This window comes from Clostridium sp. AF19-22AC (assembly GCF_003479085.1).
GTDB classification, from domain to species: domain Bacteria; phylum Bacillota; class Clostridia; order Lachnospirales; family Lachnospiraceae; genus Faecalicatena_A; species Faecalicatena_A orotica.
In genome coordinates, this window is sequence record NZ_QUGN01000002.1 from 115,343 (window position 1) to 200,252 (window position 84,910).

Consider the following 84,910-nt stretch of genomic DNA (forward strand, 5'->3'; position numbering starts at 1 on the left):
AAACACCAGATACCGGCAGATAAACAGTATGACCTGTTTATCTGTCTGGACTGCGGTGATGAAAAACGACTCGGATTTTCTGCACCCTTATTCAGCAGGGCAAAGCAGACACTGTGCATCGACCATCATGTAAGCAATGAGGCATTTGCAGATGAGAATTACATTGTGCCGGATGCAAGCTCTACATCAGAACTTGTCTTCCGTATGATTGACAGTGCGAAAATCAGCCGTCCTGTGGCAGAAGCCCTCTATATGGGGATTGCACACGATACAGGGGTATTCCAGTATTCATGCACCTCTCCGGAAACAATGGAGGCTGCAGCGGAGCTGATGAGAAAAGGTATTGACGGCAATGATATTATAGACAGGACATATTATGAAAAAACTTACGTACAGATCCAGATTCTCGGAAGGGCGCTGCTTGAAAGTATTTTGATTCTGGATAAACAGTGTATTGTTTCTGTTGTAGACAAAAAAGAATTGGAGTTCTACGGGGCAGATTCCAGTGATCTGGAAGGCATTGTAAGCCAGCTTCGCCAAACAAAAGGTGTGGAAGTGGCAATGTTTATGTATGAATTAGAAAGCAGCCAGTTTAAAGTCAGCCTGCGTTCAAAAGGAAAAGTAGATGTCAGCGTGATCGCCAAGTATTTTGGCGGAGGCGGCCATGCAAGGGCGGCCGGATTCAGTATGCACGGGTCCAGCCATGATGTTATAAATAATGTGAGCCGGCAGATTGCACTTCAGCTGGATGCAGATAATTAGCGGGAAGAACAGACATGATAAACGGAGTCATTAATGTATATAAAGAGAAAGGGTTTACATCACACGATGTAGTTGCCAAACTCAGAGGGATCCTCGGACAGAAGAAGATCGGGCATACAGGTACTCTTGACCCGGATGCCGAGGGGGTTCTCCCGGTTTGTCTGGGTAAAGCAACGAAATTGTGTGATATGCTCACAGATAAAGACAAGATCTATGAGACTGTACTTCTGCTCGGCAAAACAACGGACACGCAGGATATTACTGGCAAAGTCCTTGAGGAAACGGATACAGGCATGCTGGCTGCCGGAAAAATTGAAGATTGTATAAAAAGATACATCGGTGAATACGAACAGATTCCACCGATGTATTCTGCGCTGAAAGTAAACGGGAAAAAGCTGTACGAGCTTGCCAGAGAAGGCAAAGAAATAGAGCGTAAGCCCAGGCGTGTACAGATTCATGACATCCGGATCCAAAAGACAGAGATACCACGTGTATGGATGGAAGTGTCCTGCTCGAAAGGAACTTATATCAGAACGTTATGCCATGATATCGGACAGGATCTGGGAACAGGGGCGTGCATGGAGTCGCTGCTGCGTACAAAGGTGAGCCGTTTCGAATTAAAAGACAGTCTTAAACTGGCACAGATAGAGGAAATGAAAAAAGGCGGCTGCCTCATGGAAGCTGTGACCCCGGTGGATCAAATGTTTTCTGAATTAGGGGCACTGACTGTTCTGGAGGAGCATGCAGCACTTGCTTACAACGGTAATCCAGTTCCGGAGCATTTTCTGGAGAACCCGGGTTCCGGCATTCTGGAAGGGACTGACGGGAGGGAAGATACCCGGAGATTCAGGATGTACGATGAGGCAGGGCAGTTTATAGGAATTTACAGCTTTTGCCAGAACAGCAAAGAATACAGGCTGGAAAAAATGTTTTTGGATCAGGAAGAATTGCGGGGATAGACATGCAGTATTACACAGATATTAATTCTTATCAGGGAGACAAAAAGACAGCTGTTACGCTGGGAAAATTTGACAGCCTTCACAGAGGGCATCAGAAACTGATAAGCAAAGTACGGGAATTAGCGCTGGAAGAACACATCGAGAGCATCGTGTTTTCCTTTGACATGCAGCGTAAATCACTGCTTACAAACGAAGAACGAAAAAGACACCTGGAACAGCAGGTGGACTGTATGATACAGTGTCCTTTTACAAAAGAAATCAGGGAGATGGAAGCGGAAGCCTTTATTGAAAATATACTGGTCAAAACGCTCCATGCATCCTGTATCGTGGTTGGGACAGACTTTCATTTCGGGCACGGAAAACGCGGCGATATACATATGCTGGCCCAATATGCCGGTGTATACCATTACCGTCTGGTCGTGCTTGAAAAGGAAATGTATGAAGGCAGGGAAATTAGCAGCACATTTGTAAAAGAGTCTCTGGAAGCAGGAGAGGTAGAACGTGCCAATGAACTTCTGGGGTATTCCTATCATATGTCAGGTATTGTGGAGCATGGGCGCCGGCTGGGGAGAACGCTTGGTTTTCCGACAATGAATGTGGCTCCCGCAGAAAGGAAGATTATGCCGCGTTTTGGTGTGTATGCCTGCAGGGTACAGATTGACGGGGAATGGTACTGCGGGATCGGGAATGTTGGAATCAAGCCAACGGTTACCGAGACACACAGGCTTCTTACAGAAGTGTTTGTTTTCGGCTATAAGGGGGATGCTTATGGCAAGGTGATAACCGTGGAATTCTGTGCATTTGAGCGTCCGGAAACAAGATTTGCATCAGTGGGTGAACTGAAAGCACAGGTAGATCAGGACATTGCGTTTGGAAGGGCATTTTTTCAGAAGAAATGCGTGGAAGTATAGAGAAAGAGATTAGGTAGATACAAATGAGTATAACAACTATTTTTCTGCTGTTAGGCGGGCTCGGATTATTCTTATTTGGAATGAAGATGATGAGCGACGGACTGGAGCGGGTGGCCGGTGCGCGTATGCGTTCCATATTGGAATTTTTTACAAAGAACAGATTTGTAGGTATGCTGGTCGGTATCTTATTCACTGCCGTGGTGCAGTCATCGAGCGCGACTACAGTTATGGTTGTAAGCTTTGTAAACTCAGGGCTTATGAACCTGTATCAGGCAGCCGGGGTTATTCTGGGTGCCAACATCGGTACTACCGTGACAGGACAGCTGATTGCATTTAATCTGTCAGATATTGCTCCACTGTTCGTCATTATCGGTGTCGTTATGTTTATGTTCAGCAAAAAGCAGAATGTGAAGAAAATAGGCGGAGTGATCCTCGGATTTGGTATTCTTTTCATGGGCCTGAGTACGATGAGTGACGCAATGTCCACACTCCGTGAGTCGCCGCACATGGTATCACTTCTAAAGTCACTGACGAATCCGCTTGCCGCAATTTTAGTCGGTTTTGGAATTACGGCTGTTCTGCAGAGTTCATCGGCTACGGTCGGAATCATCATATTAATGGCATCACAGGGGCTTTTGGATTTTAACATTTGCTTTTTCCTGATTCTGGGATGTAATATGGGATCCTGTGTGTCAGCCCTGCTTGCAAGCCTTGGAGGAAAGAAGGATGCAAAAAGAGCGGCGTGGATCCACTTTCTGTTTAATATCATAGGATCTGTGGCCATTTTTGCAGTTTTGATGTTTGCGCTGAATCCGATTGCAGATGCAATCATGAGAGTGTCCGGCGGGAATGCAGGAAGAGCAGTGGCAAATGCACATACATTGATTAAGATATGCGAAGTAGTCCTTTTATTCCCGTTTATGAACTGGGTCGTAAAAGCGACGTATGTATTTATACCGGGGAGTGACCCGTCACCTGAAGATGCTTATGAGCTGAAGTATATCGGAAAAAGCACAATCATTACACCGACGACGGCCGTGATTGCGGTAATCCATGAGCTGGAGCATATGGGGGACCTGGCAATCGAAAACCTGAAGCGGGGGATGGATGCACTGTGTACAATGAACAGTGACCTGATAACGGAAGTTTACCGGCAGGAAGGCTACATTGATTACCTGAATAAAGAAATTACCAACTATCTGGTACGCATCAACGAGATGGATATCCCGCTGAAGGACGCAGAGCTGGTCGGGGGACTGTTCCATGTGGTGAACGATATCGAAAGAATCGGGGATCATGCAGAAAATTTTGCGGATTCTGCAAAGGTGCGTATCGAAAAGAACCTTGATTTCAGCGAAAAGGGTGTCAAACAACTGCAGGATATGATGGATCTGGTAGAAAAAACACTGGAGTATTCTTTTGATATGTTTGCGAACCGGAGCCAGGAACATATGGCAGAAGTGATTGCACTGGAAGACGAAGTCGATGACCGTGAGAAGAAGCTCCAGAAAGCCCATGTAAAGCGTCTGACAAAAGGAAAATGCACTCCGGAAGCGGGAATGATCTTCTCTGATACAATATCTGGTCTCGAGCGAGTGGCAGACCATGCCACTAACATCGCGTTCGCCATTCTGGAACCGCAGGACGTGGATGTAGATGAAGGGGAAGAAGAGGAAGAGTAGAGGAAGTATGAAAAATACTGCTTTACATTCCGGCACTCTTATGCTATACTATCCAAGTATGAATTCAGCCGGTGTTCGGTAATCGGATCACTCCGACCATTGCTTAATGCCTGGCGGTTTATAAAAGAATAAAAAGGAGGAAATGAACATGATCGCAAAGGACAAAAAACAGGCAATCATCGCAGAGTATGGAAGAAGTGAGGGAGACACAGGTTCTCCGGAAGTACAGATCGCTATTCTGACAGCAAGAATCAACGAACTGACAGACCACTTCAAAGCAAACCCGAAGGATCACCATTCAAGAAGAGGTCTTCTGAAAATGGTAGGACAGAGACGTGGACTGCTTGCATATCTGAAGAAAACAGATATCGAAAGATACCGTACTTTGATCGAAAGACTTGGATTAAGAAAATAATTCAGAACATAAAAGGACTCCGGCGGCATAATTACTGCCAACGGGGTTCTTTTTTCTTGATTATGGTATGGCCCTGTGCTATAATATTAAAGATTGTGGGCAGGTAACAAGTACCCGAGACCACTGAAAAGGATATTAGTACTATAATGTGTTTTTCAGTAGTTTCGGAGTCTCCTGTCCCGAAGTATGTATTATATATAAAAGGAGAACAATATGTTTAAGAAGTTTGAAATGGAGCTTGCAGGCAGAACACTGCGCGTAGACGTGGACAGAGTGGCTAAGCAGGCAAATGGTGCCGTATTGATGCATTATGGCGACACAACAGTACTTTGTACGGCAACAGCATCTGAAAAACCGAGAGAAGGAATCGATTTCTTCCCTCTGAGTGTAGAATATAATGAAAGATTATATTCCGTAGGCAAGATTCCGGGCGGATTCAATAAAAGAGAAGGAAAAGCTTCTGAGAATGCCGTTCTGACATGCCGTGTCATCGACAGGCCTATGAGACCTTTATTCCCGAAGGATTACAGAAACGATGTAACGCTGGAGAATCTGGTTATGTCAGTTGACCAGGACTGCAGCCCGGAACTGACAGCTATGTTAGGTGCGGCGATTGCAACCTGTATCTCAGATATTCCTTTTGACGGACCGATTTCTACAACACAGGTAGGTCTTGTGGACGGAGAATTTGTATTCAATCCGACAGCAGCCCAGAAAGAGATATCCGATCTTGCCCTGACAGTTGCATCTACAAAGGAAAAGGTTATCATGATCGAGGCCGGAGCTAACGAAGTACCGGAAGCACAGATGATTGATGCAATCTTTGCAGCTCATGAACTGAACCAGAAAGTGATTGCTTTCGTAGAAACAATCGTTGCAGAATGCGGAAAGCCGAAACATTCTTATGAGAGCTGTGCCGTACCGGAAGAATTATTCGCGGCAATCAAAGAGATTGTACCTCCGTCAGAGATGGAAGTGGCAGTTTTCACAGATGACAAGCAGACAAGAGAAGAGAATATTCGTGTCATCACTTCAAAATTAGAAGAAGCATTTGCTGAAAATGAGGAATGGCTCGCTGTCCTCGGAGAGGCTGTTTACCAGTACCAGAAGAAGACTGTAAGAAAGATGATCTTAAAGGACCACAAGCGTCCGGACGGACGTGCAATCGATCAGATCCGCGCCCTGTCAGCTGAGACAGACCTGATCCCGAGAGTGCACGGTTCTGCAATGTTTACGCGAGGCCAGACACAGATATGCACAATTACAACTCTGGCGCCGCTATCTGATTCACAGAGAATCGATGGTCTGGATGAGGCAGAAACATCAAAGAGATATATGCACCACTATAATTTCCCGTCTTACTCTGTTGGAGAGACAAGACCATCCAGAGGACCGGGACGCCGTGAGATCGGACATGGTGCGCTGGCAGAGAGGGCTCTGATTCCGGTTCTTCCGGATGAAGCAGAATTCCCGTATGCTATCCGTACAGTTTCAGAGACATTTGAATCCAACGGTTCTACATCACAGGCAAGTATTTGTGCATCCAGTATGTCACTGATGGCGGCAGGTGTGCCGATTAAAGCGGCAGTAGCAGGTATATCAGCAGGACTGGTAACAGGAGATACTGATGATGATTACCTTGTTCTTACAGATATTCAGGGACTGGAAGACTTCTTCGGAGATATGGATTTCAAAGTAGCGGGTACTCATAAGGGTATTACAGCGATCCAGATGGATATCAAGATCCACGGACTGACAAGACCGATTATTGAAGAAGCAATCGCTAACACGAAGAAGGCAAGGACCTATATCCTGGATGAAGTCATGAATAAGACGATTGCAGAGCCTAGGGCAGAAGTCGGACAGTATGCACCGAAGATCATGCAGATGCAGATCGACCCACAGAAGATCGGTGATGTCGTAGGACAGCGCGGAAAGACAATTAATGCAATCATCGAACAGACAGGCGTGAAGATTGATATTACAGATGACGGTGCCGTATCCATCTGCGGAACAGATAAAGCAAGTATGGACGAGGCTGCTAAAATCGTAGCCACAATTACAACAGATTTTGAAGCGGGGCAGATCTTCGAAGGAAAAGTCATCAGCATCAAAGAATTTGGGGCATTTTTAGAATTTGCACCGGGCAAAGAAGGAATGGTACACATTTCCAAGATTTCCAAACAGAGAATCAATAAAGTGGAAGATGTACTCAAACTGGGTGATGTCGTAAAAGTCGTATGCTTAGGCAAGGACAAAATGGGACGCTTCAGTTTCAGTATGAGAGATGTGGCAGAATAGAGAAAAACACAAAAAAGGAGTACAGAAACGGCATGATTCGTGCAGTTCTGTACTCCTTTTTTGCGTAGTGGTTACTTATGTTCGGCTTTTGCAATGGTCTTTATAAACGTCTTCAACAGTTCTTCCGCAAGCGGGAGATATTCAGCATCAATATTGTTGATCATTTCTTTTAAATTTGAAGTGTCACTGTCTGCTGTTTTACCGAGTACGATATAATCGCAGGAAACACCGAGTGAGCTGCACAGCTTCTGAAGAGTAGTAAATGACATTCCCTTTTTTCCGCTTTCAATATCTGCAAGGAATTGAGGCGATATTTCAATCATTTCTGCGAACTGCTCTCTGGTGAGATGCATATATTCCCGCTGGCTTCTTATTCTTTTCCCAATGCCTACATTTATGTTTTTTTTCATGATTATTTTACCTCATATATCCTAATAGATTTATTTTAAACATAACCAATAGTTTAAAAAATAATCTAATAGATGTTGACAAATTATATCCATTAGATTAAAATTGCCTTGACCAAAGAGAAATTATGGAGAAAAGCAGAATGACTAAAGAGAAAATACCTGCAGGCAGCTATCCTGCAGGTTATATAAAAGAGCTGTACGAATTGGAAATATCAGTGTTAGAACAGAATAAAATACTGGATTGTATCACTTATCATCTGACAAATGATACGCCTGATCTGAAAAAAGAGGCAGGCCGGGAAGCTGTTAAAAGGAAAAGTCTGTCGGAGACATTCCGGGCAGCATTTTTCCTGTGTGTTCCATGCATTTTAATCATTCTGATCATATCGGCAGTGACGGCGCTGTTCAATAGTGTGAGTAAAGAATTGTTGAAAAATGTTGAGGCGGGGCTGGCCGGTTCCATATCTACATACTATAAGATTACGGTTGTGCTCTGTATAATTGTTTGTGTTTTTGTCTGCTATATGAGAATTATGCAGGACAGGGATGATGCAGAAAAGAATAGAGTTATCCTGATCCAGAATCATTTTCAGGATTATAAAGCGAGTCTCCAGTTCCAATACAATATTGGCCGTCAGAATTTAATACGGACTAATCAAATACTGGAGGCACGGTATAATACCCTGGATATAGCCCATCGGTACCGTGGGCTGGTTCCAATAGCTTCTATTTATCAATATCTGTCAGATGGGAGATGCCTTAATCTGGAAGAAGCGTGTGACCTGTACGAAAGTGAATCAGAGCAGGGCCTCGTTGCCCGGGATATAGATAACCTGGAGGAAAGGCAGGGCCGGACCGGGGAAAACCAGAGCATGCTGTATAATGCAGTCAAAGAGGCAGATCATACATATACAAAAATAAGGGCAGATATCCAAAGACTTGCGGATGAGGCCCATATCATTCCGCCGGAATCCGAACTGAGAAAGTACAATGCAGTAATATCAGCCCAGCTGTCAGCAGAAAACATCTAATAACCGCCATATTCCAGCCCAGCCAGAAGCGTGCCCCCAGGCACAATCAGGAGTCCCTCCCTGAAAATGGAAACTTTTGATTCAAATTCCAGCAAAGAAGGGGTGCATTCTGGCACCGGGGCATTTTTAATCATAAATCTGAGTAAGCCTCCGCAGTCTGGCGGAGTCTTACTCAGTTCTTAAATTAATCAAATAAATCCCTCAATTACTACTCATATTTTATAGATCCCCTCATATATTGTTTAAAGAGGTGGACAAGATGAATGAAAATAGCAGAAAACAGCAGGTGCTTCAGGTACTTGCGCGTCCGGTCCGTTCAGTTGTTGAGAATGAGGCTCTGGATTTTAAAAAGGTACAGGAAATCCGGCTTCGGATTGGGAAGCCTCTGATGGTCATTTATAACAATGAGGAACGGATACTGCCAAATGGGCAGCCGGAAGGACACGTTGTTACGAGAGATGAGATCAGGGAGACACTGGAATATACCAGTCATTACTCACTCTATGCCTATGAACATGAGATGAGACAGGGATTCATTACCATTGAAGGAGGGCACCGTGTGGGAGTGATGGGAAAAGCAGTACTGGAAGGAGACCACGTGAAGAATCTCCAGTACATTTCTTCCGTGAATATAAGGATGTCCCATGAGGTACTGGGGTGTGCGGATAAGATTCTGCCTTACATTACGAAGAATGCACAGGTGTGCCATACGCTTGTTATTTCCCCGCCGAGGTGCGGGAAGACGACCTTGATCCGGGACCTGATAAGGCAGATTTCAGATGGAAATACCTATGTAAAAGGGTGTACGGTTGGCGTGGTTGATGAAAGGTCTGAGATCGGCGGCTGCTATCTGGGAGTAGCCCAGAACGAGCTGGGAATGCGCACCGATGTGCTGGACTGTTGTCCGAAGGCGGAGGGGATGATTATGCTGATCCGTTCTATGGCGCCGCAGGTGATTGCGGTGGATGAAATCGGTTCGGCGGAGGATATCCATGCGATTGAGTATGCAATGCAGTGCGGATGCAAGATGATTGCAAGCGTACATGGACTTACGATGGATGAGGCACATGATAAGCCTGTGCTTGGCAGGCTGATAAAAGAACGCAGGTTTGAACGCTATATAGTACTGGGAAATGAAAAACGGCCTGGAGAGGTGAAGGCAATCTATGATGAACGGGGGAGCCTGCTATGCAGAGATTTATAGGGAGCCTGCTTATTATAGCGGCGACTACGGGGGCAGGGATTGCCTACGGCACGGAATTGCAGCGGTATCTGGAGAAACTGCTGTATATCCGGCATATTGTGTACATGCTAAAGGGCGAGATTGAGTATTCCAATGCGCCGCTGGGAGAAGTGTTCGGACGAGTTGCCGTGAGAACAAAGGAACCTTACCGGAAGTGGCTTAAGGCTATGGAGAGGCAGGTTGAGTACCGCGAAGAAGATGAGTTTTCCAAGATATGGAACCGTTCCATTGACAGATATTTGAAGGAACTGCATCTGAAAAGTGTCCATTCCATCCAGTTGAAAGAACTTGGAACCTTTTTGGGACAGCTGGACCCGGATACATCCAGCAGGACGATGCAGCTTTATCTGAACCGTCTGGAACTGGAAATAGAAAAAGTGAGAGAAGGAATGGCAGCAAAGAAAAGGATCAGCAACTGTCTTGGTGTGATGGGGGGCATCTTTCTGGTTGTCATACTGATATAACTACAAGTGGGAGGAGTCCATGACCATAAATCTGATATTTAAAATTGCAGCAGTCGGAATATTGGTTTCGATTCTGAGCCAGGTGCTGAAACACAGCGGAAGAGATGAGCAGGCATTTCTTACAAGTTTTGCGGGACTGATCCTTGTATTGTCCTGGGTGCTGCCTTATATCTATGACCTGTTTATATCTATCAAACAGTTATTTTCTCTGTGACACACAGGAACACGGACAGCATAACGAAGCAATAAAAAATGCAGGAGGGGAGTACGTCTATGAGTATGATTCAAATCGGGGCAATCGGTGTCATCGGGGCGCTTTTATCTATTCAGTTTAAGAGCGGCAAATCAGAATACGGTGTCTATATGAGTGTGGCAATCAGTATTCTGATCTTTGTCTGTATTGTAGACAAGCTGGAGCTGTTTGTCAGGACGGTATCCCAGATAAGCCAGTATATCAAGATTGATACAAGCTATATCGCCACGATGCTGAAAATGATCGGAATCACATACATAGCCGAGTTTTCTTCCAGTGTCTGCAAAGATGCCGGATACCAGACAATTGCAGTCCAGATCGAAATCTTCAGCAAACTCACGATTCTTGCCCTCGGGATGCCGGTACTGCTCGCCCTTCTGGAGACGATCAGGGAGTTTCTGGCATGAAACATAAAAGAAAGATAATAAAATGGGAATATATGTTATGTCTTGTATTTCTGGCCGCCATCATAATGGGGCCGGGACCGTTGACTGCATATGCGGCGGAAACGGATACGAAAGGGGAAGGTCCAGCGGTAGATTACGATGAAGTCGAGAGTGAAACCGAGAGCAGACTGTTCTCTGAGTTTGATTTTACGGAAATCGATGACAGCCTTAAGAAAATCTTTCCGGATGAAAAAATGAGTTTTCAGGAACTGGTCTCTTCCTTAATCGACGGGGGAGGGCAAGATGCCGGAAAACTGGTCCTTGAGTTCATAAAGGACCAGCTGGGGTATGAATTTAGGTATAACAGGCAGAATCTGGCGTATATGCTGCTGATTGCAGTCATAGCTGCAGTCTTTACGAATTTTTCCAATGCATTTCAGAATAAGCAGGTATCCGAGATCAGTTTCTATGTCTTATACATGCTGCTGATTACGATGTGCCTGAATGCATTCAGGATTGCAATGGCCGGGATCGAAGGGCATCTGGAGATCCTGCTGGACTTTATGCGCGTGCTGTGTCCAAGCTATTTTCTTGCTGTGGCGATTGCCTCCGGAAGCAGCAGTTCCCTAATTTTTTACAACATTGTACTTTTCCTGATCTATATTGTAGAAGTACTGATTCTGAAATTCCTGCTTCCGATTGTCAACATTTATATTATGGTACAGGTGATGAACTATCTGGCGGGAGAGGAATACCTGTCCCAATTCGCGGAATTGTTAAAAAAGCTGGTCGCCTGGATCCTTAAGACACTTGTAACCTGTGTAATCGGAATCAATCTGATCCAGGGCATGCTGGCCCCGGCAATCGACGCCCTTAAGAGGAGTGCATTGACAAAGGCGGCGGAGGCGATTCCGGGGATTGGCAATGCGATCGGCGGTGTGACGGATGTGGTACTGGGGACTGCCGTGCTGATTAAGAATGGAATCGGCATGGCGGGGGCGGCCATTCTGATCGCGGTCTGTGCAGTCCCTATTCTGCAGATGGCAGTGATGACACTGATGTATAAACTGGCGGCCGCTCTGGTCCAGCCTGTTTCGGATAAACGGATTACCGGGTGCATCAGCAGCGTGAGCGAGGGGTATGAGCTTCTGGTAAAGGTTGTATTTTCAACAGGGGTCCTATTCCTGCTTACCATTGCGGTCGTGACAGCAACGACAACCTGACGGGGGATGGAGATGTTTGAGTTTTTATATGAATGGATACAGAATCTGGCATTTTATCTGGTCATTATTACGGCAGTGCTCCAGATTCTTCCGGGAAAGAACTATAAGAGATATATCCAGTTTTTTTCCGGCATGGTAATGATTCTGCTTATGCTTACACCGGTTCTGAAGCTGACAGGTAAGGAAGACACCTTCTACAGCCTGTATCACAGCAAGGAATATGAGATGGAAAAAGAGGAAATTGAGAGGCAGAAAGATTATTTAAAGGATCTGGACATTCTGGATTTTCTCCCTGAAGAATATCAGGAAGGGACTGACCATGAGGAGGAAGAGTCTCAAAATAAGGTAGAAGTGGAGGATATACAGGTTGGACAATAAGTGGAAAGCCCTGCTGGATAAGCTAAAAGATAAAAAAATGCTCCCTAAAAAAAATCAGCTGCTGATTCTCCTGCTCGTTGGAATCCTCCTTGTGGTGATTGCGATTCCAACTCCGGATAAGAAGAAAAATGCAGGGGACAGTGATTCAGCCGCGTCTGCGGGCACGGCGGATAATGGATACCCGGATACAAGTGAGGAATATGAGGAATATCTGGAAAACAGAGTTGCCAGGGCGCTGGAATATGTCGAGGGGGTCGGAAAGACAGAGGTGATGATTACCTTAAAATCTTCCGGACAGAAAATCATAGAGAAGGACCAGCAGCAGAGCAGCCAGAAGACCGATGAGGAGGACAGCTCGGGAGGCACAAGGATCGTGCAGGACAATTCGAGTGATAAAACAAGCATCTATGAGCAGGGGGCGGACGGTTCGCAGTCGCCTTATGTGAGTAAGGAAATGACACCGGAAATAGCCGGTGTCATTGTAATCGCGGACGGGGGAGATAATGCAGTCGTAGTACAGAATATTACTGAAGCAATACAGGCATTATTCGGTGTAGAGGCGCATAAAATAAAAATAATGAAAAGGACTGATACATAAAAGGAGGATTCCAAGTGAAGCGTTTATTTAAGAAAAATCAGATCATCATTACTACTTTGGCAGTTATGATTGCCATTGCCGGATACCTGAATTATTCAGGGCGGCTGTTCGGAGAAACGGAGAAAAGTACTACTGAAGCAAATGCAGAGCTGGCAAACAAGGAGCTCTTGGACATCTCGGAAGAAGATGTTGAGACAGGGACAGGGGACATTGCAAGCAATGATTCCGAGGTGGAAGGAACACCGGGGGCAGCGGTGCTGACTAACGGCGGAACAGATACGACGGTAGCGCAGGCTAAAGTGGCCAGAGAACAGGTCCGTGCCCAGAATAAAGAAACTCTTCAGGCAATTATCGACAATACAAATATCAGTGATGAGGAGAAACAGGATGCAGTTGCACAGATGGTCAAGATGACAGAGCTTTCTGAGCAGGAAGTGGCAATCGAAACACTGATGGCTTCCAAAGGATTTTCAGATGCAGTGGTAAGCCTGACGGCTGATTCTGCCGATATCGTCGTAGACAGTGCAGAACTGACAGATGCGAACCGCGCCCAGATCGAGGATATTGTGACAAGGAAGACAGAAATTTCACCGGAAAATATAGTAATTACTCCTATCCATGAAAGCGGGGAATAGGAAGGCTACATAAATACTGGAAATATTTTGCACAATTCATCTATAAAAAGAATCAAACGTGTAAAAAATTCTGGAAATTGGGCAGAATATTTCCAGCAAACAATTGCGGCGTCCCTGTTATTGTGTTAAAATTATTCGTATCTGTCCAGAACAGTTACGATGATTCATCATGTTCAGCAGCAGAATAGGAGATTTGAAAGATATGTCAGAGATTACGAATGAAATAAAGAAAAGAAGAACATTTGCGATAATATCCCACCCGGATGCCGGAAAGACTACTCTTACGGAGAAGTTCCTGCTTTATGGCGGCGCCATCAACCAGGCGGGGTCCGTGAAAGGAAAAGCGACTGCAAAGCATGCAGTATCAGACTGGATGGAGATTGAGAAGGAAAGAGGTATTTCCGTCACATCATCCGTGCTGCAGTTTAATTATGGCGGCTTCTGTATTAACATCCTGGATACACCGGGGCATCAGGATTTCTCGGAGGACACGTACCGCACGCTGATGGCGGCGGATTCGGCCGTGATGGTGATAGATGCATCAAAGGGTGTTGAGGCACAGACGAGGAAGCTGTTTAAGGTTTGTGTTATGAGGCACATCCCGATTTTTACGTTTATCAATAAGATGGACAGGGAGGCGAGGGATACTTTCGAGCTTTTAGATGAGATCGAGAAGGAACTGGGAATTGCAACCTGCCCGATTAACTGGCCGATTGGTTCAGGAAAGGCTTTTAAAGGGGTATTTGACAGGGAGCAGAAGGAAGTAGAACTCTTTTCCGATACAAATAAAGGCACCACAACAGGTGAAGTGCGCAAGATTGATGTCAATAACCCGGAGCTTGACTGGATACTGGGTACAGAGGCGAAGATCGCTCTGGAGGACGAGATTGAACTGCTGGATGGCGCTTCAGCGGAATTTGATCAGGAGATGGTTAATAAGGGAGAACTTTCCCCCGTATTCTTCGGATCTGCATTGACAAACTTTGGAGTTGAGACATTTCTGGAGCACTTCCTGAAAATGACAACCTCACCGCTTCCCAGGATGTCGGATCACGGTGAGATTGATCCCATGAAAGAAGAGGATTTTTCTGCATTTGTATTTAAGATTCAGGCGAATATGAATAAGGCACACAGAGACAGAATCGCATTTATGAGAATCTGTTCCGGTGCGTTTGAAGCAGGGATGTCCGTCTATCATATACAGGGCGGGAAAGAAGTGCGCCTGTCCCAGCCCCAGCAGATGATGGCAAGCGAGAGAAAGATCATCGAAAATGCATACGGCGGCGACATCATCGGTATTTTTGACCCCGGTATTTTTTCTATCGGGGATACACTTACAACATCGAAAGAACGGTTTGCATACGAGGGAATCCCAACCTTTGCACCGGAACACTTCGCAAGAGTGCGGCAGATGGATACTATGAAACGGAAGCAGTTCGTAAAAGGAATCAACCAGATCGCACAGGAAGGTGCGATTCAGATATTCCAGGAATACAATACCGGTATGGAGGAGATCATTGTCGGTGTAGTAGGCGTTCTGCAGTTCGACGTACTGAAATACCGCCTGAAGAACGAATACAATGTTGAAATCCGTCTGGAAAACCTTCCGTATGAATATATCAGATGGATTGAAAATGAAGAGATCAACATGGATAAACTGGTAGGAACCTCAGACATGAAGAAGATCAAGGACTTAAAAGACCGTCCGCTTTTGTTGTTTGCACACGAGTGGAGCATTCGCATGACACTGGACCGCAACAAGGACTTAAGGCTTTCTGAATTCGGACGTTCCTGATATTTCCCTTTGCAAACATAGGGATATTTGTTATAATGTAAAAAGGATGAAAAAAGATTCAAACCGACAGGAGGTTTTTACAAATGGCAAAGGATGAAAGAAATACCTATTCAATACAGAACGACTCCAGTTTAGGAGAAGTTAAGATTGCAGACGAAGTAGTTGCAATCATAGCAGCACTGGCCGCTACAGAAGTAGAGGGTGTTGCATCAATGGCAGGGAATATCACAAACGAGCTGATCAGCAAGCTCGGCATGAAGAACCTTTCCAAAGGCGTAAAGGTGGACGTGCTTGAGGGCGTAGTGACCGTATCACTGGCACTGAACCTGAAATATAACTACAGTATCATGGAGATCTCTTCCAAGGTACAGGAAAAAGTAAAAAATGCTGTCGAGAACATGACAGGACTCGAAGTAGCAGACGTCAACATCAAAGTAGCAGGCGTCGAGATGGAGAATCAGGAGTAGGATAGCGGATGGCAAGTGGGCGACAGGGGTCCGCTTTGTGAGGGGACGGGCGGTGAGCTGTGCCGGATGGGCCTGTACCGCTGCAGAGTGCACGTCGTTTGCTAACGGATTCTAAGAACAAAAAAGCGGAAAACAGAAGTACGGCTGACACATCACGGGAAAATTGATATTTTCCCGCTCCGGGTCAGCCAGAAACGTGATTCGGAATCACGTTTCTCCCTCTGTTTTCCGCTTTTTTATTCTAAGAATTCGTAAGCCGCACTTTAAGCACTCTGCAACGGCACAGGCCCATCCAGCCCAGCTCACCACCCGCCCCCTCACAAAGCTGGGCTTCTTCCGGCCGTATGCATAGCGCTTCCTGCGGAAGCTGATGCGGGGAGTAAACCGCTATGTTGGAGATAACAGCAATGATGGTGCACTGATTGGAAGTCTTCCACTTTCGGAATATGGATATGTATTTGAAGTTGAAGCTATAATTTGAAAGCAGGGTGAAAATTGGAATGAATTTTATAGATATTGAGGTTGTTATAACGAGTTACAATCAAGGGTTCATGATTTTGGAAGCAGTTCAATCAGTATGTAACCAAACACTATTGCCCAAAGGAATAATCATTGTAGACGATGGCACAACAGATAGATATTCTCTTGATATATTAAGCAGTATAAAAAATAATTCTGAATTACCAATTCCGATAACTATACATTTTCAATCGAATGGTGGAGTATCGGCAGCAAGAAATGCTGGTATCAAAAAAACTCAATCATCAATGGTTTTAGTTCTTGACGGAGATGATAAACTCGAATCCGAATATATTGAAAATGTTAGCAAATTACTCTGCGATGATCCCCAAATGGTTATAGCTTCGTCTTGGATGCACACTTTTGGAGTTTTAGATGCTACTGTTTGTCCTACTGGCGGAAATATAGTACCTTTCTTATCTCACAATTGTTGTCCAGCAACACATATTTTTCGTAAGAAATTTTATGAACAATGTAAGGGTTATGATGAAACTATGCGTTCAGGCTTTGAGGACTGGGATTTCTTTTTAAGTATGCTAGAAACTACACCAGACGCACATGTTGGAATTATTGAAAAACCATTGATTAACTATCGAACTGCCCCTGCTTCTGCAAATATAAAAAGTATGGATAAGCGACTTGAACTTATGCGTTATATCATAGAAAAACATAAGAGTAGTTATTGCAATAATATCACAAATGTATTACTGGATATTGAAACTATTTCTAATTCAAGGTTACTTGGATGGGAAAATGAAATTATTTATTCAATAAAAAAAGGTCAAAAGTTAAGTGAATCAGCAAGTAGTTTTATTAAAACCCCATCTTATGGCGATGGTGGAATGGCTTCAGCGGTTAGGATCGTATCAATTGATAAGTAAATATATAAACGGTATTTGTTGAAATGTGTCTTGGAGGTGATACCGTGCGAAAGAAATTTAGATGCATTTAATGATATTCTACGTGGCGGGTTTGGGAGACATGATTATGGAGAACCTATTCTGATTGTGTGGAAGCACTTTGAGCGAAGCAAGCGAACCCTCGGCGGTGAGGCTGTGAATTTAATTGAAGAAATCATTTTAGACAGTGATAACTCAGGTCATGATTGTGTTTTAGTAAAATCGTAATGGAAGAAAATGTGCTGTCTACGTAGCCACAGATTTTATTGACTATTTAAATGAGTGGATATTTCCTGATCAGCAATCGACACTTATCAAAAGGCTGGATTATTATAGTTATGAATTGCCGGATGAGTATGAGGATTATCCACAATTTAATTTTTAAGATATTAAATTATTAGGCTGATATTGATATTGGTATTGACATTGAGAACTCCAGCGAATTTATACGATCTTATGGCAGTGAGCCCCGCAGGGGAGCATGGTTTTTTGTGATTGGATGTACCTAGCTTGACGGGAGGGGGCACGAGGGGCGGGGGTGGGGTTGGATTGGCATAAATGAAACTTAGCAGGACTTAATAAAAATGAGTCGGATCAGCGGAATGAAATTTGTTTTCCAAAACAAATTTCAACAAAGGCTAAGCTTTGTTTGCATAGGGCAAACAGAGCGCATCCCTTGGATTTCCGCTGATCCGGCTCATTTTTATTTAGACCTGCTTAGTGGAATGATCTGCAATCCAACCCCACCCCCGCCCCTCGTGTCCCCTCCTGTCAAGCGGCCCATACCAAAACAACCGCATTTTTAAATTGCAATGGGTGGGGATTGTGTTGTATAATGATTAGGTCGCAATACATCCTTTATTTTCTAACGGATGTAAATGGAAAGGAGACACTATGGTAAGAAGAGAACTTCGGGAACATATTTTTAAGATGCTGTTCCAGATTGAATTTAATGAGATGAGTGATATGCCGGAGCACCTGGAGCTTTATTTTGAAAATCTGCTGAGTGCTTCAGATGATGATAAAGAATACATAAAGACCAAGTTCGAAGCAATTGTGTCCAGAGTGGAAGAAATTGACAAGATTTTGAATGAGAAGACGACCGGGTGGAAGACTATAAGGATGAGCAAGGTTGATCTTACGATTCTGCGTCTTGCAGTTTATGAGATGAAGTGGGATGATGATGTGCCGACAGGGGTTGCGATCAACGAGGCTGTGGAACTGGCGAAGAGATTCAGCGGCGAAGAAGGGCCTGCATTTGTGAATGGCGTACTTGCAAAGCTGACAGATGAAAGGTCAGAGAAGGATAAACAGAAAGATGCGTAATGTCTATACAGTAAGGCAGGTTAACACATATATTAAGAATATGTTCACTCAGGACTTTATGCTGAACAGGATATATATCAAGGGTGAGGTGTCTAATTGTAAATATCATACGTCAGGGCATATATATTTTTCGTTAAAGGATGAGTCCGGCACGATAGCCTGCGTAATGTTCGCGGGTTCGCGGTCAGGGCTTTCTTTTCGTATGCAGGAGGGCCAGCAGGTGGTTGTGCTGGGATCTGTCAGTGTATATGAGAGGGATGGAAAGTACCAGCTCTATGCAAAAGAAATCATACTTGACGGCGCGGGGCTCCTTTATGAGAAGTTTGAGGCACTGAAAAAGGAACTGGAAGAGATGGGCATGTTTGCTAAGGACTACAAACAGCCTATTCCCCAATATGTAAAGACAGTCGGGATTGTGACGGCGCCTACGGGTGCTGCCGTGCGTGATATTATCAATATTGCGTCCCGCAGGAACCCTTATGTGCAGCTGATTCTGTACCCTGCTCTTGTGCAGGGGGAAGGGGCGGTACAGAGTATTGTCCGCGGAATCAGGACACTGGAGGAAAAAGGCGTGGATGTCATGATCGTTGGCCGCGGGGGCGGTTCGATCGAAGACCTCTGGGCTTTTAACGAAGAGGCGGTTGCAAGGGCGATATTTGACTGCCGTGTACCGGTGATTTCTGCGGTCGGACATGAGACTGATACAACGATCGCCGATTATGTTGCTGATTTACGTGCACCGACGCCCTCGGCTGCGGCAGAGCTGGCCGTTTATGAATATCTCGGGACCGCCGGTGTGATGCGGGAATATGAGGCGCGCATGAGGCGCAGTATGATGCAGCGGATTACGAGGGAGAGAAGCCGTGCAGGACAGGCTGCACTGAAGTTAAAACTGGCACATCCGAGGCAGAAGCTGCTTCAGCAGAGACAACGTGCGGCAGATACGGAGCAGAGACTGCGGTTTTTGATGGAAGACTGTCTTAGGAAGAAGCGGCACCGGTTTGCACTCTATGTAGAACAGATGAAAGGTTTATCGCCCCTTGCAAAGCTGAACCAGGGGTATTCCTATGTGGAAGGGAATGCCGGTGAAAATATAAAGTCTGTGCATCAGACAAAACAGGGGGATCTAGTAAGAATTTATATGACGGATGGAAGTATCCGTGCAGAGGTAAAAGAGATTGCGGAGGTGACAGAAGATGGCAGGTAAGACGGCCGCTAAGGCGAAAGAAGCCAAACAGGAGAAGAAGCTCTCTCTGGAGGAATTGTTCGAAAGTCTGGACGGGGTTGTTGCCAGACTGGAAGGGGAGGATGTATCTCTGGAAGAATCATTCCAGCTTTATCAGAAGGGGATGGAGATGCTAAAAGAGTGCAACGAAACAATCGATACTGTAGAGAAAAAGGTTCAGATACTGGATGAGGATGGAGAGACTCATGAATTTTAAAGAAGCATACCAGAAAAAAGTAGAAGAAATTGAACGTATACTGAGAAAATACCTCCCTGAGAAGGAAGGCTTCCAGAAAGTGATTATGGAAGCAATGGAATACAGCCTGATGGCGGGCGGCAAGAGACTCAGGCCCATGCTGATGCAGGAGACTTACAGGCTGTTCGGCGGGAATGATGTTGTAATTGAACCGTTCATGGCGGCGATAGAGATGATCCATACTTACTCCCTTGTTCATGATGATCTGCCGGCGATGGATAATGATGACTACCGCCGCGGAAGAAAGACGACCCATGTTGTGTACGGGGAGGACATGGGTATTCTGGCCGGTGACGCACTACTGAATTACGCGTTTGAGACTGCTGCGAAGGCCTTTGACCTGTCTGCCAAGGACAGTCTGAGGATTGGGCGGGCCATTCAGATTCTGGCCGGTAAAGCAGGAATCTACGGGATGATAGGCGGCCAGGTGGTAGATGTAAAGTCTGCCGGAACAACTGTTTCCGGAGAAGTACTGGATTTCATTTACCAATTAAAGACAGGGGCTTTGATGGAATCGTCAATGATGATCGGGGCGGTGCTTTCCGGTGCGAATGAGGCGCAGGTTAAAACAGTAGAAGAGATAGCAGGCAAGGTTGGACTGGCTTTCCAGATTCAGGATGATATCCTTGATGTCACCAGCACCGCCGAGGTGCTTGGTAAACCAATCCACAGTGACGAGAAGAACGAGAAGACTACTTACGTCACATGGAAAGGGCTTGAGGAGGCTAAAAAACTTGTGGAACAGATTTCACAAGAGGCAGTACTAAAGCTGGATGGCCTGAATCCAAAGGATGACTACCTAAAGGAACTGCTGGTGTCACTGATTAGCCGTGACAAATAAAAAAGTACCGTAAAGAGCAGGCAGACTGCTTTAGGGCTGAAACTAAGTAAGAGAGAGGGATTCCTTATGATACTGGAGAAAATTCAAAAGGAAAACGATATAAAAGAACTGGAGCCGGAAGAACTGGGGCCGCTGGCGGAAGAGATCAGGGAATTTCTAATCGAAAAAATTAGTAATACGGGGGGCCATCTGGCGTCGAACCTGGGCGTGGTGGAGCTTACTATGGCCCTGCATCTGGTATTCGACCTGCCTGACGACAAGCTGATCTGGGATGTGGGGCATCAGGCATATACCCATAAGCTTCTGACAGGCCGGAGGGCCGGGTTTGATGATCTTCGGAAGTATGGCGGCATGAGCGGGTTCCCAAAGCGCAAGGAAAGTGACTGTGATGCCTTTGATACGGGCCACAGTTCTACATCCATCTCGGCAGGGCTCGGGTATGTGGCTGCCAGAGACATTCTGGGAGAAGAACACCATGTCGTGTCCATCATTGGGGACGGTTCCATGACGGGTGGAATGGCTTATGAGGCATTGAATAATGCCGCACGCCTGAAAAGTAATTTTATCATCGTTCTCAATGACAACAATATGTCTATTTCTGAGAATGTGGGAGGCATGTCCAGATATCTGAACGGCCTGCGTACGGCAGAGGCATATGTCGGCTTGAAAAAAGGCGTGGAAGATACGCTTATGAAAATTCCCGTACAGGGAGAGAAGATCGTGCACCAGATGAAAAAGACGAAGAGCGGATTAAAGCAGCTAATCGTCCCCGGTATGTTTTTCGAGGATATGGGGATCACGTATCTCGGTCCTGTGGACGGACATGACGTGAGAAAACTTTACAAAATCTTAAATGAGGCCAAGCGTGTTGACCATGCGGTCCTTGTCCATGTGCTGACAAAAAAGGGCAAAGGCTATGAACCAGCGGAGAAGAATCCTTCCAGATTCCACGGGACAGGTCCTTTCGTGATAGAAACGGGGGAGGCTAAGTCCTCCGGCGGAAAAGACAGCTATACGGATGTCTTTTCAAAGGTTTTGTGCGATATTGGCAGACATGATGAAAAGGTCACTGCAATCACTGCAGCAATGGCAGGGGGTACCGGGCTGGACCGTTTCCAGAAGTATTTCCCTGACCGGTTTTTTGATGTGGGGATCGCGGAGGAACATGCACTTACCTTTGCGGCGGGACTGGCGGCAGGCGGAATGAAACCGGTGGTTGCCCTGTACTCCTCGTTCCTGCAGAGGGCATATGACCAGACAATACACGATATCTGCCTGCAGAAGCTTCCCGTTGTGCTTGCCGTGGACCGTGCGGGCCTGGTGGGAAGTGACGGGGAGACCCATCAGGGACTGTTCGACCTTTCGTTTTTATCCACCATCCCGAATATGACGGTTATGTCTCCCAAGAACCGCTGGGAGATGGCGGATATGGTACGTTTTGCGGTTGACTTCGGTTATCCGGTTGCTCTGAGGTATCCTCGCGGGGAAGCGTACGAGGGGCTGAAAGAGTTCCGTGAAAAGCTGCAGTATGGCCGAAGTGAGATCTTGTATGAGGAAGAAGATATTGCAATCTTTTTTGTAGGGCATATGGCTTCTATCGCTGAGAAGGTGCGGATCCGGTTAAAAGATATCGGGTACAGCTGCAGTCTGGTCAATGCAAGGTTTGTCAAGCCGCTGGATCAGGATGTACTGGAACAGCTGGCTGCGGAACATGAGCTTTTCGTCACAATCGAGGAAAACGTCCTAACAGGCGGATATGGCGAACAGGTTCTGGAATATGTCTCAAGGGCGCGTCTGGGTGTGCATATGCTGAATATCGGGATACCCGATGATTATGTAGAGCACGGCAATGTAGATGTGCTGCGCAGGGAAGTCGGCCTGGACGAGGAGACCATCGTAAAACAGATTATTACAGAATACTTGACGATAAGGAAAGAATAGACATGAAGGAACGATTAGATGTTCTGCTGGTAAAACGAAACCTTGCAGAATCCAGAGAAAAAGCAAAGGCAATCATTATGTCCGGCAATGTATTCGTGGACGGGCAGAGAGAGGACAAGGCGGGTTCCTCCTTCCCGGAAGAAGTCCGGATCGAGGTGAAGGGGCATACGCTGCCCTATGTTAGCCGCGGCGGGCTGAAGCTGGAGAAGGCACTTGCTAATTTTGACGTTACAGTGGAAGGAAAGGTATGTACGGATGTGGGCTCCTCCACGGGCGGTTTTACAGACTGCATGCTTCAGAACGGTGCAGTGAAAGTATTTGCCATAGATGTGGGAAGAGGGCAGCTGGACTGGAAACTGCGGCAGGATGAGCGGGTGGTCTGTATGGAGAAGACGAATATCCGTTATGTGACACCTGAGGACATCGGCGAGCCGGTGGATTTTTCATCCATTGATGTCTCCTTTATCTCCCTGACAAAGGTACTGGAACCGATCCGCAATTATCTGACAGAGGATGGGGAAATCGTGGCGCTGATCAAACCTCAGTTCGAAGCAGGCCGTGAGAAGGTCGGAAAAAAGGGTGTCGTGAGGGAACGCAGTACGCACCATGAGGTCATAGAAAAAGTGGCGTCCTATGCAAATTCCATAGGATTTGAGATCTTAAATATCGACTTTTCACCTATCAAGGGACCCGAGGGAAACATCGAGTACCTGATTCATTTAAAAAAGTGTGCAGAAGGTGCACCTGAGATTGCAGTTGATCTTCAGTCTGTCGTGGACAGGGCGTTTGAAACACTGGCAAAGTAAGAGGTGGGGAATGGATAATTTTTATATGATAACGAATATGCTCAAGGACGGTGACCTCAAAATTACAAAAGAGATCATGGGCTATATCGAAAGGAATAACAGGAAGTGCATTTTATCGGAAAAGGATGAGGAAGGCCATATCATCCCCGGTACGGTGCCGAAGGGCATGGAGTGTGCACTTGTGCTTGGCGGTGACGGTACACTGATCCGCGCCGCACGGGAACTGGAAGGTCATAATATACCGCTGCTTGGAATTAATCTTGGGACGCTGGGGTATCTTACAGAGGTAGAGCTTAGAGATTATCAAAAAGCACTGGACCGGTTATTTACTACGGTACCGGATATTGAACAGCGTATGATGATGCATGGTACGGTAGAGGGACTCATAGATGATGTGGCGATGAACGATATCGTGGTGACGAGGGAAGGAAGTCTGCGTGTCGTGCATTTCAATGTCTATGTCAACGGGGAGATGCTGAACAGTTATCTGGCAGATGGTGTAATCATATCCACACCGACAGGGACTACAGGATATAACCTGTCGGCGGGCGGCCCGATTGTGGAACCGACTGCAAGCATGTTTGTGATTACACCAATCTGTTCACATGCGCTCAATACGAGCAGCATCGTTCTTTCCGCAGAGGATACGATAGAAGTGGAAATATGCGAAGGCCGTTACGGAAGGACAGAACATGCCAGCGTGACGTTTGACGGGGCAAGTACAATACCACTTGTGACAGGCGACAAGATTCTGATCAGGAAGGCACGTGAGACAACAAAGCTGATAAAACTGAGTAAAGAGAGTTTTATGAAGACTATGCGCAAGAAAATGAAAGGAAACTAGAACAATGAAGGTCAGTCGTCATGCAAAAATAATCGAATTAATTAGCCAGAATGATATTGAAACACAGGAGGAACTGGCGGAGCGTCTGAATAATGCGGGATTCAAAGTAACTCAGGCAACCGTTTCCAGAGACATCCGTGACCTGAAGCTTACCAAGGTATCAGTGGATGGCGGAAAGCAAAAATATGTAGTGCTGAGGCCCGAAGAAGACGGGATGAGTGAGAAGTATATCCGTGTATTGAAAGACGGGTATATTTCAATGGATATGGCACAGAATATTCTTGTAATTAAAACGGTCTCAGGCATGGCAATGGCAGTTGCAGCGGCAATCGACGCTATGAAATGGAAAGAAGTAGTGGGCTGTATCGCAGGGGATGACACGATTATGTGTGCGATTCGCAGTGTAGATGAGACAGTAGCTGTTATGGACAAGATTCGGAAGATTGTGTCAAAAGGGAATTAGGAAAAAAATATGTTACAATATCTGCATGTAAAAAACTTAGCATTGATTGATGAAATTGAAGTAGAATTCCGGCAGGGGTTAAATATCCTGACCGGAGAGACAGGAGCCGGGAAATCTATTATTCTGGGCTCTGTGAACCTTGCCCTCGGCGGCAGGTATAACGCAGATATGCTTCGCAGCGGCGCACAGTTCGGCCTTGTGGAGTTGATCTTTACCGCAGAGGATGAGTCTGTTGTAAAACAACTGGAGGCTCTGGATATTTTCCCGGAAGACGGGATGCTGGTGCTGTCCAGAAAACTAATGGAAGGACGTTCTGTAAGCAAGATTAACGGCGAGACGGTCAATATGAGTGTGCTGAAAGATGTAGCCAGTATTCTGATTGACATTCACGGGCAGCACGAGCACCAGGCGCTGTTACATAAAAAGAACCATCTGGCCCTTCTGGACGTTTACGCAAAGGACAAAATAGAGCCGATGAAGGCTTCTATTTCCAGAGCTTACAGGGAGTATCAGAAATGTAAAAAGGCAGTGGAAGAATCCGGTATGGATGAACAAAGCAGGCAGAAAGAAATTTCTCTGACAGAGTTTGAAGTGAGGGAGATTGAAGAAGCAGGCCTTCGGATGAATGAAGATGAGGAACTGGAATCACTCTATCAGCGTATGACAGAGAGCAGACGCTTTACGGAAGGAATCTCGGAGACTTACCAGTATACAAGTGAATCTGCCGCAGGGAACGCCAGTGACCTGCTAAGCCGTGCAATACGTGCATTCCAGGATGTCAGTGAGTGTGATGACAAGGGTGCTGCCCTGTATGAACAGCTTGTAGAGATTGACAGCCTTCTGAATGATTTTAACCGGGAACTTTCCGAATATGAAAAGAGCTTTGATTTTTCAGAGGAAGATTTTTACGAGACAGAGAACCGCCTGAACCTGATCAACCATTTAAAGGCAAAATATGGGAACAGTGTCAGTGAAATCCAGGAATATTGCCAGATCAGGAAGGAAAGACTAAACGAACTGAAAGATTATGAAAATTATATTGCTGAATTGGAAGAGAACCTTAAAAAATGCGAAAAAGAATTGGAGAAGCATTCTGTTGCATTAAGTAAAGAGAGGCAAAAGGCATCCGTTTCTTTTGTGAAAGAAATTACGCAGGGGCTGAAAGACCTGAATTTTCTCGATGTGAAGTTTGAAATGCGGCTTAACCGTCTTGAAACCTATTCTTCCAATGGAGTGGACGATGGTGAATTTTACATCTCGACAAATCCGGGAGAAGACCTAAAACCGCTGGGAAATGTGGCATCCGGCGGTGAACTTTCCAGAATTATGCTTGCAATCAAGACGGTGCTTGCGGATAAAGAGGATACGCCGACCCTGATTTTTGATGAGATTGACACAGGAATAAGCGGGATAACGGCCGGTAAAGTCGCGGAGAAGATGCACGTGATCGGAAACAGCCGGCAGGTGATCTGTATCACACACCTTCCCCAGATTGCAGCAATGGCAGATGCCCATTATCTGATTCAGAAAGAAGCAAAGTCTAATATCACAAAAACAGAAATCTCCTGTCTTGGAGAACAGGAGTCTGTCGAGGAGCTTGCGAGACTCTTAGGCGGTGCAAAAGTTACCGGCAAGATTCTGGAGAGCGCCGCGGAGATGAAAGAAATGGCAAAGCGTGAAATATAATACCAGAGTGAAAACTGCTATGTGTACACATACTAAAACGGATACCAGAGATGGTATCCGTTTTTCTTTCTAATAAGGGAAACTCCATTTTAAAAAGTGCATGTCAGTTAATTGACAGAAGCACGGGAAGGGTGTGGATGCATGGATAAGCGCTGGCAGAATCGACTGCTTGTTTTATTTTCTGCTGTTTTTTTGTCTTCGGCGGCGGGATATTTTGGGTGGATGGCGGCTGATGCTGTGGAGCAGACTGAGGTCAGCACAGAAGCAATCAGCGAAGATACTGTGCTGGTTGGCGGAATGCCGGTTGGTATCTATATGGAGACAGACGGGGTGATGGTGCTGGATACAGACCATATCAAAGGAATAGACGGTGTGGATTATGAACCGGCAGGCCATCTGGTAAAATGCGGGGATTATATTACCGGATTTAACGGGAAAAAGATTGATAATAAGAAAGAATTGATGGAATCACTGAAAGAACTCGATGAGGATGAAGTCGTACTGCAGTTAAGAAGAGATGATGAGACGATTGATGTGAAGGTTAAGCCTGTAGAATGTGAACCGGATGAGTACAAGCTGGGAATCTGGGTGAGGGACAATGTACAGGGGCTGGGAACCGTAACGTTTTTGACAGGGAACAGTGAATTCGGTGCTCTGGGGCATGGGATCCATGACACAGATACGAATGTCCTGCTGTCAATTGCAGATGGAACCCTGTACAAGACGAGCATCCATTCCATAAAAAAGGGTGAAAATGGAATTCCGGGAAGCATGGAAGGCATCATTGTCTATAACGGCTACAACAAATTAGGCACTATTGAAAAAAATACAGACGAAGGAATATATGGAAAGGTTGACAAAATCGACGAACTGTTTACCGACCAGATTCCTGTACAGACTGCGGCCAAAGAAGAGGTGGAAGTGGGCGACGCGACAATACGTTGCTTTGTCGACAATGAGGTCAAGGAATATAACATTAAGGTGACAGATATCGACTATTCCGGACGGGAAGCCAACAAGGGACTGGTGATCCAGGTGACAGACCCCGGACTCCTTGAAAAGACGGGGGGAATCATACAGGGGATGAGCGGGAGCCCCATCCTCCAGAATGGGAAACTGATCGGTGCTGTGACCCATGTATTCGTGCAGGATTCCACAAAAGGTTACGGCATTTTTATCGAAAATATGCTGGAGAATGTTGCAAGTCATAGTTTGTCGAATTAGAGCAACAAATTACCCTTGATTCTGCAATCATTGACAGATATAATAATCGAGTGGCGTTTCTCAGTCCGGGTCCTTAAGAGGAGAGAGGGATTATGGAACATTTAAACGTGGCCATCGCTGATGATAATGAGAGAATTCTGGATTTACTGGAAGAAATTATCAACATGGACAAGGAACTGAATGTGGTGGGAAAGGCTAAAAACGGTGAGGAGATGTGTCAAATCATCAGAAATCAACAGCCAGACGTGGTTTTACTTGATCTGATTATGCCGAAAATGGACGGATTAACCGTTATGGAGCAGATTAATCAGGATAAAACTATGACAAAACGCCCTGATTTTATTGTCGTAACAGCGGTTGGACAGGAAAAAATTACAGAAGATGCTTTCAACAAAGGCGCAAATTACTACATCATGAAACCTTTTAATAACGAGATGTTGTTGAATCGTATAAAAACTGTAAGAAAAGTGTTCCGGAATCACGATAAGAAAAATGATGAAATTACTGGAAATACCAATATCAGAGAAGAAGACCTGGAAAACCGTGTCACTAACATGCTTCATGAGATTGGGATTCCTGCACATATCAAAGGGTACCATTATTTAAGAGATGCAATAATGATGGCTGTTGAAGATATGGATGTACTGAATGCTATTACAAAAGTACTATATCCGACAGTGGCAAAAAAATATCAGACAACATCCAGCCGTGTGGAGCGCGCAATCCGCCATGCAATTGAAGTGGCGTGGAACCGCGGGAAACTGGATACGCTGGATGAATTGTTTGGTTATACTGTCAGCACAGGAAAGGGGAAACCGACGAATTCTGAATTCATAGCTTTGATTGCGGATACGATCCAATTGGAGTATAAGCACAGATAATTCTTCCCTTTGCTCAGAAAATGAGGTATAATAGTCAGTAATAAGGCTTCGAAGAGAACTCAAGGAAAGTGGAGGGATGTATTTATGAAAAACATTTTATTTGCATCTTCAGAATGTGTACCTTTTATTAAAACAGGTGGATTGGCAGATGTTGTCGGCTCATTGCCAAAGTATTTCGACAAGAAGGAATATGATGTCAGGGTTGTTCTGCCAAAGTATACATGCATGAACCAGAAGTGGAAAGATATGCTGGAGTATGAAAGTCATTTTTATATGGACATCGCTGGAGTCGACCAGTATGTCGGAATCTTGAAGTGTGTATATGACAAGATCACCTTTTATTTTATTGACAATGAATTTTATTTTGGCGGTTTTGCACCGTATGACGGGGATCCTAAGTGGAATATTGAGAAGTTTGCATTTTTCTCAAAGGCAGTGCTTAGTATTCTTCCGGTGATCGGTTTCCGCCCGGATCTGATCCACTGTCATGACTGGCAGACAGGGCTGATTCCTGTTTATCTGGATAACTTCCGTTATCTTGGGGAGTATTACCGGGGGATCAAGTCTGTAATGACAATACATAACTTAAAATTCCAGGGAGTATGGGACACGAAGACTGTACGCCAGATCACCGGGCTGCCGGAATATTATTTCGCTCCGGATAAGATGGAAGCATACAAAGATGCGAATCTGCTCAAAGGCGGAATCGTATATGCAGATAAAGTAACGACCGTCAGCCAGACCTATGCGGAGGAGATTAAGACTCCGTTCTACGGGGAGGCACTTGACGGATTGATGAGGGCGAGAGCCAATGATTTATGCGGTATTGTGAACGGGCTGGATTATGAAGAGTATTGTCCGTTTTCAGATACCAGGATTGCGAGAAAGTTTACCGTAGAGACTTTCAGAAAGAACAAACCTTTTAATAAGGCGGCTCTTCAGGAAGAACTCGGGCTGGAGAAAGACAACAAAGTAATGTTGATCGGAATGGTATCCAGACTGACGGACCAGAAGGGGTTTGACCTGATAGACTATGTTATGGATGAACTTTGCCAGGATGCGGTTCAGATTGTCGTACTTGGCACAGGAGATGCAAAATACGAGAACATGTTCAGACATTTTGCATGGAAATACTCAGGAAAGGTTTCTGCCAATATCTTTTATTCGGAGGAGTTATCGCATAAAATTTATGCATCATGTGATGCGTTCCTTATGCCTTCCTTATTTGAACCATGCGGGTTAAGCCAGCTTATGAGCCTCCGCTACGGAACAATCCCGATCGTAAGGGAGACCGGCGGTTTGAAAGATACTGTAGAACCCTATAACGAATTTGAAAAGACCGGAACTGGTTTCAGCTTCAGCAATTACAATGCGCAGGAGATGCTGAATACCGTCCGTTACGCAGAACGTATCTATTACGATAAGAAACGTGACTGGAATAAAATTGTAGAGCGCGCCATGAATATGGACTTTTCATGGAAGAATTCTGCAAGGCAGTACAATGATTTATATAAGAGCCTGATCGGTGAATAGAAGGGGCTGCTGCGTGAAAACGATACACAGGAGAGTAAAGGCATGAAGATTATAGACAGACTGAAAGAAGACAGGATACATATATCGTTTGAAGTATTTCCGCCAAAGACAGACGCGGGGGTTGATAATGTAATGAGGGCTACAGACAGGATTGCTGAACTTAGGCCTGATTTTATCAGCGTAACATACGGTGCCGGCGGCGGAACCAGCAGGAATACAGCGAAGATCGCGAAGCATATCAAAGAGGATCTGGGGGTCGAGAGTCTGGCACACCTTACATGTGCATCATCCACAAAGGATGAGGTGAGGGGTGTAATCTCGAATCTGAAAGAACTGGGAATAGAGAACATTCTGGCGCTCCGCGGGGACATCCCGGCAGACCAGCCGTTCCCGACAGAAGACAGGTTCCATTATGCTTACGAATTGGTTGAGGAGATTCGCAGGTCAGGTGATTTCTGTATCGGCGCAGCCTGTTATCCGGAGGGCCATGTTGAGAATGAGCACAAGGAAGATGATATCAAGTTTCTGAAGCAGAAAGTGGACAGCGGTGTTGATTTTCTGACGACCCAGATGTTTTTCGACAATGATATTCATTACAATTTTTTATACCGTATCCGTGAAGCCGGAATCACGGTACCGGTGCTGCCGGGTATCATGCCTATTACGAGTGCAAAGCAGATGAAGCGCAGCTTAGAATTATCCGGGACAGTTTTCCCAAGAAGATTTCAGGCAATTCTGGACAGGTTCGGTGATTATCCGAATGCGATGGAACAGGCCGGGATCGCATATGCAACGGATCAGATTATCGACCTGCTTGCGAATGGTGTGAAGAATATTCATATTTATTCCATGAATAAGCCAGAGACAGCAGAAGCAATTATGCGCAATTTATCAGAAATAATAAAATGCTAGGAGTTATAACAGATGGATGATATGACAAAAGAGGCCATCCGTTATCTGGGGTATGGAAAGCATGCGGTAGATGAAAGAACTCTTGCTTTGATTTCAGATTCTTTTCGGAATCTGGAGGAGACGGCAGGCAGGAAATCCATCTATCGCATCTTTGATTTCAATCAGACGGCGGATGATGAGTTTACAATAGGAACGAGTGCGATACAGAGTTCAAGTCTCGGCAGGAATCTCAAAGGATGCAGGAAAGTTATTCTGTTTGGCGCTACGCTTGGCGCCGGTGTTGACAGGCTGATTACACGTGCATCTGTCACAAATATGGCGGGGGCTGTTGTACTTCAGGCATGCGCGGCCGCTTTGCTTGAGGAATACTGTGACAGGTGCCAGACTGAGATTGGCATGGAAATGGAAAAAGAAGGGCTTCACTTAAGGCCGAGATTCAGTCCCGGATATGGAGATTTCGACATTCGCTTTCAGGCCCCGCTCATACAGATGCTGGATTGTGCGAAGACGATCGGGCTTACGATGACGGACAGTTACATGATGACGCCGACGAAATCTGTAACTGCCGTGATTGGGGCAAGTGATACGGCGGAGAAATGCCATATAAAGGGCTGTGAAGTTTGTGAAAAAAAGGATTGCATATACAGAAGATAATAAGCGGAAAGGACATCATATGATTTTAGACAGATTAGGAAAAGAACTGCTGTTTTTTGACGGCGGAATGGGGACACTTCTGCAGGCGGAGGGGCTGAAGCCCGGAGAACTCCCTGAAACATGGAATATTACTCATGCAGAGATTGTAACAGGGATACATAAAAAGTATATAGAAGCTGGAAGCGACATCATACTGACCAATACATTCGGTGCAAATGCCTTGAAGTTCCATGACGGCAGCATGTCTCTGAAAGAGATTGTTGAGAAAGCCGTGGGGCATGTGAAGAGGGCAGCAGGACTTGCGGATGTGGACCGTGAAGTATATACGGCCCTGGATATCGGTCCGACCGGAAAGCTTTTAAAGCCTATGGGGGATCTGGATTTCGAGGAGGCCTATGAAGCATTCAAAGAAGTGGTGATATATGGCGAGGAAGCAGGGGCTGACCTGATCCATATTGAGACGATGAGTGATACCTACGAGCTGAAGGCTGCAGTGCTGGCAGCTAAGGAGAATACCTCCCTTCCGGTCTTTGTAACTACGATCTTTGATGAGCGTGCGAAACTGCTGACCGGAGCAGATGTTCCGTCGGTCACGGCACTTCTGGAAGGGCTCAGGGTAGATGCACTCGGGATTAACTGTGGTCTGGGTCCGGAACAGATGATGCCGGTTCTGGAACAGATTCTGAGATATTCTTCCCTGCCTGTGATTGTAAAGCCGAATGCGGGTCTTCCCAAACAGGTAAATGGGAAAACCGTTTATGATGTTCTTCCCGAAGCGTTTGCTTCTACGATGCAGGAAATTGTCAGAAAAGGTGCTGTTGTCATCGGGGGATGCTGCGGTACAACCCCGGATCATATCCGTGCGATGACCGGACTTTGCCGGGGAATGGAACCGGTGGCTTTAAAGCCGAAGGAATGGACGGTTGTTTCTTCCTATGGGCAGGCTGTATTTCTGGGAGAAGGCTCCAAAATTATAGGGGAGCGTATCAACCCTACCGGAAAGAAGAAGTTTAAACAGGCTTTAAAAGAGCATGATATGGATTATATCCTGAAAGAGGGAATTACCCAGCAGGACAAGGGTGCGCATATTCTGGATGTCAATGTCGGACTCCCCGATATTGACGAGGCGGCTATGATGAAAGAGGTAGTGACAGAACTTCAGAGTGTGACGAGCCTGCCGCTGCAGATTGATACGGTGGATGTAAAAGCGATGGAAACGGCGCTTCGTATTTACAACGGAAAACCAATGGTGAATTCAGTCAGCGGCAAGCAGGAGTCGATGGATGCCGTATTCCCCCTGATTCAAAAATATGGAGGAGTCGTAATTGGACTTGCCCTCGATGAAGACGGCATTCCTCCAACAGCAGACGGCAGGGTCAGGGTAGCTCGCCGCATCATCGAAGAAGCCGGAAAGTATGGGATTCAGAAGAAGGATATTGTCATTGATGTTCTTGCCATGACGATCAGTTCCGAACCTGAGGGGGCTAAAGTCACGCTGGAGGCATTAAAGAAAGTAAGGGAAGGGCTGGGAGTGAATACAGTTCTGGGAGTTTCCAATATCTCCTTCGGCCTGCCAAGCCGTCCGGTTGTGAACGCGAATTTTTATACGATGGCAATGTTTAACGGCCTGAGCGCAGGGATTATCAATCCTTCTTCCGAGGACATGATGAAGTCTTATTATGCTTATCACGCACTGATGAATCTGGATAAAAACTGCGAAACTTATATATCCCAATATGCGCAGATGGCAGCCCCGGCACAGGCGGCACCGTCAGCCGGACAGAGTATGCTTCTTGATACTGCCATTGAAAAAGGGCTGAAAGAGGAGGCCCATCATATTACATCAGGGCTTGTGAAAGACAGAAAGCCCCTTGATATTATCAATGAATTCCTGATTCCTGCACTGGATAAGGTTGGCAAAGGGTTTGAGAATGGTACGGTCTTCCTCCCGCAGCTTTTGATGAGCGCGGAGGCTGCAAAGGCATCGTTTGCCATATTGAAAGATGCTTTTGCATCTGATGGAGAGGTAGAAGAAAAGAAAGAAAAAATTGTACTGGCAACGGTTAAGGGGGACATTCATGATATCGGAAAGAATATCGTAAAAGTACTCCTCGAGAACTACGGCTTCGATGTCATAGACCTCGGAAAAGATGTCGCACCGGAACTAATTGTGGATACGGTGCTTAAGAAAGATGTCCGTCTGGTTGGTTTAAGTGCCCTTATGACAACAACGGTTGTAAGCATGGAAGAGACAATCAAACAGCTCAGAAAGCAGGCTCCTTCCTGCAGGGTTATGGTCGGGGGCGCCGTGCTGAACCAGGAGTATGCGGATATGATCGGGGCAGATTTTTACGGCAGGGATGCAATGCAGTCCGTTTACTATGCACAGGAACTGCTTCAGGGCAAATAATGTACTTCTTTTTATACAAGGAACTGTATTGACTATTTTTTAACATAAGGGTATAGTGATAGTGCAAAGAGAAGATATGGCGCATTATGTGCTGTTTTTTATGAATTCAGGAGGATGAGAACCTATGATGAGAGGACTGCAGACACCGGTCAGGGCGATTAGGAGACGTGTATTTACAGAGGTTGCGAAACTGGGATTTAAGGCGGACGCAGATACACTGCTGACGGATATGGAAGCAATACCTTATGAAATTGTGAATGATGATACAGAAGAGAAGTACCGCGAGAGTACATACCGCGCGCGCGCGATTGTAAGAGAGCGGTTAAGGCTTGCGATGGGGCTGTCCCTGCGCCCGGAGAATAAACCGGTGCACCTGACTGCCGGAGTGGAAGCCAGTAATATATCTGAAAAATATTATGAGCCGCCGCTTATGCAGGTAATACCATCTGCATGTGAGCGCTGTGAAGAGAATAAGTATGAAGTGAGTAATATGTGTAAAGGATGTCTGGCGCATCCATGCCAGGAGGTCTGTCCAAAGGGCGCGATTTCTATGGTGAATGGGAAGTCATTCATTGATCAGGAAAAGTGTATTAAGTGTGGGAAGTGTAAATCTGTCTGTCCGTATGATGCCATTGCGAAAAAAGAAAGACCATGTAAGAATGCCTGCGGAGTCGGTGCAATTGTGTCTGATAAGTACGGAAGGGCCTACATTGATACGGAGAAGTGTGTATCCTGCGGTATGTGCATGGTCAGCTGTCCGTTTGGGGCGATTTCTGACAAGTCACAGATCTTCCAGCTGACACGTGCCCTTCAGGAAGGCGGAGAGATTGTAGCCGAGATCGCACCAGCATTTGTAGGGCAGTTCGGAGACAATATCACACCGAGAAACATCAAGGCCGCCCTGCAGGAGCTCGGCTTCTCAGAGGTCTATGAGGTAGCTCTGGGTGCAGATATCGGTGCGATTTCAGAGGCCCACCATTATGTGGAAAAGGTGGTGTCCGGCGAGCTTCCGTTTCTATTGACATCTTGCTGTCCGTCCTGGGCGATGATGGCGAAAAAGTTCTTCCCGGACCTGATCGACCAGATTTCACAGGAACTGACACCTATGGTTGCAACGGCAAGAACGATAAAACAAGAGCATCCGAATGCAAGAGTCGTTTTCATTGGACCATGTGCAGCCAAGAAGCTGGAAGCTTCCAGAAGGACCGTGCGCAGTGATGTTGATTTTGTTGTGACTTACGAAGAACTGCAGGCAATGTTTGATGCGAAGGAGATTGACCTGACCAAATATTCCGCAGAGTCTTCCTTCCATGATGCAACAGGGGCCGGACGCGGCTATGCATGCGCCGGAGGTGTTGCGGAAGCAATTGAAAAGTGTGTCAATGAATATTATCCGGGGGTGGATGTCAACATTGAGCACGCAGAGGGGCTTGCCGAATGTAAGAAGATCCTGACCCTTGCAAAAGCAGGCAGAATGAACGGCTGCCTGATCGAGGGTATGGGCTGCCCGGGAGGATGCATCGCGGGTGCGGGAACGAACATTCCGGTAGCGAAGGCAAAGAAGGCTCTCGCAAACTACGTCAAGAACTCAACCAACGATATTCCGCCGAGTGAACTGGCTGAAATCGAACTGAAATAATATTGAAAAACCATTACAGCTATGATATGATAGGTTAGACACACAGAGTGGATATATATCCACTCTGTTTCTGTTGAATGTATAATGCAAGAAACCGGGAGGATAAAGGTTATGCAACCATATGGAGTGAACCAACTAAGAAAGATGTTTTTAGAGTTTTTTGAAAGCAAAGGGCATCTGGCAATGAAGAGCTTCTCTTTAGTGCCGCACAATGATAAGAGCCTTCTGCTCATCAATTCAGGAATGGCGCCTTTAAAGCCTTATTTTACGGGACAGGAGATTCCGCCGAGAAAAAGAGTGACAACCTGCCAGAAGTGTATCCGTACAGGTGACATCGAGAATGTCGGTAAGACTGCACGCCACGGTACATTTTTTGAGATGCTCGGAAACTTCTCTTTTGGAGATTATTTTAAAGAAGATGCAATCAAATGGTCATGGGAATTCCTGACAGAGGTTGTCGGACTTGATCCGGACAGGCTGTATCCTTCCGTATATCTGGAGGATGATGAGGCGTTTGATATCTGGAATAAAAAGATGGGGATACCGGCAGAAAGGATCTTTAAGTTTGGTAAAGAAGATAATTTCTGGGAGCATGGCTCAGGCCCGTGCGGTCCCTGCTCTGAAATCTATTATGACAGAGGCGAAAAGTACGGATGTGGCAGCCCGGACTGTACAGTCGGCTGCGAATGCGACCGTTATATGGAAATTTGGAATAACGTATTTACACAGTTTGACAATGACGGAAAAGGTCATTATGAAGAACTGGAACAAAAGAATATTGATACCGGTATGGGACTCGAGAGGCTGGCATCTGTCGTTCAGGATGTTGACTCCATTTTTGATGTGGATACGATTAAGGCACTCAGAGACCATGTCTGCCGCCTTGCAGGGGCAGAATACGGCAAAGACGAGCATAGGGACGTTTCAATCCGTGTAATTACAGACCATGTCCGTTCCGTGACTTTTATGATCTCAGACGGTATTATGCCGTCCAATGAAGGCCGCGGCTATGTACTGCGCCGTCTTTTAAGAAGGGCATGCCGTCATGGAAGACTGCTGAATATAGAAGGAAATTTCCTGCCGGAACTCGTCCTGACTGTTATTGCTGAATCGAAGGATGGATATCCGGAACTGGAAGAAAAGAAAGACTTTATCCTGAATGTCATTGCAAAGGAAGAAGAGCAGTTCAATAAGACCATTGATCAGGGACTCGGAATCCTTTCCGATATGATTGCTGATATGGAAGCAAAGAAGACAAAGACTTTATCCGGTGAGGATGCTTTTAAACTTTATGATACTTACGGTTTCCCGATCGACCTGACGAAAGAGATACTGGAAGAAAAAGGAATGGATGTGGATGAAGAGGGATTCCATGCAGCAATGGAAGTGCAGCGTAAAACCGCAAGGGCGGCCCGCGGCGTGACAAACTACATGGGAGCCGATGTTACTGTTTATGAATCCATTGACCCGGGTATAACAAGTACGTTTGTCGGTTATGATACATTAAGCTGTGAGTCTGAGATTATTGTACTGACGACAGAAACAGAAATTACAGAAGCTCTTTCCGACGGCGAAAACGGGACTGTCATTGTAAAGGAGACACCGTTCTATGCAACCAGCGGCGGTCAGGAGGCTGATAAAGGGACGATCCGTACTGCAGAAGGGGAATTCAAGGTAGAAGATACCATTAAGCTCCTAGGAGGCAAAATCGGCCATGTAGGCCATGTTGTAAAGGGAATGATCAAGACCGGGGATAAGGCTGAACTTACCGTGGACGCTGAAAAGAGAGCTCTGTCTGCGCGTAACCACAGTGCGACACATCTGCTTCAAAAGGCATTGAGAACCGTACTCGGAACGCATGTTGAACAGGCAGGTTCCAGTGTGAATGAAGACCGTCTGCGCTTTGACTTTACTCATTTTTCAGCATTAACAGAAGAGGAACTAAAAAAAGTAGAAGCAATCGTGAACGAGAATATCACAAAAGCACTTCCTGTCGAGATAAAGAACATGCCGATCGAAGAAGCGAGAAAGACCGGTGCTCAGGCGCTGTTCGGTGAAAAATATGGTGATATCGTGCGTGTTGTCAACATGGGTGGTTTTTCAATTGAATTTTGCGGAGGCACCCATGTAAAGAATACAAGCGAGATCATGGCGCTTAAGATCATATCTGAGACAGGGGTAGCAGCAGGTGTGCGCCGTATTGAGGCACTCACATCGGCGGGCCTTCTGAAGTATTATGATGCGCTCGAAAAGAAGCTGAATGAGGCATCTAAGGTTCTGAAAGCGTCACCAGAGAACCTGACAGAGAAGATTACACATATGATGAATGAAAACAAGGCCCTGCATTCAGAAGTGGAGAGCTTAAAGAGTAAACTGGCCCAGGATGCGATGGGCGATGTGATGGATCAGGTACAGGACGTAAAAGGCATAAAGCTCCTTGCTACAGAGGTGGATGGTGTAGACATGAACGGACTGCGCGATCTGGGAGACCAGTTAAAAGAAAAGATTGGCGAAGGTGTCGTGGTCCTTGCTTCCGGCAATGACGGCAAAGTAAGCCTGATGGTTACGGCGACAGAAGGCGCCATGAAGCAGGGTGCACATGCGGGAAATCTTGTAAAAGCAATTGCCGGCCTGGTAGGCGGTGGCGGCGGCGGACGCCCGAACATGGCTCAGGCAGGCGGAAAGAACCCGGCTGGTATAAAAGATGCACTTGTAAAGGCAAAAGAGACGCTTGAAGGACAACTTTCTTAGTTTTTTTCCCGGAAACAGTTGACGTTTAGCGAAAATATGATATAATCTTTTGTAGTGCAATAAATATACCCGAACAGTCGTATGATGCACAATACAAGGCTGGAGGGGAGGTTAGGTGTGAGACTATGTCAAATGTAATCGTTAAAGAAAACGAGACGTTAGATAGCGCTTTACGCAGATTCAAAAGAAACTGTGCCAAAGCTGGTATTCAGCAGGAGATTCGTAAAAGAGAACATTACGAAAAACCAAGCGTAAGACGTAAAAAGAAATCTGAAGCTGCTAGAAAACGTAAGTATAATTAATATGTGCAGACAAATAGAGTGTTGAAAAACACTCTATTTTTATGTTCATACCCTATAGGGGAGAATCAGGGAACTTCCCCCAATTTTTTTAAGATTTACTTAAGACTTTCCAAAGTCCGTAGCAATGTAGAAAAAGCTGTGCTATGATAATGCGTGTAAGAGAGCTGGATGATATAGAACGATAAAATGGAGTGATGAAAATGTGGGACAAGATGATTTTGGGATATGACATGTATCATATAGTGCTTTGGTTCCTTGCATACAGTATCCTGGGATGGGTTGTAGAATCTGTCTATATGTCAATCTGTAACAGGAAGCTGACGAACCGTGGCTTTTCAAGAGGGCCGATCTGCCCGATATACGGTGTGGGTGCCCTGACTGTGTATCTGCTCCTGAGTCCATACAGCCATAACAAGTTTCTTTTGTTTTTACTGGGAGCTGTTCTGGCAACAATGATAGAATGGATTACAGCAAGGATTATGGAGAGGATATTTGGCGAGATCTGGTGGGATTATACGGACAAGCCTTTCAATTATAAAGGCATTCTTTGTCTGGAAAGTACACTCGCATGGGGATTGTATACAGTTCTGCTGTTTGGAGTCCTTCACGGTTTTGTTGTACGGATAGTAAATGCAATACCGTTCCGTATTGGCCGCATTGCAGGAACACTGCTAATTATACTTTACCTAATGGATTTTATGTGGACAGTTGTCCGCGAAAAAAGGGAAAAACAGAAAATAGACGGAGCAATGGAAAGCGAGAATAAACTGGAAAATAATTCTTGACTGCAGGAATAAACTGGTTTATACTATATAACTGTAATGGCAAAGGCGTCATGAACGAGGGTTCATGGCGCCTTTTTGTGATACGGGAGGAGCAGTGTCATAAAAACTCCGGGAAGAGACCACGCTGACCCGGATGACACAGGCCGGTCAGGAATGGAAAAGTACGGACAGATTTATTTTTTTCAATAGTTTAAAAAGTGAAAATGAATAATTGAAAGATATTTCCTGCAAAATGGATTTTTTATATCATAAAAGAAATTTCGTTTATCAGGATATTGAACTGTCTTTTTTTAAGCATATTTCAGTGAAAAAGTCCAGATAAAGCAATGTGTTGGATTTGACGGCATTCCATAATATAATTAGTGCGTTTATTGGAATAAAGTGATAAAGCTGTAAAAAATATGAAATTCCTGATTGACAAAACTGCATTGAGTATATAAAATATAACGAGTAGACAATGTAGTCAAATTACGGTAGGCATTGTCCTTCCGATTTTATTTTCCAGGAGGTAAAGAAAGATGTCATATGTTGATGAAGTAATCGAATTGGTAGTAAAGAAGAACCCGGCAGAGCCTGAATTCCATCAGGCAGTTAAGGAAGTACTGGAATCCTTAAGAGTGGTAGTTGAGGCAAATGAGGAGAAATTCCGCAGGGATGCCCTTCTTGAAAGACTTGTAGAGCCAGAGAGACAGTTAAAGTTCCGTGTGCCGTGGGTTGATGACAACGGTCAGGTACAGGTTAACACAGGATACCGTGTTCAGTTTAACAGTGCGATCGGGCCTTACAAAGGCGGACTTCGTCTTCATCCATCCGTAAACCTTGGAATTATAAAGTTTTTAGGATTTGAGCAGATTTTCAAGAATTCTCTGACAGGACTTCCGATCGGCGGAGGAAAAGGTGGTTCCGACTTCGATCCTAAGGGAAAATCAGACAGGGAGGTGATGGCATTCTGCCAGAGCTTTATGACAGAATTATGTAAATACATTGGAGCGGATACCGACGTACCGGCCGGAGATATCGGAACAGGTGCAAGAGAGATTGGCTATATGTATGGACAGTATAAGAGGATTCGCGGCCTTTCCGAAGGTGTGCTGACAGGGAAAGGATTAAGCTACGGCGGTTCCCTGGCACGTACAGAAGCGACAGGATATGGCCTTCTTTACCTGACGCAGGAAATGCTGAAACTGAATGGAATCGAGCTTGCAGGCAAGACGGTAGCTGTTTCCGGATCAGGAAATGTGGCAATCTATGCGACACAGAAAGCACAGCAGTTAGGTGCAAAGGTGGTAACAGTCAGTGATTCCAACGGCTGGGTATACGATCCGGACGGAATCGATGTAGAGACATTAAAGGAAATCAAAGAAGTAAGACGTGCAAGGCTGACAGAATACAAGATGTACCGCCCGAATTCAGAGTATCATGAGGGAAGAGGCTTATGGTCTGTAAAAGTCGATATTGCCCTCCCGTGTGCGACACAGAACGAACTGCTGCTTGATGATGCGAAAGCACTGGTAGCTAACGGATGTTTAGCAGTAGCAGAAGGCGCAAACATGCCGACGACATTAGAGGCAACTGAATATCTGCAGGCAAACGGAGTTCTATTTGCTCCAGGAAAAGCTGCAAATGCAGGCGGAGTTGCAACCTCTGCACTGGAGATGTCACAGAACAGCGAAAGACTGAGCTGGTCATTTGAAGAAGTAGACAGCAGACTCCAGAGAATCATGGTAGACATCTGTCATAACATGGCTGATGCTGCAGAGAGATATGACGTGAAAGGAAACTACGTTGTAGGGGCTAACATTGCCGGATTTGAAAAAGTAGTAGATGCGATGATGGCACAGGGGGTAGTTTAGAACGAGAATTAGTGAACGAGCTTTAGTCTCGTGAGCGGACGACGGACGCTAAAGCCAATGTGAGCCCGGGAGCCCGTGGGGCATGGTCTGTTGGTTCAAAGTCCCGAACGCTTCGCATAGAAGCTGTATAAGAAAACGGAAGGAAAATGGAGGTATATGCCGCATTCAGCTCAAAAACTGATGTTTTTGTGCCTCAGGCGGCAACAGAATTTACTTTGAAAGTAAATTCTGCCCTCCTTTTTCCTTCCGTTTTCTTTAACACCTTCTACTGCTTGCTTAACGGACTTTTCACCAACAGGCCATGTCCCACGGGCTCCCGGACTCACATTGACTTTAGCTGGTTCATCCGGTCAATAGAATAAATTCGTTATCTGGAAGTTCTCTACCAGTGAGGGATACTGACGCAACGGATGGCAGAACATAAAAAGGCAATTCCTAAGTATTGAGTGGAATTGCCTTTTCATTCATATATTGTACATTACAATTTTTATGGAAAATACTTCATTATCACGTTTGATATTCATAGTGCCATTATGGTTTCGAACAACAGTATGGACATTTTTTAGTCCAAAACCATGTTCGGATTCATCCACGGGAATCTTTTGATTCCATGTTGGAAGTGGGTTAGATATACGAATGAAAAGAGCCTGTTGTACATAATTAATTTCTAGACGAATCCATCTGTTTTCGGGTGGTAGTTTTTCACAGGCTTCTAATGCATTATCTAAAATATTACCTAACACTATAATGCTTTCATCAAAAGACATATGAATCCCTTTAGGCATTATGATTTTGCTGCTTATTGGGATTTGCTTTTCCTTTATTTGTGTAATTTTTAATGATAGAATTGAATCTACTCCAAGATTTCCGGTTGAAATGATTTGTGAGGTATCGTTAACATTTGACAGGAGCTTTTTAATATACACCTGCATGTCGCTTGTCTGCAAAGGGGTTTGTTTTGACATCAGTAATAATGCCTGTAGGTGGTTCTTCATATCATGCCGGACCCCTTTCAGCTTTTCTTGAGAATCGGTTAAATTCTGAAAATGCTGTGCAGATAGATTTAATTGCTGTTTCAATAAAAGGATTTCATTATTTTGGCTTAATAAATTACAAAATTTAGAGTAAATAAATGCAGTCATAATGTTTATAAAGATAAAAACACAAAGAAGCGGAACTTCAAGGGAAAACAAGATATCAGCATTATTGTTTATCCGAATTAAGAAAAAGAAAAGTACAAGCAGACTGGAAACAGGTATTGCCAATACAACACTTAAAAATCTGTTTGGCAGTATGGTGGGATTTCGGGGGCTTAATTTCCATAGCAGCAAAATGAGCAGCCAGAAAATAAAATGCATACTGCCCAGAGAAATATAATAATTAATATTTATATATTTGAGATTTACATCAAAACTTCTCAATAAGGCAATGGTAAGCATAACCAAATAACCGGATATTACAAGTTGGATTGCTGAAAATAATAGTTTCTTTTGTTGGTTTCCTTCGTAAAAAATTAAAAACGCAAAACTAAAAATAACACTGAAAAATGGATAAGTTCCGCCAAACGGGCTGTTCCATAATAATGCAGCAGATACCCCGGCAATTAAGATCAGCAAGATATTTCTCCGTGTATGTGTACATCGTGGCTCTCCGTACTGAGCATCCATAAATTTTGTCAGGATAAGAAAATCGATGCAGTATAATAAGAGGTCATAACAAAACAGCAAAAATACTACCATTCCCCGCATCTCCTTTCTATGAACTTAAGATGCCCTAAATGAGCATTTTCTTTATACTTCAGGCTGACAGGAAGCAAAATATGATTTGTTAAAATTACAGCTTTGTCACTAAAAGATGATATATACTCCATATTAACTATATAAGAAGTATGGATTTGCAAAAAATAATTTGGGTTTAACTGCCCTATTACATTTTTGAACCTGCCATAATAGACTTCTTCGCTGTTTGCTGTATATATTTTAACTTTTCTGTTTGCGGCTTCAAAATATAAAATCTCTTTTGTAGATAATTGATGAACAGTGGCACCTTTTTTAAAAAAGAAATAGCTTTTCGTGTCCTCTATATAATAAAGGGCATCTTTGATTACAGCAAATAATTTTTCATAAGATAATGGCTTCTCTAAGAATCGAAAAGGAAGAGACTCAAAGACCTGATATACGTATTCCCTGTACGCGGTAACAAAAACTAATATAAAATTGGAATCTAGTTTTCTTATTCTCATAGCTGTTTCAATTCCATTGGCAGAGGGCATTTCAATATCTAACAGGACAATATGGAATCTGTCAGCGGATGTGTAATGTTCAATTAATTCACTGCCGGACAAAAAGACTTCTGTTTCAATATTATTGAATGGCATCTGTCGAATGGCAGATTCTATTTCATGTGCTATTTTTATTTCATCATCACATATTGCAATTTTGACCATGCTGTCACCTCTTCCGTTTTCTATTATACATCATAAAAATTATGAAATCCAATTTAAACACTTCAAAAATCGTATTGATTACTACAAAGAGGAAGTTCTTAACTGGTTGATTCTGTATAATGTAAGCAGTCAAAAGGAGTGGATTGATAATAAACGGAGGCATAAGAGTGAAAAGAAAAAGGATTTTACTATTGGGGTCGGGTCTCGCTGTTCTGTTGAGCGGCTGCGGAGGTTTTCATTTAAGAGGTACAATTCCGGATTATAAAGAAGAAACATATATTACCTCTTCAAAAGTTAAGGATATTGTTTTACAGGATGAGGATGTTCCCGTTGAAATCTGTGATTCTGACAATGGGCAGTTATATCTTTCTTATTATTCCGCAGATGATGGGAGTGAGAAATATAAGATTAAAGAAAGCAAAGGAGTACTGGCAGTCGAAAAAGAGTCAAAAAGGAATCAGGGGATTTTTATTTTTGGTGACCAATATTCTTCTGATTCGTATAAGAAGGTAAAGCTGACATTGTTTCTGCCTAATGATTATAATGGTAATTTGTCCATTCAGACAATGGATGGAAATATAGTAATTGAAGATATAACTTTAAAAAACCTGATTATAAATACAAATGATGGGGACGTGTTTTTTTACGATACGACTGTCACACAAAGTTTATCGTGTAAAACAAAGGATGGACAAGTAAAAGGAACATTATGTGGAACAGAATCAGAATATACCGTTAAAACGAAATCTAAGAATATAGACAATCGTACAAACATAAAAACTGGCAGCAATAAAAGCATAGACATTATTACGAAGGATGGGCTTATTGATATTTTATTCAATAGTAAAAATGAATAATGTACTGTCCTTCAAAGCCTTTCGATTTCAGCTTTAAGTTTCGTTTTGAGTCTGGATGGAATTTCACAGTGGTTAATTTTCGGGAAGTCTGGTATACTGAATCGTGAGAGAGAATACAGGTATTTTTGGAGGTTTTTGTATGAATATTTTTGATATTTTAGGGCCGGTCATGGTTGGGCCGTCGAGTTCGCATACCGCTGGTGCTGTGCGGATCGGGTATATTACCAGGACTCTGCTGGGGAGCAGGCCTGTAAAGGCTTCTATCGGGCTGCACGGGTCTTTTGCGGCCACGGGAAAAGGACATGGGACGGACAGGGCGATTGTCGCAGGGCTTCTGGGGATGAAGCCGGATGATATGCGGATACCGGACAGTTTTTCGGCTGCCCGGGAAGAAGGACTGGAATTTACCATTCAGAATACACAGATTGTCGGGGCTCATCCGAATACGGCGCTTCTGAACGTGACGGGAGAAGATGGGAAGACTTTGGAAGTACAGGCATCGTCTCTGGGCGGCGGACGAATTATGGTGAATAAACTGGACGGTATCATGGTAAACTGTACAGGAGAGAGCCCGACATTGATTATTTATAATCAGGACCAGCCCGGGTATGTGGCTGCCGTGACATCTATGCTGGCGGAGGCGTCAATCAATATTGCGACACTTCAGTTGTACAGGGGGAAGAAGGGCGGACATGCCGTTATGGTGATTGAGATCGACCAGAGGGTGCCAGAGGACGCAGTCAGATGGCTGGAGACGCAGGAGGGCATTCAGAGGGTGACGTATATAGATGGGGAGGGCGCTTAAGATGGCTTATCAGTCTTTGGAGGAAATCAATGAGTTTTGCAGGGAACAGAAGCTTCCGTTCTGGCGTGCCGTGCTGTTGGATGATATGAATGAGAGGACGGTTACTGAGGAAGAATCCCTTTCGGCTATGCGTGGTATGTGGGACGCTATGCTGCGGGCCAGTGATAACTATGACGAAAAGTTATCTTCCGGCAGTGGCCTGGTAGGCGGCATGGGCGGGGAAATGGAAGATTACAGGAAGAAGGGGGACACCCTCTGCGGGGATTTTGTCTCAAGGGTAATTGTACAGGCACTCCAGATGGGTGAGTCTAATGCATGCATGAAACGTATTGTTGCGGCACCGACGGCCGGGGCATGCGGTGTGATTCCGGCAGTGCTGGTGCCGTTATACAGGGAGGGACACATAAATGCAGATAAGATTATCAAAGCACTTTATGTGACAGCCGGTATTGGACAGGTGATTGCTTCTCGTGCGTTTATTGCAGGGGCGGCAGGAGGCTGTCAGGCAGAGATCGGTACGGCGTCTTCAATGGCTGCCGGTGCGCTCGTATATTTAAAAGGCGGGGACAATGAGGCGATTGTACATGCAGCAGCGATGGCACTGAAGAACCTGCTCGGCCTTGTATGTGATCCAGTGGCCGGACTGGTTGAGGTTCCCTGCGTGAAGAGAAACGTGATCGGGGCCGTGAATGCGTTGTCTTCTGCGGATATGGCGCTGGCCGGAATTACAAGCAGGATCCCGCCGGACCAGGTGATTGACGCCATGAGAGAAGTCGGTGAATCCATGCATGTTTCTCTGCGCGAGACAGGTGAGGGCGGTGTTGCAAATACGCCAAAAGCAAAAGAAATCTCGGAACGCCTTGGTAAATAAAGGATTTTCCCTTGACATAATTTTCCCCGTGTATTATAGTTAAGTTTAATAAAAGGGAGTAACTAGCGCTTTTATACAGCGTTCGCGATGTCGTCAGTACGATGGTTGTCCATCCGTATCGTGATTAAATTGGTGAGACTTTTATTGCATTACATAAAGTGCAATAAGAGTCTCTTTTTTTATGCAGATAATGTTTCTGCCGGGAGAATCAGGATTGCGCAAAAGAAATGGAGGATTATACATGAAGGAATTTTATCAGATTTCCGGTGAAGAGAGCAAGCAGAGGGTGAATGGGACTCTCGAGCCGCTGACAATGGAGGAAGTGAAAGAACATCAGGAAAAGTACGGACCGAATGAACTGGTCGAAGGTAAAAAGAAGACGACCATACAGATTTTCCTAGAGCAGTTCAAGGATTTTCTCGTGATTATCCTGATTGTGGCCGCTGTCGTTTCAGGTTTCCTTGGTGATGCAGAGAGTGCAGCGGTTATTCTGATTGTGATCACTATCAATGCGATTCTGGGAACTGTACAGACAGTAAAGGCTGAGCAGTCTCTTTCCAGCCTGAAAAAACTGTCCGGCCCGGAGGCAAAAGTACTGCGTGGCGGAAATATTATACCGATTCCATCGGCGGAAGTGACAGTGGGGGACATCGTCATGCTCGATGCCGGAGACTATATCCCTGCCGACGGACGCCTGCTGGAGAGCGCGAGCCTGAAGGTAGATGAGAGTGCACTGACCGGAGAGAGCCTGGGTGTTGAAAAAAATACAGAGACGATCTGTGGCGAGGTACCACTTGGGGACCGGATTAACATGGTGTATTCAGGCAGCTTTGTTACCTACGGCAGAGGCTCTTTCCTTGTAACAGGGATTGGGATGGAGACAGAGGTAGGAAAGATTGCAAGCCTTCTGAAGAGTACCTCGGAAAAGCGTACACCGCTCCAGATTAACCTTGACCAGTTTGGACAGAAATTATCTATTATTATCCTTGTGTTCTGTGCTATTTTGTTTGGCGTCAATGTACTGCGCGGCGGTAATATCGGCGATGCCTTCCTTTTTGCAGTTGCACTGGCTGTAGCGGCGATACCGGAGGCACTGAGCTCCATCGTGACGATCGTCTTATCATTTGGTACACAGAAGATGGCGAAGGAACATGCAATTATCAGGAAGCTTCAGGCAGTGGAAGGTTTAGGAAGTGTGTCCATTATCTGTTCAGATAAGACAGGGACTCTGACACAGAACAAGATGACTGTAGAAGATTACTATGTGAATGAGACAAGAGTACCGGTTGATCAGATCGACATCAAGCGTCCGGCACAGAGTATGCTGCTTTTATGCAGTGTGCTGTGTAATGATTCTACAAATGTGGATGGGGTTGAAATTGGTGACCCTACAGAAACTGCATTGATTAATCTGGGAAGCAGACTTGGCGTATTTGCACAGGATGCCAGAGAAAAATACCCGAGGGAGAGCGAGAATCCCTTCGACAGTGACAGGAAATTAATGTCCACCCTGCACACGATCGACGGAAACCATGTTATGATCGTAAAAGGGGCGGTAGATGTACTTCTCAACAGAATGAAGTCTATTCAGATTCACGATCAGGTGCGTGACTTTACAGAGGAAGACCGCCGGATTATAGAAGCACAGAATCAGGAGTTTTCGAAGGGCGGCCTGCGCGTGCTTGGATTTGCATATAAGGAGACGGGTGACAGGTGTGACCTGACCCTTGAGGATGAAACAGATTTGGTATTCGTAGGATTAATTTCCATGATGGACCCGCCGCGTGAGGAGTCAAAAGCAGCAGTTGCCGAATGTAAGAAGGCAGGAATCCGGCCGATTATGATTACCGGCGACCACAAGGTCACTGCTGCGGCAATAGCGAAGAGAATCGGCATACTGGAACAGGACTCCGAGGCATGTGAAGGTGCCGAGATTGACCATATGTCAGATGAAGAACTGAAAGATTTCGTGGAAGGAATCTCAGTCTATGCCCGTGTATCGCCGGAACATAAGATCAGAATTGTACGTGCATGGCAGGAAAAAGGGAATATCGTATCCATGACCGGTGACGGCGTAAATGATGCTCCGGCCCTGAAGCAGGCCGATATCGGTGTTGCTATGGGAATTACCGGAAGCGAAGTGTCAAAGGATGCCGCATCTATGGTTCTGACAGACGATAATTTTGCAACGATTGTAAAGGCTGTTGAAAACGGAAGGAATGTATACCGTAATATTAAAAATTCGATTCAGTTTCTTCTATCTGGTAACTTTGGTGCGATTCTGGCAGTACTGTATGCATCAATCGCAGGACTCCCGGTTCCGTTTGCACCAGTACACCTGCTGTTTATCAATCTTTTGACTGACAGCCTGCCAGCGATTGCACTGGGACTGGAACCTCATTCGGAGGATGTGATGGAAGAGAAGCCGCGTCCGATGAATGAATCCATCCTGACGAAAGATTTTCTGTTGAAGATCGGTACAGAGGGGCTTTCGATCGGTATTACAACAATGATTGCTTTTATGATCGGATACCGGCAGAACGCCCTGCTGGCCAGCACGATGGCTTTCGGAACGCTGTGTACGGCAAGGCTTGTGCATGGGTTTAACTGTAAATCGGATCATCCGGTCCTGTTCCAGAAGAGGTTTTTCAACAATATTTACCTCATCGGGGCATTTGTCCTCGGGCTGGTGCTTATTACCGGTGTGATGATGGTTCCGGGGCTTCACAGTATCTTTAAAGTACAGTCCCTTTCGATCGGACAGTTATTTACTGTGTATGGTCTGGCAGCAGTAAACCTGCCGGTTATACAGCTCATAAAGGCTGTAAAACAGGCATATAGAAAAAGAAAATAAGATCGGACCTATATCGAAATAAAAAAGACGTATGGACTGCCTGCCGGGCAGGAATCCATACGTCTTATTTTATGCGGCTGTATGATAGCTGATAAATGAATTTATGCCCTCAGACGCCGTGTGCTTAATCATCGCCGGTTTGTACTTCTTTCAGGTCTATGTTCAGTACACGGCCGAATTCCGGGAATTTACGTTTGGCGTAAGCATAGAATACAATACCAAGCAGGGCCCATATCCCGATGATAATCCATTCAGGGACGTTGAGTCCTGACGGCATTCCCGGCATATAGAGGACCAGCATCAGTCCGCTTAATGCAATTGCCATGAATCCTACAAAACGGGGTGTCCTGACCTCATAAGGACGGCTCAGGTGGGGTTCCTTTCTCCTGAGTACAAGGAAAGAAACAGATACCATCAGATAAGCGGTTACGGCACCTACCCCTCCGGCGTTGGTCAGCCATTCCATCATGGCACGTCCAAAGAATGGGGCGATACAGGAGATTGTTCCGATTAGAAGGACTGCATTGGAAGGCGTTTTGTATTTTGGATGGATCTTAGTCAGAAAGTCCGGCAGGCATTTTGCTTCGGCCAGGGCATATATGGCGCGGCTGCCACCCATAAAGAATGAATTCCAGCTGGAAAGGATTCCGGCCATTCCCCCGATAATCAGAATATTTGCCATGATATTGTAACCGCCGTAGGCTTTTTTCATGGCATCTGCAGTTACAAGTACGCTGTTCTGCATTTCACCTTTTGACATCATCAAAGATACTGCAAGAATGATTAATGCATACCATGCGACTGCAGAAGCGATGGAAATCAGGATTACCTTGCCGATCTGTCTGAACGGGATGGCGATTTCTTCCGCTGCCTGCGGGATTACATCAAAACCCACAAACATGAACGGCGTCATGACTGCTACGGAGAGCAGGCCGCCAAATCCGTTGTCAAACAAAGGCTTCGTGTGTGTGATGTCTCCTTTAAGGGCAGAGCCGAACATCAGGACAATACCGATTCCTACGATAACAAATGTAAATACACCCTGCATGAAAGCCGCCGGTTTTACCCCGATATAGTTCACAATCGTAATGATGATGGAACTTACGACACCTATGGCTACCCAGGTGCCATAGATCTCGAAACCTTCGACTGAATACATGTAGCCTTTCATGATTCCCGGGGCTATATATTCCAGCACGGTAGGAAGTGCACACGCTTCAAATGCAACGACGCCTACATAACCAAGGATAATTGCCCAGGTACAGAGAAAGGACCAGTTGGGGCCAAGTGCGCGGAGACTGAAGATCTGTTCACCGCCGCACTGGGGCATTGCTGAAGTCAGCTCCGCGTAGGTCAGGCCTACGAACATGATCATAATACCACCCATTACGAAAGCGAGCATGGCGCCTGCCGTACCGGCTTTCATGATCCACTGTCCTGCCATGACCACCCAGCTCCAGCCAATCATTGCGCCGAAAGCTATGGAAAATACATCTTTTTTGCCAAGGACCCGGTCAAACTTACTCTTTTGAGTTTTGGGACTACTCATTTAATCACTCCAATCAATATTTTTTATCCCCCAGATATATTGCTGTATAAGTGGGACTGATCGGGGTATAAATCCAACTTATACAACAATATTGTTCTATTATACACAAAATCACTCTTAGACTCTAGTATTAATTTCAGTCCAAATGTTAAAATCGCTCAATTGTGCAGCCAGAATCAGGCTAAAATGGATAAAATGAGGCGGAAGACAGACAAGGACACACAGAAACATATTCTTCCTATGCTCCTGTGTGCCCTCTTTAGGTGTGTCTCTTGATTGTTTCTTTGAGGATGTATTTTTTATCACTGTATCTGTCCACGATGTAGCTGTTTGCCTGATGTTCCAGTTCATCAGGCAGGGGGGCAAGTGCTATATCATCCCCGTATTTCTTTTTCAGTGCCCGCTCAAGCAGGTAATCACATACGTGTGGGTTCTTTGGGAGGAGTGGGCCGTGCAGGTATGTGCCGATCACATTCTTATATACAACTCCTTCGTAACCGGACTTTCCGGTATTGCCCAGACCATAAAATACCTTTCCAAATGGCGTATGGTCCCCAATCATGGTACGTCCGCCGTGATTCTCAAATCCAACGACCGGTGTATCAAAAAGCGGGCTGTTCAATACGATGTTACGAATCAGCCGTTCCGGTTCCCATTCCGTAGTGATATTCAGGATGGAAAGCCCTTCGATCAGCTTTTTGTCAGTTTTATAATACTTTCCGAGAAGCTGGTAACCTCCGCAGACGGCAAGTACAACACCGTCATTTTCTACATATTCCTTGAAATCCTGCTGTATGTTCTTTAAATGTCCACAGACAAGTTCCTGCTCACGGTCAGAACCACCTCCAAGCAGAACGATATCCAGCTTTGAAAAGTCAATGGAATCCCCGGAAAGAAACGGAATGACTTCCGCTTCCATGCCGCGCCACTCGAGACGCTTGCGGAAACACTGGATATTCCCACGGTCACCATATAAGTTGAGAAGGTCGGGATATAAATGTCCAATTGTTAATTTCATGCCTGTGTCCCTCCTTGTGTTTCTTTTTCCAGACCCGCCAAAAGGTGATTGGTTCTGTACAGACCGGAATAATTTACGATCACGTACAGGTTTTTTGTGCCATTTTTGGTAAGGCCGATGATTGTGGAACGCATATCCGTCGTGGATTCACAGGGGATATCTTCGTATTTCAGACGCAGCCCCATGTCGTGCCGGCGTGTGCCGTTGGTTGTAATTGATTCAGCCTGTGCATCGGCCAGATACTGGAAATCTACATCCCAGAGCCAGGAAATGTCCTCGCCGTCCTGGTAGGTGTCATTGATCTGGATGATGATATCCTTCGGCTTCTTATCCTTTAGCACCAGCGAAATCTTCTGCTGGAACCCGATCGGGTTCTTGGCGAGGTGGAGCTGTACCCGGGCTCCGTTGATTGTGAAAATGCTTTCCCTGTTATTGCCATAATCGAAGGACTCGATCATTTCCTGAAAATGAGTCCGCTGAGCCTGCAGGGCGTTCAGGGCTGCGTAAGCGGATAATGTATTGTAAATATTATATGGCGTGCGGGCCGTTGAATGGATCAGCATCCCATCCATCATAAAGGTATACAATTCGTCGTGAAGCTCAATCCCGGTGGCTGTAAAATCCGGCTCAGGGCGCTTCAGTCCGCAGTTCGGACAGTGGTAAATCCCGAGCTGCCCGTAGTGGAAAAACTCATATTCCAGTTTTTGGCCACATGACCGGCAAAAGATGCTTTCCCGGATCTCGGAACGGGAAATATCGTCAAAAATTTCCTCGCTGATACCGTAAGTTACAAAACGATTCTTGCTTTCAGCCGCCAGCGTATAGGAAAGGACGTCATCACAATTGATGACAAGGGTAGTCTCAGGGACACTTGTGACCGCTGTCTTTAATTTATTGAATGTGATGTCGACTTCCCCGAAACGGTCAAGCTGGTCTCTGGAAATGTTGGTGAGCAGGGCGCAGTCCGGCTTCAACTGGGGCAGTACGCCTACGGACGCGATCTCGTCCACCTCAATACATGCATAATCTGCATCCAGACGGCAGTGCTTGTCTGTCGACAGAACAAATGCAGAAATGATGCCGTTGAGCATGTTGGCGCCGGTCCGGTTAATGATAACCTTTTTGCCTTCTGCCTTCAGTGCGTGGTACAGGATTGCATTAGTCGTAGTCTTGCCGTTTGTCCCCATTGTAACAATTGTCTTTTCCCGGACCATCTCCGACATGGCAGAGAGGATCTTCGGGTCAATGATGCGGGCAACATATCCCGGCAGAGTCACACCGCTTCCCCTATTCAGTTTTTTAATCAGATAGCTTGTGCATTTGGCACATTTAATTGCAAGTACAGTTCTTAATCTCATAATTTTAATTCTACACTTATCCTTTTCTAAAATACTCGTATCATTATAATGGAAAAAGCGTAAGAAAACAAGGATACCGGGCATAAAAATATCGAATTATAAAAGAATTTATAAAGATTTGATGAAGCCTCTGGAAATTAAACAGCAGTGTGTTAAAATAAAGAAACCGGAAGAAGATTCTGGTAAGATATAACAACTGCATAAGACAAGCAGCTGAAAATGAGGTGGATGAAATTATATGCAGAGAAAAAGAAGACAACAGGTGGTCGAGGAGAAGAAAGATAAGAGGCTTCCGACCACGAGGTACCAGCCGGATTATAAGGCAGGGCTTACGAGCCAGCAGGTGCAGGAACACAGGCTGCACGGGTGGACCAATAAGGCGGTGGATCCGCCGGCTAAGTCCACGAAGGAGATCATTCACGATAATGTATTCACATACTTTAACTTAATATTTTCGATTCTGGCGCTGCTTTTATGCATTGCGGGGTCTTTTAGGAACCTGACATTTTTGCCTGTTATTATTCTGAATACATTGATTGGTATCATACAGGAGGTACGTGCCAAGAAGGTTCTGGATAATCTGACGATGCTGAATGCCCCGCATGCGGCGGTTATCAGAGACGGGAAAAAATCAGTAATTGATGCGGAAGAACTGGTTTTGGATGATATTGTTATCTTTAAGGCCGGTAATCAGGTCTGTGCCGATGCAGAAGTATGCGCAGGGGAAGTGCAGGTGAATGAGTCACTCCTGACAGGAGAGGCCGATGAGATTACCAAACGTAAAGGCGATTCACTGATGTCCGGCAGCTTTATTGTTTCCGGAAAATGCCATGCAAGGCTGGAAAAAGTAGGGATGGATTCTTATATTTCCAAGCTTACCATAGAAGCGAAGGAGATGCAGGAGGGAGAACAGTCAGAGATGATCCGTTCTCTGGACAAGCTTGTCAAATGTGTGGGTATCGCGATTATCCCGATCGGGATCGTGCTTTTTGTTCAGGCATTTTTCTTCCAGCAGGAAGGTTTTCAGTCCAGCATTACTTCTATGGTCGCAGCGGTAATAGGCATGATCCCGGAAGGCCTGTATCTGCTGGCGAGTGTGGCGCTTGCGGTGAGTTCCGTGCGTCTTGCCCAGAAGAAGGTACTGCTGCATGATATGAAGTGTATTGAGACACTGGCCCGTGTGGATGTGCTCTGTGTAGATAAGACGGGGACGATCACGGAAAATACAATGAAGGTGCAGGAAGTGGTCAGGGCAGACGGCTATGACAGTGAGAAGATGGAACCACTGAGCATGCTGATCGGTGATTTCGCCGCGGCAATGGACCAGGATAACATTACAATGGCGGCGGTGAAGGAATATTTCCAGACCACGACGGGGAAGAAGTACGTGAGTAAGACCGGCTTCTCATCTGCGACAAAATACAGCAGCGTTACCTTTGAGGATGTAGTCTACGTGATGGGGGCACCGGAGTTTGTACTCCGTGACCAGTATGAAGAATATGAGGAAGAAATTACGGAATATGCTTCGAAAGGTGCCCGTGTACTTGTATTCGGAACATATGATGGCGAGATCGATGGTAAAGCGCTGGAAAATGCCGTGACACCGCTCGGATATATTCTTCTTGCGAATCCGGTCAGAAAGGAAGCGAAGGAAACCTTTACTTATTTCAAAGAACAGGGCGTGGAAGTGAAAGTCATATCAGGAGATAACCCTGTTACAGTTTCAGAAGTTGCGAAAAAGGCCGGGATAGCGAATGCAGAGAATTATATAGATGCATCCACACTTAAATCCGAAGAGGAACTGCGCAGTGCGGTACTTGAACATACTGTATTTGGCCGGGTGACCCCGAACCAGAAGCGTCAGTTTGTCCAGGTTCTGAAGGAGGAAGGCAGAACGGTTGCCATGACAGGGGATGGTGTCAATGATGTACTGGCACTGAAAGACGCGGACTGCAGTATTGCAATGGCATCAGGAAGTGAGGCGGCTGCACAGGCATCGCAGCTTGTACTGCTTGAATCAGATTTTTCATGCATGCCTCAGGTTGTGCTCGAAGGCAGGAGAGTTGTTAATAATATCCAGCGTTCTGCAAGCCTGTTCCTCGTGAAGAATATTTTTTCCTTCCTGCTTTCACTGTTCTCAGTCTTCTTTGTGACAACCTATCCTCTGGAGCCGTCACAGGTTTCACTGATTAGTATGTTTACTATCGGTATTCCGGCGTTCTTCCTGGCACTGGAGCCGAACAAGAATATCATCAAGGGGCACTTCCTGACGAATGTATTCCTTAAGGCACTCCCTGCGGCACTGACAGATGTTCTGGCGGTAGGCGCACTGGTTGTATTTGGTCAGACATTTGGCGTTCAGGCGGCAGATATATCAACGGCTGCAACCATGCTGCTGGCGATTGTAGGATTTATGATCCTGTATAAGATCAGCGCCCCGATGAATGTGCTCCGCACAGCAGTGGTTGGCGGAAGTATCATAGGGCTTCTTTTCTGCAGTATCTTCCTGCACCAGCTCTTTGCCATTACAGGAATGTCAACGAAATGTATTATGCTGTTTGTCGTATTCTCAATCGCGACTGAACCTGTGCTTCGTTATCTGACGGCGCTGGTCGGAAAACTCAGGATATATTATATCCGTCTGAGAAACCACGAGGTGGAAGAATAACAGGTCAAAAAAGGATGAAATCTTTTCATACAAGATTTCATCCTTTTTTCATCAGATTTATCTACTGAATGGCATAATTCAGCAGTTTTTTTAAGCTGTTGTGAAACTGCCTGCTCTGGGAGCGGAGCTTCATCTTTTCCGCACTGCTCATCGTATGCTCGATGTGCGCGTCATACTTTGCAAAAAGTGTTCGGTAGTCCATATTCTGTTTCTGCCCCCAGCGTACCAGAATCCAGTTCATCGCATCCGGATGCCAGTATGCCATAGGGATATCAGCCATTTTTAGTGTTGTTATGTACTGGATCGCTTTAAGCGAGAGGGCGTTCAACTGCCCGGTTACATCTTCATCCATCTTGTCCGGCCTCCCCAGCCTCTTAAAGATCTTAAGGGGAAGTCCTTCCCGTTTAGAATTCTGTTCCATCAGACTGCTGCTTTTTGATACGATCTCATTCAGTCTACAGGCTGCATTCCAATAGGTGACAAATGAAGTGGATTTCTCCTCCCCGGGCTCGGGCCCCACTGTATAAGTCCTAAAAACACGTTCTCTGCCGCCTGAAAGCTTTAGATTATACTTTTTACGCTTGTCCGGGTTTGAAAGAATCCGGTAAGCCTCAAGAATTTCCTGCATATAAGCAGTGGTATCTATATTAGAATGTATATTAGCATCCGGATGATATACCTTAGCCAGAGCATTCTTAGCGCTCGTAATCTCGTCAAGAGTTGCTTCTCTGGATACACCGAGAATGTCATAATATGTACGGGTTCCCATAGCGTCCTCCTTATAAATTTCCATTATTTATACTTCCCACGTATTATATTACGATATGAATCAGGAAAAATCAAGAAAAAAACTCCCGCACTGCCTGCACAGGCGGAAGTCCTTTGTTCCTATCCTTGGAACATGTTTTCCACGTAGTCACGCATTGCTTCCCTGCTGTGTTTTTCTTTTGCGCCGTCAATGACTTTTTCCTGTTCTGATTTGGAAAGATGGGAAAAATGATTCAGTGCATCTGAATGTTGTGCAAGGGCCATCGTGAAACCAATCGGAAGTTCTTCATTATTTATCATTTTGAAATCTCCTTTCATTTTTATATTAGTATGTGTTGGATTTTTAACATCATACTGTTTTTCCGGAAGATAAAATGATATAATGTCACTATATATTTTTTGAATTTATTATAGAAGGGAATGGAAGTATGCAGTATACAGCACCGCATTATTACAGCAGATTTAAATGCATTGCGGGAGAATGTCCGGACACCTGCTGTGCGGGATGGCAGATTGTGATTGATGACCGGTCACTGAAAAAATATAAGAGGCAGAAAGGTATCTTAAGAAACAGGCTTCACAACGAGATTGACTGGAAAGAAGGAACATTCCGGCAGTATGAGGGACGTTGTGCGTTTTTAAACGGGGATAACCTGTGCGACCTGTATCTGGAGGGCGGCAGCAAGATGTTCTGCCGGACATGCAGAATGTATCCCCGGCATATCGAAGAGTTTGAAGGGCTGAAGGAAGTCTCTCTGTCGCTGTCCTGTCCGGCAGCGGCTGAACTGATTCTGGGAAGTGATGAACCGGTACGTTTTATTACAAAAGATGTGGAGAAAATGGCGGATGAGGAATATGAAGAATTCGATTATCTCCTTTTCACAAAGCTTGAGGACGCAAGGGATCTGATCCTTAGGATCCTTCAGGACCGGAATATCAGAATTAATGTACGGTTTGCATTTGTACTTGCGTTAGCCCATGACCTGCAGCAGAGAATCGATAAAAATGCGTTATATGAGGCCGACAGTCTAATCGAAAGATACCAGAACGAAAATGCTGTACGGTGGTTTGAGGACAGGGTGGCCTTATACGAGCGTGACGGGAAAAGAGAAGAGAAGCGGATGAAAGCGTTTAAGGCGGCATTCTCTGTTTTAGACGGACTGGAAGTATTGAAGGGTGACTGGTCTTCATATCTTGAGAATGCCAAGGATACAATTTTTACGGCAGGTCCTGCTGTTCAGCCGGAAATACCGGATGGATTTGATGTACAGTGGGAGCAGCTGATGGTGTACTTTGTGTATACATATTTCTGCGGTGCAGTCTATGACCGGCAGGCATACAGCAAGATGAAATTTGCATTGATGGGGACACTTTTAATCAGGGAAATCAGCAGGGCCGTATGGATTCAAAACAAAAGAAGCAAGGCCGACCGGGATGCAGCAATGTGCGATCTCATGGAGGCCGCCAGACGTTATGCAAGGGAAATTGAACATTCTGATTCCAATAAAAACATGGTGGAAGAACGGCTGAAAAATGAATCCAATTTTGGAATAGAATCGTTTTTGCAGATGTTTTAAAGATAGGAGGAGAAGTGTATGAAGAATATGAAGGCGGTTGTTTATAAAGGCGATGGCATCATCCGTCTTGAAGACCGTCCGATCCCGGATATCCAGAAAGATACAGATGCACTTGTCAAAGTCACCCTGACGACGATTTGTTCCAGCGATATACATATTAAGCATGGTGCCGTGCCCCGTGCAAGGAAAAATATCATTCTGGGGCATGAGTTTGTAGGTGAGGTTGTACGGGTCGGACATGATGTCAAAAAAATCCGCCCGGCTGACAGGGTGGCTGTAAACGTTGAGACTTTCTGCGGCAAATGCTATTTCTGTAAAAGAGGATATGTCAATAACTGTACTGACAAATACGGGGGCTGGGCGCTGGGGTGCAGGATTGACGGCGGACAGGCCGAATATGTCAGGATTCCTTTTGCTGATAACTGCCTGACCAAAATACCGGATTCCGTGAGTGACGAGGCGGCGTTGTTTACAGGCGATCTGCTGTCTACCGGATATTGGGCGGCTAAGATGGCGGATATCAGGCTTTCAGATACGGTTGCCGTCATTGGTGCAGGTCCGGCCGGGATTGCTGTCATGAAATGTGTCGGCCTGTATAATCCTTCCCGAATCATAGGAATTGATATTGATGACTCCAGGCTGGGACTTCTCCGAAAGAACAGGATTGCTGATGTTGTTCTGAATCCCCTGAGGGATGATGTGGAAAAAGTGGTTCGGGATATGACGGAGGGGCGCGGTGCAGATTCTGTGCTGGAGGTTGCCGGAAGTAAGGAAAGTTTTGAGACGGCCTGGAGGATTGCAAGGCCAAATGCAGTAGTCGGTGTTGTTGCGATGTATGAAGAAGATCAGGTTCTGCCTCTTCCGTCGATGTACGGGAAGAACCTTACATTCAAGACCGGAGGTGTAGATGCTTCTAATTGTGAGGAGATTCTGCGGCTGATTGAAAACGGCAAACTTGATACGGAATGTATGATTACGCACCGGACGTCGCTGGACCATATCATGGAAGCCTACCAGATATTTGAAAATAAAGAGGACGGCATGATAAAATGTGCAGTCAGGGTATAACTGCTTTGGAACGGACGTCATAGAAAAGAGATGACTCACAAAAGATGACATTATATAAAAGAGTGATAAGCTTCTTTTTAGCGGTGTTGCTTACCATTTCCATGATTTTCTGGAGTTCGGGGTTCATTCTGAGTGATGAAAAAAGCATGGAAGTATACCAGGACATAAGAGAGTCACTGCCTGTAAAGGAAGACATAGATGTGCCGGAGCCCCCCCTTGAACGGAATTTGGCTGAATCCATGATGATCATCGAAACGGGTGAGCTTCCGGATTCATGGCAGCTGGAGGTGCCGATTGTATATCAGGAACCGGAGCTTCCGACAGGCTGCGAGTCCGTCGCTCTGACCATGCTCCTTATGTATGAGGGGTTTGAGCTGGGGAAGACGGATATTGCAGACGAATATCTCATTTACAGTGAAACCGGGGATTTCGCAGATGGATATGTGGGAAACCCCTATTCTTACGAGGGCGCGGGGTGCTTTCCACCATCTCTGGCCAGAACAGCAGAGAGATTCCTAGAAGAAAATGACTCTGAACTTCATGCAGAAAATATTTCGGGTAAGAGTCTGGGGGAATTGTATTATTATTTGGCAAACGGTATACCCGCTGCTGTCTGGTGCACAATGTATATGTCATATGATATATGGCTGTATGAAGATGGGTTCGAGCAGGACGGAATCTGCTACAACTGGTATGAGAATGAACACTGCACAGTACTGACCGGCTATGATCTGGAGAACAGGACGGTTACAATACACGATCCTTTGGAAGGCATTGTGGTGAGAGATATGGATGAATTCGAGTATATCTATGACGCCATAGGACGGTTTGCCCTTGTAATTCTGTAAAACAGGTTCTAATATCCGGCTCCCTTTACTATATTGGTAATAGACGATATAGCAGAGGGAGTTTTTTCATGAAATCAGTCCTGGCGTTAATTTTAAGTGCATTACTGTGTGTACAGAATGTATATGCAATGCCGGCAAAAGAGTATATTGTCTATGAAGATACTCAAAAGCAGGATCAGACTGCGCAGGATGAAACGGATGCAGAGAATCCAGACGATACAGCAGAAGAAGGGGCAGATGCTTCCGGGCCTGAAGTCAGCGCACCGTCTGCCATTTTGATGGAAACATCAACCGGGGAAATCATTTATGAGAAAGACGCAGATACAGCACGCCCTCCGGCAAGTGTAACCAAGATCATGACAATGCTGCTCATATTTGATGCGATAGCAGATGGAAAAATCAAACTGGAAGATCAGGTGACCACTTCCGAATTTGCCGCATCAATGGGTGGTTCCCAGGTTTTCTTAGAGCCGGGGGAGACCCAGAGCGTTGACACAATGCTTAAATGCATTTCTGTTGCAAGTGCCAACGACGCCTGTGTGGCAATGGCAGAATACATATCCGGAAGTGAAGAAGAATTTGTCAAACAGATGAATGAGCGTGCAAAAGGACTTGGGATGGAGAATACTCACTTTGTGAACTGCAACGGGCTTGACACAGACGGGCATGTGACAACGGCCAGAGACATTGCTCTCATGTCGCGTGAGCTTCTCACAAAATATCCCCAGATACACGACTACTGTATGATCTGGATGGAGAATATCACGCACACGACAAAGAAGGGAACAACGGAATTCGGCCTTACAAATACGAATAAACTGGTGCGCCAGTACGAGTATGCCACAGGCCTGAAAACAGGATCAACGGGACTTGCAAAGTTCTGTGTATCTGCTTCGGCTAAGAAAAATGATATTGAACTGGTTGCAGTTATCATGGCGGCTGAAGATTCCAAAGCCAGATTCAGGGATGCAACCGCATTATTGAATTATGGATTTGGAAAATGTCAGTTATACAAAGATGAGAACCCCGGAAATTTGAAAGATATTGAGATAAAAGGCGGTGTACAGGAAAGTGTGCCGTGTGAGTATGGCAGCACATTCAGTTATCTGGATACGACCGGAGCCAATCTGGCCGGAATTACAAAGAAATTAAAGATGAAAAAAAGTCTGGATGCCCCTGTGAAAAAGGGAGACAAAGCAGGCAGCCTGATTTATGAATTAAATGGTAAGGAAATCGGGAAGGTCGATATTATTGTTACTAAGAATGTAAAGAAAGCCGGATTTACTGACTATTTGAAAAAAGTTCTGTCCAGATTCCGGACGTAAGGCTTTCACGGACCGATGCCGTGCAGCGGGGGGCACGGCACGGTGCAGATAGTAACAATAAATCTGTTACCATCATTCCGGTGTAAAGAAAAAATTGAATTTCATAGTAAAAAATGGTAGGATAGTTAAGTGATACAGGGAATACAATAAATTGTATACAAGTATACTAAGAGGAGAGAGAACATGGATTACTCAAAAATGATTGATCATACAATATTAAAACCAGATGCTTCTAAGGCAGAAGTGGAAAGACTCTGCCGGGAGGCAATAGAATATGGATTTTGTTCAGTATGTGTAAATTCCAGTTTTGTGTATTATTGTGCACAGCTTTTAAAAGGCAGCGATGTGAAAGTGTGCACGGTTGTTGGATTCCCGCTCGGGGCCATGTCTACTGAGGGGAAAACGGCAGAGACACTTACGGCTGTCAATGACGGCGCACAGGAAATTGATATGGTAGTGCACATAGGTATGGTGAAGAGCAGGGAATGGGAGTATGTGAAACAGGATATCGAGTCTGTCGTGGAAGCAGCAGGAGGCAATGCGGCCGTAAAGGTGATTCTTGAGACCTGTCTTTTGACAGATGAGGAGAAAATCAGGGTGTGCCAGATTGCGAAAGAAGCAGGGGCTGCCTTTGTAAAAACTTCAACTGGTTTTTCGACCGGAGGTGCGACGGTACATGATGTGGCCCTGATGAGAAAGACTGTAGGCCCTGTCATGGGAGTGAAAGCATCCGGGGGAATCCGCACGCTGGAGACAGCGAAGAAACTGACTGCGGCGGGAGCGGACCGTCTGGGGACAAGTTCGGGGGTTAAGATTGTTAAATCTCAGAAAGCGGAAGAAGTGAAAGCTGAGAGGATGAAATCATGATAAAGACACTTCTGATCTTGTGTGCCGTGTGCCTCCTGCTGTTCCTGATCTTGATAGCGGAAGGGAGACGCGAACTTAAGTTCTTTAAAGTGACCAGATACAAGTTAAACGTACCCAGATTTAGAGCATTAGATTCGGCTAAAAAGGTGATCCTGCTGGCAGATCTGCATAATAAAGTGTATGGTACAAAAAATGAGGAACTTCTGGACGCGGTCCGCAGGGAAAAGCCTGATATGATCCTTGTCCCGGGAGATATGCTTGTAGGTAAGGACAAGGTATATTATAAGGAAGCAATGGAGTTTATGGCGCAGCTTCCGTCAATAGCGCCTGTTTACTACAGCCTCGGGAATCATGAACAGCGCATGAAAGAGGATCCGCAGAAATACGGAGACAGTATTTTCCGGGAATATAGGGATAAATTGAAAGAATCAGGGGTTATTTTTCTGGAAAATGAGATGGCAGAGTGTATGATGGACAGGCTTCCTGTGAGGGTTTTGGGGATTGAGCTTCCCATGAGTACATATGAGAAGTTTAAGAGGCATGATGTTTCAGCCAGGGATATAGAGGACTGCATTGGAAGAAGTGAAGCAGATAAATACCAGATACTGCTTGCACATAATCCGGCATTTTTTCCGGCATATAAAAATTGGGGGGCAGATCTGACGGTTTCCGGCCACCTTCATGGCGGGATCATCCGTATCCCCGGCCTTGGCGGGATTATCACGCCTCAATTTGTACTCTTCCCTAAGTACTCAGGGGAGCTGACCGTGGAAGGGGAACAGGCCATAGCAGTGAGCCGCGGGCTTGGAACACATACAGTCAATCTCAGGTTCTGCAATTATGCCGAGGTTGTAGTGATCGAACTGATTCCATCCTGACCACCTGTTACTGTTCAATCCCATCCTGTCACTACGCTGACAGGATGGGAGCCGTAACACGGATTCCCTCTAAGTATGACTTGTACAATCGCGGGAATTCCCGTATAATAAAATACAGTGCGAAAAAATACCCGGAGAGTGAAAGAATGGGAATACCAGTAAAGTTAGAAGTGTTCGAAGGCCCGCTGGACCTTTTATTACATTTGATAGATAAGAATAAGATTGACATTTATGATATCCCGATCGTCGAGATAACGAACCAGTATATGGATTATATCCGTGATATGCAGCATGAAGACCTGAATATCATGAGTGAATTCCTTGTAATGGCAGCTACGCTGCTGGATATCAAATGTAAAATGCTCCTTCCCAAAGAGGTGAATGAGGAGGGAGAGGAAGAAGACCCCCGTAAGGAACTGGTGGAACAGCTTCTTCAATATAAACTATATAAATATATGGCGTATGAACTCAAAGACCGCCAGATCGATGCAGACCAGGTTCTCTACAAAAGCCCGACGATTCCGGAGGAAGTGAAGGGATATGTGGAACCGGTAGATATAGACCTGCTTTTGGACGGTCTGACCCTGACAAGGCTGAACCGTATATTCAAAGAGGTCATGAGGCGGCAGGATGATAAGATAGATCCCGTAAGAAGTAAGTTCGGGAAGATTGAGAAAGAAGAGGTTCCGCTGCCTGTCAAACTGAATTATGTAGAGGACTATGCAAAGTCACATAAGAGGTTCAGCTTCCGGCAGCTTCTGGAGCAGCAGGTAAGCAAGATGCATGTCGTAGTGACATTTCTGGCAGTACTGGAATTGATGAAGATGGGGACCATTCGGGTAGAACAGGAGGATACATGCGGGGATATCATGATTGACTCGCTGATTTGAAAGGGATGGAAGAGGATATGGAAATTGAAAAACTGCAGGGTATCATCGAAGCAATCCTTTTTACAATGGGGGATTCTGTAGAGCTGGGTAAGATTGCTGCAGCGATTGAACATGATGAGGACACAACGAAAAAGATTATACATAATATGATGGACAGATACGAACAGGAGAATAGAGGAATTCGTATTATTGAACTTGGGGATTCTTTTCAGATGTGTACAAAAAAAGAAGTGTATGAATATCTGATCCGGATAGCAAAGCAGCCGAAAAAATATGTCCTGACGGACGTGCTGCTGGAAACGCTGTCTATCATTGCCTATAAGCAGCCGGTTACGAAGCTTGAGATTGAGAAGATCCGTGGGGTGAAATCGGACCATGCCGTTAACAAGCTCGTGGAGTATGGACTCGTGGAGGAAGTCGGCAGGATGGATGCACCGGGCAGGCCGCTTTTATTTGGTACTACGGAGGAATTCCTGCGCAGATTCAGCGTACAGTCTCTGGATGAACTTCCGGTCATTAATCCGGAACAGGTGGAACACTTTAAAGAAGAGGCAGAAGATGAGGCACAGCTGAAGCTGGATATATAAGGTGAATTTACCGGAAAGTACTGCTGTTCGGGAAAAATGAGGTTCTAATACGGTAAAGTTACACATAAATACTAATAATATAGTATGGTGTGGAGTGCTTTATCGTGAGAAAAGAGAAAAAAAGAAAAGAAAAAGGGACGGCAGGACCCCTTATCATATGGAAAAGAATTGCGGTGTTTTTACTAATCTTCGGCCTTGCCATAACAGGGGTCCCCGGGAGGGAGAACCTGATTGCAGAGGTTCAGGCAGAGGAAGGTGAACCGCAGAATCTATACGCCCAGTCGGCAGTTTTGATGGATGCAGACAGCGGGCGTATTTTATTTTCTAAAAATGGACAGACAGAACGGGCAAATGCGAGCACCACAAAGATTATGACCTGTATACTGGCACTGGAATATGGCAGTATGGATGATGTAATGACCGTCAGTGACCATGCTGCATCGCAGCCGAAGGTCCATCTGGGGGTGGTTTCCGGGCAGACATTTTACCTCAGGGACCTTTTGTATTCCCTGATGCTGGAATCCCATAATGATTCTGCGGTTATCATTGCAGAGAATATCGGGAAAAGCGTGGAAGGGTTTGCCGATATGATGAATGCGAAGGCAAGAGAACTCGGATGCAGCCATACATATTTTATTACCCCGAACGGACTGGATGCGGCGGATGATAACGGAATCCACCATACAACGGCAGAAGATCTGGGGAGAATCATGAAATACTGCATTATGGATTCCCCCCGGAAGGATATGTTTCTGGAGATTACAAGGACTGCAAACTACCAGTTTACGGACTGCTCCGGCAAAAATTCCTACTCCTGCACAAATCATAATGCATTTCTGCAGATGATGGACGGGGCGCTTTCAGGGAAAACTGGTTTTACAGCAGATGCGGGATACTGCTATGTAGGGGCACTCCGACGCGATGACAGAACATTCATAGTGGCACTTCTTGCCTGTGGATGGCCGAATAACAAAAGCTATAAATGGGCCGATGCAAAGGCTCTGATGAATTATGGCCTGGAAAACTACGAATACCGCAGTCTGTGGCAGGATATCGATCCCGGCAGTATCAAAGTGAAAAACGGGATCAATAATGAAAAGCCCTTTGATATGGAAACAGAAATCAGCCTGACTGTGATGGGAGAGGACAAAGACTGGAAAATGCTCCTGAAAGACAATGAGCAGGCAGAAGTGACATGGGATAAGGAAGAGAGTCTGGAGGCACCGGTTACGAAAGGACAGAAAGTGGGCGAGGTCAAATATTCCCTGAATGGGGAAATATTAAGGACATATGACATATCGACATCCTCAGGAATCAGGGAAAAGACTTTTGAATGGTACTTAAAAACGATATTTAGCATGTATTTTATAGGAGAAGATTAGATGATTAAAATACATCAATGTAAATGATTAATTTTACCACTGGATAATGACAGATTCTTATGTTAGTATAGGTAAAGATAAAAAAAGACAACTAATTTGATTAAATATAAGGAGATGTTATTATGAAGAATTACGAGAAATACCAAAGAACGTATTTTATGCCCCCCGAACCCTGTTATGACTGGGTGAAAAAAGATCATATCGCTGCACCGCCCGTTTGGTGCAGTGTTGACTTAAGAGACGGGAACCAGGCATTGATCGAACCTATGAGTCTGGATGAAAAGATTGAATTTTTCCAGCTTCTGGTTGATGTCGGATTCAAAGAAATTGAAGTCGGGTTTCCGGCTGCTTCTGAAACAGAGTATCAGTTCCTGCGTGCTCTGATTGAACAGAACATGATTCCGGATGATGTGACGATTCAGGTACTGACGCAGGCAAGGGAACATATTATAAAGAGAACTTTTGAGGCAGTAAAGGGAGCACCGCATGCTGTAATACATGTATACAATTCAACATCAGTTGCCCAGCGCGAGCAGGTTTTCAAGAAAAATAAAGAGGAAATCAAGAAAATTGCTGTTGATGGGGCGAAATTACTGAAAAAGCTGGCAAAAGAGACAGAAGGAAATTTTACGTTCGAATATAGTCCTGAGAGCTTTCAGGGAACGGAAGTGGATTATGCACTGGAGGTGTGTAATGAGGTCCTGAAGGTATGGAAACCTTCGAAGAAGAATAAGGCAATTATCAATCTGCCGACTACAGTTGAGAATGCGATGCCTCATGTATTTGCAAGTCAGGTGGAATACTTCGATAAAAATCTCTACAGCCGTGAGAACGTAATACTTTCACTGCATCCGCATAATGACAGGGGCTCCGGAGTGAGTGACGCTGAGTTGGGGATCCTTGCCGGGGCAGACAGGATTGAAGGAACATTGTTCGGAAACGGAGAACGGACAGGTAACGTGGATATTATCACACTGGCGATGAATCTGTTTTCCCAGGGTGTGGATCCGGGACTGGATTTCTCTAACATGAGTGAGATTTCCGAAACATATGAGAGACTGACAAGGATGAAGGTATCCCCCCGCCAGCCTTATGCCGGAGAACTTGTATTTACGGCATTTTCCGGATCACATCAGGATGCGATTGCCAAAGGAATGACATGGCGTGAGGAAAGAGAATGCGATGACTGGACTGTTCCATATCTCCCGATCGACCCGAAGGATGTGGGGAGGAGATACGATTCAGATGTAATCAGGATCAACAGCCAGTCAGGAAAAGGCGGCGTAAATTACATACTGAAGCAGAGCTTCGGCATCAGCCTGCCGGAGAAGATGAAAGAAGAGGTCGGATATCTTGTCAAAGACGTTTCTGACAAGGCACATAAGGAACTGACTCCTGACTGGGTTTACCATATATTTGAAGATAATTATATCAACGCGAAATCAATCTTTACAGTGGATGAGTGCCATTACAAACAGGAAGACGGCATTGTTGCAGAAGCTACGATTCACCATGCGGGCAGCAACAGAGTTATCACAGGCGTCGGAAACGGACGTCTGGACGCAGTCAGCAATGCAATCAAACATTATTTTGATATCAGCTATGAGCTTGCATTTTACGAAGAGCACTCCCTGACAAAAGGATCTTCCTCAAAGGCCGTTGCATACGTGGGGGTTGTGTGCAATAAGAAGAAATACTGGGGAGTCGGGATCGATGCCGATATCATCAAGGCCTCCGTGGAAGCACTTGTTGTAGCAGTGAATAAGATAGAAGAGATCAAAAATTCCGAGACATGTAAAGACGAAAGGCTGCTGGAGATTACGAATTATATTTATGCAAATTATAAAGATGTTACGTTGGATGATCTGTCAGAAAAGTTCTTTCTTTCCAAACCGTACCTGTCAAAGTATATCAAGGAAAAGTCAGGAATCACGTTTGGAGATATCTTGAAAAAAGTCAGGATGAAAAAGGCAAGGGCGATGCTTAAGAGCAGCAATGCTACAGTGGAGAGTATTGCAGAGTCGGTTGGTTATCAGAATGTAGAACATTTCAACAGAGTGTTTAAGAAGATGTATAACATGACACCGGTGCAGTTTAGAAATAGAAAATAAAGCAAGATCCCTGTCGGAACAATAAGTGTTCCGACAGGGATTTCTTTTGTGCAGAAGGAGAAGATTAGTCTGCAAAAAAGGGCATTGGATTTCTTAAAGAAACCAATACCCCTTTTCTCATTAAGCAATTGTCTGCTTTTATGATTATTTTTCTGAAGCAAGATGATCCAGACTCTTGCTTGCAATCCAGAGAGCAAGGCCTAATACAATTACAACAACACCAAGTCCGCCGTAGCCAACCCAGAATGTAGTAGTCTTCAGCCATCCATATAAGTATGGATATGTCAGGTTTGCAATAAATACAGCGATTGGCCAGAAACCTAACAGAAGACCAAGCACTTTCGCTGGTGCGAGCATCGTTATAAATGAGTTACCAAGCGGTGAGAAGATCATTTCACCGATGGACATTAGCAGAGATACAAATACGATCCAGATAAGAGAAGCCTGGCCGTCACCTCTGATTAAATCAGCAGCAACCATAACAATGTATGCAAGGCCTACTAACATCATTCCAAGAGCAGTCTTCTTGAACATACTCATGTCACCCTTCGGGCGTTTTGCCATCTTAGCCCAAACTACAGCGAGTACAGGTCCTAAGATGATACATGTCAGTGCGTTCATAGAGTCAAACCATGCAGTAGGAACTGTGAAGCTTCCGATTACCCAGTTTGCGTGGTTCAGGAAGTTCTCTCCATCGCCCCATCCAAAGTAGAAGTAAGCCGGCATATAAGCGAGGTACCATACGAACCAGAATACTGCTGAAAACAGAGTTACTAAAACGATAGCGAAGATACGTTTCTTGTCTCCGCTTGTAAGCGGCTTGCTTTCTGCTTCTTTCTTCTTTTCTTTGTCTACAAACTGTCTCTGGTCATGCTTGAATGGTTTTTTACCAGCATCGCCGAGTGCTCTTGAGTTCAGACCAAACCAGAGTGCATCTACGAAAAGGAAGATTGCACAAAGTAAGAATACAAAGTTAAATCCCATAGGCCCGATAAGAAGTACAACAAATGTTGTTCCGATGAATGAACCGATGTTTACGAATGAATACTGAATGGAGAATGCACTGTTCAATTCATCTTTGTCTTCAAACAACAGACCGTTAACACCTGAAAGGTTACCTTTGAATAAACCAGTTCCTACTGAAACAAGAATAATCATAACCCACACAAGAGTCATTGAGTGAGCCTGCCATGTACATAAGTAACCAAGTCCCATTAAGATCATACCTATGATAACGCAGAGTCTTGGGCTTAACCAGTAGTCAGCGATGTATCCTCCAACCATAGGTGTGATATATGTAGCTGCTACGAAACCTGCAGAGATTGAAGATGCATAAACATCTGATAATCCGAGTCCGCCGCCGCCTACAGTTGTTGCGATCCAGATAGCGAGCATGTATTTAACTACATAGAATGCGCAACGTTCAAATGTGAAACCTAAAGCACAAACATAAAAGCCAAAAGGTCTCTTCTTTTTTGCTGTTTCCATAATAAAAACCCTCCAATTAGTTTTTTATTGTTTTTGCACATACTGTGCGGGTTTGAGAAGATAGACTATGTTCTAGACTATATTCTCCTTGCGTTAGAAAAACCTCCTCCTTCGTTAAAATTTTCTCCATGAAAAGATTGTACCATAGTTTATACAAAAGGACAAATAAAATTTTATATTTTCTTAATAAAATTTAACAGGGAGTTTATAAGCGGTTATAGCTACTTTATATAGAACAATAGGTATTAGCTATGTTAATTGTTTTTATAAAAACAACATGTACAAAATGGCATAATTCTTAATTTATTTATTGTTAATAAAAAAGCTGTTTATGTCAAATAGATTCGTTTAATAAGGGGAAATGTATAAAAAATAATTTCATTTGATAAATAAATACTAAACAATGAATAAATAAACATAAATAAACAGAAAATAGTAGATATAAAATTGAATAATCAGATAATAATATTGACAAACTTTATGTCCTAGTTTATTATAAAATTATAGTGAATAAATAACAATAGGAGTAGAAATGGATGAGAATAGAAGAAGTATATGGGAAATGTTTATTATTTATAAAAAAATAATTAAAATCATATCACATTTTAGTAAAAAATATATAATTGTCACTATAATAATGTCATTAATAAGAGGCATCTTACCAGTTGTTACTTTAATAATTATGAGATATATAATGAATTCTCTCCAACAAGGAGGAACCAGATGGAGTTACTTGTTGACTTTTATTCTAATTTATGCAGGAGTAAATTTATTTGAATCTATTTTAGAAGAAACGTATTCTCTTTATTCTTTAAGTATCTATGAAAAATTTACTAAATATATTTCTTTGCTATTAATAAATAAGTCATTTCGTTTAAAATTAGAAGATTTTGAAACAAAAGAAACTTATAATCTTATTAGTCGAGCGCAAGAACAAAGTGGTGAAAAAATATTAACTTATTTTGAGAGAATGTTAAATGTATTTCAAGAATTTATTGCTTTTATTCTTTACATCTATATAATTGCAGAATTTAAATGGTCTTTGGTGCCAATAGCTATTATGATTCCTCTTATAAAATCAATTTTTGCAATAAAATTAGGACAACTGCAGTATAAAGTCGTACTAGATCGAACTGATACTGAAAGAAAATGTTGGTACATAAATTTTTTGGCGACTACGGGATTGGCATTTAAAGAGATTCTCATATATGGACTTGGAAGTTTTTTGGAAAATCACTATAAAATATTAAAAGATAAAATAATAAACCAAGATATTAAGATAGGGAAAATTGGTTGTATTTTTGGTTGTATTTTTGGGTTGCTGGAACAAGTAATAACAACTGGATTATTTGGATATTTTATATATTTGGGGTTTAATAGAGTCTTGCTAATTGGTGATATTAATACATATATTAACTGTCTTGATGGCACCAAAGCAAGTGCTGAAAGTATTTTTAATGGTATTAGTGAAAACTATAAAAACGCCTTATATCTTGGCCTCTTATTCGAGTTTCTGGATCTTGATGAACGACAGGAAGAGGGGAATATAAAGATTAAAAAAATTGAATCTGTAGAGTTAATTGATGTAAGTTATACTTATAAAAATCAAGATGTTTTGATACTAAATAATATTAGTCTGAAATTGTGTGATAAAGAAATACTGGGTTTAGTAGGAAAAAATGGCTCTGGGAAAACAACATTAATAAAACTTATTTTAGGATTTTACGATGATTACAAGGGAAAAATTCTAATAAATGGAATAGATTTAAAAAAAATAGATAAGAAGATGTATTACGCCCATATTGCTTGTGTATTTCAAGACTTTATAAAATATGAAATGAGTTTAAGAAATAATGTGGGATATGGAGATGTAAGACATTTAGACGATGAGGATTATATATTAAAAATGCTTAAAAAAATAGGCTTTAAAAAAGTTAACCAGTTTAAATATGGGATTGACACAATTCTAGGAAGTTGGTTTGGTGATATCCAATTATCTAGTGGAGAATGGCAAAAGATTGCTATAGCAAGAGCGATGATTAAAGATGCTGATATGTATATATTAGATGAACCTGATGCAGCATTAGATAGTGTAGCCGAAATGCAAATACTAGATCAGTATAAAAATATTTTAACGGAAAAGATAGGGATTATAATTTCACATAAAGTAACTCATATTAATAAAATTTGTAACACAATAGTAGTTATTGATCAGGGGAGAATAGTAGAAAGGGGGACCCATAATCAATTAATGGAAATAAAGGGAATATATTATGAGATGTATAGTAAGCAAATAAATTAAATAACATGAAAGGAAGTTTGCGAAATGAAACCATTTATTCACTTGTTTTCCACTTCTTTAGGACATTATATGTATGATGTTAATACAGATGTTATTTTAAAAATCCCTAAAGAGGTTTATGATATGTTGAATGGAAAAGAGATAGGGCAAAAACAAAAAGAAACAGAAGAATATATAAATGAATTAAAGGAATATGGCTTTTTAAAATGTAGTAAAGTAAAAGAAACTGAACACCCAGATACCAAATATCTAAAATATTACTGTGAAAGTAAGTTGGAAAATATTATTTTACAAATTACTCAAAATTGCAATTTGAGATGTAAGTATTGTGTTTATTCGGGAAGCTATAAAAATCGTGTTCATTCTAATAAACGAATGCCGATAGAAGTTGCTAAAAGAGGTATAGATTTTTTAATAAATCATTCAGGGGAAAGATCTGAAATTAGTATAAGTTTTTATGGTGGCGAACCTCTATTAGAATTTGATCTGATCAAGAAATGTATTTTATATACCGAGAGTCGTGTTGAAGGGAAAAAAATAATTTTTAATTTTACAACTAATTTAACCTTACTTAATGAGAAAATTTTAAAATTTTTAGTTGAGCATGAGGTTTTAATAATGGTTAGTTTAGATGGTCCTAAAGACATACATGATCAGTATCGACAATTCATTGGGGGAGAGGGAACATTCGATACAATATATAAAAACATCATGATGATCAATAAATTGTATCCAGAGTATTATAAGAAATGTGTTAATTTTAATACAGTTTTTGCCTCATGTAATTATAATTGTGTTGAAAAGTTTGTTTCGAAAGATAAATTGTTTAATCATATAAATTTCTTGTCATCTTTAGTTAATAATACAAACAGAATTGAAAAAGTTGGTGTCAAACAAAGTTACTACGAAGAAAGCAATTATAGTTTTTTTATTGGTTATTTATATAGAGTAGGAAGGTTAAAGAAAAAAACTAATTTTAAATTATTGGAAAGTGCTGTATTAAAAATTGGAGAGTCTAGAAAAGGAAAAATAGATTTACAGAGGGCAAGTTTACCTAATAAATGGCATCATGGAGGTCCATGTATTCCGGGGGTATTAAGGCTCTTTATAGACGTTGATGGCAATTTTTTTCCATGTGAAAAGGTTAGTGAATACTCTAATAATATGAATATTGGAAATTTGACAGAGGGATACTTCATAGAAAAAATAGAAAATGCTCTTAATATTGAGAGGCTCAGTGAAAAAAAGTGCCACAATTGCTGGGCGTATCAGGATTGTAAATTGTGCGTGGGGTGTATTGATAACGAGTTTGGTGCGGAAGAATTAGATGAAAAGTGCCAAGAAATAAAATATGAAATTGAAAATGAATATAAAGATTATTGTACTTTGAAGGAGTTAGGAATAGATTTTGAATGTGATAATATTTAATTTAACAGTACGTGTTTAAGAAATGATAATTTAAAAGAAAGAGTAGAGGTGATAAAGTGGAGCAGGTTTTGATATATCCATTTTCCGATGAAATGATTCCAGTTGTTAATTCGTCTGATCTGTTACAGGACTTACAGATTTCTTCATTGGTCTGCTTTAAAGGCTCTAAAAACAAAGGGGAGTTATATAGTGTTAAGGGCAAAGGAATACGGGTGACAGATGATTTTGAAAAAGAGTTTGAGAAATGTTCTTTAGTTTGGTTTGTAAATTACGGTTTAAAAGAGTGGCCGAATGATGAAAAGTATATTTTGGATAAGCTCAAAAAAGCATTGGATAATAAAAAGGTGATTTATTCAAGAAAAGGATATGATAAAGAAAGGAAAATGGTAAAAATGTACCATGATGATTTCTGGGAAATTACTACTGAAGATCATATCATTTCCGGAAAAGCGTCTGGACGTCAGATTTTTAATATTTCAACGCCCATTGTTTTGATAACAGGATTACAGGAGAATATCGGAAAATTTGAGGTGCAATTAGCCCTAAGAAGAGAGTTTCTGAAAAGTGGTATTAAATTTGTACAGATTGGTACACGTGACTATAGTCACCTATTTGGAATGTATGATTTTCCGCCATTTATGTTATCGGCACGAATTAATGAGGCTGATAAAATATTGAAATTTAATCATTATATTAAGGAAAAGGAACAAAATGATCGTCCTGAGTTAATAGTATTAGGAGTACCGGGTGAATGTATGCGTTTTGATAATAATATTACTAATAATTTTGGCTTTCTATTAAGCGAAGTTATGCAAGCAATAGTTCCTGATTTTAATGTGTTTTGTCTTCCTTATGTTGAAAATGAAGATGATGTTCAACGTATGATTAGTATGTTTAACTATCACTTTTTAACATCTGTAGATGTTTGTGTTATGGCAAATAAGATGGTTGATTATAGTGAAACGAAACGTAGTAAAGAAGTGCGCTATTTAACATTAGATACGAAGATGGTGGAAAATAAGATTGATGAGTTAAAAATGGACAATTTATTTGGATTAAAAAGCGATTTGAAAAAAATTCCGACCATAATTATTGATAAATTGCGGCATTACACTGACATTATAGTTATGTAATTTAAGGAGAATCATATGGAAGATAGGTTTGAAGTATTATTAGATAATATAATGGAATTGCATTCAGGTATAAACTTTAGAATTCATCCGGAACTAAAAAAGCATAATTTGTTTGGTTCGGAAATTTGCTTGCCTGCAAGAGAGTTGGTGCTTATTTTGTTAGATATAGAATCGAAAATGGATATACGTATTTCAGATAAAGATATATTGGATGGTAAATTTAATACTTATAACAACATATTTGATCTGTGTAAAAAAATGGTGGGAAAAGTTTAGCTGGTAGAAAGGAGTGTACTATGAATAATTTTGGCAAGAAAAAATCATTTTTAAGTAGTAATGGTATTGAACCAAAAGGAACATGCAATTGTGGAGCGGCATGTGGAGCTATATGTACCTGCAGCTGTTCATCAGAGTTTTTGAGTAGCTATAATACAAGGTTAACCACAGGAAATTCACGGTTTGATGCTTATAAGCTTAGATCGCCTGGTCCATAAAAGTTATACCTGATTAATAAATAACCAGCTAAGCTTTTGTAAAATAAACATATGTCAAATAACCCACTGTTATAATGTCAAGACCACCAGCTTAGCTGGTGGTCTTGCTTAGGACTATGAGGGTCTATTATTGGCAAGAATGAAAAACATGTATTTAGAAAAGTGGAAGATTAAAAATGTAAAATAGTCGTGTAATACTTTTGTGCATATTCCGACAGTTGTAAACCATATGCACGGAAAAAATCTTCACGGTAGATGTACCATTCATACAAATTTTTTCTATAATGAAAATGACGCACATTTGTGTGACTATAATTCATAGGAAGTCGATAATTATGGTTAATTATTGAGAAATACTGAGGCTGACAAGCCTTGGTTATACACAGCGGTAAATCGTTGCAAGTGTTTACGGCTCCAGAAGCACCATTAGTGAGGTACAGAAGGAAAGCGGATCCATCATTTCCGCTGAAGTATTGCTAATGGCCTTCCATCCAGTGCGTCTTACATCAATTAATCCAAGAGTGGAACCTGATTACAGTTTCATTCACAAAGAATTAGTAAAACCAGAGGTAAACCTGAGTCTGCTCTGGACAGAGTATTGTGAGGATGCTTAAGCTAATGGTAAAATGACATACATTATTCTTGGTTCTGCGATAAGTATTGCCACTGGGCAAGGCTGACAAGATGATGCTATTCAGGTTGACGGGGCAGGAAATACGATTAAGCTTCATGATTGCTATACTGCTGATACAACCGATGTATATCTATTTATTACAGTTCTGCCATGCAGCTGTAAGGTATATATCGAGGCTTGCGAAAACATGAAGAGTGAATGATAGCTTAACTGTCATTACCATGTTTATTCCTATTATGGTTGCGTTATCTGTCTTTTATTCCAGGTAGTTAAAAATTGGAATTGTAAAGAATACTAGATATGAAGCCAGAATCAATCGTAGCTATGGAAACTGCAACACTGCTTATATCGAAGAAGAAAAAAGGTTCATGAAGTCGCATCCATTCCCCCTGTACGAACCGCAGTCTGGTCCACGACTAATGGTTATCCAAGATTATCTCATAAATGACGGTAAAAACAAATAATCCGCTCCATTTGATTGGAGTAGATAAACATACGCCTTACAAAGAATACGGTAGAAACTTACTATTATGGATCAAGGATTACATTTCATCCAAGGTTAATGCAGCTGCTGGAATATACATTTGGAATGGTGATGATCGTATTGAAAAAATATTTTAAGAGGATCGCCCTATATCCAGATATTGTATGATTAGACCAGATGATCCTGTTTTTTTCGAGCTTCGCTTTGCACTGCTGTGACGAAGTTTCGCCATATCGGCATAATCATATATTTATACAAGTTTTCAAAGCAAATAAAATAAAGAAAGCAACAGACTTCTATAGAGACTTAGAAGAATAAGACAAAGAGGATAGATTCAACTGTTTTTAATCAGCATGTGTAAACTTGAGTTTATATTTCAGTTGTTTCTCAAGTTGTGGGTAATCTAATATATAAAAAAATGTTGACAAAATGTGGAAATTCAAATAAAATAATAGTAATCATTATTATAATTGTATAAGAAAGGAGAAAGCATGCATCAGTTTACGGAAATCAGAATCCCTATTGAAAAAGACAATCCTTCTATAAAAAGGAACGAGGATTTGTGCATCAAATGCGGGCAGTGCAGGAGGGTCTGTGAAGAAGAAATCGGGGTCGGAAAGCTGTATTCGCTGAAGAGCACTTCTGATAAGGCAATTTGCATCCACTGTGGACAGTGTGCTAATGTCTGTCCGGTTGGTTCAATCACAGAGGTGTATGAGTATCAGAAAGTAAAAGAAGCAATACGGGATCCGGAAAAAGTGGTGATTTTCAGTACTTCACCATCAGTAAGAGTGGGTCTGGGGGAAGAATTCGGAATGCCTTATGGAAGCTTCGTTGAAGGAGAGATGGTGGCAGCATTAAGAAGGCTTGGGGCAGATTATGTGCTTGACACGAACTTTGCAGCGGACCTCACCATAATGGAAGAGGCATCCGAACTGGTACGCAGAGTAACAGAAAACGACAAGCCGCTTCCACAGTTTACGAGCTGCTGTCCGGGCTGGGTTAAGTTTGTGGAGACATTCTATCCTGAGATCCTGCCGCATATTTCCAGTGCAAAGAGTCCGATTGGCATGCAGGGGCCGACGGTCAAAACCTACTTTGCAAAAAGCAGGGCAATTGACCCGGAAAAAATCGTGAATGTCGCAGTTACACCGTGTACGGCTAAGAAATTTGAAATACGAAGAGATGAAATGAATGATTCTGCCTATTTGCTGGACATTGCGAATTTACGGGATATGGATCATGTGATAACGACAAGAGAACTTGCCCGTTGGATGCGTGAAGAGGGAATTGAACTGAAAGACGTGGGAGTGAGCGGCTATGATGAACTGATGGGAGAGGCTTCTGGGGCTGGTGTGATTTTCGGAAATACAGGAGGTGTTATGGAAGCGGCTGCACGAACAGCCCATTTCCTGATAACCGGCGAGAATCCCCCTGATGACTACCTGAAACTGAATCCGGTACGCGGGATGGACGGGATTCGTGAAGCTGATGTAAAGATTGGGGATACATCTCTTAAGCTGGCTGTCATTCATGGTACTGAGAACGCCAGAAAATTTCTTGACAAGTGGAAGGAAGATCAGCCCCACTATGATTTCGTAGAGGTAATGGCCTGCCGAGGTGGATGTATCGGTGGGGGCGGCCAGCCAAAAACAGAGATTCCGATGACCGATGAAATACGGAAGGCAAGGATTGCATCCTTGTATACAAAAGATTCCGGGATGCAGCTCAGGTATAGTCATGAGAATCAGGAGATCAAAAAGCTGTATGACGAATTCTACGAGGCACCGCTTTCCGGACTCGCGGAACAGATGCTGCATACATCATACAGGGATCGCTCAAAGGATCTTGGACCCGAAGGGAAATTACATATTAACGAAGCAGGAGAAAATTCAGAAACTAACAGGAACATTAATATAGAAGAAAAGGAGAACGAAACAATGAAAAAATGGAAATGTACAGTATGCGGTTATATTCATGAGGGGGAGAACCCGCCAGAGCAGTGCCCGATCTGCAAGGTTCCGGCGGATCGGTTTGCAGAGGTGATAGAAGATGTAACGGCTGACGTATCTGAAGAGGCAGTACAGGCAGATACGGCCGTGAAGAGACCTGAGGAAGCTCCTGCAAAGGGAACGAAAACAGAAAAGAACCTGATGGAAGCTTTTGCAGGCGAATCTATGGCGAGAAGCAAATACACATACTGGTCCGGCGTAGCAAAAGAAAATGGTCTGGAGCAAATGGCGGCCATTTTCATGGAAACAGCCGAACAGGAAAGAGAACATGCTAAAATGTGGTTCAGTTTATTCCACGGTATTAATGGGGTAGAACAGAATCTGATTGACGCAGCGGCGGGGGAAAACGAAGAATGGACTCAGATGTACAGACGCATGGCGGAAGAAGCACGCGAAGAAGGGTATGATGCAATTGCGGCAAAGTTTGAACTTGTAGCCAAGGTTGAAGCACAGCATGAAAAACGTTACCTTCGTCTGTTGGAAAATTACAGGGCCGGAAAGACCTTTAAAGGGGAAGCACCGCTAGGCTGGAAGTGCAGGAATTGTGGATATATACATGAGGGGCCGGAGGCTCCGGAAACGTGTCCTGTATGCATGTATACAAAAGCGTATTTTGAGCGTCAGGTGCATAATTATTAATGAGCCGCCAGCGAATAATATTTGCTGTCTATTAGTGGAGAAGCACAGGGTTCTGTGCTTCTTTTTCTGCTCATCAGGAAGCGGTGGCATATTCTGTGAAAAAAATATCAGAATGTGTATTTATTAATTGAAATTTTATATTAAGTGGTATATACTAGAATAGGCAGAAATTTTGGTTTAATTTAAACAAATTTTATAATATGGAGGGCTAGATTATGAGCTACAATGCTACAGAAAACTCAGCAAGCAGGCGAATTGCCATGCTGCTTGATGAGGGGAGCTTTGTTGAAATCGGCGGCGCTGTTACAGCGAGAAGTACAGATTTTAACTTGCAGACAAAAGATACTCCGGCTGATGGTGTCATCACAGGTTACGGGGTAATTGACGGCAATCTTGTTTACGTGTACAGCCAGGATACTACAGTTTTAAAGGGATCCGTCGGTGAGATGCATGCAAAGAAAATTGCAAACATTTATGACATGGCAATGAAAATGGGGGCACCGGTTATCGGACTGGTCGACTGCGCAGGCCTGAGACTTCAGGAGGCAACAGATGCTCTGGAAGCTTTTGGAAGCTTATATTTTAAGCAGTCTATGGCTTCAGGCGTGATTCCGCAGATTACAGGGATATTTGGAATGTGCGGCGGCGGTCTTGCAGTAGTGCCGGGACTTACAGATTTCACATTCATGGAGAGTAAAGACGGCAAGTTATTTGTAAATTCTCCAAATGCTCTGGAAGGCAACATTGATTCCAAATGTGATACTTCTTCAGCAGAGTATCAGAGCAAGACAGCAGGTCTGGTTGACGGGATTGGCGATGAAACTGATATTCTCGGACAGATCCGCGTGCTGGTCAGCATGATTCCTGCCAATAATGAAGACGACCTTTCCTATTCGGAATGTCTGGATGACCTCAACCGTGTCTGCGCTGATATTGAGAATGCAGCAGAAGATACAGGGATTGCTCTTGCAGCTATTTCTGACAGCAATATATTCTTCGAGACAAAGAAAGAATATGCAAAAGACATGGTAACAGGATTTATCCGCCTGAACGGCATGACGGTCGGCGCTGTAGCTAACCGCTCCAAGGTATATGATGCAGAAGGAAATATCGCAGAAGAGTTTGATAAAGCACTTTCTGTTGACGGATGCAAGAAAGCAATTGATTTTGTGAACTTCTGTGATGCTTTTTCCATTCCGGTTCTCACACTGACAAATGTGACAGGCTTTACTGCTACAATCGAATCCGAAAAGAACATGGCAAGAGCCGTTGCAAGACTTACTTATACGTTTGCAAATGCGACAGTACCGAAGGTGAACGTGATTGTTGGAAAGGCTTACGGCAGCGCATATGTAGCAATGAACAGTAAGTCAATCGGGGCAGACATGGTTTATGCATGGCCGTCAGCTGAAATCGGTATGATGGATGCTTCACTGGCAGCAAAGATTATGTATGCAGATGCAGACGCCGATACTCTGAAAGAGAAAGCGGCAGAATACAAAGAACTTCAGTCCAGTCCGGTTTCCGCGGCAAGAAGAGGATACGTGGATGCAATCATCGAACCGGCTGATACAAGAAAATATGTAATAGGGGCATTCGAAATGCTGTTCACAAAGAGAGAGGATCGTCCGGACAAAAAACACGGAACGGTTTAGTGAGGTGAGGCAAAGTGAAGAAAAAAATCAGTATATTAGGTCTTGTCTTTCTCCTCATCTTCAGTTTCACAGGATGCGGAAGCAAAGCAAAAGACACGGCAGATTATGATCAGGCTACGATGCAGAACTACGCTGACACGATTGTCCAGAGCTTCAATAACATGACGGATGACGACCTGAACAGATTTGAGGACATGTCAGATCTGGAACTGAATCTGACATTGATGCAGTCAGGACTTCCGATTGAAGGCGATGACTTCGTGACTATGATCGAGGCATGGAAGGCCGGACAGAAAGAATGCGGGGCTCTTGTAGAGGTCGGCGAATATGAATTTACAACAACTAACAGCGGCGCAGTACTGACTGCCAAGGCCCAGTTTGAAGACAGGGACGGCGAACTTTCCTTTACATTCGATGACAAAATGAATATGGAGAGCATGACAGTAAATGCGGATTACGCAACAAGTGAGATACTGAAAAAAGCAGGACTTAACACAATCCTTGGAATGGGAACTGTATTCGTTGTATTGATTTTCATTTCATTTATTATTTCTTTATTTAAGTTCATACCTGCAATTGAAAAGAAATTCAGTAAAAAGGCTAAAACGAATAATGCAGCACCGGCACCGGCAGCACCTGCGGCTCCAAAAGCGGCACCAGCAGCACCGGCGGTTACACAGGCTGCAGATAATGACGGAGAGCTTGCGGCAGTTATCGCGGCAGCAATTGCAGCGGCTGAGGGCACTTCTACAGATGGATTTATTGTCCGCTCTATTAAGAGAAGAAAGTCAAACAGATGGAGTTAATCAGGAGGAGATAAGAGATGAAAAATTATACAATTACAGTAAATGGCAATGTATATGATGTAACAGTAGAGGAAAAAGGAGCAGGCGCAGCACCGGCTGCAGCAGCCGCACCAGTAGTGGCTCCTAAGGCAGCACCGGCACCGGCAGCCGCACCGAAGGCTGCAGCAGCAGGCGGAATTGAAGTGAAGGCAGGAGCAGCCGGAAAAGTATTTAAGATAGAAGCAAACGTAGGACAGAGTGTTCAGTCAGGAGATCCGATTGTTATCATCGAAGCTATGAAGATGGAGATCCCTGTAGTAGCCCCAGAGGCAGGTACAGTTGCTAGTATTGATGTAGCAGTAGGCGATGCCGTTGAATCAGGAGCAGTCTTAGCTACATTAAACTAGTTTACCAGGAGGTTTGACAAATGGAATATATTTCAAATACATTAGGAAACCTCGTGCAGCAGACTGCATTCATGAACCTGACCGTTGGAAATCTGGTTATGATCGCTGTTGCATGTGTATTCCTATATTTAGCAATCAGACACGGCTTCGAGCCGCTGCTGCTTGTTCCAATTGCCTTTGGTATGCTGCTGGTTAATATCTACCCGGATATTATGCTGCATGCAGAAGATGCTGCGAACGGAACAGGCGGACTTCTCTATTATTTTTATAAGCTTGATGAATGGTCAATCCTTCCATCTCTGATTTTCCTTGGAGTTGGTGCTATGACTGACTTCGGACCGCTGATCGCCAACCCGAAGAGTTTTCTCCTTGGTGCGGCAGCACAGTTCGGTATTTTTGCTGCTTATCTTGGTGCTATGGCAATGGGATTCTCAGACAAAGCCGCGGCAGCAATTTCTATTATCGGCGGGGCAGACGGACCTACATCTATTTTCCTTGCAGGTAAACTGCAGCAGACGGCTATTTTAGGACCAATCGCGGTGGCGGCATATTCCTATATGTCACTGGTGCCAATTATCCAGCCGCCTATTATGAAACTTTTGACGACTGAAAAAGAGCGTAAGATCAAGATGGAACAATTGCGTCCGGTTTCTAAACTGGAAAGAATTCTGTTCCCGATTATCGTAACAATCGTTGTTTGTACAATTCTTCCAACAACGGCACCATTGGTTGGTATGTTAATGCTTGGTAACCTGTTCAAGGAGTCCGGTGTTGTAAGACAGCTTCAGGAGACTGCAGCCAATGCGTTGATGTATATCGTTGTTATCCTGCTCGGAACTTCAGTTGGTGCGACAACGAGTGCAGAAGCATTCCTGAACCTGGATACACTGAAAATCGTAGCCCTCGGTCTGATTGCATTTGCATTTGGTACGGCAGCCGGAGTACTTTTCGGTAAGATTATGTGTAAGGCAACAGGTGGAAAGGTTAACCCGCTTATCGGTTCTGCAGGTGTATCTGCGGTACCAATGGCAGCCAGGGTTTCACAGAAAGTCGGAGCAGAGGCGGATCCTACAAACTTCCTGCTGATGCACGCAATGGGACCGAACGTAGCAGGTGTTATCGGTACTGCAGTCGCAGCCGGAACATTTATGGCTATCTTTGGTGTTAAATAATAATGGAGGACAAATAAATGGCAGAGATCGTTAAGAAACCAGTTAAAATAACAGAAACAGTCCTGCGAGATGCTCATCAGTCCCTGATTGCCACAAGAATGACAACAGAGCAGATGCTGCCGATCGTAGATAAGATGGACAAAGTCGGATACCATGCAGTAGAGTGCTGGGGAGGTGCTACATTTGATGCTTCCTTACGTTTCCTGCACGAAGACCCGTGGGACAGACTCCGTAAATTCCGTGACGGATTTAAGAATACAAAGCTGCAGATGTTATTCCGCGGCCAGAACATTCTGGGATACCGTCCATATGCAGATGACGTGGTTGAGTACTTTGTACAGAAATCCGCTGCTAACGGAATCGACATCATCCGTATCTTTGACTGTATGAATGATATCCGTAACCTGCAGACGGCGGTTACGGCGGCAAATAAGGAAAAAGCTCATGCACAGGTAGCAATGTCCTATACACTCGGTGATGCTTATACACGTGATTACTGGATGGACCTTGCGAAGAGAATCGAAGACATGGGTGCTAATTCCATCTGTGTGAAGGATATGGCAGGACTTCTTGTTCCATATGAGGCGACAGAACTTGTTACAGCACTCAAAGAAGCTGTAAGCATTCCGATTGAAATGCATACACATTACACATCAGGTGTGGGCGGAATGACTTATCTGAAATCAGTCGAGGCAGGAGCAGATATCATTGATACTGCAATGTCACCATTCGCAATGGGAACATCACAGCCGGCAACAGAAGTTATGGTTGAGACTTTCAAGGGAACACCATACGATACAGGACTCGATCAGAACCTGCTCGCAGAAATCGCTGATTACTTCAGGCCGATCAGGGATGAAGCATTAGAGAGCGGGCTGTTAAATCCAAAGAACATGGGTGTAAATATCAAGACACTTCTCTATCAGGTACCGGGAGGAATGCTTTCCAACCTGACAAACCAGCTCAAAGAGCAGGGGGCAGAAGACAAGTTCTACGAAGTGCTTGAAGAAGTACCTCGCGTACGTAAAGACCTCGGAGAATGCCCGCTTGTTACACCATCTTCACAGATTGTCGGAACACAGGCTGTATTCAACGTCCTGATGGGCGAACGCTACAAGATGGCAACAAAAGAAACAAAAGACGTATTATCAGGAAAATACGGTGCAACAGCAAAACCGTTCAATCCAGAAGTACAGAAGAAGGTTATCGGGGACGCAGAAGTTATCACCTGCCGCCCTGCCGACCTGATTCCAAACGAGCTGGACACACTGCGCAAAGAATGCGAGCAGTGGATACAGCAGGATGAAGACGTCCTGACATACGCACTGTTCCCACAGGTAGCAGTAGACTACTTCAAATACAGACAGGCACAGCAGACCAAAGTAGACGCAAAAGTAGCAGACACAGAGGACGGAGCCTATCCGGTTTAAATAAGAAATCTCTTGTGTGTATACTAGACATGTAAAAACCTGTCGGGTGTATGATAAGAACGTTCAAAGAGCAGTGAATTAGAATAAGTATTCCAAAATAAAAAGCAGGGAAAATGATGTACGTAGTTACAGCCCACATTTTCTCTGCTTTTTACTGTGTAACTTTCCGACTTAGCCATTCTTTCGCTCGGCCTTAAGCCGGCGAAAGAAATTTTCCAATTTGATGCGCGCAGCCATTCAGGAGGCGGGGGTGGTTTCGGGAGCGTCTAGTGTGCGGTTGGAAGCACTTGCAGGAAAAGAGGGGGAGCTTATGGATAAAAAATGATTCCGAATCATTTTTTAAGGCCGCCTGAGCTTTGAAATCATCAGATTTCAAAGCGAATGCGACCGGGCCATAAGCTCCCCCTTTTTCCTGCTAGTACTTCCCCGCTAAACGCCCGCCCCCGAAACCACCCCC

The 84,910-nt window shown here is 44.1% G+C and carries 75 protein-coding genes (1 of these 75 only partly in view); 65 read left to right on the forward strand and 10 right to left on the reverse strand.

Going from position 1 to position 84,910, the window contains the following annotated elements; all coding sequences use genetic code 11:
• The 6 genes from DWX43_RS02595 to DWX43_RS02620 all read left to right on the forward strand — a co-directional run.
• Positions 1 to 762, forward strand: partial view of a bifunctional oligoribonuclease/PAP phosphatase NrnA gene (locus DWX43_RS02595; protein WP_109729245.1) — the 3' portion only. It extends 201 nt beyond the left edge of the window; 762 of the gene's 963 nt are visible here — the last part of the coding sequence; its start codon lies off the left edge, out of view; its stop codon occupies positions 760 to 762.
• A gap of 14 nt (positions 763 to 776) precedes the next feature.
• Positions 777 to 1,721 (forward strand): tRNA pseudouridine(55) synthase TruB, encoded by a 945-nt coding sequence (gene truB, locus DWX43_RS02600; protein WP_118618618.1) that lies wholly within the window; start codon positions 777 to 779, stop codon positions 1,719 to 1,721.
• A gap of 2 nt (positions 1,722 to 1,723) precedes the next feature.
• Entirely contained in the window at positions 1,724 to 2,632 is a 909-nt protein-coding gene (locus DWX43_RS02605) for a bifunctional riboflavin kinase/FAD synthetase (protein WP_118618620.1), read from the forward strand.
• A gap of 23 nt (positions 2,633 to 2,655) precedes the next feature.
• On the forward strand, positions 2,656 to 4,314 hold the full coding sequence (locus tag DWX43_RS02610) for a Na/Pi cotransporter family protein (protein ID WP_109729248.1): 1,659 nt from the start codon (positions 2,656 to 2,658) through the stop codon (positions 4,312 to 4,314).
• Between the two features lie 148 nt (positions 4,315 to 4,462).
• The gene (gene rpsO / locus DWX43_RS02615) at positions 4,463 to 4,729 is read left to right on the forward strand and encodes a 30S ribosomal protein S15 (RefSeq protein ID WP_047774844.1); all 267 of its coding nucleotides are present in this window, start codon (positions 4,463 to 4,465) and stop codon (positions 4,727 to 4,729) included.
• Between the two features lie 213 nt (positions 4,730 to 4,942).
• Positions 4,943 to 7,030, forward strand: a complete 2,088-nt coding sequence (locus tag DWX43_RS02620) for a polyribonucleotide nucleotidyltransferase (protein WP_118618622.1) — start codon at positions 4,943 to 4,945, stop codon at positions 7,028 to 7,030.
• 71 nt (positions 7,031 to 7,101) lie between these two features.
• On the opposite strand, the gene DWX43_RS02625 is transcribed toward DWX43_RS02620, so the two are convergent.
• Positions 7,102 to 7,440, reverse strand: coding sequence for a helix-turn-helix transcriptional regulator (locus tag DWX43_RS02625; protein ID WP_109729250.1), 339 nt, complete (start codon positions 7,438 to 7,440; stop codon positions 7,102 to 7,104).
• A 140-nt stretch (positions 7,441 to 7,580) separates the two neighbouring features.
• Here DWX43_RS02625 and DWX43_RS02630 point away from each other — a divergent pair, with 140 nt between their 5' ends.
• Positions 7,581 to 8,471 carry a hypothetical protein gene (locus DWX43_RS02630; RefSeq protein ID WP_147356284.1) on the forward strand — a complete coding sequence of 297 codons (891 nt, stop codon included), beginning with the start codon at positions 7,581 to 7,583 and terminating at the stop codon, positions 8,469 to 8,471.
• On the opposite strand, the gene DWX43_RS26870 is transcribed toward DWX43_RS02630, so the two are convergent.
• Positions 8,468 to 8,605 carry a hypothetical protein gene (locus tag DWX43_RS26870; RefSeq protein ID WP_181368530.1) on the reverse strand — a complete coding sequence of 46 codons (138 nt, stop codon included), beginning with the start codon at positions 8,603 to 8,605 and terminating at the stop codon, positions 8,468 to 8,470. The two genes, DWX43_RS02630 and DWX43_RS26870, sit on opposite strands and share 4 nt — an antisense overlap.
• A 125-nt stretch (positions 8,606 to 8,730) precedes the next feature.
• On the opposite strand from DWX43_RS26870, the gene spoIIIAA reads away from it, so the two are divergent.
• From spoIIIAA to gdhA, 32 genes are all read left to right on the forward strand, one after another.
• Positions 8,731 to 9,675, forward strand: coding sequence for a stage III sporulation protein AA (gene spoIIIAA, locus DWX43_RS02635; protein WP_109729252.1), 945 nt, complete (start codon positions 8,731 to 8,733; stop codon positions 9,673 to 9,675).
• Positions 9,660 to 10,178, forward strand: a complete 519-nt coding sequence (locus tag DWX43_RS02640) for a stage III sporulation protein AB (protein WP_109729253.1) — start codon at positions 9,660 to 9,662, stop codon at positions 10,176 to 10,178. Before spoIIIAA ends, DWX43_RS02640 begins: the two co-directional genes overlap by 16 nt.
• A 19-nt stretch (positions 10,179 to 10,197) precedes the next feature.
• Entirely contained in the window at positions 10,198 to 10,392 is a 195-nt protein-coding gene (spoIIIAC, locus tag DWX43_RS02645) for a stage III sporulation protein AC (protein WP_109729254.1), read from the forward strand.
• Positions 10,393 to 10,451: 59 nt separating this feature from the next.
• Positions 10,452 to 10,838, forward strand: coding sequence for a SpoIIIAC/SpoIIIAD family protein (locus tag DWX43_RS02650; protein WP_109729255.1), 387 nt, complete (start codon positions 10,452 to 10,454; stop codon positions 10,836 to 10,838).
• Positions 10,835 to 12,040 carry a stage III sporulation protein AE gene (locus DWX43_RS02655; RefSeq protein WP_118618626.1) on the forward strand — a complete coding sequence of 402 codons (1,206 nt, stop codon included), beginning with the start codon at positions 10,835 to 10,837 and terminating at the stop codon, positions 12,038 to 12,040. The genes DWX43_RS02650 and DWX43_RS02655 overlap by 4 nt, the downstream gene beginning before the upstream one ends.
• A 12-nt stretch (positions 12,041 to 12,052) precedes the next feature.
• Entirely contained in the window at positions 12,053 to 12,418 is a 366-nt protein-coding gene (locus DWX43_RS02660; protein WP_109729256.1) for a stage III sporulation protein AF, read from the forward strand.
• On the forward strand, positions 12,408 to 13,016 hold the full coding sequence (locus DWX43_RS02665; RefSeq protein ID WP_182440602.1) for a stage III sporulation protein AG: 609 nt from the start codon (positions 12,408 to 12,410) through the stop codon (positions 13,014 to 13,016). The genes DWX43_RS02660 and DWX43_RS02665 overlap by 11 nt, the downstream gene beginning before the upstream one ends.
• Before the next feature lie 14 nt (positions 13,017 to 13,030).
• On the forward strand, positions 13,031 to 13,651 hold the full coding sequence (locus DWX43_RS02670; protein WP_109729257.1) for a SpoIIIAH-like family protein: 621 nt from the start codon (positions 13,031 to 13,033) through the stop codon (positions 13,649 to 13,651).
• A 202-nt stretch (positions 13,652 to 13,853) separates the two neighbouring features.
• Positions 13,854 to 15,446 carry a peptide chain release factor 3 gene (locus DWX43_RS02675; RefSeq protein WP_109729258.1) on the forward strand — a complete coding sequence of 531 codons (1,593 nt, stop codon included), beginning with the start codon at positions 13,854 to 13,856 and terminating at the stop codon, positions 15,444 to 15,446.
• 83 nt (positions 15,447 to 15,529) lie between these two features.
• Positions 15,530 to 15,913 (forward strand): Asp23/Gls24 family envelope stress response protein, encoded by a 384-nt coding sequence (locus tag DWX43_RS02680; RefSeq protein ID WP_109729259.1) that lies wholly within the window; start codon positions 15,530 to 15,532, stop codon positions 15,911 to 15,913.
• A gap of 500 nt (positions 15,914 to 16,413) precedes the next feature.
• Positions 16,414 to 17,313, forward strand: coding sequence for a glycosyltransferase family A protein (locus DWX43_RS02685; RefSeq protein ID WP_118618628.1), 900 nt, complete (start codon positions 16,414 to 16,416; stop codon positions 17,311 to 17,313).
• Positions 17,314 to 17,349: 36 nt separating this feature from the next.
• Positions 17,350 to 17,559, forward strand: a complete 210-nt coding sequence (locus tag DWX43_RS02690) for a barstar family protein (RefSeq protein ID WP_243099241.1) — start codon at positions 17,350 to 17,352, stop codon at positions 17,557 to 17,559.
• Between the two features lie 666 nt (positions 17,560 to 18,225).
• The gene (gene nusB, locus DWX43_RS02695) at positions 18,226 to 18,657 is read left to right on the forward strand and encodes a transcription antitermination factor NusB (RefSeq protein WP_109729261.1); all 432 of its coding nucleotides are present in this window, start codon (positions 18,226 to 18,228) and stop codon (positions 18,655 to 18,657) included.
• Complete coding sequence (gene xseA, locus DWX43_RS02700) at positions 18,650 to 19,864, forward strand: exodeoxyribonuclease VII large subunit (RefSeq protein WP_118618632.1); 1,215 nt, start codon at positions 18,650 to 18,652, stop codon at positions 19,862 to 19,864. The genes nusB and xseA overlap by 8 nt, the downstream gene beginning before the upstream one ends.
• Positions 19,854 to 20,099 (forward strand): exodeoxyribonuclease VII small subunit, encoded by a 246-nt coding sequence (gene xseB / locus DWX43_RS02705; RefSeq protein WP_109729263.1) that lies wholly within the window; start codon positions 19,854 to 19,856, stop codon positions 20,097 to 20,099. Before xseA ends, xseB begins: the two co-directional genes overlap by 11 nt.
• The gene (locus DWX43_RS02710; RefSeq protein WP_118618634.1) at positions 20,089 to 20,979 is read left to right on the forward strand and encodes a polyprenyl synthetase family protein; all 891 of its coding nucleotides are present in this window, start codon (positions 20,089 to 20,091) and stop codon (positions 20,977 to 20,979) included. The genes xseB and DWX43_RS02710 overlap by 11 nt, the downstream gene beginning before the upstream one ends.
• A gap of 66 nt (positions 20,980 to 21,045) precedes the next feature.
• Positions 21,046 to 22,920, forward strand: coding sequence for a 1-deoxy-D-xylulose-5-phosphate synthase (gene dxs, locus DWX43_RS02715; protein WP_109729265.1), 1,875 nt, complete (start codon positions 21,046 to 21,048; stop codon positions 22,918 to 22,920).
• 2 nt (positions 22,921 to 22,922) lie between these two features.
• Positions 22,923 to 23,726, forward strand: coding sequence for a TlyA family RNA methyltransferase (locus DWX43_RS02720; RefSeq protein ID WP_109729266.1), 804 nt, complete (start codon positions 22,923 to 22,925; stop codon positions 23,724 to 23,726).
• Between the two features lie 10 nt (positions 23,727 to 23,736).
• The gene (locus tag DWX43_RS02725) at positions 23,737 to 24,570 is read left to right on the forward strand and encodes an NAD(+)/NADH kinase (RefSeq protein WP_109729267.1); all 834 of its coding nucleotides are present in this window, start codon (positions 23,737 to 23,739) and stop codon (positions 24,568 to 24,570) included.
• Between the two features lie 4 nt (positions 24,571 to 24,574).
• Positions 24,575 to 25,033, forward strand: coding sequence for an arginine repressor (gene argR / locus DWX43_RS02730; RefSeq protein WP_109729268.1), 459 nt, complete (start codon positions 24,575 to 24,577; stop codon positions 25,031 to 25,033).
• 9 nt (positions 25,034 to 25,042) lie between these two features.
• Positions 25,043 to 26,719 (forward strand): DNA repair protein RecN, encoded by a 1,677-nt coding sequence (recN, locus tag DWX43_RS02735; RefSeq protein WP_109729269.1) that lies wholly within the window; start codon positions 25,043 to 25,045, stop codon positions 26,717 to 26,719.
• A gap of 141 nt (positions 26,720 to 26,860) precedes the next feature.
• The gene (spoIVB, locus tag DWX43_RS02740) at positions 26,861 to 27,943 is read left to right on the forward strand and encodes a SpoIVB peptidase (protein ID WP_109729270.1); all 1,083 of its coding nucleotides are present in this window, start codon (positions 26,861 to 26,863) and stop codon (positions 27,941 to 27,943) included.
• A gap of 92 nt (positions 27,944 to 28,035) precedes the next feature.
• Positions 28,036 to 28,824 carry a sporulation transcription factor Spo0A gene (gene spo0A, locus DWX43_RS02745; protein WP_109729271.1) on the forward strand — a complete coding sequence of 263 codons (789 nt, stop codon included), beginning with the start codon at positions 28,036 to 28,038 and terminating at the stop codon, positions 28,822 to 28,824.
• A gap of 84 nt (positions 28,825 to 28,908) precedes the next feature.
• Positions 28,909 to 30,357: a glycogen synthase GlgA gene (gene glgA / locus DWX43_RS02750; RefSeq protein ID WP_109729272.1), complete on the forward strand. Its 1,449-nt coding sequence runs from the start codon at positions 28,909 to 28,911 to the stop codon at positions 30,355 to 30,357.
• 42 nt (positions 30,358 to 30,399) lie between these two features.
• Entirely contained in the window at positions 30,400 to 31,269 is an 870-nt protein-coding gene (gene metF, locus DWX43_RS02755; RefSeq protein ID WP_109729273.1) for a methylenetetrahydrofolate reductase [NAD(P)H], read from the forward strand.
• A 12-nt stretch (positions 31,270 to 31,281) separates the two neighbouring features.
• Positions 31,282 to 31,923, forward strand: coding sequence for a vitamin B12 dependent-methionine synthase activation domain-containing protein (locus DWX43_RS02760; protein ID WP_118618636.1), 642 nt, complete (start codon positions 31,282 to 31,284; stop codon positions 31,921 to 31,923).
• A gap of 19 nt (positions 31,924 to 31,942) precedes the next feature.
• Positions 31,943 to 34,333: a homocysteine S-methyltransferase family protein gene (locus DWX43_RS02765; protein WP_118618910.1), complete on the forward strand. Its 2,391-nt coding sequence runs from the start codon at positions 31,943 to 31,945 to the stop codon at positions 34,331 to 34,333.
• A gap of 124 nt (positions 34,334 to 34,457) precedes the next feature.
• Positions 34,458 to 35,972 (forward strand): 4Fe-4S dicluster domain-containing protein, encoded by a 1,515-nt coding sequence (locus DWX43_RS02770; RefSeq protein ID WP_118618638.1) that lies wholly within the window; start codon positions 34,458 to 34,460, stop codon positions 35,970 to 35,972.
• Positions 35,973 to 36,083: 111 nt separating this feature from the next.
• Entirely contained in the window at positions 36,084 to 38,723 is a 2,640-nt protein-coding gene (gene alaS / locus DWX43_RS02775) for an alanine--tRNA ligase (RefSeq protein ID WP_118618640.1), read from the forward strand.
• Positions 38,724 to 38,848: 125 nt separating this feature from the next.
• Positions 38,849 to 39,025 carry a 30S ribosomal protein S21 gene (rpsU, locus tag DWX43_RS02780; RefSeq protein ID WP_004054229.1) on the forward strand — a complete coding sequence of 59 codons (177 nt, stop codon included), beginning with the start codon at positions 38,849 to 38,851 and terminating at the stop codon, positions 39,023 to 39,025.
• 200 nt (positions 39,026 to 39,225) lie between these two features.
• The gene (locus tag DWX43_RS02785; RefSeq protein ID WP_118618642.1) at positions 39,226 to 39,810 is read left to right on the forward strand and encodes a putative ABC transporter permease; all 585 of its coding nucleotides are present in this window, start codon (positions 39,226 to 39,228) and stop codon (positions 39,808 to 39,810) included.
• Positions 39,811 to 40,328: 518 nt separating this feature from the next.
• Entirely contained in the window at positions 40,329 to 41,663 is a 1,335-nt protein-coding gene (gdhA, locus tag DWX43_RS02790; RefSeq protein ID WP_109729278.1) for an NADP-specific glutamate dehydrogenase, read from the forward strand.
• Between the two features lie 464 nt (positions 41,664 to 42,127).
• Here gdhA and DWX43_RS02795 read toward each other — a convergent pair whose 3' ends face one another.
• Together DWX43_RS02795 and DWX43_RS02800 are read right to left on the reverse strand one after the other, a co-directional pair.
• On the reverse strand, positions 42,128 to 43,279 hold the full coding sequence (locus tag DWX43_RS02795; RefSeq protein WP_182440603.1) for a sensor histidine kinase: 1,152 nt from the start codon (positions 43,277 to 43,279) through the stop codon (positions 42,128 to 42,130).
• Between the two features lie 116 nt (positions 43,280 to 43,395).
• A complete protein-coding gene (locus DWX43_RS02800) occupies positions 43,396 to 44,109 on the reverse strand; it encodes a LytTR family DNA-binding domain-containing protein (RefSeq protein WP_118618646.1) in 714 nt (237 codons plus the stop codon).
• Positions 44,110 to 44,276: 167 nt separating this feature from the next.
• On the opposite strand from DWX43_RS02800, the gene DWX43_RS02805 reads away from it, so the two are divergent.
• The 4 genes from DWX43_RS02805 to DWX43_RS02820 all read left to right on the forward strand — a co-directional run bounded on the left by DWX43_RS02805 (position 44,277) and on the right by DWX43_RS02820 (position 49,496).
• The gene (locus DWX43_RS02805; RefSeq protein WP_182440604.1) at positions 44,277 to 44,966 is read left to right on the forward strand and encodes a DUF4097 family beta strand repeat-containing protein; all 690 of its coding nucleotides are present in this window, start codon (positions 44,277 to 44,279) and stop codon (positions 44,964 to 44,966) included.
• Between the two features lie 139 nt (positions 44,967 to 45,105).
• Positions 45,106 to 45,771, forward strand: coding sequence for an L-serine ammonia-lyase, iron-sulfur-dependent subunit beta (gene sdaAB, locus DWX43_RS02810; RefSeq protein WP_109729282.1), 666 nt, complete (start codon positions 45,106 to 45,108; stop codon positions 45,769 to 45,771).
• A gap of 1 nt (position 45,772) precedes the next feature.
• Positions 45,773 to 46,642 carry an L-serine ammonia-lyase, iron-sulfur-dependent, subunit alpha gene (sdaAA, locus tag DWX43_RS02815; RefSeq protein ID WP_118618650.1) on the forward strand — a complete coding sequence of 290 codons (870 nt, stop codon included), beginning with the start codon at positions 45,773 to 45,775 and terminating at the stop codon, positions 46,640 to 46,642.
• 241 nt (positions 46,643 to 46,883) lie between these two features.
• The gene (locus DWX43_RS02820) at positions 46,884 to 49,496 is read left to right on the forward strand and encodes a cation-translocating P-type ATPase (RefSeq protein WP_118618912.1); all 2,613 of its coding nucleotides are present in this window, start codon (positions 46,884 to 46,886) and stop codon (positions 49,494 to 49,496) included.
• Between the two features lie 124 nt (positions 49,497 to 49,620).
• Here the strand turns inward: DWX43_RS02820 and DWX43_RS02825 are convergent, their stop codons facing one another.
• The 3 genes from DWX43_RS02825 to DWX43_RS02835 form a co-directional block, all read right to left on the reverse strand.
• Positions 49,621 to 51,045 (reverse strand): APC family permease, encoded by a 1,425-nt coding sequence (locus tag DWX43_RS02825; protein WP_118618652.1) that lies wholly within the window; start codon positions 51,043 to 51,045, stop codon positions 49,621 to 49,623.
• 259 nt (positions 51,046 to 51,304) lie between these two features.
• Positions 51,305 to 52,063, reverse strand: a complete 759-nt coding sequence (locus tag DWX43_RS02830) for a glutamine amidotransferase (protein WP_109729285.1) — start codon at positions 52,061 to 52,063, stop codon at positions 51,305 to 51,307.
• Positions 52,060 to 53,421 (reverse strand): MurT ligase domain-containing protein, encoded by a 1,362-nt coding sequence (locus tag DWX43_RS02835; RefSeq protein WP_109729286.1) that lies wholly within the window; start codon positions 53,419 to 53,421, stop codon positions 52,060 to 52,062. The genes DWX43_RS02830 and DWX43_RS02835 overlap by 4 nt, the downstream gene beginning before the upstream one ends.
• A gap of 238 nt (positions 53,422 to 53,659) precedes the next feature.
• Between DWX43_RS02835 and DWX43_RS02840 the strand changes: the two genes are divergently transcribed.
• Entirely contained in the window at positions 53,660 to 56,089 is a 2,430-nt protein-coding gene (locus DWX43_RS02840) for a cation-translocating P-type ATPase (protein WP_109729287.1), read from the forward strand.
• Between the two features lie 61 nt (positions 56,090 to 56,150).
• Here the strand turns inward: DWX43_RS02840 and DWX43_RS02845 are convergent, their stop codons facing one another.
• Positions 56,151 to 56,882, reverse strand: coding sequence for a J domain-containing protein (locus DWX43_RS02845; RefSeq protein WP_330405212.1), 732 nt, complete (start codon positions 56,880 to 56,882; stop codon positions 56,151 to 56,153).
• Between the two features lie 95 nt (positions 56,883 to 56,977).
• On the reverse strand, positions 56,978 to 57,157 hold the full coding sequence (locus DWX43_RS02850; protein ID WP_109729289.1) for a hypothetical protein: 180 nt from the start codon (positions 57,155 to 57,157) through the stop codon (positions 56,978 to 56,980).
• 128 nt (positions 57,158 to 57,285) lie between these two features.
• Here DWX43_RS02850 and fliB point away from each other — a divergent pair, with 128 nt between their 5' ends.
• From fliB to DWX43_RS02900, 10 genes are all read left to right on the forward strand, one after another.
• The gene (gene fliB / locus DWX43_RS02855; protein WP_118618654.1) at positions 57,286 to 58,434 is read left to right on the forward strand and encodes a flagellin lysine-N-methylase; all 1,149 of its coding nucleotides are present in this window, start codon (positions 57,286 to 57,288) and stop codon (positions 58,432 to 58,434) included.
• 18 nt (positions 58,435 to 58,452) lie between these two features.
• On the forward strand, positions 58,453 to 59,502 hold the full coding sequence (locus DWX43_RS02860) for an alcohol dehydrogenase (protein WP_243099236.1): 1,050 nt from the start codon (positions 58,453 to 58,455) through the stop codon (positions 59,500 to 59,502).
• A gap of 44 nt (positions 59,503 to 59,546) precedes the next feature.
• Entirely contained in the window at positions 59,547 to 60,350 is an 804-nt protein-coding gene (locus tag DWX43_RS02865; RefSeq protein WP_118618656.1) for a C39 family peptidase, read from the forward strand.
• Positions 60,351 to 60,418: 68 nt separating this feature from the next.
• Complete coding sequence (locus DWX43_RS02870; protein WP_118618658.1) at positions 60,419 to 61,675, forward strand: D-alanyl-D-alanine carboxypeptidase family protein; 1,257 nt, start codon at positions 60,419 to 60,421, stop codon at positions 61,673 to 61,675.
• A 183-nt stretch (positions 61,676 to 61,858) separates the two neighbouring features.
• Complete coding sequence (gene deoC, locus DWX43_RS02875; protein ID WP_109730252.1) at positions 61,859 to 62,542, forward strand: deoxyribose-phosphate aldolase; 684 nt, start codon at positions 61,859 to 61,861, stop codon at positions 62,540 to 62,542.
• Positions 62,539 to 63,420: a metallophosphoesterase gene (locus DWX43_RS02880; RefSeq protein ID WP_118618660.1), complete on the forward strand. Its 882-nt coding sequence runs from the start codon at positions 62,539 to 62,541 to the stop codon at positions 63,418 to 63,420. Before deoC ends, DWX43_RS02880 begins: the two co-directional genes overlap by 4 nt.
• 146 nt (positions 63,421 to 63,566) lie before the next feature.
• Positions 63,567 to 64,310, forward strand: a complete 744-nt coding sequence (locus tag DWX43_RS02885; RefSeq protein ID WP_118618662.1) for a segregation/condensation protein A — start codon at positions 63,567 to 63,569, stop codon at positions 64,308 to 64,310.
• Positions 64,311 to 64,327: 17 nt separating this feature from the next.
• Positions 64,328 to 64,897 carry an SMC-Scp complex subunit ScpB gene (gene scpB, locus DWX43_RS02890; protein WP_109730561.1) on the forward strand — a complete coding sequence of 190 codons (570 nt, stop codon included), beginning with the start codon at positions 64,328 to 64,330 and terminating at the stop codon, positions 64,895 to 64,897.
• A gap of 104 nt (positions 64,898 to 65,001) precedes the next feature.
• Complete coding sequence (locus DWX43_RS02895; RefSeq protein ID WP_330582213.1) at positions 65,002 to 66,279, forward strand: D-alanyl-D-alanine carboxypeptidase family protein; 1,278 nt, start codon at positions 65,002 to 65,004, stop codon at positions 66,277 to 66,279.
• A 122-nt stretch (positions 66,280 to 66,401) separates the two neighbouring features.
• Entirely contained in the window at positions 66,402 to 68,390 is a 1,989-nt protein-coding gene (locus tag DWX43_RS02900) for a 2-isopropylmalate synthase (protein ID WP_118618664.1), read from the forward strand.
• Between the two features lie 144 nt (positions 68,391 to 68,534).
• Here the strand turns inward: DWX43_RS02900 and DWX43_RS02905 are convergent, their stop codons facing one another.
• Positions 68,535 to 69,878 (reverse strand): peptide MFS transporter, encoded by a 1,344-nt coding sequence (locus DWX43_RS02905; RefSeq protein WP_118618666.1) that lies wholly within the window; start codon positions 69,876 to 69,878, stop codon positions 68,535 to 68,537.
• 532 nt (positions 69,879 to 70,410) lie between these two features.
• Here DWX43_RS02905 and DWX43_RS02910 point away from each other — a divergent pair.
• From DWX43_RS02910 to DWX43_RS02955, 11 genes are all read left to right on the forward strand, one after another.
• On the forward strand, positions 70,411 to 72,180 hold the full coding sequence (locus DWX43_RS02910) for an ABC transporter ATP-binding protein (RefSeq protein WP_118618668.1): 1,770 nt from the start codon (positions 70,411 to 70,413) through the stop codon (positions 72,178 to 72,180).
• Between the two features lie 24 nt (positions 72,181 to 72,204).
• A complete protein-coding gene (gene ccpM / locus DWX43_RS02915) occupies positions 72,205 to 73,608 on the forward strand; it encodes a Cys-rich peptide radical SAM maturase CcpM (RefSeq protein WP_118618670.1) in 1,404 nt (467 codons plus the stop codon).
• A 56-nt stretch (positions 73,609 to 73,664) separates the two neighbouring features.
• Entirely contained in the window at positions 73,665 to 74,741 is a 1,077-nt protein-coding gene (locus tag DWX43_RS02920; RefSeq protein ID WP_118618672.1) for a TIGR04066 family peptide maturation system protein, read from the forward strand.
• A gap of 15 nt (positions 74,742 to 74,756) precedes the next feature.
• Positions 74,757 to 75,017, forward strand: a complete 261-nt coding sequence (locus DWX43_RS02925) for a peptide maturation system acyl carrier-related protein (RefSeq protein ID WP_118618674.1) — start codon at positions 74,757 to 74,759, stop codon at positions 75,015 to 75,017.
• Between the two features lie 20 nt (positions 75,018 to 75,037).
• Positions 75,038 to 75,235: a hypothetical protein gene (locus DWX43_RS26790; protein ID WP_147356285.1), complete on the forward strand. Its 198-nt coding sequence runs from the start codon at positions 75,038 to 75,040 to the stop codon at positions 75,233 to 75,235.
• Positions 75,236 to 76,844: 1,609 nt separating this feature from the next.
• Positions 76,845 to 79,004 (forward strand): rubrerythrin, encoded by a 2,160-nt coding sequence (rbr, locus tag DWX43_RS02930; protein ID WP_118618676.1) that lies wholly within the window; start codon positions 76,845 to 76,847, stop codon positions 79,002 to 79,004.
• A gap of 215 nt (positions 79,005 to 79,219) precedes the next feature.
• Positions 79,220 to 80,659, forward strand: a complete 1,440-nt coding sequence (locus DWX43_RS02935; protein ID WP_118618678.1) for a carboxyl transferase domain-containing protein — start codon at positions 79,220 to 79,222, stop codon at positions 80,657 to 80,659.
• Positions 80,660 to 80,673: 14 nt separating this feature from the next.
• The gene (locus tag DWX43_RS02940; protein WP_118618680.1) at positions 80,674 to 81,465 is read left to right on the forward strand and encodes an OadG family transporter subunit; all 792 of its coding nucleotides are present in this window, start codon (positions 80,674 to 80,676) and stop codon (positions 81,463 to 81,465) included.
• Between the two features lie 17 nt (positions 81,466 to 81,482).
• A complete protein-coding gene (locus DWX43_RS02945) occupies positions 81,483 to 81,851 on the forward strand; it encodes a biotin/lipoyl-containing protein (RefSeq protein WP_118618682.1) in 369 nt (122 codons plus the stop codon).
• Positions 81,852 to 81,871: 20 nt separating this feature from the next.
• Positions 81,872 to 83,023, forward strand: coding sequence for a sodium ion-translocating decarboxylase subunit beta (locus DWX43_RS02950; protein ID WP_118618684.1), 1,152 nt, complete (start codon positions 81,872 to 81,874; stop codon positions 83,021 to 83,023).
• Between the two features lie 17 nt (positions 83,024 to 83,040).
• Entirely contained in the window at positions 83,041 to 84,453 is a 1,413-nt protein-coding gene (locus DWX43_RS02955) for an oxaloacetate decarboxylase subunit alpha (protein ID WP_109730263.1), read from the forward strand.
• Positions 84,454 to 84,910: the final 457 nt, after the last annotated feature.

What these genes read in the sequence shown, in the direction of transcription:
- truB (WP_118618618.1), top strand. Translation starts at nt 777, where the DNA reads ATGATAAACGGAGTCATTAATGTATATAAAGAGAAAGGGTTTACATCA.
- DWX43_RS02605 (WP_118618620.1), top strand. Translation starts at nt 1,724, where the DNA reads ATGCAGTATTACACAGATATTAATTCTTATCAGGGAGACAAAAAGACA.
- DWX43_RS02610 (WP_109729248.1), top strand. Translation starts at nt 2,656, where the DNA reads ATGAGTATAACAACTATTTTTCTGCTGTTAGGCGGGCTCGGATTATTC.
- rpsO (WP_047774844.1), top strand. Translation starts at nt 4,463, where the DNA reads ATGATCGCAAAGGACAAAAAACAGGCAATCATCGCAGAGTATGGAAGA.
- DWX43_RS02620 (WP_118618622.1), top strand. Translation starts at nt 4,943, where the DNA reads ATGTTTAAGAAGTTTGAAATGGAGCTTGCAGGCAGAACACTGCGCGTA.
- DWX43_RS02625 (WP_109729250.1), bottom strand. Translation starts at nt 7,440, where the DNA reads ATGAAAAAAAACATAAATGTAGGCATTGGGAAAAGAATAAGAAGCCAG.
- DWX43_RS02630 (WP_147356284.1), top strand. Translation starts at nt 7,581, where the DNA reads ATGACTAAAGAGAAAATACCTGCAGGCAGCTATCCTGCAGGTTATATA.
- DWX43_RS26870 (WP_181368530.1), bottom strand. Translation starts at nt 8,605, where the DNA reads ATGATTAAAAATGCCCCGGTGCCAGAATGCACCCCTTCTTTGCTGGAA.
- spoIIIAA (WP_109729252.1), top strand. Translation starts at nt 8,731, where the DNA reads ATGAATGAAAATAGCAGAAAACAGCAGGTGCTTCAGGTACTTGCGCGT.
- DWX43_RS02640 (WP_109729253.1), top strand. Translation starts at nt 9,660, where the DNA reads ATGCAGAGATTTATAGGGAGCCTGCTTATTATAGCGGCGACTACGGGG.
- spoIIIAC (WP_109729254.1), top strand. Translation starts at nt 10,198, where the DNA reads ATGACCATAAATCTGATATTTAAAATTGCAGCAGTCGGAATATTGGTT.
- DWX43_RS02650 (WP_109729255.1), top strand. Translation starts at nt 10,452, where the DNA reads ATGAGTATGATTCAAATCGGGGCAATCGGTGTCATCGGGGCGCTTTTA.
- DWX43_RS02655 (WP_118618626.1), top strand. Translation starts at nt 10,835, where the DNA reads ATGAAACATAAAAGAAAGATAATAAAATGGGAATATATGTTATGTCTT.
- DWX43_RS02660 (WP_109729256.1), top strand. Translation starts at nt 12,053, where the DNA reads ATGTTTGAGTTTTTATATGAATGGATACAGAATCTGGCATTTTATCTG.
- DWX43_RS02675 (WP_109729258.1), top strand. Translation starts at nt 13,854, where the DNA reads ATGTCAGAGATTACGAATGAAATAAAGAAAAGAAGAACATTTGCGATA.
- DWX43_RS02680 (WP_109729259.1), top strand. Translation starts at nt 15,530, where the DNA reads ATGGCAAAGGATGAAAGAAATACCTATTCAATACAGAACGACTCCAGT.
- DWX43_RS02685 (WP_118618628.1), top strand. Translation starts at nt 16,414, where the DNA reads ATGAATTTTATAGATATTGAGGTTGTTATAACGAGTTACAATCAAGGG.
- nusB (WP_109729261.1), top strand. Translation starts at nt 18,226, where the DNA reads ATGGTAAGAAGAGAACTTCGGGAACATATTTTTAAGATGCTGTTCCAG.
- xseA (WP_118618632.1), top strand. Translation starts at nt 18,650, where the DNA reads ATGCGTAATGTCTATACAGTAAGGCAGGTTAACACATATATTAAGAAT.
- xseB (WP_109729263.1), top strand. Translation starts at nt 19,854, where the DNA reads ATGGCAGGTAAGACGGCCGCTAAGGCGAAAGAAGCCAAACAGGAGAAG.
- DWX43_RS02710 (WP_118618634.1), top strand. Translation starts at nt 20,089, where the DNA reads ATGAATTTTAAAGAAGCATACCAGAAAAAAGTAGAAGAAATTGAACGT.
- dxs (WP_109729265.1), top strand. Translation starts at nt 21,046, where the DNA reads ATGATACTGGAGAAAATTCAAAAGGAAAACGATATAAAAGAACTGGAG.
- DWX43_RS02720 (WP_109729266.1), top strand. Translation starts at nt 22,923, where the DNA reads ATGAAGGAACGATTAGATGTTCTGCTGGTAAAACGAAACCTTGCAGAA.
- DWX43_RS02725 (WP_109729267.1), top strand. Translation starts at nt 23,737, where the DNA reads ATGGATAATTTTTATATGATAACGAATATGCTCAAGGACGGTGACCTC.
- argR (WP_109729268.1), top strand. Translation starts at nt 24,575, where the DNA reads ATGAAGGTCAGTCGTCATGCAAAAATAATCGAATTAATTAGCCAGAAT.
- recN (WP_109729269.1), top strand. Translation starts at nt 25,043, where the DNA reads ATGTTACAATATCTGCATGTAAAAAACTTAGCATTGATTGATGAAATT.
- spoIVB (WP_109729270.1), top strand. Translation starts at nt 26,861, where the DNA reads ATGGATAAGCGCTGGCAGAATCGACTGCTTGTTTTATTTTCTGCTGTT.
- spo0A (WP_109729271.1), top strand. Translation starts at nt 28,036, where the DNA reads ATGGAACATTTAAACGTGGCCATCGCTGATGATAATGAGAGAATTCTG.
- glgA (WP_109729272.1), top strand. Translation starts at nt 28,909, where the DNA reads ATGAAAAACATTTTATTTGCATCTTCAGAATGTGTACCTTTTATTAAA.
- metF (WP_109729273.1), top strand. Translation starts at nt 30,400, where the DNA reads ATGAAGATTATAGACAGACTGAAAGAAGACAGGATACATATATCGTTT.
- DWX43_RS02760 (WP_118618636.1), top strand. Translation starts at nt 31,282, where the DNA reads ATGGATGATATGACAAAAGAGGCCATCCGTTATCTGGGGTATGGAAAG.
- DWX43_RS02765 (WP_118618910.1), top strand. Translation starts at nt 31,943, where the DNA reads ATGATTTTAGACAGATTAGGAAAAGAACTGCTGTTTTTTGACGGCGGA.
- DWX43_RS02770 (WP_118618638.1), top strand. Translation starts at nt 34,458, where the DNA reads ATGATGAGAGGACTGCAGACACCGGTCAGGGCGATTAGGAGACGTGTA.
- alaS (WP_118618640.1), top strand. Translation starts at nt 36,084, where the DNA reads ATGCAACCATATGGAGTGAACCAACTAAGAAAGATGTTTTTAGAGTTT.
- rpsU (WP_004054229.1), top strand. Translation starts at nt 38,849, where the DNA reads ATGTCAAATGTAATCGTTAAAGAAAACGAGACGTTAGATAGCGCTTTA.
- DWX43_RS02785 (WP_118618642.1), top strand. Translation starts at nt 39,226, where the DNA reads ATGTGGGACAAGATGATTTTGGGATATGACATGTATCATATAGTGCTT.
- gdhA (WP_109729278.1), top strand. Translation starts at nt 40,329, where the DNA reads ATGTCATATGTTGATGAAGTAATCGAATTGGTAGTAAAGAAGAACCCG.
- DWX43_RS02800 (WP_118618646.1), bottom strand. Translation starts at nt 44,109, where the DNA reads ATGGTCAAAATTGCAATATGTGATGATGAAATAAAAATAGCACATGAA.
- sdaAB (WP_109729282.1), top strand. Translation starts at nt 45,106, where the DNA reads ATGAATATTTTTGATATTTTAGGGCCGGTCATGGTTGGGCCGTCGAGT.
- sdaAA (WP_118618650.1), top strand. Translation starts at nt 45,773, where the DNA reads ATGGCTTATCAGTCTTTGGAGGAAATCAATGAGTTTTGCAGGGAACAG.
- DWX43_RS02820 (WP_118618912.1), top strand. Translation starts at nt 46,884, where the DNA reads ATGAAGGAATTTTATCAGATTTCCGGTGAAGAGAGCAAGCAGAGGGTG.
- DWX43_RS02825 (WP_118618652.1), bottom strand. Translation starts at nt 51,045, where the DNA reads ATGAGTAGTCCCAAAACTCAAAAGAGTAAGTTTGACCGGGTCCTTGGC.
- DWX43_RS02830 (WP_109729285.1), bottom strand. Translation starts at nt 52,063, where the DNA reads ATGAAATTAACAATTGGACATTTATATCCCGACCTTCTCAACTTATAT.
- DWX43_RS02835 (WP_109729286.1), bottom strand. Translation starts at nt 53,421, where the DNA reads ATGAGATTAAGAACTGTACTTGCAATTAAATGTGCCAAATGCACAAGC.
- DWX43_RS02840 (WP_109729287.1), top strand. Translation starts at nt 53,660, where the DNA reads ATGCAGAGAAAAAGAAGACAACAGGTGGTCGAGGAGAAGAAAGATAAG.
- DWX43_RS02845 (WP_330405212.1), bottom strand. Translation starts at nt 56,882, where the DNA reads ATGGAAATTTATAAGGAGGACGCTATGGGAACCCGTACATATTATGAC.
- DWX43_RS02850 (WP_109729289.1), bottom strand. Translation starts at nt 57,157, where the DNA reads ATGATAAATAATGAAGAACTTCCGATTGGTTTCACGATGGCCCTTGCA.
- fliB (WP_118618654.1), top strand. Translation starts at nt 57,286, where the DNA reads ATGCAGTATACAGCACCGCATTATTACAGCAGATTTAAATGCATTGCG.
- DWX43_RS02860 (WP_243099236.1), top strand. Translation starts at nt 58,453, where the DNA reads ATGAAGAATATGAAGGCGGTTGTTTATAAAGGCGATGGCATCATCCGT.
- DWX43_RS02865 (WP_118618656.1), top strand. Translation starts at nt 59,547, where the DNA reads ATGACATTATATAAAAGAGTGATAAGCTTCTTTTTAGCGGTGTTGCTT.
- DWX43_RS02870 (WP_118618658.1), top strand. Translation starts at nt 60,419, where the DNA reads ATGAAATCAGTCCTGGCGTTAATTTTAAGTGCATTACTGTGTGTACAG.
- deoC (WP_109730252.1), top strand. Translation starts at nt 61,859, where the DNA reads ATGGATTACTCAAAAATGATTGATCATACAATATTAAAACCAGATGCT.
- DWX43_RS02880 (WP_118618660.1), top strand. Translation starts at nt 62,539, where the DNA reads ATGATAAAGACACTTCTGATCTTGTGTGCCGTGTGCCTCCTGCTGTTC.
- DWX43_RS02885 (WP_118618662.1), top strand. Translation starts at nt 63,567, where the DNA reads ATGGGAATACCAGTAAAGTTAGAAGTGTTCGAAGGCCCGCTGGACCTT.
- scpB (WP_109730561.1), top strand. Translation starts at nt 64,328, where the DNA reads ATGGAAATTGAAAAACTGCAGGGTATCATCGAAGCAATCCTTTTTACA.
- DWX43_RS02900 (WP_118618664.1), top strand. Translation starts at nt 66,402, where the DNA reads ATGAAGAATTACGAGAAATACCAAAGAACGTATTTTATGCCCCCCGAA.
- DWX43_RS02905 (WP_118618666.1), bottom strand. Translation starts at nt 69,878, where the DNA reads ATGGAAACAGCAAAAAAGAAGAGACCTTTTGGCTTTTATGTTTGTGCT.
- DWX43_RS02910 (WP_118618668.1), top strand. Translation starts at nt 70,411, where the DNA reads ATGGATGAGAATAGAAGAAGTATATGGGAAATGTTTATTATTTATAAA.
- ccpM (WP_118618670.1), top strand. Translation starts at nt 72,205, where the DNA reads ATGAAACCATTTATTCACTTGTTTTCCACTTCTTTAGGACATTATATG.
- DWX43_RS02925 (WP_118618674.1), top strand. Translation starts at nt 74,757, where the DNA reads ATGGAAGATAGGTTTGAAGTATTATTAGATAATATAATGGAATTGCAT.
- DWX43_RS26790 (WP_147356285.1), top strand. Translation starts at nt 75,038, where the DNA reads ATGAATAATTTTGGCAAGAAAAAATCATTTTTAAGTAGTAATGGTATT.
- rbr (WP_118618676.1), top strand. Translation starts at nt 76,845, where the DNA reads ATGCATCAGTTTACGGAAATCAGAATCCCTATTGAAAAAGACAATCCT.
- DWX43_RS02935 (WP_118618678.1), top strand. Translation starts at nt 79,220, where the DNA reads ATGAGCTACAATGCTACAGAAAACTCAGCAAGCAGGCGAATTGCCATG.
- DWX43_RS02945 (WP_118618682.1), top strand. Translation starts at nt 81,483, where the DNA reads ATGAAAAATTATACAATTACAGTAAATGGCAATGTATATGATGTAACA.
- DWX43_RS02950 (WP_118618684.1), top strand. Translation starts at nt 81,872, where the DNA reads ATGGAATATATTTCAAATACATTAGGAAACCTCGTGCAGCAGACTGCA.
- DWX43_RS02955 (WP_109730263.1), top strand. Translation starts at nt 83,041, where the DNA reads ATGGCAGAGATCGTTAAGAAACCAGTTAAAATAACAGAAACAGTCCTG.